The organism is Corynebacterium sp. HMSC065D07 (assembly GCF_001810695.1).
In the GTDB taxonomy this organism is placed as follows: Bacteria; Actinomycetota; Actinomycetes; order Mycobacteriales; family Mycobacteriaceae; genus Corynebacterium; species Corynebacterium hesseae.
This window is the reverse complement of record NZ_KV802428.1, coordinates 1-115,343: the sequence shown is the minus strand read 5'-3', so window position 1 is coordinate 115,343 and position 115,343 is coordinate 1. Positions and strand designations below refer to the sequence as shown.

Annotated in this window: 107 protein-coding genes and 1 tRNA gene (1 of these 108 running past the window's edge); 35 read left to right on the top strand and 73 right to left on the bottom strand. The window is 60.6% G+C overall.

The features are described 5' to 3' along the window. The 4 genes in view from dop to HMPREF2760_RS02760 are tightly spaced (at most 44 nt apart) and all read right to left on the bottom strand, a layout consistent with a single transcriptional unit that may run on beyond the window. Positions 1–1,260: the 5' portion of a depupylase/deamidase Dop gene (gene dop, locus HMPREF2760_RS02775; protein ID WP_070520517.1), read on the bottom strand. Its footprint begins 285 nt before the window's first position; 1,260 of the gene's 1,545 nt are visible here — the first part of the coding sequence; its start codon is at positions 1,258–1,260; its stop codon lies beyond the left edge, outside the window. Beyond that, complete coding sequence (gene arc / locus HMPREF2760_RS02770; protein WP_070520520.1) at positions 1,257–2,831, bottom strand: proteasome ATPase; 1,575 nt, start codon at positions 2,829–2,831, stop codon at positions 1,257–1,259. Before arc ends, dop begins: the two co-directional genes overlap by 4 nt. Positions 2,832–2,875: 44 nt before the next feature. Then, a complete protein-coding gene (locus tag HMPREF2760_RS02765) occupies positions 2,876–3,712 on the bottom strand; it encodes a tRNA (adenine-N1)-methyltransferase (RefSeq protein WP_070520523.1) in 837 nt (278 codons plus the stop codon). A 39-nt stretch (positions 3,713–3,751) separates the two neighbouring features. Beyond that, a complete protein-coding gene (locus HMPREF2760_RS02760; protein WP_070520601.1) occupies positions 3,752–5,014 on the bottom strand; it encodes a M18 family aminopeptidase in 1,263 nt (420 codons plus the stop codon). Positions 5,015–5,090: 76 nt separating this feature from the next. Between HMPREF2760_RS02760 and HMPREF2760_RS02755 the strand changes: the two genes are divergently transcribed. After that, positions 5,091–5,894: a RecB family exonuclease gene (locus HMPREF2760_RS02755; RefSeq protein WP_070520526.1), complete on the top strand. Its 804-nt coding sequence runs from the start codon at positions 5,091–5,093 to the stop codon at positions 5,892–5,894. 27 nt (positions 5,895–5,921) lie between these two features. On the opposite strand, the gene HMPREF2760_RS02750 is transcribed toward HMPREF2760_RS02755, so the two are convergent. From HMPREF2760_RS02750 to HMPREF2760_RS02710, 9 genes are all read right to left on the bottom strand, one after another. Next, the gene (locus HMPREF2760_RS02750; protein WP_070596582.1) at positions 5,922–7,589 is read right to left on the bottom strand and encodes a formate--tetrahydrofolate ligase; all 1,668 of its coding nucleotides are present in this window, start codon (positions 7,587–7,589) and stop codon (positions 5,922–5,924) included. A gap of 72 nt (positions 7,590–7,661) precedes the next feature. Beyond that, on the bottom strand, positions 7,662–8,969 hold the full coding sequence (locus HMPREF2760_RS02745) for an anaerobic C4-dicarboxylate transporter (protein WP_070520532.1): 1,308 nt from the start codon (positions 8,967–8,969) through the stop codon (positions 7,662–7,664). A gap of 309 nt (positions 8,970–9,278) precedes the next feature. Continuing rightward, the gene (gene aspA / locus HMPREF2760_RS02740; protein WP_070520535.1) at positions 9,279–10,811 is read right to left on the bottom strand and encodes an aspartate ammonia-lyase; all 1,533 of its coding nucleotides are present in this window, start codon (positions 10,809–10,811) and stop codon (positions 9,279–9,281) included. A 91-nt stretch (positions 10,812–10,902) separates the two neighbouring features. Beyond that, positions 10,903–11,748 carry an ATP phosphoribosyltransferase gene (gene hisG, locus HMPREF2760_RS02735; RefSeq protein ID WP_070520538.1) on the bottom strand — a complete coding sequence of 282 codons (846 nt, stop codon included), beginning with the start codon at positions 11,746–11,748 and terminating at the stop codon, positions 10,903–10,905. Between the two features lie 58 nt (positions 11,749–11,806). Continuing rightward, positions 11,807–12,070: a phosphoribosyl-ATP diphosphatase gene (locus tag HMPREF2760_RS02730; protein ID WP_070520541.1), complete on the bottom strand. Its 264-nt coding sequence runs from the start codon at positions 12,068–12,070 to the stop codon at positions 11,807–11,809. Between the two features lie 103 nt (positions 12,071–12,173). Beyond that, positions 12,174–12,899 carry an HAD family hydrolase gene (locus HMPREF2760_RS02725; RefSeq protein WP_070520544.1) on the bottom strand — a complete coding sequence of 242 codons (726 nt, stop codon included), beginning with the start codon at positions 12,897–12,899 and terminating at the stop codon, positions 12,174–12,176. Beyond that, positions 12,900–13,283: a hypothetical protein gene (locus HMPREF2760_RS02720; RefSeq protein WP_070520547.1), complete on the bottom strand. Its 384-nt coding sequence runs from the start codon at positions 13,281–13,283 to the stop codon at positions 12,900–12,902. Positions 13,284–13,307: 24 nt separating this feature from the next. Next, positions 13,308–14,552, bottom strand: coding sequence for a cysteine--1-D-myo-inosityl 2-amino-2-deoxy-alpha-D-glucopyranoside ligase (gene mshC / locus HMPREF2760_RS02715; protein WP_070520550.1), 1,245 nt, complete (start codon positions 14,550–14,552; stop codon positions 13,308–13,310). A gap of 97 nt (positions 14,553–14,649) precedes the next feature. Continuing rightward, positions 14,650–15,501 carry an undecaprenyl-diphosphate phosphatase gene (locus HMPREF2760_RS02710; RefSeq protein WP_198530948.1) on the bottom strand — a complete coding sequence of 284 codons (852 nt, stop codon included), beginning with the start codon at positions 15,499–15,501 and terminating at the stop codon, positions 14,650–14,652. 69 nt (positions 15,502–15,570) lie between these two features. Between HMPREF2760_RS02710 and HMPREF2760_RS02705 the strand changes: the two genes are divergently transcribed. Beyond that, positions 15,571–16,608 carry an NHL repeat-containing protein gene (locus HMPREF2760_RS02705; protein WP_070520557.1) on the top strand — a complete coding sequence of 346 codons (1,038 nt, stop codon included), beginning with the start codon at positions 15,571–15,573 and terminating at the stop codon, positions 16,606–16,608. 44 nt (positions 16,609–16,652) lie between these two features. Further along, complete coding sequence (locus HMPREF2760_RS02700) at positions 16,653–17,765, top strand: quinone-dependent dihydroorotate dehydrogenase (RefSeq protein WP_070520560.1); 1,113 nt, start codon at positions 16,653–16,655, stop codon at positions 17,763–17,765. Between the two features lie 45 nt (positions 17,766–17,810). Here HMPREF2760_RS02700 and HMPREF2760_RS02695 read toward each other — a convergent pair whose 3' ends face one another. Both HMPREF2760_RS02695 and HMPREF2760_RS02690 read right to left on the bottom strand, forming a co-directional pair. Next, positions 17,811–18,206 (bottom strand): hypothetical protein, encoded by a 396-nt coding sequence (locus tag HMPREF2760_RS02695; protein WP_070520563.1) that lies wholly within the window; start codon positions 18,204–18,206, stop codon positions 17,811–17,813. Positions 18,207–18,229: 23 nt separating this feature from the next. Next, positions 18,230–18,793 carry a YbhB/YbcL family Raf kinase inhibitor-like protein gene (locus tag HMPREF2760_RS02690; RefSeq protein ID WP_070520566.1) on the bottom strand — a complete coding sequence of 188 codons (564 nt, stop codon included), beginning with the start codon at positions 18,791–18,793 and terminating at the stop codon, positions 18,230–18,232. A gap of 210 nt (positions 18,794–19,003) precedes the next feature. Here HMPREF2760_RS02690 and HMPREF2760_RS02685 point away from each other — a divergent pair. Then, positions 19,004–19,089: transfer RNA gene (locus HMPREF2760_RS02685), tRNA-Leu, on the top strand. 75 nt (positions 19,090–19,164) lie between these two features. Here HMPREF2760_RS02685 and HMPREF2760_RS02680 read toward each other — a convergent pair. Beyond that, a complete protein-coding gene (locus tag HMPREF2760_RS02680; RefSeq protein ID WP_185964743.1) occupies positions 19,165–19,836 on the bottom strand; it encodes a DedA family protein in 672 nt (223 codons plus the stop codon). Between the two features lie 345 nt (positions 19,837–20,181). Between HMPREF2760_RS02680 and HMPREF2760_RS02675 the strand changes: the two genes are divergently transcribed. Together HMPREF2760_RS02675 and HMPREF2760_RS02670 are read left to right on the top strand one after the other, a co-directional pair. Then, positions 20,182–20,922 (top strand): TVP38/TMEM64 family protein, encoded by a 741-nt coding sequence (locus HMPREF2760_RS02675; RefSeq protein ID WP_070520569.1) that lies wholly within the window; start codon positions 20,182–20,184, stop codon positions 20,920–20,922. A 37-nt stretch (positions 20,923–20,959) separates the two neighbouring features. Next, positions 20,960–21,532: a MarR family transcriptional regulator gene (locus HMPREF2760_RS02670; protein WP_070520572.1), complete on the top strand. Its 573-nt coding sequence runs from the start codon at positions 20,960–20,962 to the stop codon at positions 21,530–21,532. Here HMPREF2760_RS02670 and HMPREF2760_RS02665 read toward each other — a convergent pair. Beyond that, positions 21,529–22,377: a DUF3097 domain-containing protein gene (locus HMPREF2760_RS02665; RefSeq protein ID WP_070564527.1), complete on the bottom strand. Its 849-nt coding sequence runs from the start codon at positions 22,375–22,377 to the stop codon at positions 21,529–21,531. The genes HMPREF2760_RS02670 and HMPREF2760_RS02665 overlap by 4 nt on opposite strands. Before the next feature lie 33 nt (positions 22,378–22,410). On the opposite strand from HMPREF2760_RS02665, the gene HMPREF2760_RS02660 reads away from it, so the two are divergent. After that, the gene (locus HMPREF2760_RS02660) at positions 22,411–23,178 is read left to right on the top strand and encodes a hypothetical protein (protein ID WP_070596581.1); all 768 of its coding nucleotides are present in this window, start codon (positions 22,411–22,413) and stop codon (positions 23,176–23,178) included. Here the strand turns inward: HMPREF2760_RS02660 and HMPREF2760_RS02655 are convergent. The 3 genes from HMPREF2760_RS02655 to HMPREF2760_RS02645 all read right to left on the bottom strand — a co-directional run bounded on the left by HMPREF2760_RS02655 (position 23,175) and on the right by HMPREF2760_RS02645 (position 28,072). Next, positions 23,175–24,293, bottom strand: a complete 1,119-nt coding sequence (locus HMPREF2760_RS02655; RefSeq protein WP_070520579.1) for a ferrochelatase — start codon at positions 24,291–24,293, stop codon at positions 23,175–23,177. The two genes, HMPREF2760_RS02660 and HMPREF2760_RS02655, sit on opposite strands and share 4 nt — an antisense overlap. Before the next feature lie 26 nt (positions 24,294–24,319). Next, positions 24,320–26,233, bottom strand: coding sequence for a DIP1281 family NlpC/P60 protein (locus HMPREF2760_RS02650; protein ID WP_070520581.1), 1,914 nt, complete (start codon positions 26,231–26,233; stop codon positions 24,320–24,322). A 1,362-nt stretch (positions 26,234–27,595) separates the two neighbouring features. Beyond that, a complete protein-coding gene (locus HMPREF2760_RS02645; protein WP_070520584.1) occupies positions 27,596–28,072 on the bottom strand; it encodes an Rv1476 family membrane protein in 477 nt (158 codons plus the stop codon). Positions 28,073–28,418: 346 nt separating this feature from the next. On the opposite strand from HMPREF2760_RS02645, the gene can reads away from it, so the two are divergent. From can to HMPREF2760_RS02620, 5 genes are all read left to right on the top strand, one after another. Further along, the gene (gene can / locus HMPREF2760_RS02640; RefSeq protein ID WP_209167892.1) at positions 28,419–31,235 is read left to right on the top strand and encodes an aconitate hydratase; all 2,817 of its coding nucleotides are present in this window, start codon (positions 28,419–28,421) and stop codon (positions 31,233–31,235) included. 172 nt (positions 31,236–31,407) lie between these two features. Then, on the top strand, positions 31,408–31,980 hold the full coding sequence (locus HMPREF2760_RS02635) for a TetR/AcrR family transcriptional regulator (RefSeq protein WP_070596580.1): 573 nt from the start codon (positions 31,408–31,410) through the stop codon (positions 31,978–31,980). Between the two features lie 399 nt (positions 31,981–32,379). Further along, positions 32,380–32,820 (top strand): hypothetical protein, encoded by a 441-nt coding sequence (locus HMPREF2760_RS13035; protein WP_232755554.1) that lies wholly within the window; start codon positions 32,380–32,382, stop codon positions 32,818–32,820. Between the two features lie 103 nt (positions 32,821–32,923). Further along, complete coding sequence (locus HMPREF2760_RS02625) at positions 32,924–33,706, top strand: hypothetical protein (RefSeq protein ID WP_070596578.1); 783 nt, start codon at positions 32,924–32,926, stop codon at positions 33,704–33,706. A 257-nt stretch (positions 33,707–33,963) separates the two neighbouring features. After that, positions 33,964–34,461, top strand: coding sequence for a hypothetical protein (locus tag HMPREF2760_RS02620; protein WP_246818495.1), 498 nt, complete (start codon positions 33,964–33,966; stop codon positions 34,459–34,461). Here HMPREF2760_RS02620 and HMPREF2760_RS02615 read toward each other — a convergent pair. After that, positions 34,458–35,147 carry an SDR family oxidoreductase gene (locus HMPREF2760_RS02615; RefSeq protein WP_070596589.1) on the bottom strand — a complete coding sequence of 230 codons (690 nt, stop codon included), beginning with the start codon at positions 35,145–35,147 and terminating at the stop codon, positions 34,458–34,460. The two genes, HMPREF2760_RS02620 and HMPREF2760_RS02615, sit on opposite strands and share 4 nt — an antisense overlap. A 79-nt stretch (positions 35,148–35,226) precedes the next feature. Here HMPREF2760_RS02615 and HMPREF2760_RS12720 point away from each other — a divergent pair, with 79 nt between their 5' ends. The 4 genes from HMPREF2760_RS12720 (at position 35,227) to HMPREF2760_RS02595 (ending at position 38,218) form a co-directional block, all read left to right on the top strand. Next, the gene (locus HMPREF2760_RS12720) at positions 35,227–35,496 is read left to right on the top strand and encodes an ACT domain-containing protein (RefSeq protein WP_070524521.1); all 270 of its coding nucleotides are present in this window, start codon (positions 35,227–35,229) and stop codon (positions 35,494–35,496) included. Between the two features lie 15 nt (positions 35,497–35,511). Further along, the gene (locus tag HMPREF2760_RS02605; RefSeq protein WP_070564503.1) at positions 35,512–36,876 is read left to right on the top strand and encodes a PFL family protein; all 1,365 of its coding nucleotides are present in this window, start codon (positions 35,512–35,514) and stop codon (positions 36,874–36,876) included. 72 nt (positions 36,877–36,948) lie between these two features. Continuing rightward, positions 36,949–37,638: a MerR family transcriptional regulator gene (locus HMPREF2760_RS02600; protein ID WP_070596577.1), complete on the top strand. Its 690-nt coding sequence runs from the start codon at positions 36,949–36,951 to the stop codon at positions 37,636–37,638. A 148-nt stretch (positions 37,639–37,786) separates the two neighbouring features. Beyond that, positions 37,787–38,218 (top strand): hypothetical protein, encoded by a 432-nt coding sequence (locus HMPREF2760_RS02595; protein WP_245168396.1) that lies wholly within the window; start codon positions 37,787–37,789, stop codon positions 38,216–38,218. A 30-nt stretch (positions 38,219–38,248) separates the two neighbouring features. On the opposite strand, the gene HMPREF2760_RS02590 is transcribed toward HMPREF2760_RS02595, so the two are convergent. Continuing rightward, complete coding sequence (locus tag HMPREF2760_RS02590; RefSeq protein WP_070524248.1) at positions 38,249–38,986, bottom strand: DUF2785 domain-containing protein; 738 nt, start codon at positions 38,984–38,986, stop codon at positions 38,249–38,251. Between the two features lie 219 nt (positions 38,987–39,205). Beyond that, a complete protein-coding gene (locus HMPREF2760_RS02585; protein WP_070524251.1) occupies positions 39,206–40,837 on the bottom strand; it encodes an ABC-F family ATP-binding cassette domain-containing protein in 1,632 nt (543 codons plus the stop codon). A gap of 161 nt (positions 40,838–40,998) precedes the next feature. On the opposite strand from HMPREF2760_RS02585, the gene HMPREF2760_RS02580 reads away from it, so the two are divergent. Further along, the gene (locus HMPREF2760_RS02580) at positions 40,999–43,011 is read left to right on the top strand and encodes a fructose-specific PTS transporter subunit EIIC (protein WP_070524253.1); all 2,013 of its coding nucleotides are present in this window, start codon (positions 40,999–41,001) and stop codon (positions 43,009–43,011) included. On the opposite strand, the gene HMPREF2760_RS02575 is transcribed toward HMPREF2760_RS02580, so the two are convergent. From HMPREF2760_RS02575 to HMPREF2760_RS02545, 7 genes are read right to left on the bottom strand one after another with little or no spacing between them, the layout of a single operon-like run. Beyond that, positions 43,008–43,433, bottom strand: a complete 426-nt coding sequence (locus tag HMPREF2760_RS02575; protein WP_070524254.1) for a metal-sulfur cluster assembly factor — start codon at positions 43,431–43,433, stop codon at positions 43,008–43,010. The two genes, HMPREF2760_RS02580 and HMPREF2760_RS02575, sit on opposite strands and share 4 nt — an antisense overlap. Then, the gene (sufU, locus tag HMPREF2760_RS02570) at positions 43,434–43,883 is read right to left on the bottom strand and encodes a Fe-S cluster assembly sulfur transfer protein SufU (RefSeq protein WP_070524255.1); all 450 of its coding nucleotides are present in this window, start codon (positions 43,881–43,883) and stop codon (positions 43,434–43,436) included. Next, positions 43,880–45,127 (bottom strand): cysteine desulfurase, encoded by a 1,248-nt coding sequence (locus HMPREF2760_RS02565; protein WP_070524256.1) that lies wholly within the window; start codon positions 45,125–45,127, stop codon positions 43,880–43,882. Before HMPREF2760_RS02565 ends, sufU begins: the two co-directional genes overlap by 4 nt. 59 nt (positions 45,128–45,186) lie before the next feature. Next, positions 45,187–45,945, bottom strand: coding sequence for a Fe-S cluster assembly ATPase SufC (gene sufC / locus HMPREF2760_RS02560; protein ID WP_070524257.1), 759 nt, complete (start codon positions 45,943–45,945; stop codon positions 45,187–45,189). A 27-nt stretch (positions 45,946–45,972) separates the two neighbouring features. Next, on the bottom strand, positions 45,973–47,163 hold the full coding sequence (gene sufD / locus HMPREF2760_RS02555) for a Fe-S cluster assembly protein SufD (RefSeq protein ID WP_070524258.1): 1,191 nt from the start codon (positions 47,161–47,163) through the stop codon (positions 45,973–45,975). Continuing rightward, positions 47,164–48,609: a Fe-S cluster assembly protein SufB gene (sufB, locus tag HMPREF2760_RS02550; RefSeq protein ID WP_070524260.1), complete on the bottom strand. Its 1,446-nt coding sequence runs from the start codon at positions 48,607–48,609 to the stop codon at positions 47,164–47,166. A gap of 22 nt (positions 48,610–48,631) precedes the next feature. Then, positions 48,632–49,282: a helix-turn-helix transcriptional regulator gene (locus HMPREF2760_RS02545; RefSeq protein WP_154736555.1), complete on the bottom strand. Its 651-nt coding sequence runs from the start codon at positions 49,280–49,282 to the stop codon at positions 48,632–48,634. 198 nt (positions 49,283–49,480) lie between these two features. On the opposite strand from HMPREF2760_RS02545, the gene mptB reads away from it, so the two are divergent. The 5 genes from mptB to HMPREF2760_RS02520 all read left to right on the top strand — a co-directional run bounded on the left by mptB (position 49,481) and on the right by HMPREF2760_RS02520 (position 55,139). After that, a complete protein-coding gene (gene mptB, locus HMPREF2760_RS02540) occupies positions 49,481–51,244 on the top strand; it encodes a polyprenol phosphomannose-dependent alpha 1,6 mannosyltransferase MptB (protein ID WP_070596576.1) in 1,764 nt (587 codons plus the stop codon). Between the two features lie 6 nt (positions 51,245–51,250). Next, positions 51,251–52,165 (top strand): ABC transporter ATP-binding protein, encoded by a 915-nt coding sequence (locus HMPREF2760_RS02535; RefSeq protein ID WP_070596575.1) that lies wholly within the window; start codon positions 51,251–51,253, stop codon positions 52,163–52,165. A 45-nt stretch (positions 52,166–52,210) separates the two neighbouring features. Continuing rightward, positions 52,211–52,972 carry an ABC transporter permease gene (locus HMPREF2760_RS02530; RefSeq protein ID WP_070596574.1) on the top strand — a complete coding sequence of 254 codons (762 nt, stop codon included), beginning with the start codon at positions 52,211–52,213 and terminating at the stop codon, positions 52,970–52,972. A gap of 82 nt (positions 52,973–53,054) precedes the next feature. Next, on the top strand, positions 53,055–54,065 hold the full coding sequence (locus HMPREF2760_RS02525; protein ID WP_070596573.1) for a COX15/CtaA family protein: 1,011 nt from the start codon (positions 53,055–53,057) through the stop codon (positions 54,063–54,065). 102 nt (positions 54,066–54,167) lie between these two features. Then, the gene (locus HMPREF2760_RS02520) at positions 54,168–55,139 is read left to right on the top strand and encodes a quinone oxidoreductase family protein (RefSeq protein ID WP_070596572.1); all 972 of its coding nucleotides are present in this window, start codon (positions 54,168–54,170) and stop codon (positions 55,137–55,139) included. 19 nt (positions 55,140–55,158) lie between these two features. On the opposite strand, the gene HMPREF2760_RS02515 is transcribed toward HMPREF2760_RS02520, so the two are convergent. Next, complete coding sequence (locus tag HMPREF2760_RS02515; RefSeq protein ID WP_070524276.1) at positions 55,159–56,103, bottom strand: heme o synthase; 945 nt, start codon at positions 56,101–56,103, stop codon at positions 55,159–55,161. A 340-nt stretch (positions 56,104–56,443) separates the two neighbouring features. On the opposite strand from HMPREF2760_RS02515, the gene tkt reads away from it, so the two are divergent. The 5 genes from tkt to pgl all read left to right on the top strand — a co-directional run bounded on the left by tkt (position 56,444) and on the right by pgl (position 63,102). Then, entirely contained in the window at positions 56,444–58,519 is a 2,076-nt protein-coding gene (gene tkt, locus HMPREF2760_RS02510) for a transketolase (RefSeq protein ID WP_210386340.1), read from the top strand. Between the two features lie 44 nt (positions 58,520–58,563). Beyond that, the gene (gene tal / locus HMPREF2760_RS02505) at positions 58,564–59,652 is read left to right on the top strand and encodes a transaldolase (protein WP_070524280.1); all 1,089 of its coding nucleotides are present in this window, start codon (positions 58,564–58,566) and stop codon (positions 59,650–59,652) included. Positions 59,653–59,782: 130 nt separating this feature from the next. Then, the gene (gene zwf / locus HMPREF2760_RS02500) at positions 59,783–61,315 is read left to right on the top strand and encodes a glucose-6-phosphate dehydrogenase (protein WP_083299248.1); all 1,533 of its coding nucleotides are present in this window, start codon (positions 59,783–59,785) and stop codon (positions 61,313–61,315) included. A gap of 21 nt (positions 61,316–61,336) precedes the next feature. Further along, complete coding sequence (locus tag HMPREF2760_RS02495) at positions 61,337–62,269, top strand: glucose-6-phosphate dehydrogenase assembly protein OpcA (RefSeq protein ID WP_070524283.1); 933 nt, start codon at positions 61,337–61,339, stop codon at positions 62,267–62,269. Positions 62,270–62,340: 71 nt separating this feature from the next. Next, positions 62,341–63,102 (top strand): 6-phosphogluconolactonase, encoded by a 762-nt coding sequence (gene pgl, locus HMPREF2760_RS02490; protein WP_070524285.1) that lies wholly within the window; start codon positions 62,341–62,343, stop codon positions 63,100–63,102. 108 nt (positions 63,103–63,210) lie between these two features. Here the strand turns inward: pgl and secG are convergent, their stop codons facing one another. The 29 genes from secG to pyrR form a co-directional block, all read right to left on the bottom strand. After that, the gene (secG, locus tag HMPREF2760_RS02485; protein WP_070524288.1) at positions 63,211–63,444 is read right to left on the bottom strand and encodes a preprotein translocase subunit SecG; all 234 of its coding nucleotides are present in this window, start codon (positions 63,442–63,444) and stop codon (positions 63,211–63,213) included. Between the two features lie 186 nt (positions 63,445–63,630). After that, complete coding sequence (gene tpiA / locus HMPREF2760_RS02480; protein WP_070524290.1) at positions 63,631–64,410, bottom strand: triose-phosphate isomerase; 780 nt, start codon at positions 64,408–64,410, stop codon at positions 63,631–63,633. A gap of 42 nt (positions 64,411–64,452) precedes the next feature. Beyond that, positions 64,453–65,670: a phosphoglycerate kinase gene (gene pgk / locus HMPREF2760_RS02475; protein ID WP_070524292.1), complete on the bottom strand. Its 1,218-nt coding sequence runs from the start codon at positions 65,668–65,670 to the stop codon at positions 64,453–64,455. 237 nt (positions 65,671–65,907) lie between these two features. After that, positions 65,908–66,915 carry a type I glyceraldehyde-3-phosphate dehydrogenase gene (gene gap, locus HMPREF2760_RS02470; RefSeq protein ID WP_070524294.1) on the bottom strand — a complete coding sequence of 336 codons (1,008 nt, stop codon included), beginning with the start codon at positions 66,913–66,915 and terminating at the stop codon, positions 65,908–65,910. Positions 66,916–67,397: 482 nt separating this feature from the next. Then, positions 67,398–68,387, bottom strand: a complete 990-nt coding sequence (whiA, locus tag HMPREF2760_RS02465) for a DNA-binding protein WhiA (protein WP_070524296.1) — start codon at positions 68,385–68,387, stop codon at positions 67,398–67,400. A 165-nt stretch (positions 68,388–68,552) separates the two neighbouring features. After that, on the bottom strand, positions 68,553–69,551 hold the full coding sequence (gene yvcK / locus HMPREF2760_RS02460; RefSeq protein WP_070524298.1) for a gluconeogenesis factor YvcK family protein: 999 nt from the start codon (positions 69,549–69,551) through the stop codon (positions 68,553–68,555). A gap of 76 nt (positions 69,552–69,627) precedes the next feature. Continuing rightward, a complete protein-coding gene (gene rapZ / locus HMPREF2760_RS02455; RefSeq protein ID WP_070524299.1) occupies positions 69,628–70,509 on the bottom strand; it encodes an RNase adapter RapZ in 882 nt (293 codons plus the stop codon). Positions 70,510–70,547: 38 nt separating this feature from the next. Beyond that, on the bottom strand, positions 70,548–72,602 hold the full coding sequence (gene uvrC / locus HMPREF2760_RS02450; RefSeq protein WP_070524301.1) for an excinuclease ABC subunit UvrC: 2,055 nt from the start codon (positions 72,600–72,602) through the stop codon (positions 70,548–70,550). Further along, on the bottom strand, positions 72,602–73,225 hold the full coding sequence (locus HMPREF2760_RS02445; RefSeq protein ID WP_070524303.1) for a PH domain-containing protein: 624 nt from the start codon (positions 73,223–73,225) through the stop codon (positions 72,602–72,604). The genes uvrC and HMPREF2760_RS02445 overlap by 1 nt, the downstream gene beginning before the upstream one ends. Before the next feature lie 83 nt (positions 73,226–73,308). After that, positions 73,309–73,791 (bottom strand): 6,7-dimethyl-8-ribityllumazine synthase, encoded by a 483-nt coding sequence (gene ribH / locus HMPREF2760_RS02440; RefSeq protein WP_070524305.1) that lies wholly within the window; start codon positions 73,789–73,791, stop codon positions 73,309–73,311. Between the two features lie 42 nt (positions 73,792–73,833). Next, the gene (locus tag HMPREF2760_RS02435; RefSeq protein WP_070524307.1) at positions 73,834–75,096 is read right to left on the bottom strand and encodes a bifunctional 3,4-dihydroxy-2-butanone-4-phosphate synthase/GTP cyclohydrolase II; all 1,263 of its coding nucleotides are present in this window, start codon (positions 75,094–75,096) and stop codon (positions 73,834–73,836) included. An 11-nt stretch (positions 75,097–75,107) separates the two neighbouring features. Continuing rightward, entirely contained in the window at positions 75,108–75,746 is a 639-nt protein-coding gene (locus HMPREF2760_RS02430) for a riboflavin synthase (protein WP_070565342.1), read from the bottom strand. An 18-nt stretch (positions 75,747–75,764) separates the two neighbouring features. Continuing rightward, positions 75,765–76,790 (bottom strand): bifunctional diaminohydroxyphosphoribosylaminopyrimidine deaminase/5-amino-6-(5-phosphoribosylamino)uracil reductase RibD, encoded by a 1,026-nt coding sequence (ribD, locus tag HMPREF2760_RS02425; RefSeq protein ID WP_083299249.1) that lies wholly within the window; start codon positions 76,788–76,790, stop codon positions 75,765–75,767. Then, the gene (gene rpe / locus HMPREF2760_RS02420; RefSeq protein WP_070565344.1) at positions 76,787–77,464 is read right to left on the bottom strand and encodes a ribulose-phosphate 3-epimerase; all 678 of its coding nucleotides are present in this window, start codon (positions 77,462–77,464) and stop codon (positions 76,787–76,789) included. The genes ribD and rpe overlap by 4 nt, the downstream gene beginning before the upstream one ends. A gap of 28 nt (positions 77,465–77,492) precedes the next feature. Next, positions 77,493–79,067 (bottom strand): RsmB/NOP family class I SAM-dependent RNA methyltransferase, encoded by a 1,575-nt coding sequence (locus HMPREF2760_RS02415; protein ID WP_070524312.1) that lies wholly within the window; start codon positions 79,065–79,067, stop codon positions 77,493–77,495. Further along, positions 79,064–80,062: a methionyl-tRNA formyltransferase gene (fmt, locus tag HMPREF2760_RS02410; protein WP_070565346.1), complete on the bottom strand. Its 999-nt coding sequence runs from the start codon at positions 80,060–80,062 to the stop codon at positions 79,064–79,066. Before fmt ends, HMPREF2760_RS02415 begins: the two co-directional genes overlap by 4 nt. Positions 80,063–80,150: 88 nt before the next feature. Then, positions 80,151–80,660, bottom strand: a complete 510-nt coding sequence (gene def, locus HMPREF2760_RS02405; RefSeq protein WP_070524315.1) for a peptide deformylase — start codon at positions 80,658–80,660, stop codon at positions 80,151–80,153. Positions 80,661–80,812: 152 nt separating this feature from the next. Further along, positions 80,813–82,855, bottom strand: coding sequence for a primosomal protein N' (locus tag HMPREF2760_RS02400; protein ID WP_070596570.1), 2,043 nt, complete (start codon positions 82,853–82,855; stop codon positions 80,813–80,815). 11 nt (positions 82,856–82,866) lie between these two features. Then, complete coding sequence (metK, locus tag HMPREF2760_RS02395; protein WP_070564415.1) at positions 82,867–84,090, bottom strand: methionine adenosyltransferase; 1,224 nt, start codon at positions 84,088–84,090, stop codon at positions 82,867–82,869. Between the two features lie 115 nt (positions 84,091–84,205). Further along, entirely contained in the window at positions 84,206–85,426 is a 1,221-nt protein-coding gene (gene coaBC / locus HMPREF2760_RS02390) for a bifunctional phosphopantothenoylcysteine decarboxylase/phosphopantothenate--cysteine ligase CoaBC (RefSeq protein ID WP_070596588.1), read from the bottom strand. A 213-nt stretch (positions 85,427–85,639) separates the two neighbouring features. After that, positions 85,640–85,942 (bottom strand): DNA-directed RNA polymerase subunit omega, encoded by a 303-nt coding sequence (gene rpoZ / locus HMPREF2760_RS02385; protein ID WP_070524322.1) that lies wholly within the window; start codon positions 85,940–85,942, stop codon positions 85,640–85,642. Positions 85,943–85,980: 38 nt separating this feature from the next. After that, the gene (gmk, locus tag HMPREF2760_RS02380) at positions 85,981–86,550 is read right to left on the bottom strand and encodes a guanylate kinase (protein ID WP_070524324.1); all 570 of its coding nucleotides are present in this window, start codon (positions 86,548–86,550) and stop codon (positions 85,981–85,983) included. An 8-nt stretch (positions 86,551–86,558) separates the two neighbouring features. Next, on the bottom strand, positions 86,559–86,879 hold the full coding sequence (gene mihF, locus HMPREF2760_RS02375) for an integration host factor, actinobacterial type (protein WP_010186801.1): 321 nt from the start codon (positions 86,877–86,879) through the stop codon (positions 86,559–86,561). 270 nt (positions 86,880–87,149) lie between these two features. Then, positions 87,150–87,998, bottom strand: a complete 849-nt coding sequence (pyrF, locus tag HMPREF2760_RS02370; RefSeq protein ID WP_070596569.1) for an orotidine-5'-phosphate decarboxylase — start codon at positions 87,996–87,998, stop codon at positions 87,150–87,152. Further along, on the bottom strand, positions 87,982–91,323 hold the full coding sequence (gene carB, locus HMPREF2760_RS02365) for a carbamoyl-phosphate synthase large subunit (RefSeq protein ID WP_070596568.1): 3,342 nt from the start codon (positions 91,321–91,323) through the stop codon (positions 87,982–87,984). Before carB ends, pyrF begins: the two co-directional genes overlap by 17 nt. Before the next feature lie 30 nt (positions 91,324–91,353). Continuing rightward, on the bottom strand, positions 91,354–92,517 hold the full coding sequence (carA, locus tag HMPREF2760_RS02360) for a glutamine-hydrolyzing carbamoyl-phosphate synthase small subunit (RefSeq protein ID WP_070524331.1): 1,164 nt from the start codon (positions 92,515–92,517) through the stop codon (positions 91,354–91,356). A gap of 103 nt (positions 92,518–92,620) precedes the next feature. Next, positions 92,621–93,979, bottom strand: coding sequence for a dihydroorotase (locus HMPREF2760_RS02355; RefSeq protein ID WP_070596567.1), 1,359 nt, complete (start codon positions 93,977–93,979; stop codon positions 92,621–92,623). Between the two features lie 44 nt (positions 93,980–94,023). Then, on the bottom strand, positions 94,024–94,995 hold the full coding sequence (locus tag HMPREF2760_RS02350; RefSeq protein ID WP_070524337.1) for an aspartate carbamoyltransferase catalytic subunit: 972 nt from the start codon (positions 94,993–94,995) through the stop codon (positions 94,024–94,026). After that, a complete protein-coding gene (gene pyrR, locus HMPREF2760_RS02345; protein WP_070596566.1) occupies positions 94,996–95,586 on the bottom strand; it encodes a bifunctional pyr operon transcriptional regulator/uracil phosphoribosyltransferase PyrR in 591 nt (196 codons plus the stop codon). Positions 95,587–95,747: 161 nt separating this feature from the next. On the opposite strand from pyrR, the gene HMPREF2760_RS02340 reads away from it, so the two are divergent. Genes HMPREF2760_RS02340 through HMPREF2760_RS02320 form a run of 5 tightly spaced genes read left to right on the top strand, consistent with a single transcriptional unit; the run spans position 95,748 to position 99,252 of the window. Then, positions 95,748–97,145, top strand: a complete 1,398-nt coding sequence (locus tag HMPREF2760_RS02340; RefSeq protein WP_070596565.1) for a TIGR01777 family oxidoreductase — start codon at positions 95,748–95,750, stop codon at positions 97,143–97,145. Between the two features lie 35 nt (positions 97,146–97,180). Then, positions 97,181–97,696 (top strand): YbjN domain-containing protein, encoded by a 516-nt coding sequence (locus HMPREF2760_RS02335; protein ID WP_070524343.1) that lies wholly within the window; start codon positions 97,181–97,183, stop codon positions 97,694–97,696. Continuing rightward, a complete protein-coding gene (locus HMPREF2760_RS02330; protein WP_070524347.1) occupies positions 97,689–98,210 on the top strand; it encodes a YbjN domain-containing protein in 522 nt (173 codons plus the stop codon). Before HMPREF2760_RS02335 ends, HMPREF2760_RS02330 begins: the two co-directional genes overlap by 8 nt. Then, positions 98,207–98,725: a hypothetical protein gene (locus tag HMPREF2760_RS02325; protein ID WP_070524348.1), complete on the top strand. Its 519-nt coding sequence runs from the start codon at positions 98,207–98,209 to the stop codon at positions 98,723–98,725. Before HMPREF2760_RS02330 ends, HMPREF2760_RS02325 begins: the two co-directional genes overlap by 4 nt. Continuing rightward, complete coding sequence (locus HMPREF2760_RS02320; RefSeq protein WP_070524349.1) at positions 98,722–99,252, top strand: hypothetical protein; 531 nt, start codon at positions 98,722–98,724, stop codon at positions 99,250–99,252. Before HMPREF2760_RS02325 ends, HMPREF2760_RS02320 begins: the two co-directional genes overlap by 4 nt. 3 nt (positions 99,253–99,255) lie before the next feature. On the opposite strand, the gene HMPREF2760_RS02315 is transcribed toward HMPREF2760_RS02320, so the two are convergent. Genes HMPREF2760_RS02315 through HMPREF2760_RS02280 form a run of 8 tightly spaced genes read right to left on the bottom strand, consistent with a single transcriptional unit; the run spans position 99,256 to position 107,160 of the window. Continuing rightward, positions 99,256–100,110 carry a PPK2 family polyphosphate kinase gene (locus tag HMPREF2760_RS02315; RefSeq protein WP_070564382.1) on the bottom strand — a complete coding sequence of 285 codons (855 nt, stop codon included), beginning with the start codon at positions 100,108–100,110 and terminating at the stop codon, positions 99,256–99,258. 25 nt (positions 100,111–100,135) lie between these two features. Continuing rightward, entirely contained in the window at positions 100,136–100,891 is a 756-nt protein-coding gene (locus tag HMPREF2760_RS02310; RefSeq protein ID WP_070596564.1) for a sulfite exporter TauE/SafE family protein, read from the bottom strand. Positions 100,892–100,897: 6 nt separating this feature from the next. Next, positions 100,898–101,374, bottom strand: coding sequence for a pantetheine-phosphate adenylyltransferase (coaD, locus tag HMPREF2760_RS02305; protein ID WP_070596563.1), 477 nt, complete (start codon positions 101,372–101,374; stop codon positions 100,898–100,900). 2 nt (positions 101,375–101,376) lie between these two features. Next, positions 101,377–101,979: a 16S rRNA (guanine(966)-N(2))-methyltransferase RsmD gene (gene rsmD / locus HMPREF2760_RS02300; RefSeq protein WP_070596562.1), complete on the bottom strand. Its 603-nt coding sequence runs from the start codon at positions 101,977–101,979 to the stop codon at positions 101,377–101,379. 42 nt (positions 101,980–102,021) lie between these two features. Beyond that, a complete protein-coding gene (locus HMPREF2760_RS02295) occupies positions 102,022–104,118 on the bottom strand; it encodes an ATP-dependent DNA helicase RecG (protein WP_070596561.1) in 2,097 nt (698 codons plus the stop codon). 3 nt (positions 104,119–104,121) lie between these two features. Further along, a complete protein-coding gene (locus HMPREF2760_RS02290) occupies positions 104,122–105,507 on the bottom strand; it encodes a DAK2 domain-containing protein (RefSeq protein ID WP_070524363.1) in 1,386 nt (461 codons plus the stop codon). A 10-nt stretch (positions 105,508–105,517) separates the two neighbouring features. After that, complete coding sequence (locus tag HMPREF2760_RS02285) at positions 105,518–106,126, bottom strand: uracil-DNA glycosylase (RefSeq protein WP_209167807.1); 609 nt, start codon at positions 106,124–106,126, stop codon at positions 105,518–105,520. 35 nt (positions 106,127–106,161) lie between these two features. Further along, positions 106,162–107,160, bottom strand: a complete 999-nt coding sequence (locus HMPREF2760_RS02280; RefSeq protein ID WP_070524368.1) for a thiamine-phosphate kinase — start codon at positions 107,158–107,160, stop codon at positions 106,162–106,164. A 57-nt stretch (positions 107,161–107,217) separates the two neighbouring features. On the opposite strand from HMPREF2760_RS02280, the gene HMPREF2760_RS02275 reads away from it, so the two are divergent. Next, the gene (locus HMPREF2760_RS02275; protein ID WP_070524370.1) at positions 107,218–108,132 is read left to right on the top strand and encodes a DUF3515 domain-containing protein; all 915 of its coding nucleotides are present in this window, start codon (positions 107,218–107,220) and stop codon (positions 108,130–108,132) included. Positions 108,133–108,182: 50 nt separating this feature from the next. Here the strand turns inward: HMPREF2760_RS02275 and HMPREF2760_RS02270 are convergent, their stop codons facing one another. Together HMPREF2760_RS02270 and HMPREF2760_RS02265 are read right to left on the bottom strand one after the other, a co-directional pair. Beyond that, positions 108,183–109,253, bottom strand: a complete 1,071-nt coding sequence (locus HMPREF2760_RS02270) for a D-alanine--D-alanine ligase family protein (protein ID WP_070524372.1) — start codon at positions 109,251–109,253, stop codon at positions 108,183–108,185. A 21-nt stretch (positions 109,254–109,274) separates the two neighbouring features. Continuing rightward, positions 109,275–110,273, bottom strand: a complete 999-nt coding sequence (locus HMPREF2760_RS02265) for an NAD(P)H-dependent glycerol-3-phosphate dehydrogenase (protein WP_070524374.1) — start codon at positions 110,271–110,273, stop codon at positions 109,275–109,277. 147 nt (positions 110,274–110,420) lie between these two features. Here HMPREF2760_RS02265 and HMPREF2760_RS02260 point away from each other — a divergent pair, with 147 nt between their 5' ends. Then, complete coding sequence (locus HMPREF2760_RS02260) at positions 110,421–111,419, top strand: NUDIX hydrolase (protein WP_070524377.1); 999 nt, start codon at positions 110,421–110,423, stop codon at positions 111,417–111,419. A gap of 46 nt (positions 111,420–111,465) precedes the next feature. On the opposite strand, the gene HMPREF2760_RS02255 is transcribed toward HMPREF2760_RS02260, so the two are convergent. The 3 genes from HMPREF2760_RS02255 to leuC form a co-directional block, all read right to left on the bottom strand. Next, a complete protein-coding gene (locus HMPREF2760_RS02255) occupies positions 111,466–112,374 on the bottom strand; it encodes a hypothetical protein (RefSeq protein ID WP_070596560.1) in 909 nt (302 codons plus the stop codon). A gap of 75 nt (positions 112,375–112,449) precedes the next feature. Further along, positions 112,450–113,040 carry a 3-isopropylmalate dehydratase small subunit gene (gene leuD / locus HMPREF2760_RS02250; RefSeq protein ID WP_070596559.1) on the bottom strand — a complete coding sequence of 197 codons (591 nt, stop codon included), beginning with the start codon at positions 113,038–113,040 and terminating at the stop codon, positions 112,450–112,452. Between the two features lie 16 nt (positions 113,041–113,056). Further along, complete coding sequence (gene leuC, locus HMPREF2760_RS02245) at positions 113,057–114,499, bottom strand: 3-isopropylmalate dehydratase large subunit (RefSeq protein WP_070596558.1); 1,443 nt, start codon at positions 114,497–114,499, stop codon at positions 113,057–113,059. A 48-nt stretch (positions 114,500–114,547) separates the two neighbouring features. Between leuC and HMPREF2760_RS02240 the strand changes: the two genes are divergently transcribed. Continuing rightward, the gene (locus HMPREF2760_RS02240; RefSeq protein ID WP_070524385.1) at positions 114,548–115,261 is read left to right on the top strand and encodes an IclR family transcriptional regulator; all 714 of its coding nucleotides are present in this window, start codon (positions 114,548–114,550) and stop codon (positions 115,259–115,261) included. The last annotated feature ends 82 nt before the right edge of the window (positions 115,262–115,343 follow it).

The window sequence follows — 115,343 nt, the reverse complement described above, 5'->3', positions numbered from 1 at the left end:
AGCAATCTCCTCCTCACTGACCAAGGTGCGCATCTGGCCCTTGCGCACGAGCGCGTGGTAGAGGGACTTGGCCGGGTCAATATCGGTGTACTGCAGATCGATGAGCGCCAGCTTCGGGTCATCTGCAGCCACGCCACGGTCGAGGTATCCCTTAATCAAGCGGTACTTGGCTACCCAATCCAGCAGATGGGCCGCCTTCAACGGGTTGTCCGCCAAGAGCGACACGACCTCGTCCCAGGCGGCAAGAACCTTCTCATCTGACTCTGAGGTCGCAGTGACCCGCTCCCGGTAGACGGCGAGGATCTCGAGGGCGGTGAGGCGGCGGCCGTCGTGAAGCTCCAGCTGATGAGTCAGGGTGAGGTCGCGGCTAACTCGCTGGACCTCTGCCACGGGGTCCTTCAGGCGCAGGTCACTAAAGTCAACGCCCTCCTCAATGGCGTCCAACACCAGTGACGTCATACCCAGCTTGAGCAGCGTCGAGGTATGGGCCATCGTGGCATCACCGATGATGACGTGCAGGCGGCCAAAGTCCTCTGCCACCGCATGCGGTTCATCACGGGTGTTAATGATGCCGCGGTTGAGCGTGGTCTCCAGGGAAATCTCCTGCTCGATATAGTCCGCGCGCTGCGAGATCTGGAAGCCTGGTTCCTCACCATCAGCGCCCAGGCCCATGCGGCCAGCACCGGTGACCACTTGACGGGTGACGAAGAACGGGATCAGACCTTGGGCGATGTCGTCGAAATCAGTCTCCCGGGAGTACTGGTAGTTTTCGTGGCTGCCATAGGAAGCTCCCTTGCCGTCCACGTTGTTCTTGTAAAACTTCAGCGGCGGGCAGGGATCGTGCGTGGCCAGTACTGACGTGCCCTGGGCAGTCAGAGATGCTACGGCATCTGCAGCGCGGCGCAGGATGAGGTCGCCGGCGGCGTCATAAAGCATCGCATCCCAGGCATTGGTGCACTCCGGAGAGGAATACTCAGGGTGGGCGTGATCGACGTAGAAGCGGGCTCCGTTGGCCGTGACCACGTTGGCCACGCCCAGCGCGTTTGGGTCCACCACGGGCACGGTGTGGTAGCGCTTGAGATCGAAGCCGCGGCTATCGCGCAGCGGGTGCTCCTCCCGAAAGTCCCAGCGGGAGCGCGCACCGGTATGCAGGGCGGCATAGGCCACTACCGCGTGCGTGGACGTCACGATTGGTGACAACGCCGGGTTCGACGGCGTGGAGATTCCGTACTCGGTTTCGGTTCCTAGGACACGGCTCAAGGTTTTACTCCCATCAATTCGACCCCGGTGACATGCGCGCCGGCGGAGGTCCCGGCGACGATCTTGGCCCACTCCTCCGGGTTGGCGGATGTCGGTACGTATTCCGATTCAGCCTGCTCGGCAGCAATGGCCTGGTGCAGGTGCGCGGCGGTGATGCCTGCGGGTTGTTTACCCTCCGCAGCGTTGGTTTCGTCCAAAGCCTCCTTGATAGCCAACTTCTTTGCGCGGGAGACGATGTTGGCGATCATCGCGCCGGAGACGAAGTCCCGGTAGTGCAGCACGCGAGGATCCGCGTTGGAGAAGTGCAGCGTGACGAAGGGGCGCTCCGCGTAGAGATCCTCCACTGCGGTATCGATGAGCTGGGAAAGCTCGCCCTCGTGCGGGACTGATTCCGGGAAGTGGCGCGCAAAGATTTCCCGCGCGCCCTGCTTGGTGGGCCGGTTGACGCGGATCTTGATGTCGAGGCGCCCCGGGCGCATGATGGCGGGGTCGATGAGCTCCTCGCGGTTGGTGGCACCGATGACGATGACATTGCTGAGCTTCTCGACGCCATCCAATTCCGTCAGCAGCTGCGGGACGACGGTGGTTTCCATATCGGAGGACACACCGGAGCCGCGCGTGCGGAAGATGGATTCCATCTCATCGAAGAAGATGATGACCGGCCGCTGGCTACCATCAGCAGTGGGCTCGGAGGCAAGCTCGCGGGCGCGTTCAAAGATGAGGCGGATACGGCGCTCAGTCTCACCCACGAACTTGTTGAGCAGTTCTGGGCCCTTCACGTTGAGGAAGTAGCTGGGGGCAGTAGCGCCCAGGGACGCCGACAGAGAATGCGCGACCGCCTTGGCGATGAGCGTCTTGCCACAGCCAGGTGGGCCATAGAGCAGCACGCCCTTCGGCGGCTGGAGATCGTATTGGCGGTAGAGCTCTGGGTGGAGGAAAGGCAACTCGACCGAATCGCGGATGAGCGAAATCTGCTCGTCCAAACCACCGATGTCCTCGTAGGATACGTCCGGGACTTCCTCCAGCGTGAGCTGCGCTACTTCAGTCTTGTGCACGCGCTCGGTGGCCACGCCTGATTTCGGCTCGACCAGGAGGGTATCGCCGGCACGGACGGTATCGCGCAGCATCGTGCCGAGCAGCACCACCTGCTCTTCGCCCGCGGAATTGATAACCACCGCGCGGTCGGTGCCTAGGCGCTCCTGGAGCGTCGCCAGCGCGCCGGTATTCACCGGGGCACAGCCCTCCACCACCACGAATCCTTCGCCCAAGCGGACCTGCTGCCCGACTTCTAACGAGCCTGGCTCCAGGTTCGGAGAAATCTTCACCCGCATGGCGCGGCCATTGGTGTATACCTCAGCATCGCGGCGCGAATCGTGTGCGCGCCCGGAATAGCCAAGAAAGACGCCGTACGTGGAGGCAGGCTCTGCAAGAGCGTCCACCTCCGCGAGCATCTGCTGAAGCTTCGTGCGCGCATCCTTCAACAGGGCAGCAAGCTTGGCATTGCGCTCAGCCAGTTGCTCTATCTGGCGGCGGTGCTGGCCAAGTTCCTGGGAATGAGTGGCATCGTTCATAGAATCCACCCTAGCGCGCGGTGCGCCACGTTAAGCCTCGGGGCTTATTTTCGGGCGCGGCGCTGCGGGCGGGGCGGGGTGACGCCGTCGGCAAGCCGACGCGTCCAGATCAGGAACGCGGTGTGCGCGTTCATGCGGTGCTCCGGGCGGGTGGCCAAGCCCTCCACCTTCCATTCACGCACGAGGGACTCCCAGGCGCGCGGCTCCGTAAAGCACTTCAGCTCGCGGATTCCCTCCATCACCTTCATCAGCTGCGGCACGGTGGCCACATAAGTCATGAAGACGCCGCCCGGGATGAGGATATCGCGCACCTTCTCGAGGTGCTCCCAGGGTTCGAGCATGTCCAAGATGACGCGATCCACGGGGCCGCCGAGCTCCTCGACGGTCACATCGGCCAAATCGCCAAGCCGCGGGCTCCACCACTCGGGCTGCTCACCGAAGTATTCGGCGACGTTGTTCACGGCGTATTCCAAGTGATCATCGCGCACCTCATAGGAGAAAACGTGGCCTTCTGGCCCCACGGCGCGCAAGAGGGTCATTGAGAGTGCTCCGGAACCGGCGCCGGCTTCCAGCACGCGCGCACCCATGAAGATATCGCCCTCGACCAGGATCTGCGCGGAGTCCTTGGGGTAAATCACCGCAGCACCGCGCGGCATCGACAAGACGTGATCCACCATGAGGTGGCGGAACAAGAGGAAGGAGCTGCCCAGCGTCGAATCGATGACGGAGCCCTCATCCATGCCGACGATGTCATCGTGGTTGATGATGCCCTTGTGCGAATGGAACTGGCCTCCCTCCTCGAGGACGATGGTGTAATGACGCCGCTTGGCATCCGTGAGCTGCACGCGGTCGCCGTAGCGGAAGGGGCCAGAATAAGCCATAGCGTGAAAAACCTTTCACAAAGTTAGGGGCAAGAAGGATTAACCAACCAAGTATGCCTCAAGGGCGTCACCAAGCCATAGTTGGTCGCGCTCGCCTACCAGCTCACGGATCGAGTGCATCGAGAGCATCGGCACTCCCACATCAACGGTGGGGATGCCCAGACGGGTGGCAGAAATCGGCCCGATGGTGGAGCCACACGGGACATCGTTATTTCCCACGAAGCGCTGGACCGGAACACCCGCACGGCGGCAGGCAGATTCCCACAGGGCCACGGTATTAGCGTCGGAAGCATAGCGCTGGTTGCCGTTAATCTTGGTCACCGGGCCTTGGCCGATGATCGGGTGATGCGTGGGATCGTGCTTTTCGGCGTAGTTGGGGTGCACGGAGTGCGCGGCGTCGGCCGAGACACAGCTGGAGCGCGCAAACATCTGGAAACGCTGCTCCTCGTTCGCGCCGAGGGCACGGGCGGTGCGGGTCAGGATATCCCCCAGGATCGGGCCACCTGCGCCGTAGCGCGAAGAGGAGCCCACCTCTTCGTGATCAAAGGCCGCCATGACGAGGACGTCCTTGTGCTCGATGGAGTCGGCGTTCTTTGCAGCAGCGAGCAGGGCACGCAGCGAAGCATGAACGGAAGAAAGGTTGTCCATGCGCCCGGCAGCGATGAGCTTTTCGCCGGCGCCAAAGACCTCACCGCGCTGGGCATCCGCGGTAATCAGGTTGAAGGAAGCGATATCCTCTGGGTCTACGCCAAGCTGCTTGCCGACGACCCCCATCACCGACGTCTCCGGAGTACCCACGGAGAGCACCGGCTGCATGTGGCGCTGGCGATCCGGCTTGAACTCATCTTTGCGGTAGAGGTGGATCGCCAAGGAAGGCAAGCGCAGCAAGGGGCCGGTATTGATCAAGTGGCGGCTGCCATCCTTCGTGATGACCTGGCCGCCGACGGTGAGCTCGCGGTCGAACCAGCTGTGGAGAAGCACCCCGCCATAGACCTCGACGGCTACCTGCTGCCACCCTGCGGAATCGAAGTCCGGGGTGGGCTTGAGCGCCAGGCCGGGCGAATCGGTGTGGGAGCCGATAATGCGGAAGCCGGAATCCGGGCCGGCGCCTTCGGGGACATACCATGCCATGACCGCACCACCCCGGACCATGACGTGGCCGCCTGGTGCAGCTGACCATTCGGCAGACTCATCTTGGCGGCTAAAGCCGGCGGCGACGAGCGTGCGCGCCACCTCTTCAGCCGCGTGATAGGACGAGGGGCTCGCGGCGATGAAATCAAGAAACTCTTGCGTAGTGCTCATGCCATCTAGCTTGCCACGGACGGTCGGGAGATGCGGGAAGGTTCGCGGTGGGCTATGCGCTAGGCTGAGAAACACTATGCCGAAACGACTAGCCCTCTCTCCTTCCCGTGCCTCCGACTACAAACAATGCCCGCTGCTCTATCGCTTCCGGGCTATTGACAAGTTGCCCGAGCCCAAGACGAAGGCCCAGGTGAAGGGAACGCTGGTCCACGCAGTCCTAGAAAAGATGCACCAGCTGCCCCGCGAGCAACGTGAGTACCCAGCCGCGGTGAAGATGATTAAGCCCGAATGGGCGGTGATGCTGGACAAAGACCCCGAGCTGCGTGAATTGGTGCCGGAGCCCGAAGAGCTGGACTTCTTCGTCGAGGCGCGCGAACTGGTCAAGGGCTACTTCCAGATGGAAAACCCCCAAGGCTTCGACGCCCACAAGTGCGAGATGTACGTCGATACCGTCTTGCCGAACGGTGTTCCTGTCCGTGGGTTCATCGACCGCGTCGACGTTGCCCCCACCGGCGAGGTACGCGTGGTGGACTATAAGACGGGAAAGAAGCCGCTCCCCCGCTATTCCCAGGACGCGCAGTTCCAGATGAACTTCTACGCGCTGGTGTACTGGCGGCTGCTCGGCACCATCCCCACGCAGTTGCGGCTGATGTACCTCAAGGTCCTGGATTCGATGTTCCTCACGCCGGGGCCGGAGGAGCTCGAGTACTTCGAGCGCGACCTGGGTGAGCTCTGGGCCAAGATCGAAGGCGATGGCAAGTCCGGTGACTTCAGGCCCAAGACCTCGAAGCTCTGTGGCTGGTGTTCTTTCCAACACCTATGCCCCGCCTTCGGCGGCACGCCACCCGAGTACCCCGGGTGGCCGGACCGGGCCTCGTAGACGGCGCCCCGAAGAGCGCGCCGCGGCTTAGAACAGGCCAGAGATGGAACCATCCGCAGCAACATCGATGTTGTTGGCCGCGGGCTTCTTCGGTAGACCCGGCATGGTCATGACGTCGCCGGTCAGCGCCACGATGAAGCCAGCGCCTGTGCGGGGCTGCAGCTCGCGGACATGAAGGACGTGGCCTTCCGGGGCGCCGAGCTGGCTCGGATCATCCGAGAAGGAATATTGAGTCTTCGAGATCACGACTGGGAACTCCTCCCAACCGTTGTCCTTGATGTACTTCAAATCCTTCAGCGCCTTAGACGAGTACTCCACCCGCTCGGCGCGGTAGATTTCCCTAGCAATGGTGTCGATGGAGGCCTCGATGCCCTCAGCGGGATCATAGAGCTGGTGGGAGTTACCCTCGGAAAGACTCTCCAGAAGGCGCTCAGCCAGCGCTGTTGCTCCCGCTCCGCCCTTGGCCCACACTTCTGCTTCTTCGAGCGCGACGTCGAAATCGGCGGCCCACTGGCGCATGAACTCGCGCTCGGCCTCGGTATCGCTCCAGAAGAGGTTGAGAGCGACCACTGGCTTGAGGCCAAATTTGCGCACGTTCTCAACGTGGCGCTCGAGGTTCACCACGCCCTTCTTTAGCGCCTCCAGGTTTTCGGTAGTGAGTTCCTCGCGGGGCTGTCCGCCGTTGTACTTCTGGGAGCGGATAGTCGCAACAACGACGGCACCGGCGACGTCAAGATCACCGAAGCGGGACTTGACGTCCATGAATTTCTCGCCGCCGAGATCCGCGCCGAAGCCTGCCTCCGTGAGGACAATGTCACCGAAGCGCATCGCAGTCTGGGTTGCCAGCAGCGTGTTGCAGCCGTGAGCGATATTGGCGAAGGGGCCGCCATGGACGAAGGCAGGGGTGCCGCCCAGGGTCTGGACCAGGTTAGGGTTCAGGGCATCACGCATGAGCGCTGTTAGTGCGCCTTCTGCGCCCAATTCGCGGGCGGTTACTGGCTTTTGGTCGTAGGTGTAGCCCACATTGATGTCACCGAGACGCTTCTTTAGGTCTGCCAAGTCGGTTGCGAGGCCGAGGATGGCCATGATTTCCGACGCCGCCGTAATGGTGAACCCAGTCTCCCCCGGCACGCCGTGGGCGGGGCCACCGAGCCCGGTAACAACGTGGCGCAGGGCACGGTCATTGACGTCAACGCAGCGCTGCCAGGTAATGCGGCGCGGATCGATGTTGAGCGCATTGCCCTGGTGGATGTGGTTATCGATGATGGCGGCCAAGGTGTTGGTGGCCGCGGCGATAGCGTGGAAGTCACCGGTGAAGTGGAGATTGATGTCCTCCATTGGGACAACCTGAGAGTAGCCGCCACCCGCGGCGCCTCCCTTGATGCCCATGACAGGGCCCTGGGAAGGCTCGCGAAGGGCGACGATAGCCTTCTTGCCCAGCTGCGTGAGGGCGTCGGTCAAGCCGATAAGAACAGTAGATTTACCCTCGCCAGCTGGCGTCGGTGAGACGCCGGTGACGAGGACCAACTTGCCATCTGCGGGAGTATCCCCAACTCGAGTGATATCCACTTTGGCTTTGCTTTGCCCATAAGGAATAAGAGCCGTCTCCGGAATGCCTGCGCGTGCAGCAATATCCGTAATCGGTTCGAGCTGGTGAGCTTGAGCAATATCAACATCAGAAGGTTGCGTAGTCATGCTCTCCAGCTTAGCGCGCTAAAGAAGCGCGCTAAGCAACATCAAATTATTTCTAAATGATGCTAGGTGATGCTAGATAAGGACTGCGCCAAAGGCGTAGCACAGGAGGACCGACAAGACGATGCTCACAGTGCCTGGAATGATGAACGGGTGGTTGAAGACAGCCTTGCCAATGCGAGTCGAGCCAGTGTCATCCATTTCGACGGCCGCCAACAAGGTCGGGTACGTCGGCAGGATGAACAGCGCGGACACTGCTGGGAAGGCAGCCACTGCGGTAAGCGGGTTGACGCCGAGGGCCAGGGCTGCCGGCATGAGAGCCTTAGTGGTTGCGGCCTGCGAGTACAGGAGCGCCGCAGCGAAGAAGAGCACGATGGCCAGCAGCCACGGGGCGGACTCAATGATGGACCCGGAGATGGCCTGGATGTCCTCCATGTAGTGGTTGATCAGCGTGGTACCCAACCATGCGACACCGAGCACGCAGATACAGGCGGACATACCCGACTTGAAGACAGGCGTGTTGAGAACGTCGCCGGCGGGGACCTTGGTGACCATGACGATGAGTGTTGCGGCGGTGAGCATCACTGTCATGATGGCCTCGTTACGCGGCAGCGTCGGTTCCTCGATAAGACCCACCTGGGATGAGGTAAGGGTGGCCCACAGCATCACGATGACGATGGCGACTAGGAAGATGATGACCGAGGTCTTTGCACCTTGTGCCGGAGCGTAGTTCTGGGAACCCTGCGGCAGCTTCACCAAGCCCTGGGCCTTGCGCTCTTGGTAAACGGGGTCATCTTCGAGTTCTGCGCCCGAGCGGTTTGCTACCCAAGCGGCAGGGAAAATGGAGAGGAACGTAGCCGGAATAAGGACCGCGAGGATCTGCAAATAGCCCACGCCCATCGGCTCCAGCAGCGAAGCCAACAGAACAACGGCTGCGGAAATAGGTGAGGCACAGATTGCCATCTGCGAGGCTACGACGGAAATCGAAAGCGGGCGGGAAGGACGGACCTTGCCTTCCTTCGCTACCTCAACGATAACCGGGAGCGTGGAGAACGCCGTGTGGCCGGTGCCTGCCAGAACGGTCATCAACCACGTAACGATAGGTGCGTAGAACGTGATCCTCTTTGGGTTCTTGCGAAGAAACTTTTCGGCAAGGTAGACCAGATAGTCCATACCGCCAGCACGCTGCATGGCAGCAATGGCGGCGATCACGGTCATGATGATGCCAATGACATCAAAGGGGATGTCTTCACGCGTTACGGGGACACCGGTGAGGCCGAGTAGTAGAACGCCCAAGCCGCCGGCCATACCAATACCGATCGAACCAATTCGGGCACCGAGATAAATCGCCGCAAGGACGATAATGATGTGCACAACAACCATTATGTAACTCCAATATGTGCAGGTGAACTGCAGTATGGGTGGTAATTCGCGCTGTGGTCAGTACACGACCTGGGCGCGACAACTGACAGTTCTAATTCTGCCCTATTTATGTGGCTTTGGCGAGAATCCAGGCCCGATTGTGTCCGTTTACACACCGATGCCAACCACTGCACCCCCATCGGGGTATCCAGGGTGTCGGCAGCATCAGTCGGATTGAAAACAGCCAAACGCCCGTACCACCTTCAGCGAGGCAGTACGGGCGTGGACGAAACAGCAGAGCGTATTTACAACACTGGTGCTGACGAAGGTTTATTCATCGATGTAGAGCTGACCGCGGAACTCCGGGTGCATGAGGTTCTCAACGGACAGAACCTTGTTGAGGGTCTCCTCATCGAGCAGGCCCTTCTCCAGAACGAGCTCCTTGACGCCCTTGCCGGTCTTGAGGGACTCCTTAGCAATCATGTCACCGTTGTGGTGACCAATGAACGGGTTCAGGTAGGTGACGATACCGATGGAGTTCTCAACGTACGCGCGGCAAACATCAGCGTTAGCCGTGATGTCCACGACGCACTTCTCACGCAGGGTGTCGACGGCGTTGCCCATGATGCGGATGGACTGGAACAGTGCCTCACCGATAACCGGTTCCATGACGTTGAGCTGCAGCTGACCAGCCTCGGCAGCCATGGTGACTACGTGGTCATTACCGAAGATCTTGAAGCAGACCTGGTTGACAACCTCCGGGATAACCGGGTTGACCTTACCCGGCATGATGGAGGAACCGGCCTGACGCGGTGGCAGGTTGATCTCTGCCAGGCCGGCGCGCGGGCCAGAGGCCAGCAGGCGCAGGTCGTTACAGATCTTGGCCAGCTTCATCGCTGCGCGCTTAATGGTGGAGTGCAGAAGCACGTAGGCGCCACAGTCGGAGGTTGCTTCAATGAGGTCGCGGGCGGTCTTGATCTCAAGGCCCGTCACCTCAGACAGTGCTGCGGTGACCTGGTGGCGGTAGCCAGCCGGGGTGTTCACGCCGGTACCGATGGCGGTTGCGCCGAGGTTGATCTCCAGCAGGCGCTTCTGGGCGTCACGCAGGATGGCCTGCTCTTCGGCCAAGTTGTGAGCGAAGGCCTTGAATTCATCACCCAGGGTCATCGGCACTGCGTCCTGCAGCTGGGTGCGGCCCATCTTCAGGATGTCAACGAACTCATTGCCCTTGGCGTGGAATGCAGCCTGCAGCGCGTCGATACGCTCAATGAGGTCCTCCATCGCGTAGTAGATGCCGAGACGGAAGCCGGTCGGGTACGCGTCGTTGGTGGACTGGGACATGTTGACATCATCGTTCGGGTTGATGATGTCGTAGGCACCCTTTTCCTCACCGAGGTGCTCGAGCGCCAGGTTGGCCACAACCTCGTTGGTGTTCATGTTGAGCGAGGTGCCAGCGCCACCCTGGAAGACATCCAGCGGGAACTGGTCCATGCAGCGGCCTTCTTCCAGAATCTGGTCACAAGCCCAGATAATTGCTTCTGCCTTCTTCTTCGGAAGAACGTGCAGGCGGCGGTTGGCCATAGCGGTGGCCTTCTTGACCTGGACCATGCCGCGGATGAAGTCCGGGATGGTGTTGATGGTCACGTAGGAAATCTGGAAGTTTTCGATAGCGCGGAGCGTGTGAACGCCGTAGTACGCATCGTTCGGAACTTCCAGGGAGCCGAGAAGGTCAGTCTCAGTACGCGTCTTCTTGCTAGAGGCGGACTTCGAAGACTTGTTGGTGGCCTTTTCTTCGACCTGGGACTTTACATCCTTGGTCTCTTTGGCCTCTGCTTGTGCATCCTTCTTAGTTGTCTTTGCCATCGGGGCTGACTCCTTGCATAAAAATCGAAGAACGATGATGGTCAGTCCCCATCGTAGCTAGGAGCCCGAATAAAATGTTTGGAATCTCCCCCTAAAAGCGGGCAATCCGAAGATCCGAGGCAAGAATTGCCTCTGCCCCGAGCTCTTCGAGGCTGTCCATAACTTGGTTGGCCAGTTTGCGGGGAACCATGACGCGCACGGCAACCCACCCTTCACGGGCCAAGGGAGAGATGGTCGGTCCTGTAAGCCCAGGGGTCACTGCCTCGACGTCTGGCAGCTTTTCTTCTGCCACGTTGTAGTCGAGCATGACGTAGTGGCGCGCATTGAGGATTCCTCGAATGCGGCTAAGCACAACGTTTTCATCAGCGGTGACGTCTTCTCCCTCACGCTTTATCACCACGGCCTCCGAGGAGACGATGGGGTCGCCGAAGGGTTCAAGCCCCTGCTGGCGGAGGGTGGCTCCTGTGGAGACAACGTCGGCAATGACGTCCGCGACTCCAAGGTGAATCGAAATCTCTACTGCACCGTCAAGGCGGATAACCTCTGCATCGATTCCATTGGCAGCGAGGTGATCGCGCACCACGTTGGGATAGGACGTGGCGATGCGCTTGCCTTGCAGCTTGGCGACGTCCCACTGCTCCCCTGCTGGTGCGGCGTAACGGAAGGTCGAGCCGCCAAAATTGAGTGCTAGAACTTCATTGAATTTCGCGCGGGAATCGAGCGCTAAGTCTCGACCAGTAATTCCCAGATCCAAGACGCCTTGTGCCACGTAGATAGCGATATCCTTTGGGCGCAGAAAGAAGAACTCGACTCCGTTCTCCTCGTCCACGACGTTGAGCGATTTACTGTGTCCGCGGCCCTTGTAGCCGGCTTCCTTGAGGATTTCAAGGGCTGCCTCGGACAGCGATCCCTTGTTGGGGACGGCGATTTTGATCATCAGTGTGTGGTGCTTTCTACGCTGAATACGGTGAATGGTGGGACGGCTTTATGGCCGATTAAAGGTAGGTGTAAATGTCTTCGAGCTTCAGGCCACGCTTATGGGCCATAACCTGGAGCCAATACAGCAGCTGTGACATCTCCTCAGCGAGCTCTTCATCAGACTGGTATTCCGCGGCGATCCACACTTCGCCAGCCTCTTCGATGATCTTCTTGCCCAGATGGTGGATGCCTTTGTCAAAAGACTCCACGGTGCCGGAGCCCTCAGGGCGTTCGGCGATCTTCTGGGACAGTTCCTCAAATAGGCTCTCAAAATTCTTCACGGTGGTTTATTCTTCCACACCGCTGCATAAAATTCTGCTAGTCGGCCGAAATTCTCAGTTACGCAAAGCCGGCTGACATGATGCGCAACTGAAATCGGTACGTCTAGTCGGCGCGCAACCGGCTAAACCACTCGTGAACATTGGCCGCCGTCGCCCCCTTCAGATGACGGTGAGCAGAGCCCCGGAGGTCAGTAATTTCGGTGGCTTGCTCGGGCACCGCGACGTGGTCTCCCTCCGGCAGTCCGATGACGGTGCACCCGGCGTCGACAGCCGCGCGCATACCTGCCGCAGAGTCTTCAAATACAAGGCAGTCCCGTGGATCGGCACCCACTCGACGCGCCGCCTCGATATACATATCGGGGGCAGGTTTGCCTTGGGGTACTTCGTCACCGCAAATCGTGTCGACGAAGTACTCGCGGCCTAAGGCCGCAATCGCGGAATCAGCCACATATCGTTCCGTGTTTGTGGTCACGATCATCGGCATTCCCAGGCCCTTGAGTTCGTCGAGCAGCTCGGGAATCCCCGGGAAAATCTCCAGGTGTTGGGCAAAAAGGGACCTGACGTAATCGAACATGAGCGCACGATAGCGTTCGTTATCTCCTGGCTGAAGCGTAACGCCTGCTTTGTGCGCACAGATGCTGAGTGTGTCTTCGAAGGTAGCGCCAACCGTGGCCAAGCGCTCCGTGGGTGTTAAGCGGCGCCCCAGTGTTTCAGAGAGATAAAAAGTGGCCTCTTCCCACAGGGGCTCGGAGTTGGTCAGTGTGCCGTCCATATCCCAAAAGATTGCTGCTGGACGGGTAGTGAAAGCGGAAGTTGCGTGGTCAGTCACTTAGAAGTCCAGCTCCGGAAGCTGCGCGAGTGCCTCATCGTCCGCACCGGTTGCCGCAGAGGCGGAGTGAATAAGCTCCGTGAGCTCTTCCTTCTCCTCCGGTTCCAGCACTGCATCTGCGTTTTCTTGGTTGAAGGCCGCGAGCTTGTCCACGGTGGGGCGTACCGCGGCGCTCAGGAGTGACCCTTCAGGGTCATCCGGCAGCTTATCCATATCGTCAAGGAAGGACTCCAAGATAGTGCGAAGGCGTGGGAGTACCGCGGCATCAAACGGGGCCTCCCAGAACTCCTTTTCTTCTTCCTTGAGGTAATCCCCGGTAGCGAAGGACTGTAGGTTGGACATGAACTCATCAACGGTGGGCTGGAATTCTGCACGAATCGTCATGAGCTAAATCATGCCTGAAGTTACCTAGAGGCGCACGCCCAGCAAGGAATTAACTGCGGTGCGCAGCAAATCGGATGCCTCTTCTGTTGCTTCCCCGGATTCTGGAGCCTTCTTCGCCCATTCATCGAGAACCGCAATGGCGCGCGGAGTATCGAGATCATCAGCCAACGCCAACCGCAGGTGCTGAATGACCTCCTTGACCTCCTCCACAGTGCCCGGATGGCTTAAAGCTTCGCGCCATCGCTGGAGTCGCTCCTGCGCAGTGCGCAAAACGTCATCTGACCAGTCGCGGTCGGCACGGTAGTGGCCGGCGAAGACACCCAGGCGTATCGCTGAGGGATCGACGCCCGCCTCCACGAGCTTGTGGACGAACACGAGGTTGCCCAAAGACTTGGACATCTTGGTTCCGTCCAAGCCGATCATGCCGGTGTGTACATAGGACTGCGCCATGCGCTCCACGCCGAGCGCTGCTTCTGCGTGCGCTGCGGAGAATTCGTGGTGCGGGAACTTCAGGTCCGAACCGCCGCCTTGAATATCGAAGCTGGAGCCAAGCCGGTTGGTTGCGATGGCGGAGCACTCAATGTGCCATCCAGGGCGGCCCGGCCCAAAAGGCGAATCCCAGGCCGGTTCGCCTTCACGGTGCGCGCGCCAAATCAGAGCGTCAAGAGGATCGCGCTTGCCGGGGCGATCAGGGTCGCCACCGCGCTCGGCAAAGAAGGTCTCCATTTGCTCGCGGGAGTAATTCGACTCGTAGCCGAAGTTCTTCGTGGCCTCGATGGATGCGTAGACGTCCGGATAGTCGGGGTCATCGACGACGTAGGCCGCACCTGCGTCGAGAAGCGCCTGCACCATCTCCGTAATCTCGTCGATGGCTTCCATCGCCCCAACGAAGTGCTGCGGAGGAAACACGGAGAGCAGCTCCATGTCTGAGCGGAAAAGGTTGATTTGGGAGGTCCCCAACTCGCGCCAATCCACGCCATCGCGCTCCGCGCGCTCGAAGAGCGGATCATCCACATCGGTGATGTTCTGGGCGTAATTCACCTTGTAGCCGTTATCCAGCAGCTGGCGGTAAATCAGATCAAAGGTCAGATAGGTCGCGGCGTGGCCCAGGTGGGTCGAATCATATGGGGTGATGCCACAGACGTACATGGTGGCAGTCTCCCCACTGATGTCGAGCTTCTTTACCGCTTCATCAGCGGAGTCATAGAGGTGAAGCGGCGACGGAGCGCCAGGGACGGAATCGATGTGCGGGACAGGCCAAGATTGCATGCCCACAATCCTAACGTGTGCTGCCTCCGACGCGGGCGCATGGCCGGGCACATGGCTATGTATCGCAGGGTGCTGCGGGGCTGCGCCTCCTCACCACCTACGCGGCGAGCACGCCAAGGCCCAGCAAGAGCATGACGATCAGGCCGACGGGGATGCGGTAAGCGGCGAACCACTCGAAGGAGTGGCTGCCCACGAACTTCAGCAGCCAGGCGATAGATGCATAGCCCACAACGAAGGCGATGAGCGTGCCAACGAGTAATTGGGCGCCGGTGGCGGATTGTCCCACGGTGGGACCGAAGGCGTCGCCAAGCGAAAACAGCCCCGAGGCCATCACCGCCGGAATAGCCAAAAGAAAGCTAAAGCGCGTGGCCACCTCACGGTCGAGGCCGAGGAAGAGGCCACCGGAGATGGTGCCGCCGGAGCGTGAGACGCCAGGGATGAGTGCTAGGCATTGGCATAGTCCCATAACGATGGCATCGCGCATCGTGAGCTCGTCGAAGCCGCGGGTTTTCTTACCCACGCGCTCTGCCAGGATGAACACAAAGGAAAACAGGACGAGCATGGAAGCAGTAATCCATAGGTTGCGCAGATTATCCCTTATCAGGTCTTTCCCCAGCACTCCCAGGATGCCAATCGGAATTGAGCCAACGATGACCATCCAACCCATTCGATATTCCTGACCGCGCTGGTCCTTGTGTACGAGGCCCACGCACCAGCCTTTCAGGATCTGCCAAATCATCCCGGCGAAGTAGACAATCACCGCTAGCTCGGTGCCCAGCTGGATGACAGCGGTGAAGGAAGCACCGGCATCCTGTCCCCAGAAAAGAGTGGAGACGATGCGCAAGTGCCCGGACGAGCTCACGGGCAGGAATTCGGTGAGGCCTTGGACAAGAGACAGGACGATGACCTGCAGCCATGTCATGGCTTCAGTTGTAGCTGTTGTAGTCACCCGCGATAGCCTACTCGGGAGTCCCATCGCTTCCTGTTTCCACCACGCTGGCTGCTAGGATGAGGGATCGTGAAAACGCGTCGAGTCCTGCTTTCTTTTGCCCTCCTTTCCAGCGCATGCGCGCTTGCCGCCTGTAATCCTACGGTCGGGGTTGGCGGGGACCCCGACTCGGCGGTCTATGGCAAGGCCGAGCCCGCGTCCTCCCCGGCATCCGAGAAGCCGGTGGGTAACGTCGTGCCATTCGATGCAGCGACAGACCTCGCAGCCGTCGGCGACATCCTCGCCGTGCGCACCGAGGACTCGCTCGCGGTAGGTTCAGCTGCGGACTTTGAAGGCAAAAAGTCCGCGCAGGTTACCGTGGGCGAGAAATGTGGTGACCTCACCGCTTCTGAGAAGCACTTCCTTCTAGCGTGCGGGGATAGCGTTATGCTCATTGATCCGCTCAAGCCGGATTCCCCGCAGGAATTGGCTGTGGAAGAGGAGCAACCGGTGACGGTGGCTGCGGAAGCCTCCAGTGGCGAAGTCTTCGTTGGCTCGAAGGACTCCACCACCATCGGCGTGTACCTAGACGGCGAACGCACTACCGGCATCACTGTGGAAGCAGGCTCGGATCAGCTCATCTCCGTGCCTAATCCGGATGGCGCCGACGGCATCGTCCGTGTCTTGAGGGAAGACTCCACGATTCAATCGCTGGACTGGGAGAAGGAGCGCGCAGGAGGACGCCTTCGCGTGGGCCAGGGTGTAGGTCAGATCGCAGGCGGCGAGGGCGCCGTGGTTGTGGCTTCGGATACCGTCGGCAAGCGCATCGCCATTTACACCGCCAGCGACGTCATCCGCTTGCACCAGTACGGCAATACCGATGGCACGCCGTGGGGTGTGGCTTGGGACGCCGGGCGCAAGCTAGCGTGGGCGACGACTACAGACAACAACCTCCTCCACGCCTACACCATCGCTGCGGGTGTCCCGGAGAACGTCGGCACCATGGATACGGTGGCGGATGCGCGCAATATTGCCGTGCTTGGCGACGGCACCCTCGTCGCCGCCTCCGCTTCTGGCGACGGGCTCCAATTCATTTCTGATCCACAGCTCTCGAAATCCCCGCGTTAGTATTTCAGTCCCCCCTTCAGCCTCAACTTTCCAAAGGACAATGCATGCAGTACTCCGCTCTTGACCGCGCCCGCCACGTGGCTTACCAAGCCGCCTTGAAGGGGATGTTTAAGCTCAGCCCGGAAAGAATTCACGGGATCATCAACGGCGGGTTGGCTGTGTTCCAATCGGCCGGCCCCTTCAACCGAGCTCTGGGCAAAGCTCTGCCAGTCAGCGATCCCGTCCTTGAACAAGACGTGTTTGGTGTGCACTTTCCGCGCCCGCTGGGTCTAGCAGCAGGCTTTGACAAGAACGCGGCGGCAGCCGACGTCTGGTCCCCCATCGGCTTTGGGTACGCGGAGCTGGGCACCATCACCCCGAAGCCGCAGCCGGGAAACCCGGCTCCCCGGTTGTTCCGGCTCAAAGCAGACAAGGCCATCCTCAACCGCATGGGCTTCAATAACGAAGGGGCGCTGGCGGCCGCACGAAACCTGCGGAAGCGCCGCTACAACGATGTCATCGGCATCAATATCGGAAAGAATAAGGTCACCGAGGCTGAGCACGCGGTCGATGACTACCGTCAGTGCGCATCAGTTCTCGGGGATTTGGCCGACTACGTTGTGGTCAACGTGTCCTCCCCTAATACCCCGGGACTGCGTGACTTGCAGGCAGTGGAATCGCTGCGCCCCATCATGGAAGCCGTGGTGGAATCGACGTCCTCGCCGGTCTTGGTCAAGATTGCCCCAGACCTCAGCGATGAGGACATTGATGCCGTGGCGGATATGGCCGTTGAAGTGGGGCTGGCGGGAATCGTGGCTACCAACACCACCATTTCTCGCGAGGGTTTGAAAACCCCCTCTGCTGAGGTTGCCGCCATGGGCGCAGGCGGCGTGTCGGGTCCCCCAGTGGCTGCGCGTTCCTTAGAGGTGCTCAAGCGCCTCCATGCCCGCGTAGGAGACGACCTGGTGCTTATTTCCGCGGGCGGAATCTCCACCCCGGAGCAAGCATGGGAGCGCATCACGGCAGGCGCTTCGCTGTTGCAGGGCTACACCGGCTTGATTTACGGCGGCCCGGATTGGATCCGTGACATCCACCGCGGCATTGCCCAGCAGATCCACGCTCACCGCCTCAGCAATATCTCGGAGGCCATTGGTTCTGGTCTTGAATGGATTGACTAGCCCGGCGAAGAGCTTTCGGGCCAGCCGCACGGGGCGCTTCAGCGTTTAGCGCAACGTGCGGCGGATGATAACCGCGCACAGCCCTGCCGCCACTGCGTAGAGGAAGACGACGTATTGGCCCATCGTTGTAAGGACCGTACTGGGCAGCGCGCGGCTGGCGATGATAAGCACTAGCGCGAGAATCAGCGCAATGATTTGTTCGCGGCTACCACGCTGATCGCGGCGTTGGGTACTGAATGCGCCGACGAGGAGGGCTGCACCAACGATGGCGAGGCGGCGCCACGTCCATTCGAAGGTCGCGCCCCATCCGTCGGTGAAAATGGACACGAGCCCGAATAGCGCCAACACGGCAGCCAACAACATGAAAGCGCCGCCCACGCGCAGGGCGGCGGGGATTTCTACTCCGTCGGATGTGGGAGGGATGTCCGGGTTCTTACTCATTGTGATGAGTGTAATTGGGCCGCTTAGTGGGCCTCGTACCAGCCCCAGGTAATCGCGCGCCCGAGGGTGTGGAAATAAAGGTTGAAGCCGAGGACCGTAGGTGTTGCCTCCGGGTCGATCTCGAGGCGTTCGACGTCGACAGCGTGAACGGCGAAGAGGTAGCGGTGCGGGGCGTGACCAGCAGGCGGCTGGGGGCCGTAATAGACGCGCTGGCCAGAGTCACCGCGCAAGCTGATAACGCCTTCGAGTCCGAGATCCTCAGCGGCCCCTGCACCTGTGGGGAGCTCGCGTACGTCGGCCGGGATGTTGAAGGCAGCCCAGTGCCAGAAGCCGGACCCCGTCGGCGCGTCAGGGTCAAAGCACGTGACGGCAAAGGACTTGGTCCCTTCGGGCACGTCCGACCAGGACAGCTGGGGCGAGACATTTTCAGGTGCGCGGAAACGCTCTGCGATCTCCGCTCCCTCCTCGATATCGGACGAGGTCATGGTAAAAGCTGGGACATCCCCCAACGGTGTATAGGGGTCTGGGCCGGGGAAACGGGAGTCGGTAGCGTAGTTCGCAGTGGAATGTGAAGTGTTGCTAGTCATAAATCCATTTCTACCGGAAAGCTATCTGCCGCGTTGCCGCTTACTACCCGACTGTCTCAGGAGGTGGCAGTGGATACGCAACTTTCATCGTTGTGTTTTCCTCGTTTAAGAACACAGTGAAAACCCGCTCTGAAGTGGCGATTTGTGAAGTTATGCCGGTTCGGGATACAGTATGCGAGTGCCCAGCCGAGAGGCTGAACAAACACCCTAGCCCGGGTGGCGGAATGGCAGACGCGCTAGCTTGAGGTGCTAGTGTCCTATTAACGGACGTGGGGGTTCAAGTCCCCCCTCGGGCACAGACCGAAGCCCCGTGCTTCACACCGTCAGAGATGATGATGTGAGGCGCGGGGCCTTCTTCATGCGTCTAGGGTCTATGCGTGCGATTCCGCAGTAGGTGCCGTCTCCTCTACTACCGTAGCCTTCTTCTTCGACGTGATGTAGCTATGCAGGCCCTTGATGACGATAGGCGCCACCGACAACGCGATGATAAGCAGCATAATCTTCTCAATCGAGTCAGCAATGCCCGGAATGTTTCCGAGAAAGACACCAACGAGATTCATGGAGAGCACCCAAGCGACTGCGCCGCTGACATTCCATCCAATGAATTTCTTGTACCGCATTCTCGCCGTGCCGGCGGCTACCGGAATGAAGGTCCGCACGATTGGGACGAATCGTCCGAGCACTAGTGCAAGCGGGCCGTGCTTGCGGAAGAAGTCCTCGGCGGTGTTGAGATACTCCAGTTTGAGAAGCCGTGCGTCCTTCTTAAACAGGCCACGGCCAAAACGGTGCCCAATCCAGTACCCCACCTGGTCACCAGCTATCGCGGCGATCATGCCTACAGCAATGAGTACCCACAGGGAGACCTGGAGCTCATGGCGCAGAATCGCGGCAGTTACGAGTAGTGAATCACCCGGAAGAAATGGGAAGAGCACACCGGACTCGATGAAGACGACAAGGGCTATACCACCGATGACCCAGGGCCCAAAGGCTTCGAGCAAGGTGGCTGCGTCCATATAAGACGTGAGGTTGTGGATAAAGTCCATAATGCTCTCCAAAGAAAAATGCAGGCGCCAGGGCGGGCGCCAAAAGTAGGTAGTGAATCAAGAATTCGCTCCGCAGCTAGGGCGTAGAGACAATAAAGGTGAAACTAGCTAAGACGGTCACAATAGAAGTGGACCTAGAGATGCTTGCGGATGCGCAGTGCTGTTCAGTATCCCGCGTGCAAGGCAATACTCATGCATCGAATCGCGGCTTAACAGTAAGTTGAGGTGCAGCTCTCAGCTGCTCCCCAGCCAGCCAAGCCGTCTCCTGCCTTCGTCTTTAGCCGTTCTCCCATGCTTTGGACTCAATGCGGGGTTTGGCGTCTTCGGCACTAGACTTCTATCTCTATGAACACAGGTTGGGTGCACAGCGTCGGGGACTTCTTCGCGTCTCTGGGCCGCGCTGCGTGGCAAAGCTGCAAGCGTTGGACGTGGAAACGTTGGACGGCAGTAGTCGCTGCCGGTGCGGCATTGATGCTACTCGCCGTGCTTGTCGACGTCCCCTCACTCGCCGCCCTCCGCACGTGGTCAGACCAACTCGGGCCGTGGTTTGTCGTTGCTTTTACGGGCGCCTACATCTTCTTCACCCAGTTCCCTATTCCCCGGACCGTGTGGACTTTGGCGGCAGGCCTTCTTTTCGGCCCGTGGCTTGGGCTTTCTGTTTCCCTTGTCGCGCTGACTATCTCCGCCACCATTTCTCTCCTTATCGTCCGCGGCTTACTTGGTGAGTGGATTCGCCCGCATCTCACGCACAAAGCGGTATATGCAATCAATGCCCGGCTTGAGCGCCGGGGTTGGCTAGCGGTGGCGTCATTGAGAATGGTCGCCGGAGTTCCGTTTTCCTTACTAAACTATGTTGCAGCGCTCACGCCGATTTCGGTGACTCACTTCGCCATCGCTACACTCATCGGTTCGATTCCCACCACCGCCATCGGGGTCTTCTTCGGGGATGCGCTCACCGGAGCGATGAGCCCCTACACGATCGCCGGCTTCCTTATCGCTGCGGCAGTGGGAATCGCTGGTCTCATCCTAGACACGCGGTTGCCGCTCGGCCCCGGAATGCGTGGCCCAGTCAAGCGCAAAGAGTAGACTGAGCGTTGTTTCTTGCTGGAAGGAGTCTCTCACTGTGCTAGCTGTCCATGCCCGCTACCGCGGACGCTCGGTACGCCGCGCCGATTTGGTCCAACGATCCGCCGCCGCGCTTTCCACCCTGGAGGGAATCGGCGAGTTTGAGGTCCTTGGTGTTGAGGATATTTGCGCTGTGGCCTATTCTTCTCCGGCGGTCTGTGATGTCGTTATGGCGCTTCTCGCGGACGGTGACTGGGCCATTGGCATTGGAATTATCCCTGGCGAAGGCGCAGGTGATGCCGAAACACGCGCAGTGGCAACCGCCGCGGTAAAGGGCTCGGCGCGGGCCGGACACGTCTACGCCAAAATTGATCGGCGCGGGCGCGCTGCGGAGGCGCAGGATATTGCAGCGGCATTCGCCCTACTCGGCTTTGTGCTGCACAAGCGCACAATGGAAGGCCGTGAGGCGACATCTCTTGTACGCGGCGGGTTGAATCAGAACGAAGCTGCGGAAGAGCTGGGCATTTCCAAACAAGCGATGTCCCAGCGCCTCCAAGCGGCGGGGTGGGCAGCAGAGACGGCCGGTTGCCAGCTCGCCATCAACCTCATTGACCGAGCGAATTCGAATTAGAGCAAATCTTCTTTGCTCAATTCCGGTGTTGTGACAAAGTCGACGAGCCGCTCGACGGCGCCGATGAGCGTGGAATCGAGATCCCGGAAAGAATTCACGGCGTTGTACACGCGGCTCCACCCTTCCTTGGGATCAGACCACCCCGCGCGCTTGCAGATGCCCGTCTTCCAGTCTTCCCCATAGGGAACCTCGGGCCAGGCGCGCAGCCCTAGGCGCTCAGGCTTTACAGCCGCCCAGATATCAATGAAGGGGTGACCGGTGACAAGCACGTGCTCGCCCACCGTTTGCGTCAACCGCGTTTCCTTTGATCCTTCGACTAGGTGATCCGCGAGGACGCCCACACGGCGTCCCGGACCGGGCTGAAACTCAGCCAGGCGTTCCTCAAGGTTATCGAGTCCTTCGAGGTATTCGACGACCACACCTTCCACCCGCAGATCGTGACCCCAGACCTTTTCAACGATGGCCGCGTCGTGAATGCCTTCAACCCAAATGCGCGAAGGTGCGGCAACTTTCGCCTCAAGATTTTCCACACGGCGCGACCCGGAGTTTGACTTCCGCGGCGCCTGCTTTTCGACGTATCGCGTTAACGTCACTGGCTGCCCCTCCAACAAGAACCCCCCTTTCACGAGTTTGAATACTCGCTCATTTCCATGTCGGTCCTCGAGGCGCACGACTGGGCCCCATACGGTTTTGTCGACGCCCAATACTGCCCCTACAAAGTCATCACCTCGAACCTCGACGACCATGCCTGGTTCAGCGGGTACCTCGGGGTACTCCGGCTTCTTGTTCCGCGCATGTCCTGCAAAAATATCGCCGCCATAGGGATCTCGGGAATTCAAGCTCATAGGGGTCTACCCTATCGTCTACACTGTCCAGCCATGGATATGCGCGCCGAAGTCTGGTCCCCTGTACAAAACGTTTCTGTTTGGCTTGGTGCATGGCTATGGGGGCACGAATCCACCGATGGCTTTCTTGATGCCCTCAGCGAGCTGGGTGGTGAGCAACAAGGGGTCGACGGAGAGCCGTTTGTTGATGTTATGTCACTTCTCCGGCGTGAAACGGCCTCCGTCATCGAGCGTGGAGAGCGCGAACCGCTGCTTCGGCTAGTTCTCTCCGGTCCTGGCGACGCGCCAGCACTTCCAGCCGGCACGGAATCGGCGCGAGCGGCGGCAGAAGATCCGGCAGGCGCAATCGTGGTGCGTACCAATAATCGGGATCGAAACCTGGTGTTGGTGCCCACCTATGCCGTGGGCGCGACACGGTGGACGGTGATTGAAGAGACTGCCCCGTTTCCCTCGCCCGCTTGGCTTAGCCCGGGCGAGGCCGATGAGCTCTTGAGTACCGCGACGAATGAGTCAGCAAACCTCATCGAGGCATTGGGCTATCGCAGCGATGCCCTCCCCAATCCCCGGCTAACAGTAGGCACACTAAGCGATTTCTACGACACCCCCGGATTACCCGCTGCAGTGCCGGGGCGAGCAGCGAAGCTCTTCGCCCGCGCCGACCGCGTGGCGGCCATCATCGAGACGGTGACTGACCGCATTCAAGATCACAGTCTCGATCCGCAGCTTCTGCGCCTGTGGCGCCATATCCGCGAAGCACGCATGGCCGGCGTGGCTTATGCGCTCACCGATTTCGCGCGTTAATGCGGCTTGCGCAGAGACCAGATGTCACAACAACCTTCAGCGCAGGGTGCGCCATTGACCGTACAGCCCTGAACGGTAACCTCACCGAGTGAAGCAGGTTCAGCGTCATGCTCTAGCTCCTCGATGAGGTCCACGATGAGCGAGGCAAAACGCGCAGATGGGCCGGCGGTGCGGGTGCGATAGACGCTGACGCCCATTTCCTCAGCGGCTTGCTGAAGTTCAGTATCGAGATCCCAGATGACCTCCATGTGATCGGAGATAAATCCAATTGGGCACACGACAACGCTGTCGACACCATCTTCCTCATGGATTCGCGTGGTGTGGTCGACAATGTCCGGTTCCAACCACGGGGTGGCTGGGTTTCCTGAACGGGATTGCCACACTAGGTCATAATTCTGGACCCCGGCAGCCTTGGCTACGAGCCGTGCAGCCTCCGCTACCTGGCGGGAATAGATATGCTTATCGCCTTCTGCTCCCCCAACAGCATCGTGTGCCGATGGCACTGAATGCGCAGTAAAAAGCATGCGGGTGCTAGCCAGCTTGTCTTCCGGCACCTCCGCATAAGCCTCGCGGACGGCTGCGGCCATCTCCTCGATGAACTTGGGGTGATCGAAGAATTGGCGCAGTTTGGTGAAGTTCATGTTGGGCAGTTGCTTGTCCTCGAGGTGCTTGCGCAATGCAACGATGTCCTCGTTGTACTGGCGGCAAGCACTGTAGCCACCCCAGGCGGAGGTGGCGAATACGGCGACGTTGCGCACACCATCGGCGGCCATCTGCTCGACGGCTTCTGTCCCAAACGGGTACCAGTTACGGTTACCGAAATAAACCGGAAGATTATGTCCGCGTTCCTTCAGCTCTGCGGAAACATTAGAAATAATCTCTCGATTTAGCGCATTAAGCGGACTAATGCCGCCTAGGCGGAAATAGTGTTCCCCGACGACTTCGAGCCGCTCGCGCGGGATGCCGCGCCCACGGGTAACGTTCTCCAAAAACGGGACGACCTCCTCGTTTCTTTCCGGGCCACCGAAGGAAAGAACGAGGAGGGCGTCAAATGAGGAGGGCACCGAATCGGTGCCGCGGGTGTTGCCCTGGGCAGTACGCAATGTGTCAGTCATGCAGCCCAGTTTAGCAACGGGCTGAACTAGATCAGTCGCACGGCATAGGGTGCCATGCCGGCTTGTCGTACTGGGGAGATGCTGACGTTTTGACCGGACTGCGGAGCTTCGACCATGGTGCCGTCACCAAGATAGATTGCCACGTGCTGATTTCCGCTCGGCCCGTAGAAGACTAGGTCGCCTCGCTGCATCTCGCTCGGGGAAATCTTGGTTCCCTTCTGATACTGGTAGCCGGTGTAATGCGGCAGGGAAATGCCGACGCCAGCAAAGGCATAGAGCACCAGCCCAGAACAATCAAAGCCGACCTTGTTGTAGTCGCCATAAGAGTCAGCGACGCCGCCGTCGCGAATGCCCTGCGTAGGACCGTTGGCATCGCCACCACCCCAGGCATAGGGAACTCCCACCTGAGACGTTGCGCGCTCGATGACGGTCTCAATCTTTGCTTCGCGGGAGGCATCGCCCAGTGAAGCGGATGCCTTCTTCGTCACGCTATCGGTGGTGTCAAGTTCCTCCAGGACACCGGAGACATCGGACTCAAGGGAATCCTCGCTATCAGTTGCGTTCGCTGCATCGCTATCGGACGTCTCCGTGGAATCCGTCACTTCCCCAGTGCTGTCTTGCCCACCCTGGAGGGCAAAGAGCTTGGAAGAGCCTTCCGCCAGAGCATTGATTTCCTCTTGGCTCAAGCTGTTATTGTGGTCCGGCTGAGATGCGGCCACCATCGAGGCCACCGTTCCCACCGCTTCAATGCCAAGTGCAACGGTTTCCGCATCGATTCCGTTCGGATCGAAAGAGCTGGAGCTCCCGCCCTGGGAGTTCTCGGCGTTCTCTTCAGAGGAGCTGGCCGTGCTTGTCGACGACAACTCTTGCACGTTCGGATCGGAAGCCACAGTGCTTGCGGCGCTAGAGAGCTCTTCCAAATCATCAGCATCGGCAGAAGCCGTCGACGGCTGCGATTGAAGCGTGGGGTTCTGTGCCTCAGAGGTGGAGGGGCCGGCCACGGTGGACGCTGTGGGCTCGGAGGTCGGCTCCGAGCTGGCCGGTGTCGAATGCCCCGCAGCGGACGGCGAGGATACCGTCGATGGGTCGTGGGCAGGAGTCGTGGCACTAGACTCGGAAGGACCCTGTACATCATTAGTCCCGGCCCGATCCTTGACCTTAGATCCAGCTGTTGGGCTTGACACATTTTCTCGGTCCAGGCCCTTGGCTTGATTTAGCGCCTTGTGAAGAGATGAGAGTTGAGAGAGTAGGTCCTCGCGTTCGGACGTAGATTCCTCAATCGAAGCCTCGGACGCGGAGAGTTGCTCGCGCGCGGCAGCCTCGGCATCGGCCGCCCGGTCCGCACGTTCCTCGGCCAGTTGTTGGGTCTTCCGCAGCTGGGATTCCTTGTTCGCCTTTTCCGTGCGCTGCTTCTCCAAGTCGCTAACGACGGCCTGCTGCTTCTCGGACTGCGAGCGAAGGTAGGACTGGCGCTCCAGCATGTCCGAACGCGCGTCTTTTCCTGCCGCATGGGAGACGGCATCGGAAGTATTGGCTCGGCGGTAGGCGGAACGGGAGACCTCATCCAGCTTGGCCTGGGCATCGGCGACATCCGCTTGTGCGTCGTCAAGCTGCTCGCGCGCCGTCGTTGTTCCTTGGCGCGCTTGGTTTGCCTTAGTGCGGGCGTCGTTGAGATCGACCAGCGCACGGTTGACGGTTTCGCGCTGCGCACCTATGGAGGCTTCCGCTTGTGCGATTCGCTCCTCAATCTGGGCGATTGCGCCCGCGAGATCTGCGATGGATGGGTTGTCGGAGGATAGCAGGGATTTGATGTTGATCTGCTCAGGTTCCGCAGCCACTGCAGGAGTGAGCGCGGAGACAGTAGACAAGGCGGCGGTGGTCGCTATGGCAGCGCACGCTGCCTTAAAGCGCCGAAAGCCGAAAGATGATGTGGTGGCCACGAGGGTTATCTCCTAGACACCTACCCGGAGATGTCACGCATGTTGCGTAGACGCGCTTGCCGGACATCGAGACCTGGAGGCGACGAGTTGGACGAGCAAAAGAAACAGCGGTGTGTACGTAGCTAGTCTCGCCTTCAAGCAGGATGAGGCGGCAATCGATTTCCTAATGGGAATAGTGGACTTAATAAGGCTTGCGCCCGGAATTGACCGGGATACGCGAACGCGGCTTGCCCCTGAAGAGCTCTTTGCTCTCTACGCCACTAAATGCCGAATTGACGGGGCGGCATTTTCTCTTATGGAGGCGGCAGGAAACCTGCGGGGCGTCTGGCGTGTGCACCAACATCACGTCGAACCGTGCGTCATAGCTAGCCACATTGCACTCTCATGGTGCTCGCTGGGCTCACGGAGAGCGGCGCCGAGTGTGGCTGCACGATCCGACGACGAAGGGACACACACCCATATTCAGGCTCGAGGTCCTGCGTCGGTTCCTCCTCGCTCGGCGCCGCGCTCGTGGAGGGCACTTCCGCGGTCCTTAGTGGCGCACGCGTAAGCACTCACAGCTGGCACCCAACCGGAAACCGATGGAACTCATGGCCATCACAGCCCTCGATGAGGGCGTGCGAATGAAGTGTATGAAGCCTCTTCCACTCGGGAGGTAGGTGTTTCAATATCTAAAAGGTTGAACACTGGTACCGACTGCGTCGAGAAAACTGCATTGCTACGCGCATCGCTAGCGCGGTGCGACGGTCATCCACCAGGCGGTGAACCCCAACGGTCCTCTTCGCTCGCGGCGTGCTTCCCCACATACCCGTGCGACAAATCAGTTGAGAGTCAAGGCTTGGTCCATGAACGTATGGAGCAATAGTCAACCCGTGAGTCGATACGTGAACCATACGTCACCGACACGCCATCTCGCACACTTTTCCCATCTTTCACATCAGCCACGGAAAACCACAAGGCGTTACAGGCGCACCTAACCTGCAATGACTTTGTTATCAATGTGTGACTGTGACGTTGCTCACTCTTCCCCGGAGTGCAAACCTCTCCCCCTTGACTATCGCTGTGGATTGCGGCCCTGGGCCTGCCGCAGAAGCTCCGATTGCTCCCAGTGGAACCTGTCTTCTGGGGTGCAGGGAACGCTCCATTTCGGGACTGGAGAGAACCGAAGTATTCGTCGACTTAAGGTGCCCGTGCGGCATCCGATGTGGTCGCTGCGTGGGCCATATTCCTAGGGCTCTTACGCCCTCTCAACCACTCCCCCGTTGCAAAAGTCAAGTCTTAGTGGTTGATATTCGCCACTTCCCTACCCCTGTGGTGGGTGTGGCGCATGTTTAGCGGAATTCACTCGGCGACCTCGATCGCTTAGTTTCTGGCCGTGTCAGCTTTCTGTGTAGCGGCTCGAAATCCCGCCCAGCCCGCAATTGCCGCTACGAAGAAAAACAACGTCAAGATTGCCAGCCATGGCGTTGAAAAATGATCTGCAGTTGCATAGAAATCATTCAGCAAAGTTACCTGATCGAGTCCAGTTGGCAGCGAATCCTCGGCTGCCTCAATGGATGCCCGAGCATAAGAATTACTGACTGCGGACACCCGCATTGGCGCTTGGAGAATCACGGTATCGAGTCCCGTTTGTTCTTGAAGGGTTGTCGCCAGGTCGCGCAGATCGGGAATTTTGTCGGGGAAGACATCTACCACTGCGATGCCATGGTTGGGCTGGAGGGAGTCTGCGATGTGGACCTGGAGGTCGGCGTCTTGCGCCAGCTCTGGGTTGGAGAACGCTACACCGTCGGCCGAGAGCTGATCTGCAATGTCGTCTACATCTACGCCCGCCGGGATCATCCGCCACTCCTTAATCTCTATGGCCGTTAATGCTTGGTGGCACAGTCTTCTGTCCAAACACGATTCGGAGGTTTGTCCCCCGGATTCCCGATCGAGCCTAAACCTCGGAGCGTGGGCGAGGCCGGTGACTCGCCGCTACCCCCGAAATGTAGGAAACAGAACGCCCGTACTGTTATGCTGGTGTCGACCGAGGGTTCTTGCATCTACAATAGATACGGAACATTCGCGTTCTGAGATCGCCGATACACTTGGCTCCATGTGGTTGCTAGGGCATATCGGCAAATTCGATGAACCTTCGACCAGTGTTCGATAACCCACAAGCGAAAAGCAAGGAATGGAGCTCCTTATGACTGAAAGCCTGAACTCCTTCGGCGCCAAGAAGACTCTTGAGGTCAACGGTAAGTCCTATGACTACTTTGACATCAATGCAGTCGAGGGCCTGGAGAAGCTTCCTTACTCCCTCAAGGTCCTGGCTGAGAACCAGTTGCGCTACGAGGACGGGAAGAACGTAACCAAGGATCACATCAACGCTTTGGCCAACTGGGATCCGTCCGCTGAGCCGGATACCGAGATCCAGTTCACCCCGGCCCGCGTTCTTATGCAGGACTTCACCGGCGTCCCCTGCGTGGTGGACCTGGCAACCATGCGTGAGGCTATCGCCACCCTCGGTGGCAAGCCGGACCAGGTGAACCCGCTCAACCCGGCCGAGATGGTTATTGACCACTCCGTCATCGTAGAGGCTTTCGGCTCCACCGAGGCTCTGGAGAAGAACGTTGAGATCGAGTACGAGCGCAACCAGGAGCGCTACCAGTTCCTGCGCTGGGGTGCCGAGAACTTCTCCAACTTCCGCGTTGTTCCTCCGGGAACCGGTATTGTCCACCAGGTCAACATTGAGTACCTTTCCCGCGTGGTCTTCGACAACGATGGTGTTGCCTACCCGGATACCTGTATTGGTACCGACTCCCACACCACCATGGAAAACGGCCTGGGCATCCTGGGCTGGGGCGTTGGCGGCATCGAGGCCGAGGCTGCAATGCTGGGTCAGCCGGTGTCCATGCTGATCCCGCGCGTCGTGGGCTTCAAGCTCACCGGCGAGATTCCGACCGGCGTGACCGCTACCGACGTGGTGCTGACCATCACCGAGATGCTGCGCCAGCACGGTGTGGTTCAGAAGTTTGTTGAGTTCTACGGCAACGGTGTGAAGTCCGTGCCGCTGGCTAACCGCGCCACCATCGGTAACATGTCCCCCGAGTTCGGTTCCACCGCTGCGATCTTCCCGATCGACGAGGAGACCATCAAGTACCTCGAGCTCACCGGCCGTCCGCAGGAGCAGATCGATCGCGTCGAGGCTTACGCCAAGGCTCAGGGCATGTGGCTCGAGCAGGACGCTCCGGAGGCACAGTACTCCGAGTACCTCGAACTGGATCTGTCCACTGTTAAGCCGTCCATCGCCGGCCCGAAGCGCCCGCAGGACCGCATTCTCCTCTCTGAGGCAAAGGAGCAGTTCCGTAAGGATCTGCCGACTTACGCTTCCGGCGAGGTTGTTGCAGACGAGTCCACCATCGAGGCAAAGCGCATGACCTCCGAGGGTGGCGACGAGAATGCTCTCGTCGACGTTACCGGTGGCCTGAACAAGTCTCGTGCAGGCGAAGGCGAGTCCGCAGCCAAGGGCGGCTCCGGCCGCCAGTCCAACCCGGTTACCGTCACCTCCCCGAACGGTGGCGAGTACACCCTGGACCACGGCATGGTTGCTATCGCTTCCATTACCTCCTGCACCAACACCTCTAACCCGTCCGTCATGGTTGGTGCTGGCCTCATCGCACGTAAGGCTGCTGAAAAGGGCCTGAAGTCCAAGCCGTGGGTCAAGACCATTTGTGCCCCGGGTTCCCAGGTTGTTGACGGCTACTTCCAGCGCGCAGACCTCTGGAAGGATCTGGAGGCGCTTGGCTTCTACCTCTCCGGCTTCGGCTGCACCACCTGTATCGGTAACTCCGGCCCGCTGCCGGAGGAAATCTCCAACGCCATCAACGAGCATGATCTGGCTGCTACTGCGGTGCTGTCCGGCAACCGTAACTTTGAGGGCCGCATCTCCCCGGACGTCAAGATGAACTACTTGGCCTCCCCCATCATGGTCATTGCATACGCTATTGCTGGCACCATGGACTTCGATTTCGAGGCTCAGGCGCTGGGTCAGGATCAGGACGGCAACGATGTCTTCCTCAAGGACATCTGGCCTTCCCCGAAGGAGATCGAGGACACCATCCAGCAGGCCATCTCCCGCGAGCTCTACGAGGCTGACTACGCCGACGTGTTCAAGGGTGACGACGCATGGCGCAACCTGGACGTTCCGGAGGGCGAGACCTTCAAGTGGAACGAGGATTCCACCTACATCCGCAAGGCACCGTACTTCGACGGCATGCCGACTGAGCCGGAGCCCGTTCAGGACATCAAGGGCGCTCGCGTCCTTGCTAAGCTCGGTGACTCCGTGACCACCGACCACATCTCCCCGGCTTCCTCCATTAAGCCGGGCACCCCGGCCGCTCAGTACCTGGATGCCAACGGTGTCGATCGTCAGGACTACAACTCCCTGGGTTCCCGTCGCGGTAACCACGAGGTCATGATGCGCGGTACCTTCGCCAACATCCGCCTCCAGAACCAGCTGGTCGACGTCGCCGGTGGCTACACCCGTGACTTCACCCAGGAGGGCGCACCGCAGGCCTTCATCTTCGATGCCTGCGAGAACTACAAGGCAGCCGACATTCCGCTGGTTGTCCTTGCTGGTAAGGAGTACGGCACTGGTTCCTCCCGTGACTGGGCTGCTAAGGGCACCAACCTGCTTGGCGTGAAGGCTGTCATCACTGAGTCCTTCGAGCGTATTCACCGCTCGAACCTCATTGGCATGGGCGTCATCCCGCTGCAGTTCCCGGAGGGCGAGTCCCACGAGTCCCTGGGCTTGGATGGCACCGAGACCTTCGACATCGACGGCATCGCAGCCCTCAACGAGGGCGGCATTCCGAAGACGGTCCACGTGACCGCCACCAAGGAGTCCGGCGAGACCGTTGAGTTCGATGCCAAGGTTCGCATCGACACACCTGGTGAGGCCGACTACTACCGCCACGGCGGCATTCTGCAGTTCGTTCTGCGCCAGATGGTCAAGGCCTAAAACAGCCTTGCCCATTATGTAGGCACCCCGACTCTGGGGCGACCTACATAGTTAGGCACCAAGGCCAGCTAGCAACATGGAGTGCTGGCTGGCCTTTCTGCTTCTGCCCCTCCCCCTCTATTTCCACCACCCGTTTACCCGCCGCCGTGCTTAAAGGAGCTAGTTTTCAGCCATGCCGATTATGAGCGACTCTGAACTGAACCGCCGCCGCCACGACATTCTGGTTGGCGCACGTAAATGCTTCGCTGAGCACGGCTACGACGGTGCGACGGTGCGAAGGCTGGAGGAAGCCACAGGTAAGTCGCGTGGGGCAATCTTCCACCATTTCGGTGATAAGGAGTCCCTCTTTCTTGCCTTGGCCCGAGAAGACGCCGCCCGTGAGGCCGAAGTTGTTGCGAACAACGGTCTCGTCGAAGTCATGAGTGAGATGCTGCGTCATCCGGAGCGCCATGACTGGCTTGCCACCCGGCTTGCTGTGACCTCGATGCTGCGCACCGATCCGTCTTTCGCCGCGCGCTGGCATGAGGAACAGCAAATTCTTGATAAGGCGGTCCGCGCCCGCTTGGAGTCCAACGCCGAGAAGGGGCGCATGCGAGACGACGTCTCCATCGATACCCTCGTGACCTATCTGGAAACCTTCATGGACGGCTTCATCAACCGCTTGGCTCTCGGGGACACAAAGAATCTAGAGCAGGTGTTGTCCTTAGTAGAGCAATCGATTCGTGGTCCACACGCCGATCACTAAGCGCTCAACACTCGGTGCCGGAGTGTGGTGGACGCTACACTGTGGCGCATGGACCATACTCCCCTAAAGCTTCCGCGGACGCAGTGTGGAATTAGTCTGAACGCCACACCCAGGCTTGTTCCGAAAGAACGGCGTGCCCACGATGCTCAGCCGAACCCGCGAGTGGACAATTCAGGTCTTCGTGAGGTCATCGAGGAGGCTGGGCCCCAGCCTGGGCGCATTAAGCTCAGCGACCTGTCGGTCTGGCTCATCATAGGTCTAGTTGGTCTATTTATGTGCAAGATGTCGATCTCTTTCTTCGCTGGTGATTTTGGTCCTCCGCGATTCAGCTTCTCTGACATCGGCATATTTTCGCTAATCCCTATCATTTTTTGTTTCCTCAGCGCGACCTTTGTCGCTGTGAGCCTGTGGCACATCTTTCAGGCAATCGGTCAAGCTCGGCGTCTGCGCACCGCGTGGCGCAATGGATGGGTGGAATACCGTCCCGCTCTCATTGGTGAGTTGGTTTACCTTCGCAGCAAAACCGAAGGTCCGGAAGACCGTGAACGGACCTATTTCTATTACTCGGCGCCCCTTCTCCTCCTTCAGCCAGACGGCACACTGGCGAAGGCCATGTCCGGAGAGTTCCGCGCAAACAACCCGAACTGGTTGAGGTCACGTGGCGCTGCACTGGCGGAGGGCTCCCGGATCGCTACCGTGGATACTGCGAACAACAATGGATGGACTGTGGCTGCTTACCGCACCGACGGAACGAGCTCAGAGGCGGAACTCTCCCTTGGCCTCACTGGCCGGCAGGTTGACGCCGTTCTGAATTTCGCTGAACAGCGCTGGGTGCGCTAAGCCGCTTCGAGGTTAGTTGGCCCGTCGTCCAACACGGGTCCTACTCCCCATTGGGTGTTGAAGCGACGAGAAAGGCGGCTCTAACCCCTTTACACTGTGATCCATGATCCAATCGCCTATCCAACTTCCCCGGTCACCGCTGAAATTCGATGCAGCCAGCGCCGGCTCCCTCGCGCCTAAAGAATTGAAGGAGCACGATCAGCAGCCCAACCCCAACGTGGATCGTAGCGGTATACGCGAAGCTATAGATAGTGTCGGGCGACCGATCGGCCAAGCGAATCTCGGCACGATCATCGTTGGATTCATCCTCATCTCCATGGGTGTCATGGCAATGTTTTTCACTATCACCCATGCAGTATTGCTCTTTGTCCTCTTCCCAGGCGCAGAGGGAACCGTCGGCGGGATACCGATAGCCAGCATTGTCATCGGGCTTGCCGCGCTGGTCTTTATCTTTATCGGGGTGATGCTTGTGCGGGGCCGCTGGGGCGCATCGACGAGGCTGCGCACCGCGTGGACGAATGGATGGATTGAGTACCGCCCCGCGTTGATCGGCGAGCTGACCTATAGGCGCCGCGTTGATTACGACGACAGTACCGACTTTTACTACACCGCCCCGGTTCTCATCCTGCAGCCAGACGGATCATTGACGAAAAGCATGACCGAGGAATTCATTGCTCCAAACCCGAACTGGCTGAAGCTGCGTGGCCGGCTGCTTGCCGACGGGCCCCTCGTCGCCACCGTGGACTTCAACCACAACAACGGATGGGGCGTGGTGGGTTACCGGGCAGATGCAGATAAACCGCAGCCAGAACTGCAGAATGGTCTGCGCAAAAAGAACATTGAAGCAGCACTGTCTTTTGCAGAGCGGAACTGGGTAAGAAGTTAGTGATAAGAATGTCTGACCACGCTTTAGCACCATTCGACTTCCCGGAACACCACTACTCCGAGAGGCTCATTCCCCGCACTCGGCGTTCTGTGTCCGCCCCGAACTTGAGATCAAGCACATCTAGTATTGTTCGCGCGATCGCCGCGGCTGGGCCACTCCCAGGCGGCGCCACACCTGAATGGCGAAGCCTACGGAACAACCTCATCGCGGCGGTAGTGGGCCTTGCTATCGCACTATCAGCCTTTATCGGCGAAGATATGTCTATTAGTTCCGGATGGCAGGGATTGGCCGTTGCGGTCTTTGTCCTCTTCCTCGCCGTGGCGGCCGGTCGAAACATTCGAGTAATTCGGAGCTCTACGTGGGGTGCTCGCCGTCTACGGACGGCGTCGGAAAATGGGTGGATCGAGTACTACCCCGCGCTGCTTAGTGAGATCTGGCAAACAGGTCGACACGTGCCGCACGCTGATCCCACCGAGTACTACTACAAGGCGAAAGTACGCATTTTCCTTCCAGATGGCACAGTTCAAGAAATCATCAGCGATGAGTTTGAGTCCCACACTTCTCCCCGCTCCTTCCGGGAGCAGGGTGTGGCCGTGGTACGGTTCCAAAGCCAAGCGATATTCAAGCACCCCACAGGGTGGTATATCGCGGCCCACCTGTCCACAAAGCCACTTCGTTATGCGAGCCTCCATCACCAACTGAGCAGAGAGCAAGTTATCGCAGCGCTTGACGCGGCGGCATCCGCTCGATTTTAGATATCCTTCACGCTGCCATCGCCATCGATGAACTCTAGCGGCGAGGCTGGGAAGCTTTCGCGGCCGGCGACCTCGGTGACCACCTCAGCGACAAGCTCTCGGGAGGTTGTCAGCTTACCGGTGCGCTCTGCGTCCTTATCTAGCACGGTGATGCCGCGCGAAGGCTCCTCCGTCAGGGCTGCCGGGCCAAGGATGAGGTAATTGAGGTCGGTGGAATTGAGCTTGTTGTCCACCTCCTTCTTCGACTCCACGTAGGCGTACCACTTCTCATCCGCAGGATCGGTCGTGTTCTCCGTGGCACCCATGTAGGAAATCGTGATGTAGGCGGGAGTGTTCTTGCCCTCGGCAGAAAGCTTTTCCAGACCCGCAATAGATGCCAGCGCCGCATCACGGTCGACCGCCCACGTCACCTCCGCACCAGCACGGCCACCATTTCCGGCGCCCCACACGACGACGTCATACTCGCTCAAAAGTGCAGCCCAGTCCTCAACAGAAAGCTCGGTGAGATCGCGAACCACCGCGGCGGCACCGAGGGCCTCAATATCAGAGACCTGGTCCGGGTTGCGGATGAGGGAATGGACGGTGAGGTTGGCGTCGACAAGCTTGGGCGCCGCCAAAAGCCCAACCTTGCCGTGGCCGCCGATGTACAGAACCTTCTTGCGCGTAGTTGTTGTCGTATCAGTCATGTGCGCCACCGTACGCGCCGGCTCGCTATCCTGCATGACCCCAGGGCAGCATGAAAAACCCACGGGCTACAATCAAATTATGATCGCCATCATGACTGTTACCGGTGTTGATAACACCGGAATTATCTCTGCCGTTTCCACCGCCCTCGCTGAGCTCAAGATCAACATCGTTGACGTCTCGCAGACCCTCATGTCTGGGTACTTCACGATGATCCTGCGCGTCGAATTCGATGAGAATGAAGTCAGCATCCAGCAGATTCAGGAGCGGATGAACACCGTCGGTGAGTCCATCAAGCAATCCATTCGTGTGCAGTCGGAAGCACTGTTCACCGCCATGAATGAAATTTAGGAGCGAGAATCAGTCATGCTTAATCGCTTCAACACCGTCAGTATTCTCGACACCATCGAGATGATCGAGAAATACCGCCTCGATATCCGCACCGTCACCATGGGGATCTCGCTGCTCGGCTGCACGCGCTCCACCATGGAAGCTACCGCAGAGGCCGTTTATGATCGCGTGACCACCCGGGCGGCTCAGCTCGTGGAAGTCTGCGAAGGGATCGAGGCCGAGCTCGGCATCCCGATCGTCAACAAACGTATTTCCGTCACTCCGATCTCACTTATCGTGGCTGGCGTAGAAGGAAACCCCGTCGACGTCGCCCGTGCACTGGATCGCGCCGCTGAGACGACAGGTGTTAACTTCGTCGGCGGCTACTCCGCATTGGTTGAAAAGGGTGCCACCACTGCGGAGAAGACACTCATCCGCTCTATCCCGGAAGCGCTGGCTGAGACCAACCTGGTGTGTTCCTCGGTGAATATCGCATCCTCGCGCGCCGGCATCAACATGAACGCCGCAGCGCAGATGGGACGCATCATCAAGGAAGCTGCCGAACTCACCAAGGACCGCAGCGCCATCGGCTGTGCGAAGCTCGTGATCTTCTCCAACTCCGTGGGCGATAACCCCTTCATGGCCGGTGCCTTCCACGGTATCGAGGAACCGGACTGCGTTGTCTCCGTCGGTGTGTCTGGGCCGGGTGTTGTCGACCGTGCTCTCGGATCCCTGGAGGGCGCCACCCTTAATGAAGTCGCCGAGGAGGTCAAGAAGGCCGCCTTCAAGGTCACGCGTGCCGGACAGCTCGTTGGTTCGATGGCCTCGGAGCGCCTCGGGGTACCCTTTGGCATCATTGACCTCTCCCTAGCTCCCACTGCCGAGCTGGGAGATTCCGTCGCGCACATCCTGGAGCACATGGGTCTGGATCAGGTGGGCACGCACGGAACGACGGCAGCCCTCGCACTGCTTAACGACGCCGTCAAGAAGGGCGGCATGATGGCCTGCTCCCGCGTGGGCGGTCTGTCTGGTTCCTTCATCCCGGTTTCGGAAGACAAGGGCATGATCGATGCGGTGCGCACCGGCGCTATTTCCATCGACAAGCTGGAGGCCATGACCTCCATCTGCTCGGTGGGCTTGGACATGATCGCCATTCCGGGCGATACTTCTGCGGAAACTATTGCCGGCATGATCGCTGATGAAGCCGCCATCGGCGTGATGAATCATAAGACGACCGCCGTGCGCGTTATCCCCGCCCCGGGAACCAAAGCTGGCGATGAGGTCAATTTCGGCGGCTTGCTCGGCTATGCTCCGGTCATTCCGGTCAATGAGGTGGGCAACTCCACCTTCATCAACCGCGGTGGCTTCATCCCGGCGCCGGTGCACGGCTTCCGAAACTAAGACCTCAGCAACTCGGATTAGTTTTCACCAAGCACTTGACCCTCACACCATGTGAGGGTTTAGCTTTGTCCTATGAAGATATCGGACGTCGCCGCGGTCGCTGGATGCTCAGTTCGTTCTGTACGACATTTACACGAGACGGGCGCGGTTCCTGAACCCGCCCGCACCAGCGGGAACTACCGCGACTATTCTGTTTCTGACTTGGCTTCGGTGCTGCGCGCGCGGGCGCTGATCGACGCCGGTGTCCCCGTCGCCGACGTAAATCTGCCGGATGCTATCGATCGTTCATTTGGCGTGCTCGACGAGCGCATCGCTCGGCTCAAGAACCAACGTGAACGCTTACGCGCCCTTGCCCAAGCACCCAACGGGACTCCACGAGACATCCGCGAATCACTCAAAGAGGCGATCCATGATCCCGCGATGCTGCAGCTCGAGCTTGATTCTTGGGATCTGATGGCGCTGTGTGGTGTCGCGACGGAAGGAACCTGGCAACAATTGCGCGAGAACCTTGAAGATGCCGAATGTTTGAGAGTTCTCCGCGAGGTTGAATCGCTATGGCGAAAACTGGGTGCATTGTCCCCGAATGATCGCGAGGTCACGGTAATCGTCGCCAAGCTGCAGCATTTAGGCGAACGTGGCCTCATGCGGGGAATCTATCCTACGTTGCGCCCAGGTAAGGTCCCGCTGAGTGCCACCGATGCACCGACTACCGGTGCACAGGGCAGAGCGCTCGCGGTACTGGCGGGAGCGCCACATGGATAGGATAAGGAGATTCCTCGGAAAACATCCTGGATTCCGATTGGCAAGGTATGAACTTAGCCTCTACCGCGATTTGTGGCTTTGGATACGCGGCGAGACTTTGCTCCCCGCTGGTGCTCAGGCACTTCCCCACCCTCCGGGCAGGCTGCAAATGCTTGGGTTTGTCACCGCGGTGTTGGTGGTTGAAATGGTAGTCGTCCACCTGATTCTCCCCGCAGGTGCGGTTCGGGTTGTGGCGCTACTACTGTCGCTGTGGGCCATCATTTTCGTGTGGGGGTTGATTGCCGCTGAGCGCATTCGCCCCAGTTATATCTCCGACGATGCTACCGTTCTGCGGCGCGGAAGAACTGTCTTCGCTGAGATACCAACTGCCATTGTGCAGCACAAGAGCGTTGACCGCAGTTTTGCCTCAGCGGTTGAAATACGCGATGGCGAGCTGACAGTAGGCGGCCCCGCAGGCACGGACGCCCTCCTGCAGCTGAGCTCGCCTGTTATGGCCACCCCGGATCGCTATCCTTGGCAGCGGCCCCAGCCGATGGAGGTTGATAGGGTGCGCTTCTTCAGTGCTGCGCGCGAACATTAAATGGCGCTTTCACTGGTGGAAAGAGACTACCTATGCGCCGGCGTTGCGGAGTTTGTCTTCGAGTTCCGCTATTAACGGTAGTGCTAGTTGCGCGCGGTCAACGTCGATTCCCCATTTCTCGGGTTCACTACGCACCATGTGCGCTGTGGCAGTGAGAAAGCGGGCGAAGTTTTCCACTACCGCGCGGTTACCATTGCGTACTCCCTCGTTGAGGACTGTATTGCTCAGGCGCTCAGTCCATATTTCTAGAATGTGCGGCGAGGTGCTCTTAGCAATCGTCGTGCACGCAGCACGCGCCAAGCGTTCTGCCTCATCGTCGTGCCACACTCCCCCTGGGACGCGCAGGCGGCAAGAAATAATTGCCGCGCCTTCCACGGCAGGAATCATCCCCATGCGCACGCAGGTTTCCACGTAGTCCGCGCCGTAGCCGACCGCCATGACGTGTCCGACGTCCTTGACTATGCCACGCGTGTCTTCTTCAGTGACGTACCATGCGCGGAAGGTGAGATAGTCCTCGTAATGAAAGTGGCCAGACTCAGCGAGGACAGTGAGTAAACGCGCGGCCATGACCTTGGTCCACACCTTGTCCGTGCGCAGGTAACCGGTGAGGCGATCCCGAACCTGGTCGATGTGGCCATCCCACTGACCTGACTCAATACCTTCCTTAAGCTCGGCAAAGGCCCAGTCCACACGGACTTCAGGCCGCTTGCTCACTAAACCGGTAAGCAGTGGTTCAATGACAGAATCGAGGGTATCGGTGTGGCTCATGGCTTCAGTCCTCTCCTGCTGCAGCATGGCTGGGGTCGTAGCGCTACTAGACCCTGTGCGTGGGAAGCCGGAAGGACCCAAGAAAAGAGCCTTGAGCGGTGCGTGAGTGTGCCCCCGATTCTAGCGCACTATAGGTTTTATGGAAGGCCACGAAGTATCACGGTGACCAGAAGAACAAAGAGCGCTGCCGTTGCTGCAACCGGAGTAAGGAACTAGCCCCTAGGCCAATTCAACGATCTCCATGTATTCGTCGTTCCACAGATCCTCGTCGCCGTCAGGCATGATGATGACACGCTCTGGGTTGAGGGCCTTTACCGCGCCTGGGTCGTGGGTTACCAGAACTACGGCACCGGTATAAGTACCGAGCGCATCGAGAACCTGCTCGCGGGACTGGGGGTCGAGGTTGTTCGTGGGCTCGTCGAGAAGCAGCACATTTGCGCGCGAGGACACGAGCGTGGCCAAGGAAAGACGCGTCTTTTCACCGCCGGAGAGCGTGCCGGCGGGCTGCTCCAGCTTATCCCCGGAGAACATAAAGGCACCGAGCAGACCGCGCAAATCCTGCTGGCCTGCATCGGGGCAAGCCTCGATGGTGTTTTCCCACACGGTCTTGTCTGGGTCGATGTTGTCGTGTTCCTGGGCAAAGTAGCCGATGCGCAAACCATGGCCGGAGACAATACCGCCCTCACCGTCGGTGCGCTCCACGCCCGCTAGAAGCTTGAGCAGGGTCGTCTTTCCGGCACCGTTATAGCCCAGCACGACGACGCGCGAGCCCTTATCAATGGCCAAGTCCACGCCCGCGAAGACTTCAAGCGAGCCATACATCTTGGTCAGGCCCTTCGCGTTCATCGGGGTCTTACCGCAGGGAGCCGGCTCCGGGAACTTGATGTGGGCAACCTTGTCGGCCACACGCACGTCATCGAGCTCGTTCATCATGCGCTCAGCGCGGTGCAGCATCTGCTTAGCTGCTGCGGCCTTCGTCGCCTTAGCGCCGAGCTTTGCGGCCTGCTTGTGCAGGGCGGCCGCCTTCTTCTCCGCGTTGGCGCGCTCACGGCGGCGGCGGGCCTCATCGGTCGCACGGGCATCGAGATACTTTTTAAAGCCCATGTTGTAGACATCCGCCTCGGCGCGCACGGCGTCGAGGAACCAGACCTTGTTGCAGACGGCCTCGAGCAGGTCCACGTCGTGCGAGATCATGATGAGCCCGCCCTCATGCTTCGACAGGAAGCCGCGCAACCAGGTGATGGAATCTGCGTCGAGGTGGTTCGTGGGCTCGTCGAGAAGCAGCGTGGTCTGGGACTTGCCGGAGCCTGCCGACGCCGCGAAAAGAATCTGCGCCAGCTCCACGCGGCGGCGCTGGCCACCGGAGAGCGTCTTGAGCTGCTGATCCAAGACGCGCTGCGGGAGGCCAAGGTTGTCACAGATCTGTGCGCACTCGGAATCCGCCTCGTAGCCGCCGAGGGAATGGTACTCCTCTTCCAAGCGCGAGAACTTGCGGATGGCCTTATCGCGGAACTTGTCGTCCGTTGCCGTCTCCATGAGTTCCTGCTGCTTGGCCATGCGCCGCTTGATCTCATCGAGACCACGGGCCGAGAGCACGCGTTCGCGCGCGGTCTGTTCGATGTTGCCCTCGCGGGAATCCTGCGGCAGGTAACCAATGGGGCCAGAGCGCGTTACCGAACCGCCATAAGGCTCGGTCTCCCCCGCCAAAATGCGCATCGTCGTGGTCTTTCCTGCGCCGTTGCGGCCGACCAGCCCGATGCGGTCACCCGGCTGTACGCGGAGGTGCTGGCCGGGGGCGTCGAGAAGCGTGCGTGCGCCCACGCGCACCTCGAAATCATTGGTCACAATCACGTCGAAACAGTCTAGCAACCAGGGCAGTTAAACCCGAACCAGCGGCAGGGCGCTGATCGACGTAAAGCTAACGGTACGGAGGATAAGTCATCTGGAAATTCGTGGCCCGGATTCGGCGCGCTTGACCTATACAAGATGAAAGATGTGCCTACATTGACATCATGAGTACATCAGCCACATCGAAACCGCCATTAATCCTCGCGATTACCGCCTGCCCAACTGGTATTGCGCATACCTACATGGCGGCTGAAAACCTCGAGGCCGCTGCCGCGGAACTTGGATACCGGATCAAAGTTGAGACCCACGGCTCAATCGGTGTCGAAGGCACCTTTAGCGCTAAGGACATCGAAGAAGCCGATGCCATCGTAATTGGCGCCGACACTGTGATTGCCAAGGATCGTTTCCGCGGCAAGCGCTTGGCAGCAACGGGCGTCGATGAAGCTATTAAGCACCCAAAGGAGCTCCTCCGCCGTTCGCTGTCCGCGTCGAAATGGGAAGAAAAGTTTTCTGCCGAAGAGCCGAAGGGATCTCAGCGCGAGGACAGCTCCGGCAGTGCCCATGGCGCGCGCGCCGTGGGACAGACCCTCTATAAAGCGCTGATGAACGGTGTATCCCACATGATCCCGTTCGTGGTGACCGGCGGTCTCCTCATCGCAGTAGCACTGTCAATTGGAGGAACCCCGACGCCCGAAGGCTTGGCAATTCCCGAGGATTCCTTCTGGAATACGCTGAACGAGCTGGGTGGTTTGGCCTTTTCGCTCATGGTGCCGATTCTTTCCGGCTATATCGCAGTGGGCATTGCGGACCGTCCTGGGTTGGCGCCTGGTCTGATTACTGGCCTCATCGCTACGACTGGATCACTCTACGGATCTGAAGCAGGTGCCGGGTTCTTGGGAGGTATCGTCACCGGCATCCTGTCCGGCTATGTGGCGCTCGGGATCAAGAAGATTCCGGTGAACAAATACATCGCCCCGATTTGGCCGATCATCGTTATCCCGATTTTCACCACCCTCATTGTGGGTCTTATCTTCATTTACCTGGTCGGCTCACCGATAGCTGGCGCATTTGAAGCCATGACCGAGTACCTCGCAGGAATGCAAGGCTCCTCTGTCGTTGTGCTTGGCCTCGTTATCGGCGCGATGATCGCGTTTGACATGGGCGGCCCCTTCAACAAGACAGCGTTCCTCTTTGGTGGAGGCATGATTGCCGCTGGTAATGCAGCCCCTATGGGAATGGCCGCTACCGCTATCGCTGTACCGCCATTGGCGGTAGGCGCTGCCACCCTTGCCCGCCGTGCCTGGTTTAATAAGGCCGAAAAAGACGCCGGTATCGCCGCGCTTTTCATGGGGCTATTCGGCATTACGGAAGGCGCAATTCCCCTTGCCGCTGCACGCCCTCTGCAGGTCATTCCGGCGAACGTCATCGGCGGTGCGGTTGCCGGTGGCCTAGCAGGCGCATTCGGAGTTAAAGACCATGTCATGCACGGCGGCCCCATCGTCGCAGTGCTCGGTGCTGTCGACAACGTCGTGGGCTTCTTCGTGGCATTGCTTATTGGCGTTGTCGTCTGTGCATCAGTCATGCTCCTCTTAATCGCACTTACTCAGCATAAGAAAACGACAGAGAAGAATGAGAGCAAGAGCGACCAGGGCGCTGCGGACAAAGCTTCAGCAAACGCGGCGGAAAGCTCGCATCTGGGACAACCACTGCTGTCTATCGAAACGGTGAGCCTCGACCACAGTCTGGGCAGTACTCGCGACGAAACCATCGAAGCACTAGTGCGGCTAGTTTCTCCTCGCTTTGCTGATCCTTCTGCGGTGCTCACAGCGGCTCTTGAGCGCGAGACGAAGCACTCTACCGGCGTGGGCCATGGCGTGGCGATCCCGCATGCCCGTTCAGCTGGCGTGAAGGTTCCTACCTTGGCTTTTGCACGTCTTCCCGAAGCAATCACGTGGGCACAGGGTGAGGAGCCCACAACGATGGTGTTCCTCATTGCCGTGCCAGACGACGCCGGCAAGCAACACCTCAAGCTGCTTTCCAAGCTGGCACGGGCAATCATGAAGGAGGACTTCCGCGTTCGCCTTCAGTCCGCGGCAACCCAAGAAGAAGCCGTCGATATCATCTCCTCGGCGCTGGATCCGGCGTCCTTGCCCACTGTGGGGCAGCGAAACGATTAGACCGCGAAGCCGAGGGCCTGGAGCATCTCGCGGCCCTCTTCGGTGATCATGTTCGGGCCCCACGGCGGCATCCACACCCAGTTGAGCTGGACGGCGTCGGCAAGCTTGTTGCCCACGACGACGTCGTCGATCTGCTCACCGATGACGTCAGTCAGCGGGCACGCAGGGGACGTCAGCGTCATGTTGATGACGCAGGTGTTCTTACCGTCAATGTCCTCGAGCCAGAGGTCGTAGACCAGGCCCAAGTCAACAACGTTGATGCCCAGCTCCGGATCGATGACGTCCCGGAGGTATTCGGTGATGTCGAATGCCTTGGCAATCTGCTCTTCGGTCTGTTCAGGCTTTACTCCGCCGCCGGCGAAGGAGGCGTTCTCGTCCTGATACGGGTCGGTCGGCTGGCTATCGTTAGTGGTATCCGCCATCTACTTCTCCAATTCAGTCAGCGCCTGCGCGGTGGCAGCCTGGAAGGCCTTCCACCCCAGCAGCGCGCACTTAACACGGGCAGGGAACTTGGCCACGCCGGCAAAAGCGACGCCATCCCCAATGATCTCGTCGTCTCCCTCAATTTCGCCGCGGGAAGTCACCATGCGGTCAAACTCCTCGAGCTTGGCGTTGGCCTCCTCCAACGGGATGCCTACGATTTCTTCCGCCATGACGGAGGTCGAAGCCTGCGAGATGGAGCAGCCTTCAGCGTCGTAGGACACGTCCTCCACAGTTTTGCCGTCGGCCGACAGCTTCACGCGCAGCGTGATCTCATCGCCGCACGAGGGGTTAACGTGGTGAACCTCAGCCTGGCCATCGCGCAGGCCGGAGAATTTCGGGTTCTTATAGTGGTCCAGGATCACATCCTGGTACATGGAATCTAGGTTCATTCGCTCACTCCAAAGAAAGCACGGGCAGCCCGCACCGCCTCTACGAGGGCGTCGACCTCGTCCTCAGTGTTGTACAGGTAAAAGCTAGCGCGTGCGGTCGAATTAGCCTTGCACGCGCGGTGCAGTGGCCACGCGCAGTGGTGACCAGTTCGGATGGACACTCCATGAGCATCAAGCACCTGGCCCAAATCATGCGGGTGGATGCCCTCCACGATGAAGGAGACCGCTCCCCCGCGATCCTCGGTGTTTTTGGGGCCGATGATGCGTAGACCAGGAATCTCGGAAAGCTTGTCCAAAGCCAATGCGGTGAGCTTCTGCTCGTGGGCGTGGATGGCCTCCATGCCCACTTCGCTCAAAAACTTCACCGCGGCCCCCAGACCAACGACCTGGCTGGTCATCTGAGTTCCGGCCTCGAAGCGAGTCGGCGGCTCGGCAAAGGTCGAGCCCTCCATCTTGACCACCTCGATCATGGAACCGCCAGTAAGGAAGGGCGGCAGCTGTGCCAGCAGCTCCGCCTTGCCGTAGAGCACACCGACGCCGGTCGGGCCGCACATCTTGTGCCCAGAGAACGCGGCGAAGTCCACGTCGAGAGCGTGGAAGTCCACCGGCATGTGCGGAACGGACTGGCACGCGTCCAGAACCACCATGGCGCCTACAGCGCGGGCACGGCGCACCAGTTCCTCAACGGGGGCCACGGCTCCCGTCACGTTGGACTGGTGGGTAAAAGCCACGACCTTGACGGAGTCATCGAGCTCGAGCGAATCGAGATCAATGCGGCCGTCCTCAGTCATGGAGTACCACTTCAGCGTCGCACCAGTGCGCTGGCACAGCTCCTGCCACGGAACCAAGTTCGCATGGTGCTCCAATTCGGTGACGACGACGGTATCGCCCTCGCCGACATAAAGCTGCCCCGCGCGCTCATCGCTAAGCACGTAGGCAACTTCATTCAACGCCTCAGTGGCGTTCTTGGTGAAGGAAATCTCATCGCGGTCCGCGCCAACGAAAGCGGCAATGGCCTGGCGGGCGGACTCATACGCGTCATCGGCTTCCTCCGCCAACTGGTAGGAGCCGCGGTGCACCGGCGCATTGGTGCCGAGTACGAACTCCTCCTCGGCCTTCCACACTGGGAGGGGACGTTGCGAGGTCGCACCCGAATCCAGGTACACCAGTGGCTTACCGTCGCGCACGGTGCGCGAGAGGATGGGGAACTGCTCCCTGATCGCATTAACGTCTAGTTCAGACATAGGTCCTTGTGCTCGGTTCTTTATCGATTGCGTACGTGGTGTGTGCAGCCTGATGAGTTCTACTTGAGGAACTGCTCGTAGCCGTCCGCCTCAAGCTGATCAGCCAGCTCGGCGCCACCGGTCTTGATGACGTGTCCGTCTGCGAAGACGTGGACAAAGTCCGGGACGACGTAGTTAAGGATGCGCTTGTAGTGCGTGATGAGGAGGATGCCACCCTTGGTTTCTTCCTGGTAGCGGTTAATACCCTCGGAAACCACGCGCAGGGCGTCGACGTCCAGGCCGGAGTCGGTCTCATCCATGACTGCGAACTTCGGCTTCAGGATGTCCAGCTGCATGACCTCGTGGCGCTTCTTCTCACCGCCGGAAAAACCTTCGTTCACGGAACGGTGGGCGAAGGACTTGTCGATGGAGAGCTTCTCACGAGCTTCTGTGAGCTCCTTGTTCCACTCGCGCAGCTTCGGGGCCTCGCCACGAATAGCAGTCACGGCAGAGCGCATGAACTGCGACATCTTCACGCCCGGCACCTCGGTCGGGTACTGCATGGCGAGGAAGAGGCCAGCGCGGGCGCGCTCATCAACTTCCATCTCGAGGATGTTTTCGCCGTCGAGGAGCACCTCGCCCTCAGTAACCTCGTACTTGGGGTGGCCGGCAATGACGTAGGACAGGGTGGACTTGCCGGAGCCATTGGGCCCCATGACGGCATGGGTCTCACCGGAGTTGATGGTCAGGTTGACGCCCTTGAGGATCTCCTTCGGCTCGCCGTCCTCCTCGTTGGGGAGCACCTGCGCGTGGAGATTCTTAATTTCCAGAGTAGACATTGAGTTGGTACCTGCTTTCGGGGAGTTTTAAGCGTTGATCTTGGCGAGCTCGTCGACGACGCGGGATTCCAGTTCCTCGCGCAGGGACTCGACCGGGATGCGTGAGATGACTTCGGAGAAGAAGCCGCGGATGATGAGGCGGCGTGCCTCGGCGGCCGGAATGCCGCGGGACATGAGGTAGAACAGCTCGAGGTCATCGAAGCGGCCCACAGTTGCGGCATGGCCGGCGCCGACGATCTCACCGGTCTGGATCTCCAGGTTCGGGATGGCGTCTGCACGTGCGCCCTCGGTGAGAATCAGGTTGTTGTTCGTCTCATAGGTGTCCGTGTTGTTCGCGTTCTTGCGGATGAGCACGTCACCGACCCAGCAGGTGCGGGCCTCCGGGGTGCGGGAAGCGGAGCCAGCCTCGGCCTTCTGCGCGGCCGTAGCGCCCTGCAGCGCGCCCTTGTAGAAAACGCGGGAGCGGCAGTTCGGCACATCGTGGTCCACCAGCAGACGGTTCTCGAAGTATTGGCCGGCGTCGGCGAAGTAGACGCCCAGCAGCTCGGCATCGCCGCCCGGGGCGTCGAAAACCACGCGTGGAACGAGGCGCACAATCTCGCCGCCGAAGATGGCGGTGTTGTGGCGCAGGACGGCGTCGCGGCCCACCTTCGCAATCTGATGGGAAAGGTGGACGGCGTCATCTTCCCAATCGGCGTCAACGACGACGGTGACGTGGGCGCCGTCGCCCAACACGAACTCAACATTGTCCGCGTGGGTGCCGGAGCCGACGTACTTCAGCACGATGGTGGCTTCGGCGTGGTGTCCCACGTGGATGGAGGTCGCACCAAAGGAGGTCACGCCCTCACCAGCACCGGTAATGGTGATCTCCACCGGCTGGTCCAACTGTGCCTCAGCGTCCACAGTGACAACCTGTGCTTCCGGCATGGAAGTCCAGGCCTGTGCGGCAACACGGTCAGCAGGGGCGCCAGCGGTGCCAAGGCGGGCGTCGTCAGGCGCGACGGTTTCGGAGGTTACGCCTTCCGGAGCGGTGACGTCGATCTTCTGTGCGGTCGCCGGCGCAAACTCACCGTTGTGCAGGCCCCGCAGGTTACGCAGGGCGATAAAGCGCCACACCTCATCGCGGCCATGCGGGACCGGGAAGTCCTCCACATTGAATGACGTGAACTGGTCACCCTTGGTGACGTCAGCAGGATTAAATTCGTTGGAAGCTACCACTTAGCCCACCGATCCTTCCATCTGCAGCTCGATAAGACGGTTGAGCTCCAATGCGTATTCCATGGGGAGCTCCTTTGCAATCGGCTCAACGAAGCCGCGCACGATCATCGCCATGGCCTCTTCCTCGGCGATACCGCGGGACATGAGGTAGAACAACTGCTCCTCAGAAACCTGCGAGACGGTTGCTTCGTGGCCCAAGGTGACGTGGTCGTTGCGGATATCGTTGTACGGATACGTATCCGAACGCGAGTTGTTGTCCACCAGCAGCGCGTCACACTCGACGTTGGCCGTGGAGTTGGCAGCGTTGGCGTTGACCTGCACCAAACCACGGTAAGCGGCGCGGCCACCATTGCGGGCCACCGATTTGGACACAATGTTGGAGGAGGTGTTCGGCGCCATGTGGACCATCTTGGAGCCGGTGTCCTGCACCTGGTTGTCCGCAGCGAAAGCCAGGGACAGAACCTCGCCCTTAGCGTGCTCGCCGGTCAGCCAGCAGGAGGGGTACTTCATGGTGACCTTGGAACCGATGTTGCCATCGACCCATTCCATGGTGCCGCCCTCTTCCACCTTGGCGCGCTGGGTCACCAAGTTATAGACGTTGGTGGACCAGTTCTGAATGGTGGTATAACGGCAGCGGCCGCCCTTCTTCACGACGATCTCGATGACACCGGTGTGCAGTGAGTCCGAGTTGTAGATCGGAGCGGTGCAGCCCTCGATGTAGTGGACGTAGGCGTCCTCTTCCACGATGATGAGGGTGCGCTCGAACTGGCCCATGTTCTCCGTGTTGATGCGGAAGTAAGCCTGCAACGGGATGTCCACGTGGACGCCCTTCGGCACATAGACGAAGGAGCCACCAGACCAGCAGGCATTGTTCAGTGCGGAGAACTTATTGTCACCGGCCGGGATGACCGTGCCGAAGTACTCCTGGAGGATCTCCGGGTACTCGCGCACAGCAGTATCGGTATCGACGAAGATAACGCCCTGGGCTTCGAGGTCCTCACGAATCTTGTGGTAGACCACCTCGGACTCGTACTGGGCGGCAACACCGGAGACTAGACGCTTCTTCTCGGCATCCGGGATACCCAGCTTGTCGTAGGTCTCCTTAATATCTGACGGCAGGTCATCCCAGGTTTGGGCCTGCTTCTCAGTGGAGCGGACAAAGTACTTAATGTTGTCAAAGTCGATGTCGGAGAGATCCGGGCCCCACGTAGGCACCGGCTTCTTGTTGAAAACGCGCAGTGCCTTGAGTCGGGACTCAAGCATCCATTCCGGCTCGTTCTTCTTCTCCGAGATATCGCGGACGACGTCTTCGCTCAAACCTCGGTGTGCTGCCTGGCCGGCCGCGTCCGAATCGTGCCAGCCGTAGTCATATCCACCGATGGAGGAGATGATCTCATCATCGCTCATCTTGGTCTCAAGCCCTGGTGCTGGTTGTGCCTGTGTCAAAGCCCGCTCCTTTCTATGTTGATTAGTCTTTTTCCCGTTCCACCGCAGACGGCGGGACAGGTTTTAAGGGGATATTCGTGGTGCAGATTCCGTGGCCATCCGCGATGGAGGCCAAGGGCTGCACATGTTTGCCTAATAGCGCGGAGAAAACTTCTTGTTCAGCTTCACACAACTCCGGATGCTCAGCAGCCACATGGGCCACCGGGCAATGGTGCTGGCAAATCTGCACTCCATTTCCCACCGATGTCACCGTGGCCGCGTAGCCGTGTGCATCAAGCACAGCGGCCAGCTGGCGTGCCACCTCAGGTACGGATTCTTCCTCCTCTACCAAAGGAGTCACGTCTTCCACGAGCCGCTCGAAGCGGGCCTTGGCAAAGCGCCGGACCGCCTCGGGCCCACCCGCTTCCCGCAACGCGGTGAGTGCTTCCGCCGCCAGTTGGTCATAGGCGTGCCCGAATTGGGCACGGCCTTGATCCGTGAGGCGGAAGTGCTTGGCGGGGCGACCACGGCCTGCCGACTGCCCGGGACGGGCTGCTGGGCGGCGGTGTACAACCTCGGTGAGTCCTTCCTCCACCAAAATGTCTAAGTGCCGGCGTATGCCGGCTGCAGAGAGACCTAGGCGTTCACCTAAGTACGACGCCGTCACCGGGCCGTCCTTGAGAAGCAACAACATGACGTGGCGGCGAGTATCGCCCTCGGTCGAGCGAGTCTCCCTGGGTAACTCCTTCGTCACGGTGCACACCTCCTTGAGTGAATCATTCCCTGTTTAGACAACACTAGTGTTCCTTAATTCATTCCCAATTTCCACTCTTTCATTCGTGTCGCGGGCAGCTAGTTCCCGCTCACCACTGAGCCGCTAAGGTAGACAGTCATGAATATGGAACGCGACTACACCCGATCGGGGCGACTGCCCCGCGTCATCTGGGGCGTGCGCGATGAGCTTCCCCGCATGGGTGTTCCTGGTTCCCGTTCCGCGCTCCTTCACCAAGACTTCCCCGACTCCGCCGAGGGCGCAGATCACGCCGCGCTTGGCGACGCCCACCGCCGCACCATCTCCCAGCTGCGTACACTGTTCACGCTTCGCTGGCTCGGCACGATCGGCGCATTGCTCATTGCACTCGGCGGCCTGGGCGCCGGCGCGCTCCCAGTGGTGGGAAACCCGTATGAGTCCTTACCTTTCGGTTCACTCATGTCACGAATGCTGCAGTCCTCCTCCGCCATCGTGTTTATCGGTGTCGGTTTCATGGTGACCGCGTGGATTTGTATGGCCCCACTCGTGGGAGCACCACTGCGCCTGCGCAAGGCCGAACATAATCCAAAGCTAACGGGCGACGGGGAAGATACGAGGTTTAGCCACTCCCCCCGAGTGCTGACGCAAAGCCAGATGTGGCGAACCTGGCTGGGATGGGTACTTCCACTACTGGTCACCGCTCCCCTTTTCACCCAAGACATCTACTCCTACCTGGCCAACGGATCCATCGTGCTGCAAGGCCTCGATCCCTATTCCGCAGGCCCCGTGGAACTTTTGGGCGCAGATAATGACCTTGCCCGTTCGGTCCCTTTCATCTGGGCAAACTCCCCCTCCCCGTATGGCCCTGTGGCGTTAGGACTGGCCGCATTGGTCAGCTGGCTCACCCACGACTCCATCATCTGGGGCGTAGTCCTTCACCGAGTGTTTTCCCTCGTCGGCATCATCGCTGCTGGCTGGGCCATTTCACGTCTCGCCGCCCGCTGCCGCGTGGCCCCAGAGGCAGCACTCTGGCTCGGCATCCTCAACCCCTTGACCATCCTTCACCTGGTAGGAGGCATTCACAATGAATCCTTCATGCTTGGGCTGGCTCTCGTCGGAGTGGAATTGGGCCTTCGGGCTGTCAACGATTCCCACGCCGCCCGTTGGCGGGTATGGGCACTGTTCATCGCGTCTGGCGTCCTCATTTCGTGCGCCGGCATGGTGAAGGTTACTGGCTTCATTGGACTTGGGTTTGTCGGGATGGCGGCTGCTCGCGGGCTCGTCGACAAGCACGGTGTGCCCGCCGTCCGGGCGGTCCTTGGCGCCGGTTTTGCCCAGCTGCTTCTGCTCGCCGTCTCTATTGCGGCAGTCACGATAGTCACGGGTATCGATATTGGATGGATCTTTGGTCAAGGCGGCGCGGCTACGATCCGTTCCTGGCTCTCTGCGACGACCTCCGTGGGCGTCGGCGCCGGCTTCCTCGGGATGCTGTTGGGTTTGGGTGATCACACCGAGGCCATTCTCAGCGTCACCCGCACTGTCGGCGTCATCATTGCCGCCGGTTTTATGCTCCGCATGCTGTATGCGACCTTCCGCGGAGCCATCCACCCGGTGGGCGGACTCGGTGTGTCCACCTTCGCGCTCGTGGTTTTCTTCCCAGTCGTCCAGCCCTGGTACATCCTGTGGGCGGTGCTGCCGCTCGCGGCGTGGGCAAACCGGCGCTTCTTCCGTATGGCGGTAATGATTTACTCCGGGTTGATGAGCTTCATCGTCCTACCGCGCGGGCTAGGCCTGCCCCCAGGCACGGTCTTCGTTATCTACTTGGCCGCTGTGGTGACGTTCGTAGCACTGATCGCTGCGGGGTGGGTTGCGTTGCGTCGAGCGGGCGTGCGTGTCTTAAACTAACTGCCCGTGACTAGATCGGCTCTCATTCTAGAAAACGTCATAAAGACCTATGGCGACGTCAACGCGGTAAATGGGCTGAGCTTCCGCGCTAATTACGGCGAGATTCTATGTCTGCTTGGCCCCAATGGTGCGGGCAAGACAACCACCATCGAGATGTGTGAGGGATTTAAGAAACCCACCTCCGGCCACATTGAGGTTCTGGGGCTTGACCCTGCACGCAACCCTGACGCGGTGCGCGCCCGCATTGGCATCATGCTGCAGGGCGGAGGTTCTTATTCCGGAATCAAGGTTAAGGAGATGCTGCAACTTAGCGCCTCCTATAACGACAATCCCTTAGACCCGGAATGGCTACTGGATACCCTAGGGCTGCGGGCGGTGGAAAAGAATAGTTACCGCCGTTTGTCGGGCGGGCAGCAACAGCGGCTTTCTCTCGCCTTGGCCATCATTGGACGTCCAGAATTGATCTTCCTCGATGAACCCACGGCAGGTATGGACGCGCAATCGCGCCTTGCCGTGTGGGATCTCATCCGTGCCTTGCGTGCAGATGGCGTGACAGTCATCCTCACCACGCACCTCATGGATGAAGCGGAAGCACTCAGCGACCGCGTCGTCATTATTGATCACGGCCAGCTCGTCGCCAGCGGCACCGCAGCGTCGCTGACGAGTTCCGCTGATATCCCACAGGTGAGTTTTGAGACCGCGACTCCAGTGGACCTTGAGGCGCTGCGTAAGGCAGGCATCTCCGCCGACGCTACCCGCCCTCTCCACTACCGACTCGCCTCTTCGGTCAGCCCGGAGGTCATCGCAGAGCTCGCCACGTTCTTAGCCGCGCACGACGTTGTCCTCCGCAACCTGCAAACCTCGCACCGTAACCTCGAAGAGGTCTTCCTAGATCTCACCGGCCGCGAGATGCGCAGTTAGCCCGCATCTGACACCTACCACTTTGTTTGATCAAGGAGAAGCTCCATGAGCACCTTCGCACCCGGCACATTCAGCCCGAATCCGCAGCGCGTTGGCGTTGCCGCCATGGCCCGTGCCCAAGGGGCAATCGAGTCAAAGCTGATGCTGCGGCACGGCGAGCAACAGCTACTGAGCATCATCATTCCGCTCGCTATCCTGATCGGCGCCGCCAAGATGCAGGACAGTACGGGCCACGGCGTAGAGGAGATCTTCCCCATGGTCCTAGCCGTCGGCACTACATCCTCTGGGTTTACCGGCCAAGCTATTTCTCTGGCTTTCGACCGTCGCTATGGCGCGCTCAAACGAACGGGCGCATCAGGAGTTCCGGCTTGGGCCATCGTGGTGGGAAAGATCCTTGGCGTTCTTTCAATGGTGGTACTTCAGGTCCTTGTACTGGGCACAGCAGCTGCCATCCTCGGGCTGCGTATTACTGCCGGCGGTGCCGCCATCGGTGTGGTGGTGTTGGCGTTTGGTGTTGCCACATTTACAGCGCTCGGCTTGCTGCTCGGCGGGACCCTCAGCTCTGAGGCTGTCCTGGCGGTGTCCAACCTCATTTGGTTCATTCTGCTCGGCACCGTCGGCTGGGTGATGTATTCTCAGGGTCTGGGCGATAATGGGGTACTCACGCTCGTACCCACTGTGGCGATGGCCGGTGGGCTCGACATCGCTCTTAAAGGAGCGTTCCCTGTCTTTGAGATCCTCCTCCTCATCGGTTGGTCAGCGGTAGCGTCGTTTGCAGCGGTGCGTTGGTTCCGCTTCGAGGGCTAAAAGTGATTCTTCTCCCTTGCACGGCGTGACGCACATACTGATTTTGGTTCCGGAGCGGTGCCGAACGGTAGGCTGAGTACCCGTGAGTACTGCCAACATTTCTTCTCAACGCACCCCTGCGCCTGCTACAAATCCTGCAGGCCCCTCGCTGAAGACACAGCGCATTATCGCACTCGTCCTCTTAATCTGTCAGGCTGGCATTACAGTATCGGGTTCCATCGTCCGCGTGACCGGTTCCGGCCTTGGTTGCGTGACGTGGCCCAACTGCCACCCCGGTTCCCTCGTCCCCATTCAAGGCGCGGCCCCCATGCTGCACCAAGCCATTGAATTCGGTAACCGGCTTTTGACCTTTGTTGTTGCGGCGGCGGCCATCGCCAGCATCGTGGCCGTTCACAAGGCGCAGCGCCGCAAGGAGCTCAAGGTCTATGCTTGGGCGGGGCTCGCAGGTATCTTCGTGCAGGCACTCATTGGCGCCCTGTCGGTCGTGCTGAAGCTTTCTTGGTGGAGCGTGGCAATTCACTTCCTCCCCTCTATGGCCCTGGTGTGGATTGCGGCCATGCTGTTCTCCCGCATCAACGAACCCGATGACGGAACCCCTACTCGCCTCTTCCCTGCCGCCGTGCGCACCCTCGCGGTCGTTGCTGCGGTAGCGCTCTCCATCGTGCTGCTGACCGGTACCTTTGTCACCGGCTCCGGAACACACTCCGGCGACGCTGGCGTGGGCATGGAGGGACGCCTCGGAGTCGATACCTATGGCATGGCCGTCATCCACGCTATCTGCATGTACGTCTACTTGGCGCTGACCCTCATCGTGGTCTTCCTCCTTCACCGCACTGGTGCGCCCAAGGCGGCCAGGAAGGACGGCTGGGTGCTCATTGCCTGCATCGTCATCCAATGGGCTCTTGGCGTAACGCAGTTCTACCTGCACATTCCACGCTGGACAGTCCCCTTCCACGTGGGCATGTCCTCGGTGGTTACGGCCTTCACCGCCCTACTGTGGGCGCATGGACTGCGCCGCGTCCGCACCACTGAAATTGCTTCCTCCAGCGCTACTCAAATTGGTGTCGAAAGCAGCTCCGCAACCCAAAGCTAGGGCAACCCGGTAGGTGCTCACAGCGCCGTCTTCCCCACCACGCTAGGAGGAAGGCGGCGCTTTTGCTGCGCGGGGGCCGGGATCTCGTTTAGCCTAGACACCATGCATGCTATTCAGGTGACCACGACCGGAGGGCCTGAGGTCCTCACCTACGCCGAGGTAGATTCCCCCACGCCATCGCAGGAGCAGTTGCTTGTCGACGTCTCCGTGGCCGGCGTCAACTACATCGACACCTACTACCGCGAAGGCATCTACAACGCCTCTGTGCCTTTCATCCTCGGCCTCGAAGGCACCGGCCGGGTTGTGCACGATCCCCAGGGGGAGATCGCCCCGGGCACGATGGTTGCCTGGGATCACGCATTCGGTTCCTATGCCGAGCAGGTCTGTGTGCCGCGCGACCGCGTGGTGGCCGTCCCGGATGAGATCCCGTCCGCTGTCGCAGGGTCTATGCTCCTCCAAGGCATGACGGCACACTACCTCACTCACGGTGTATATCAGCTTGGGGAAGGCGCATCGTGCCTGATTACCGCCGGTGCGGGCGGCGTCGGCCTAGTCCTTACGCAGATGGCCAAGTCCCTCGGCGCCACCGTTTACTCAGTGGTCTCCACCGATGAGAAAGAAGAGCTGGCCTATAGCGCAGGTGCTGACTGTGTCTTCCGCTACAGCAGTGGCCTGGCCGAACAGGTACGCCGCCACAACGGTGGGCGTGGGGTTGACGTGGTTTACGACGGCGTCGGCAAGGCGACCTTCGGCGAGTCCCTCGAAGTCGTGCGCCCGCGCGGTACTGTGGCGCTCTTCGGCGCCGCATCGGGACCAGTCCCGCCCATGGATCCGCAGCTGCTGAATAAGCACGGCTCCATCTTCCTCACCCGCCCCTCACTCGGCGCCTGGACCTCCCAAGAAGGCGAGTTCCAGATGCGCGCTCAGGCCGTGGTGCAGGCGGTTATCGACGGCGAGCTTGACTTCCGCGTATCTGCAGAATATCCGCTTGCAGAAGCCGCTCAGGCCCACCGCGACCTCCAAGAGCGCAAGACCACCGGCTCAATTGTTTTGCGCGTGCGGGAGGAAGAATAGCTAGATAAACACTAGCTAATTAAAAGAGCGTGGCTGACCAACCCAGCATGCGCCCGATGGGCTCCCAACCCACGATGGCGTCGATGGACAGGCCGATGAAAAGAACTGACAGATAGTTGTTGGAGTAGATAAACAGGCGCATGGGCTTGACCTTTGCGCCCTTCTTTACTCCTTGGTGCAGGCGGATGGCCATCCACAGGAAGACCGCACCGGAAGCCACCGCGGCCACCAGATAGATCCACGAAGCGGCCGGGATGATGAGGAAGGTTACGATGACCGTTCCGATTGTGTACCAAACGATTTGGCGAGTTACTTCCACTTCTCCGGCAACAACGGGCAACATCGGTACCCCAGCCTTGCGGTAGTCCTCTTTGTACTTCATTGCGAGTGCCCACGTGTGTGGTGGGGTCCAGAAGAAAATGATGAGGAACAACACCACGGCCTGCCACCACTTATCGGGCTCCCCCGCGGGCGCGTTATCCCGAATCACTGCCCAGCCCACCATGGCGGGCATACAGCCAGCGAGACCGCCCCACACGATGTTCTGGGAATTCCGCATCTTGAGGAACTTCGTGTAGACGATGACGTAGAAAAAGTTGGTCAACAGCACGAAGAACGCGGCCAGCCAAGAATGCGCCAGCACGCCCAGCCAAAAGACGGACAGCGCCAGCATGACCCAGGCGAAGGCAGCGGCATTGCGGCGCGCAATGGTCTTGCGCACCAGCGGGCGAGCGCGCGTACGTTGCATCTTCTGATCGATTTCATAGTCCACAACGTTGTTGAACGTGTGGGCTGCTGCGGCACCCATCCAGCCACCAAAGATGGTGGATAAGATGAGCCAGAAATTCGACGACACCGCCTCGAATCCACGCTGGGCCTGGAGCATAGCCGGGATTGCTGCCACGAGGAGGAGCTCAATGATCCTCGGTTTCGTTAGCGCAAAATAGGCCTTGATGGTCTCCAAGGAACAGTCCTCCGTAAATCCGGCACGTGGGTGAATGGCTTATTGGTCTGAAGTAGTGGTCGTCTGCTCGTGCTAGAAAGTTCCCAAGGACGTCTAGAACACATCCTGAAAACCTCGTGGCGAGAATCCAGATCATTCTCCGGAGAAAACTCGCCGGCCACTGGCCGATAGCAGGGAGCAACGGCGTCAACCATGCCAGATTACCGTCCGAAACCTGGTTTCTATAATCCCCCGCCGAGGATCGAAAAACCTTTACACTGATAAACGGTATATCTGTTTCCAGAAGCGAAGTGAGGTTTTCGCCGTGTCGCACGATAAGTTGTCCCCGGAACTGCAGGCTATGGTCCAGCGCCGCTACCCTTCGGACTGGAGTGACCTCGATACCCGCGCCGTGGATACTGTGCGCGTGCTAGCTGCCGACGCAGTCCAAAACTGCGGCTCCGGCCACCCGGGTACCGCTATGTCCCTGGCCCCGTTGGCCTACACGCTCTACCAACGCGTGCTAAACCACGATCCAGCAGACGCCCACTGGGCCGGGCGCGACCGCTTCGTCCTTTCCGTCGGACACTCGTCCCTGACGCAATACATTCAGCTCTTCCTCGGTGGCTTCGGCCTCGAGATGGAGGACCTCAAGTCCTTGCGCACCTGGGGTTCCAAGACGCCCGGCCACCCGGAGGTGCACCACACCGACGGCGTAGAAATCACTACCGGCCCGCTGGGCCAGGGCCTGGCCTCCGCGGTTGGTATGGCAATGGCCGCGCGCAAGGAGCGCGGATTGTTCGACGCCTCCGCCCCAGCGGGCGAGTCTCCCTTCGATCACTTCATCTACGTCATCGCCTCGGACGGTGACCTGCAGGAGGGCGTGACTGCTGAGGCTTCGTCCCTGGCGGGTACGCAGAAGCTGGGGAACCTCATCGTCTTCTGGGACGACAACCGCATCTCCATTGAGGACGACACCAACATTGCCTTCAATGAGGATGTGGCCAAGCGCTACGAGGCCTACGGCTGGCATGTGCAGACCGTCGAATCCGGCGAGGACGTTGAAGCCATCGAGGCAGCCGCCGCCGCTGCCCGCGCCGAGACCTCTCGGCCTTCCTTCATCCGTGTGAAGACGGTCATCGGCTACCCGGCACCGAACAAGATGAACACCGGTGGCGTCCACGGCGCCGCCCTCGGTGAGGATGAAGTCGCCGCCACCAAGGAAATCCTCGGGTTCGATCCCACACAGTCCTTCCACATCGACGAGGAAGTCCTCGCTCACACCCGTGAGCTGACTGCCCGCGGTGCACAGAAGCACGCCGAATGGCAGGAGAAGTTCGACGCATGGGCTGCGGCCCACCCGGAGGAAAAGAAGCTCTTCGACCGCCTCCAGGCCCGGGAACTTCCGGCTGACTTCGCCGCTGACCTTCCTACCTGGGAGGCAGGCGAATCTCTGGCCACTCGCAAGGCCTCTGAGGCCGCTATCCAAGCGCTCGCAGCCTCCCTGCCGGAGATGTGGGGCGGCTCCGCCGACCTGGCGGGTTCCAACAACACAGTCATCAAGGGTGCGGATTCCTTCGGCCCGGAGTCCATCACCACGGGCGCCTGGACGGCCACGCCTTACGGCCGCAACCTGCACTTCGGTATTCGTGAGCACGCCATGTCCGCAATCATGAATGGCATCGCGCTGCATGGTAATACCCGCGTTTACGGCGGTACCTTCCTCATCTTCTCCGAGTACCAGTACCCTGCCGTCCGCCTCGGTGCGCTCATGTCTACTGATACCTACTACGTGTGGACCCACGACTCGATTGGTCTGGGTGAGGACGGCCCCACCCACCAGCCGGTGGAGACGCTCTCTGCCCTCCGTGCCATCCCCAACCTCTCCGTCATCCGCCCGGCCGATGCCAATGAGACTGCCCAGGCATGGGCAGCGGCACTCGAATACAAGGCAGCGCCGAAGGGTTTGGCGCTGTCCCGACAGAACCTGCCCGTGCTCGAGGGCACCAAGGAGAAGGCCGCCGAAGGTGTTCGCCGCGGCGCCTACGTCCTCGTTGAAGCATCGAAGGAAACCCCGGACGTCATTCTCCTCGCCACCGGTTCCGAGGTTCAGCTCGCGGTAGAAGCCGCCAAGCAGCTCGAGGCTGAAGGCACGGCAACGCGCGTTGTCTCCGCTCCGTGCCTGGAGTGGTTCGACGAGCAGGACGCCTCCTACCGCGAATCGGTCCTTCCCTCCTCGGTCCGCGCTCGCGTCTCCGTGGAGGCTGGCATCTCGATGCCGTGGCACAAGTACACCGGTACTTTCGGCCGCACTGTATCCCTGGAACACTTCGGTGCCTCCGCACCGGCGGCGGAGCTCTTTGAGAAGTTCGGCTTCACCGCCGACGCTGTTGCCGACGCCGCCCGCGAATCACTGAACGCTGCCAAGGAAAGCTAGTTTCCCGTTCCGAGTTCTCACCACGAAAGGATCTGCACAACACCATGACGCATATTGAAGAATTGGCTCGCCTCGGGACGTCGACCTGGCTAGACGATCTTTCCCGCGAGCGCCTAGACTCCGGCAATCTTCGTGAGCTCTTGGACACCAAGTCCATCGTGGGCGTCACCACGAACCCAGCAATCTTTGCCGCGGCAATGTCCTCCGGCACCTCCTATGACACCGACATCGCAGCGCTGAAGGAAAAGTCCGCTACCGCGGATGAGGCAGTGTACTCGCTGGCAATCGACGACGTCCGCAACGCATGCGATATCTTCACTGAGATTTACGAGAAGTCGGGCGGGCGCGACGGCCGCGTCTCCATCGAGGTTGATCCACGCATCTCCGCCGATGCAGACGCAACCTTGAAGCAGGCGCGCGAATTGTGGGCCAAAGTTGACCGCCCCAACCTCATGATCAAGATTCCGGCTACGGAAGGCTCCCTCCCAGCCATCACCGAGGCGCTTGCGGAAGGTATCTCCGTCAACGTCACCCTGATCTTCTCCGTAGAGCGTTATGCCCACGTCATCGCTGCGTACAAGGAGGGAATCAAACGCGCTGCCGAGGCTGGAAAGGACGTCTCCACGATTCATTCCGTGGCATCCTTCTTCGTCTCCCGCCTGGATACCGAAGTGGACAAGCGCCTCGAGCTGATCAGCACTGAAGAAGCCCTCGCACTGCGCGGAAAGGCCGGGGTTGCCAACGCCCAGCGTGCCTATGCTCTGTTCCTCAAGGAATTCAAGGAGGCAGGCGCACACCTGCCGGCTGGTGCACACCCACAGCGCCCCCTGTGGGCGTCGACGGGCGTCAAGAACCCCGACTACCCCGCCACACTGTACGTCTCCGAGCTAGCTGGCCCAGATACCGTCAACACGATGCCGGAAAAAACCATCGATGCTGTTCTCGAACAGGGCAACCTGCACGGCGACGCTCTCAGTGACTCTGCTGAGCAGGCAGAGAACGTGTGGTCACAGCTGAAGGCAGTCGGCATCGACTTCGACGATGTTTTTGCTGTGTTGGAGAAGGAGGGCGTCGACAAGTTCGTCAACGCCTGGGAGGAATTGCTTGCCTCCATGACCGACCGCCTCTCCTAATCGAACGCGAATTCTTGACCGCCTACAATCGCCGCGCGCACCGCAAACGGCCATGCAACTATGGTCGGCGGGGCGCGTGTCGCTATGCTGGGCTGTTGGACTTACCTCACACAGACCGAAAGGACACTTAGTGAGCACTAGCAGCGCGTGGGTCAACCCGTTGCGCAACTCGAAGGATAAGCGCCTGCCACGCATCGCCGGCCCCTCTGGCATGGTGATTTTCGGCGTCACGGGTGACTTGGCGCGCAAGAAGCTCCTCCCCGCCATCTACGACTTGGCCAACCGCGGATTGCTTCCTGCAGGCTTCACTTTGGTCGGCTACGGCCGTCGCGACTGGGACAAGCAGGCATTCTGTGACTATGTCCGCGAGGCCGCCGAAGCAGGTGCGCGAACCACCTTCAACGAGCATGTGTGGGAGCACCTTGCCAAGGGAATCGAGTTTGTGCAGGGCAACTTCGATGACGCCGGCTTTGACAAGCTTTCTGCGCGGCTGGCGGAGCTCAATGACTCCCGCGGCACGGGTGGAAACTGGGCCTACTATCTTTCGGTACCGCCGGAGTTTTTCTCCGATATTTGCCACCAGCTTGAGCGCGTCGGTATGGCCGATAGCACGGATAATTCCTGGCGCCGCGTCATCATTGAAAAGCCATTCGGACACGATCAGGCTTCCGCGCGCGAGCTCAACGAGATTGTCAACGCCGTCTTTCCTGAGTCCTCGGTTTTCCGCATCGACCACTACCTGGGCAAGGAAACGGTCCAAAACATCATGGCCCTGCGCTTTGCCAACCAGATTTTCGAGCCAATGTGGAATGCGCATTACATCGATCACGTGCAGATCACGATGGCTGAGGACATCGGGCTGGGCGGGCGTGCCGGCTATTATGACGGCATCGGCGCCGCGCGCGACGTCATCCAAAACCACCTCCTCCAATTGCTTGCTCTCGTAGCAATGGAAGAGCCCTCCTCCTTCGACCCCGAGGCTCTTCAGGCGGAAAAGATTAAGGTGCTGCGAGCCACCAACGCCGTGCATCCGCTGAACAAGACCACTGCCCGTGGCCAATACTCCGCCGGCTGGCAAGGATCGCAATATGTCAAAGGCCTCCGGGAGGAAGAGGGTTTTGATCCGGAGTCCACGACGGAAACCTATGCAGCCTGCACTCTTGAGGTCAATTCCCGCCGCTGGGCGGGTGTTCCTTTCTACCTGCGCACTGGCAAGCGTCTCGGCCGCCGCGTGACTGAAATTGCGCTCGTCTTTAAGACAGCACCCCACCAGCCGTTTGATCAAGGCCAAGCTGAGGCTCTAGGCCAGAATGCCGTGGTGATCCGCGTTCAGCCAGATGAGGGCGTCACCATGCGTTTTGGTTCCAAAGTCCCCGGATCCACGATGGAGGTCCGCGATGTCAACATGGACTTCGCGTATGCCGAGGCCTTTACGGAGGAGTCTCCCGAGGCCTATGAGCGCCTGATTCTCGACGCCCTCCTTGACGAGTCCTCCCTCTTCCCCACCAATGAAGAGGTTGAGCTGTCTTGGTCCATCCTCGATCCCATCATTGAATACTGGTCCAACATTGGTCAGCCGGAACAATACCGCGCCGGCACGTGGGGACCGGAGTCTGCCGATAAAATGCTGCGCCGCCGGGGACATTCCTGGCGTCGTCCGTAGGTCCCTAGGAGGAATGGCTTAATGATTATCCCCTTGCCCGATACGACTACGCGCAAGATCTCCAAGAAGCTCGTGGAGATGCAGGAGCATTACACGCTCACGACAGGCCGCGTCCTCACCCTCATCGTCATGACTGAGGAAGGCGATGACCTAGACAACCTTCTCGCCTCGGTTCGTGATGCCTCCCACGAGCACCCTTCTCGCGTCATCGTGATTGCCACGGGTTCCTTGGAGGAAGAGACGCGGCTCGACGCCGAACTGCGCGTGGGCGGCGAAGCGGGCGCTTCCGAAATCGTCGTGATGCACCTGCACGGCGCGCTAGCGGACCAAGCGGAGTCCGCGGTTACTCCCCTTCTCCTTCCCGATACCCCAATCGTGGCATGGTGGCCCACCGCGTGCCCACCGTCACCAGCCGCGGTGCCCATCGGCGCACTCGCCCAACGCCGCATTACGAACGTGGCTTTCGGCAGCGGCGTTGACCAGTATGACCTGCACGTGTTGTCTTCGGGCTACACGCCTGGTGATTCCGACATGTCGTGGGGCGCTATTACCCTGTGGCGTGGCATCGTAGCCTCGGCGCTTGACCGTCACCCCCATGAGCCGGTCATTTCCGTCGAAATTTCTGGTGCTGAGCACCACGCTGCAGTCGACTTTGCAGCTGGCTGGCTTCTCGACGCCCTCTCCGTCCCCGTCACCCGCACCGTCTCGGACTGCACCGCGGGTCCTTTCCCGATCTCCTCGGTAGTCTTCCGCCGCCCCACTGCAGATGTCAGCGTGACCGTTGTCGATTCCGAGACGGTCAGGGTCAGCGTTCCCGGCTCCCCAGAGTCCCTCGTAAGCCTCACCGTACGTTCCGAAGCGGAAGTACTCTCAGAGGAACTCCGCCACCTCGACGCAGATAAGACATACGCCCATTCTCTCCGCGCTTTAGCTCGAGTGGACTACAGTGTGTAGTCGTAAACTTTTCTTTTTCACCTAGACCCCTAGACCCCTAGACACAGCATTCACAAGGATCTTTCTGCACTATGGTCACGCTTCGCCGCGTTAGCGACATCGATGAGCTCATATCCTCCGCCGCACTCGCCTTTATTGAGACGGTTGCGGCGGTTCAAGCCCCGGGCGGAGGCCTTCACAAAGACGGAGTAGCCCGCGTAGTCCTCACCGGTGGCGGTGCAGGCATTGGTGTCTTGCGCGAATTGGCTCGCCTTGCTCACGCCGCCCAGCAGCAAGGAACCGACTTCCCTGCCCTCTCGGTGGACTGGACGCGAGTCCATGTCTTCTTCGGCGACGAGCGCAACGTGCCGGTCAGTGATCCTGATTCCAACGAGGGCCAAGCCCGCGAAGCACTCCTGAGCCAGGTCGCCGTTCCCGAGCGCCATATCCACGGCTATGACTTGGGCGCCGTGTCCATGGAACACGCCGCCCAGGCTTACGAAGGCGAGATTCGTGAATTCGCACCTGAGGGTTTTGATCTGCATCTCCTCGGCATGGGACACGAAGGCCATATCAATTCCCTCTTCCCGCATTCGGAGGCAGTCTACGAGGACTCGGACTATGCATTCGCTGTCCACGATTCCCCGAAGCCGCCTTCGGAGCGTGTCACGCTAACCTATCCCGCGATCAACCGCTCCCAGCGCATTTGGTTCCTTGTCTCCGGAGAAGAAAAAGCCGAGGCGGTATCACACCTTGTTGCTGGCGCTGCCGCAGAAGACTGGCCGGCCGCTGGCGCCCAGGGAGCGGAAGAGACCCTGCTTTTCGTGAGCGAAGACGCCGCGCAGAAGCTCTAACAACGCGTGCGCCCGGGCCGAGAAAACCTATAACGCCGCGTGTCCCCCTCGACGTGAGGAGGCACGCGGCGTTAATCGTGTCCGGAGCCGGAGGCTCGTCAGCGGCCTTTAGCTATAAGCCTGCAGCAGGTTCAGGGCTACGATGCAGGCGAGCCAGATGACCACCATGACCACGGTATAGCGGTCGAGGTTCTTTTCCACCACGGTGGAACCAGACAGGTTGGACTGTACGCCGCCGCCAAAGAGGCTGGACAGGCCGCCGCCCTTACCTTTGTGCAGCAGCACGAAGATAGACATCAAGATTGCGGCAATCACGAGGATGATTTCCAGTGCCAAGATCATGAAATAGTTCCTTGTTGTACGCGTTCAAACGGTTAGTGTGGCGCGTGAAGGTGTGCATCACTTTCACGCTGGAAAAGGGGCGCCAGCGAACGGGCGCAATAAACCTTGATGATACACCACGTGGCGGGCCAGAAACCATTCCGCCCCGCCACGACAGAGTGGTGCAGATGCGATCAGCTGGAAGAACTAAGCGCCCTGTGCAGCGTTAGCCGCCAACTTGGCAAACTCCTCGCCCTTCAGGGATGCACCGCCGACGAGGCCGCCGTCTACATCAGGCTTGCCCACGATCTCTGCGATGGAGTCGACCTTGACGGAACCACCGTAGAGAATGCGGATGCCTTCGGCCACTTCATCGCCACCCAGCTCGCGAATGAGCTCACGGATAGCGGCGCACACTTCCTGTGCGTCATCAGCGGAGGCAACCTTGCCGGTGCCGATTGCCCACACGGGCTCGTATGCGATGACGGTCTTGGCAAGATCCTCTGCGGCAAGCCCCTGCAGGGAGTTGCGCGTCTGGGTGACCACGTAGTCGACGTGGGTGCCAGCCTCGCGCACGTTGAGGGGTTCGCCGACGCACACAATCGGGCTGATTCCGTTAGCCAGTGCCGCTGCAGCCTTTTCCGCAACGAGCTGGTCGGTCTCGCCATGGTACTGACGGCGCTCGGAGTGGCCTACGACTGCCCACGAGCAGCCCAAGGCGGACAGCATCTTGCCGGATACTTCACCGGTGTAGGCGCCAGACTCGTGCTTGGAAATATCCTGTGCGCCATAGGTGAACTGGAGGTCGTCGCCGTCGACAAGCGTTTGCACAGTGCGGATATCAGTGAACGGGACCATGAAGGCCACGTCGACCTTTTCGTAGTAGTCCTTCGGCAGGGAGAAGGCGAACTTCTGCAGGGAGCTGATGGCTTCCTTGTGGTCGAGGTTCATCTTCCAGTTACCAGCAATTAGCGGGATACGTGCCATGATTAGCCTTTCTAGATCAGACTGTGTTGACGGTGTATATGACTAGGATTCCAGGACCTTAACGCCCGGCAGCTCCTTGCCCTCCAGGAACTCCAAGGAAGCGCCGCCGCCCGTGGAAATGTGGGAGAAGCCTTCTTCGTCGAGGCCGAGGAGGCGGACGGAGGCTGCGGAGTCGCCACCGCCAACGACGGTGAAGGAGCCGTTCTTCGCGGTGGCGTCGATGATGGACTGAGCGACACCTGCGGTGCCCTTGGAGAAGGCCTCCATCTCGAACACGCCCATCGGGCCGTTCCAGAAGACGGTCTTGGAGGAAGCGATGACCTCGTCGAACTTCTTTACAGACTCCGGTCCAATATCGAGGGACATCCAGCCCTCCGGAATTCCGTCGAGTGCAACGACCTTGTTCTCTGCGTCAGCGTTGAACTCGGTTGCAGCAACGAGGTCGACCGGCAGGACGATCTTGTCGCCGAAGCGCTCGAGCAGCTCCTTGCAGTTGTCGATCTGGTCTTCTTGCAGCAGGGAATTCTGAACGTTGTAGCCCTTTGCAGCCAGGAGCGTGTAGCACATGCCGCCGCCGATGATGACCTTGTCGGCCTTGCCAGCAAGGGCTTCGATCACACCGAGCTTGTCGGAAACCTTAGCGCCGCCGAGTACGACAACATACGGGTGCTCAGGCTTCTCAGCCACTGCTGCGAGGGTCTCCACTTCCTTCTGAACCAGCTTGCCGGCGTAGGCAGGCAGGCGCTTGGCGACGTCATACACCGAAGCCTGTGCGCGGTGGACGACGCCAAAGCCATCAGAAACGAAGGCGCCATTATCCGCAGCGAGTGCAACGAGCTCATCGGCAAAGGCCCCACGCTCGGCCTCGTCCTTGGAGGTTTCGCGAGGATCGAAGCGAACATTCTCGAGCAGCAGGACATCGCCATCATTGAGGCCGTTGGCGCGCTCATGGGCATCCTCACCGCTGACGTCGCCGGCCAGGGCAACGTACTGGCCCAGGGCCTCAGACAGTGCCTCAGCAACCGGTGCCAGGGAGTACTTCGGGTTGACCTCGCCCTTCGGGCGACCCAGATGCGCGGACAGGATGACCTTGGCTCCGCCTTCGATCAATGCCTTGATAGTCGGCAACGAGGCGGTGATACGGCCAGAGTCGGTGATGTTTCCCTCGTCATCGAGCGGAACGTTGAAGTCCGAACGAACAAGGATGTGACGGCCGGAAACGCCTTCTGCGAGCAAGTCGTCCACAGTCTTGAAAGCCATAGTGTTCTCCTTAAAGGTAGGTATTCAAGCTAAAGGTTAATGCTATTCAATTAGAAAGTGTGGTGAACGCCTAGCACGGCGGGTTCGGGGCGCCGTGTGCGTTCTGGATAGACGAATAACGGCCCAGCGCACGCCACGTAATCATGAGGCATGGCGCATGGGCCGGTTTTCTAACCTGTGGTGCTACCGCAGGCAATCACAGCTTGGTTCACTGTGCTCATTCTAAGAATCGAGTCCTTAGAGCTTGGAGGCAACCAAGGAGGTGGTGCGGACGAGCTGGTTGGTGTAGCCCCACTCGTTGTCGTACCAGCCGAGTACCTTGACCAAGTTGCCGTTGGAGACCTTGGTCATGCCGGCATCGAAGATGCAGCCGTGCGGGTCAGTGATGATGTCAGTGGAGACAATCGGGTCCTCGGTGTAGCCCAGGGTCTCACCGAATTCGCCGGTGGCAGCTTCCTTGATGGCAGCGTTGATCTCCTCGGCGGTAACCTCGCGGGAAGCCTCGAAGGTCAGGTCGGTGGCGGAACCGGTGATGGTCGGAACGCGCATTGCGTAGCCGTCCAGCTTGCCCTCGAGCTCCGGCAGAACCAGAGCGACAGCCTTAGCAGCACCGGTGGAGGTCGGAACCATGTTCACGGCGGCGGCGCGGGCGCGGCGCAGGTCGCGGTGCGGAGCGTCCTGCAGGCGCTGGTCACCGGTGTAGGAGTGAACGGTGGTCATGAGGCCCTTCTCAATGCCGAACTTGTCGTTGAGGACCTTTGCCATCGGAGCCAGGCAGTTGGTGGTGCAGGAAGCAGCGGAGATGACATTGTGCTTCTCAGCATCGTACTTGTCGGAGTTGACGCCGTAGACGAAGGTGCCGTCAACGTTCTTGCCCGGTGCGGAGATGATGACCTTCTTGGCACCGGCCTCGATGTGAGCCTTGGCAGCCTCACCGTCGGTGAAGAAGCCGGTGGACTCGATGACGATGTCAACGTTGTGCTCAGACCACTTCAGGTTCTTCGGGTCACGCTCTGCGGAGACAGCGATGCGGTGACCGTTGACAGTGATGGACTCCTCGTCGTGCTCGATGGTGCCGTCGAAGCGGCCCAGCACGGAGTCGTACTTAAGCAGGTTGGCAAGGGTGCCGTTGTCAGTCAGGTCATTGACGGCTACGACCTCGAGGTCGGTGTTGCCCTGTGCAACTGCACGGAAGAAGTTACGGCCGATACGGCCAAATCCGTTGATACCTACGCGAATGGTCACTGTAATGTCTCCTCAAATAATCGAGTGAAGTTCTGTTGTGGGGCTTCCGAGACTCTGTCTTTAACGGCAGTGCGGTAAACCGCTTCCGCGGGACCGTTGCTCTGCCACTTCCGTGACGTGCTCGGTGGTTTTCCCAACACGGCCGATAGTACCGACCCATTGTGCTTCCCGCAGTGAGCATGTGAGCTCCTGTTGCAAGCTCTCGCATGGCGGCACAAAGAGGCGTACACTAGTGAGGCTTCAAACGGGGATGGTGGGGTACCAAAGTTCAGACACCTGCGGTAATGCCCGATTATGTGGGATTGTGTGGGGTGCCGGAATTGTAGGGTGGGATATCTCACTTAACCGGAAAAGAGCGGGTTAACCCAAAAACAGTACTGGCATTCAAACCATAAAAAATGCCCCAGAAGAGCCTTTCAGTGCCCGAACGGGCACCCACGACTCTGTCTGGGGCAAGGATTGGAAACTAAGACGTTTGGATTCTAGGACTCCTCAAAGAGATCCTCAGTCACCGCTTTCGTCGTATCCGGTACACCAAGTTCCTTGGCGCGCTTATCCGCCATGGACAATAAGCGGCGAATACGCCCAGCCACCGCGTCCTTGGTCATCGGCGGATCTGCCAATCGCCCGAGTTCTTCCAAGGAGGCTTCGCGGTGCTGCACACGTAGACGGCCAGCATCAGCCAAGTGCTCCGGCACGTCATCACCCAAGATCACCATGGCACGCTCGACGCGGGCCGCAGCGGTTACTGCCGCTCGCGCGGAACGGCGCAAGTTGGCATCGTCAAAGTTGTCGAGGCGGCGAGAGGTGTCGTGAGCCTCTCGCTGGATGCGCTTCTTTTCCCACGTCAGGCGAGTCTCCTGAGCGCCCATACGGGTCAGCAACGCGCCAATGGCGTCGCCATCGCGCACCACGACGCGGTCGGCGCCGCGTGTTTCCTTGGTCTTCGCCACCACGCCCAAACGGCGCGCGCAGCCCACGAGGGCGAGAGCCGCCTCCTGGCACGGACACGTCACCTCGAGCGCTGAAGAGCGGCCCGGCTCTGTCAATGATCCTTGAGCCAAGAAGGCTCCACGCCACGCCGCTTCATTATCAGCAACAGAACCTGAAATGACCTGCGGTGGCAGGCCCACCACGGGGTGTCCGGAACGAGTTACCAAACCCAGCCGCCTCGTAAGCTCCTTGGCCCCGGAGGTGATTCGCACTTGCACTCTACTCTTCTTAGAGGATGCAGCGGGACCCGCCACATGGGTGCTCGCCGCGATTGAGTACAGCTCATCGAGCGCAGTGACCAAACGATTGGCCACGCTCTGGGATTCCAATTCGACCTCGTACCTCACTCGATCCCCGGTGATGTGGAGGTCACCGGCAAACCTGAGAATTGCGGCAACCTCCGCCGCACGAGCGGACTGGCGCGGTACGGACACCGCCGTAAGCTCTTCCTTGACCTGCTCGGTCAACGACGCAGACACCTCGTGCCTCCCCTTTCGACTCTTGACACAGTGCACCGCGAACGTCGGCAGTAGCGCAGTACGACGCAACCTGACCTCACTCTGGAAGGCACGCAACGCGTCGCGCCGCGCTTGTGCGCTATGACGTAGCAGTGAACAATGAATGCCCCATAGTCTATCGTGCGCCTAGCCCCGATGAGTGCCCGGGGCACCCGCCGTCGCCCCACGTTCGGCAGCGTACTCGGAATACAGTTCGGTGAGAACTTGCGCTAGCTTGTCTGGACAGTGTTTGTTCAGCGAGTTCCCGTCAGCGTCCGTCTGACAGACATCCCGAAATACTGCGCTGGCGCCGAGCACACTAGCAGCGCGCTGCACAAAGACTCGCTCCGATTCATTGGGGAGACCGGTGCCGTCGACGATGACTTTGTCGACCCGCAGGTTTGGCGCATGCTGCGCTAGCACGTGCAGGTGGCGCTCCGCAGAAAACCCCTGGGTCTCCCCTGGTTCGGCGGAAAGATTGAGCACCACCACGCGAAGGGCATCCGACGACGTTATAGCGTTGACGATGTCTGGAACGAGAACGTGCGGGAGCACGGAGCTAAACCACGAGCCGGGGCCCAAGGTGATCAAATCCGCGTCGTGCAGCGCAGCGATCGTTTCCGGGTTAGCTTCCGGCTTCTCCGGGATAATGCGCACGCGGCGCACCTGCCCCACAGTTGAGGCAACGGCCACCTGGCCGCGCACGGAGCGCATGATACGGGGGTCGTCGTCAAGCCCGGAAACATCCGCCTCAATCTCGAGCGGTAGATTTACGGCCGGCAGCACCCGTCCGGCCGACTCCGTCAAACGCGCAACGGCATCGAGCGCCGCCTGGAAGTCCCCCAACACCTCGTTGAGTCCGGCGATAAGGAGATTGCCCACAGCGTGCCCAGCCATGGCACCAGTGCTCTGGAATCGATGCTGCAAAGTAGAAGCCCACAGCTGTCCTTCTTCCGAATCGCTCGACAGAGCTGCAAGGGCCATGCGCAAATCACCAGGCGGGATTATGTCCATCTCACGGCGCAACCGGCCGGAGGAACCGCCATCATCGGCCACGGTAACAATGGCGGAGATTGTCTCCGCGCCCGTACGGCGTGCGGCCAGCAGAGTTTGATACAGCCCATGGCCGCCGCCCAGGCTAGCCATGTGGATAGGGAGAGTCGTCACGGGAACACTAGCTTTCAACTATTCAGGTAGGGAATGAATATGTATCTTATCGCACCTAATCGCGAGAAATATCTCGGTGCAACGTGCTCACATCGAGGTCACCGCGGTCCCTGAGGCGGCGGGCGATTTCTTCCGTAACGGCCACCGAGCGATGGTGCCCACCGGTACAACCGATGCCCACGGTGATGAAGTTCTTCCCCTCATGGCGGTAGCCGGTGAGCATCGAGTCAAACATGGTGATGAACCGCTCGATAAAGGGCTCAGCCGCCTCTTGAGACAAGACATAATCCGCAACCGGCTCGTCGGTGCCACGGTACCCCCGCAGCTCAGGTACCCAATAGGGATTGGGAAGAAACCGAACATCAACGACAAGGTCCGCGTCACGCGGGGAGCCATGCTTGAAGCCGAAGGACTCAAGCGTGACGTGTTGCTTCTCATGACCCATTTCGCCGAAGGATGCTTCGATAGCGCGCCGCAGATCATGGACGGACAGGTTGGTCGTATCGATGATGATGTCCGCGCGCTCGCGAATTGATTGCACCGCTGCGCGCTCTCGTTGGATGCCTGCTTTGAGGGTTTCACCCTCCTGCATCGGGTGGGTACGACGCACCGAATCGAAGCGACGGATGAGCACATCATCGCGCGCATCGAGGAAAAGCAAGGTGGGCTTCATGTCCAGCTTTTCGAGTTCCTCCAAGGTTTCCGCTAAAGAACCCGGAAACATTCGGGAACGCACATCGGTCACCGCGGCAATCTTTGTCACCGGGGAATCGGGCCGAGCGCACAGCCTCAGCAGGTCGACGATAGACTTCGGCGGAATGTTGTGGGCTACGTAATAGCCCTTATCCTCCAGCACTTTAGCCGCCGACGTCAGGCCACCGCCTGACATGCCCGTGATCAAAATGGGTGGGGAGTCTAACAGCGTCATGACTTCCATTCTTACCATCTGATCACGAGGCAAGGAGGGAATCCTGCTTAGGAATCCTGGAGATGATCAAATACCGTCTGCGCCAGCTTCGGGCCAAACCCCTTCACCGCAGCAATCTCCTCCACGCTGGCCTCTTTGAGCTTCTTCACTGAGCCGAAGTGCTTCACCAGATCGGTGCGCCGCTGCGGCCCCAATCCCGGTACCGCATCGAGTACGGACGAGCGCATCCGCTTCGACCGCTGCTGTCGGTGGTACGTAATAGCTACGCGGTGCGCCTCATCGCGGAGGTGCTGAAGAAGATATAGCGCCTGCGAATTACGCGGCAGAATCACCGGCTCATCATCGCCCGGGACCCACACTTCTTCCAGGCGCTTGGCCAGGCCGATGAGTGTCACATCGACGATGCCGAGCTCGTCGAACACCGCCTGCGCCGCCGCCACCTGCGGTGCGCCACCGTCGACGATGAACAGTTGCGGCGGGTAGGAGCTGCGTTTGGTCTGGCTCGCGGCCTCCTCGCGGACCATTTCTTCAGCGAAGGTGGTGTTCTCCAGCTCCTCGTCCGGAACCGCTCGTTTGTCCTCGTGGTGGTGCTTGAAGCGGCGCCGAGTCACCTCAGCGATAGACCCCACGTCGTTCGAGCGGCCATCGCCCGCCGCCTCCTTGATGCGGTAGCGGCGGTAATCGGACTTGCGCGGTAGCCCATCTTCGAAAACCACCAGGGAGGCCACGACATCGGTGCCCTGAATGTGCGAGATATCCGTGCACTCGATGCGCAGCGGCGCGGAATCCATGTCCAACGCTTCCTGCAGCTCCTGCAGGGCTGCGGATCGGGCAGTAAGGTCTCCGACTCGCTTGAGTTTGTGCTGCCGCAGCTGTTCCTTCGCATTGCGCTCGACGGTCTCCATCAAGGCGCGCTTGTCACCGCGTTGCGGAACCCGCAAGTCAATCTGCGCGCCCCGCAGGTCCTCCAGAACTATCTTCACCTCATCGGCTTCGTCCGGCAGCGTTTGGACCAAGATCTCACGAGGGATGGCGTTTCCCCGATGAACCGCGGTACGGGATTCCTGGTCTACTCCCCTGCGCTCCAGCTTGGCGTCTTCCGCGGCCTCCTGGCGCTGGCGCTCCACGACATCCGAATAGAACTGGATTAAGAAATTCTGGATGAGCGCCGGAAGCCCCGGATCAGGCTGTCCCTCCTCGATTGGCTCCGTGATGGCTTGGTCACCGGAGCGTTCCACCACCCAGCCGCGCTGGCCGCGGATGCGCCCCGCGCGCACGTGAAAGATCTGAACTGCCGCCTCCAACTCGTCAGAGCTAAACGCGATGAGGTCGGCGTCGGTGCCGTCGGAAAGCACCACAGCCTGTTGCTCCATGAGCTTGTCAATCGCGCCGAGATCGTCGCGCAGGCGGGCAGCCAGCTCGAACTCGAGGTTCTCTGAGGCCTCCTCCATTCGCTGCGTTAGTCGCTTGCGCACAGGACCGGTATTGCCGTTCATGAAACTCAGCAGCTGGTTCACCGTCTCACGGTGTTCCTCGGCGCTCACCCTGCCAATGCACGGGGCGTCGCATTTTCCGATATACCCCAACAAACAAGGCCGCCCCAAGCGCTCATGGCGGTTGAATACCCCTTTGGCGCACGTGCGCATGGGGAAAATTCGCGTCAGCAGGTCAAGCGATTCACGCACCGCCCAGGCGTGGGAATAGGGGCCAAAGTAGCGCACACCTTTACGGCGAGGCCCGCGGTAGAAAAACGCTCGCGGGATGGTCTCCCCCACAGATACCGCGAGCATCGGATACGTTTTGTCATCGCGGTACATGACGTTGAAGCGTGGATCGAAGCGCTTAATCCACGTGTACTCCAACTGCAGCGCTTCCACTTCGCTGGCCACCACGGTCCATTCCACCGAAGCCGCAGTGAGGACCATTTGGCGGGTCCGCGGGTGCAGTTGCGTGATGTCTTGAAAGTAGTTCGATAGCCGCGCCCGCAAATTCTTTGCCTTGCCCACATAGATGACGCGGCGATTGTCATCGCGGAACTTATAAACGCCCGGATCCGTGGGGATGCTTCCGGGCGCAGGGCGGTACTCAGAGGGATCAGCCACTAGTCATCCTGCGGCATGTAGCGTGCTTCCAAGTCACGGAAAGAGCGGACCTTGGTGACAATGTCCTGCTTATCGCCCGATTGCAGGGCCCACACCGGAACATATTCAAAGTCAGGAAGTTCGATGCGTGCCATGCGCGAGCCTTCGGGAAAGGACAGACCATAGATGACCTGCCACGGGTAGAAGCGGGTTCCCACAATGTTGCGGATCTCTACGCCATCGGAGTTCGCGCGCAGCCGCGGACGCGTCAGTGCCAACCAAGACAGGATGGAGATAATCACGCCGACGCCGGGGAAGGCAAACTTATCAATCGTCGTCACAGTCGCGCCGGTAAAGGACAAGCCAACCGTGAAGCCCATAAACAGGTGCGCTGCCATCACAAGGATGATCCAGATGATTGCCACCTTGCGCAGATAGGGCGAGGTGGCCTCATACTCCCAGGGCTTGGATGAAGTCTGGGCGAAGGGATCGGCGCTGGTATAAGCCCGCACCTGCTCATCGCTCACGCTCGAGGAACCCCCAGACGCAGCGGGCGCGCCCGGCTGCGAGGATTGGGAGGCCTTGCCAGCGCGGGCTGACCGCGCGCGCTCTTCGTGCGCCGAAGGCACCTGTGGATCAGTCATCGAGTTTCCATCTCCTCATCACTCCGCTAAGACAGGCCACGGGCCTGCGCGATATGCAGATCGCCGTGGTTGCGCTTGGCAGCCTACTTTAGGGTCGACTCGTTCAGTGTACGCAACGTATGCACGGTTTCTAAAGCTGCATGCATAGCCTCCGCGCCTTTATCTTCTGAAGAGTTCTCAAATCCGGCGCGATCGACGGCTTGCTCATAGTCGTTCACCGTCAGGACACCATTTCCTACAGGCGTCGACTCGTCGAGAGCAATGCGCGTCAGTCCCTGCGTGACCGAATCACACACGTAGTCAAAGTGCGGAGTGCCGCCGCGGACGACACAGCCCAGCGCCACGACAGCATCGTGGGTGCGCGCCGCAGCTTGGACCACGACGGGCAGCTCAAGGGCACCGACGACGCGCAACGGAGTGACCTCAGCGCCAGCGGCTTCGGCGGTCTCAAGCGCGCGGCGGTGCAGCTGATCGCAGATCTCGGCGTTCCATGTGGCGGTAACCACGGCGACGCGCAGTCCCTCTCCCGAGACATTGTTCGGGGTTGGCAGGCCTTCCTTGCTCACGGTGTGCTCCTTTGTTTTGTTCTAGAGTTCGGTCTTAATGCTCTAAGAGTGTTTGAGATCCCATTCGGCCACCTGTGGCAGGTCATGGCCCATCCTGTCGCGCTTCGTGCGCAGATAGCTAATGTTTTCGGCCGTGGCGGGTGTCGCCAGGCCGGTGCGGGCAGTGGCGTCAATGCCGAAGCCCTGTAGCCCCTCACCCTTGTGTGGGTTGTTGGTCAAGAGGTTGACGGATTTCACGCCCACATCGCGCAGGATTTGTCCGGCAACGGAGTACTCGCGGGCGTCTTCAGGCAGCCCCTGCTCCACGTTGGCGTCGACGGTGTCCATCCCGTCATCTTGCAAGCGATAGGCCTTGAGCTTGTTCACCAAGCCAATGCCACGCCCTTCCTGTCCGCGAAGGTAGATGACAATGCCACGCCCGGCCGCTTGGACCGCGCGGAGGGATTCCTGCAGCTGCGGGCCGCAGTCACAGCGCTCAGATGCAAAGACATCACCGGTCAGGCACTCAGAGTGCACGCGGACAGGTACGTCTTCCGCACCGGAATAGCTCTCCACGTCACCGACGAAGAGGGCAATGTGCTCGCGCTTGTCGACGCCATTCACATAGCCCACCGCGCGAAACTCGCCGTACTCGGTGGGCAGGCGGGTTTCTACCTCGCGGTGAACCTGTTGCTCATTGTGGCGGCGCCATTCGATGAGCTGCTCGATGGAGATCATCGTGAGCCCATGGGCGTCGGCAAAGCGGCGCAGCTCCGGCGAGCGAGCCATATCCGTGGGGTCTTCTTCGGAAACGATCTCACAGAGCACGCCGGCCGGGCGGAGCCCCGCCAACCGTGCCAGATCGATCGCGGCTTCCGTGTGGCCATCACGCTCGAGCACACCATTCGGGCGGGCAGCCAGCGGGACGACATGGCCCGGGCGCGTAAACTGCGACGGCTCGGAGGAGGGATCAGCCAACTTGCGGATGGTCTCACAGCGCGAGGTAGCGGAGATGCCAGTGGAGCCATTAGCCAGGTCCACGGTGACGGTGTAGGCGGTCTGCCGCACGTCCTGGTTAACCGCCATCATCGGGGGCAAGTTCAGGCGCTTGCAGTCCTCTGGGAGCAAAGGTGCACAAATATATCCGGAGCTATAACGCACCATGAAAGCCACGAGTTCCGGGGTGGCGAGCTCGGCGGCGAAGATGAGATCACCTTCGTTTTCCCGATCTTCATTGTCCACGACGACGACGGCCTTGCCGGCCGCGATGTCGGCGATGGCTTGCTCGACGCTATCTAAACTAAAAGCTGAATCTGCAGCGCTCATAAGGACTAACTCTATCCCTCTGTGCCCGCGGCGTGGGCGTTAGGGTGAACCATTTTCTCAACATACTTTGCAACCACGTCTACCTCGAGGTTTACGCGGGCACCGGGCGCCATCGCACCAAACACGGTATCGCGCAATGTGGTGGGAATGAGAGAGACCTCAAAAAAGCCATCCGCGCCAGGTTTATCTTCATCAGCCGATACCGCGGACACCGTCAGGGACGTTCCTTGGACGGCGATGGATCCCTTCTCCACGACGTATCGGGCGAGCTCCCGCGGCAGGCTAAAACGCAACACTTCCCAGTGCTCCGAGGGGGTGCGGGAAAGCAGCGTGCCGGTGCCGTCGACATGGCCCTGCACGATGTGGCCACCCAAACGAGTCGTTGGGAGCACCGCCCGCTCGAGGTTAACCGCCGAACCCACTTCGAGTTCTCCCAATGAACTACGGTTCAAGGATTCCTTCATAACGTCTGCGATAAAGGTTCCTTCTCCCAGCTCGGCTACTGTCAGGCAGACGCCGTTGACAGCGATGGAATCACCCAACTGCGCATCACTCAGCACGGTGGATGCCGCGATGCCCAAACGGACTGCATCGCCCTGCGGTTCCACGCTATCGACGTGCCCGATTTCTTCTACGAGTCCGGTAAACATAGTCCGTACTCCCCTTTCCTACTTCTCGTTCTTCCGGTATTCCACGAGCAGGTCGGCGCCAAGCTCGGTAACCGCCGCGCGCTGCCACCTCGGAGCCAGCGCCAAGTTCTCGGCCATAGCCCGAGTGAGAACTCCCCTGCCCTGGCCAAGGATGACGTTGCCGATGTATGCCTGAATGCAATCCACGCTGCCCAGTTCCATAAAGCTCGTCGCGAGTCCAGCGCCGCCTTCGACGAGAATGTCGCGCGCGCCGCTGGCGTACAGCTCGGCTAGCGCCTCCTGCGGGGTGGAATAGTGCTCGAAACCTAGCTTTGCCAGATTACTGCTTCCGCCTCGGTCCACGTCCCGGGAGCCGATGACGACGCGCCGCGGCTGCGTTTCACGCAAGGAGCCGTCCCGGTAACGTGCCGTCAACGACGGGTTATCAGCCAGCGCGGTGCCCGTGCCGATGAGGATGGCATCCCTTTTTGACCGGTCGCGGTGCACATGCTCGCGAGCCTGCTCCCCGGTAATCCATTGGCTGCTGCCATCCACTGTGGCGGTAAACCCGTCGAGGCTTTGGGCAAACTTAAGCGTCACGTGCGGCCGGCCCAAGCGCACCGCACCCAACCACCCGGCGAGTGCATCGCTCACGCCGTCCGGCGCCTCAATCTGCCCCACGGCAATGCCGGCGCCGCGCAATGTGGCCGCGCCGCCGCCGGCCTCCGGGGTGGGGTCTGGGTGAAGGAAGTAAACGGCGGCCACAGAGGCATCGATAAGCGCCTGCGCACAGGGCCCAGTACGTCCGGTGTGGTTACAGGGTTCCAAGGTCACGACCGCCGTGCCGCCCCGCGCCTTGTCGCCCGCTTCGCGTAACGCCATGACTTCGGCATGCGGACCGCCCGGGGGCTGGGTTGCGCCGACACCGGCGACGCGGCCGGCGGCATCAAGTATGACTGCTCCTACAGGCGGGTTTGGGCTCGTCGTGCCGCGCACCTTATCGCCGGCCTCCATGGCCACACGCAGCGCCCGCGTGAGAACCGCTGAGTTTAGGTGTGGGATCACAGCGTGGCCAAGCTACGCAGCTCGTCGACGGCCGCTGCCTTGTCTGCTTGTTTGTAAATGGCGGAACCTGCGACGAAAGCATCGCAGCCCGCCTCGGCGGCGGAGCGAATCGTTTCAGCGGAAATGCCACCGTCAATCTCGATGAGGACGTCCAGACCACGCTCGTCGATGGCCGCGCGCAAGGCGCGCACCTTGTCCAGCTGATCCGGCATAAAGCTCTGACCACCAAAGCCCGGCTCAACTGACATAACGAGCACTTCGTCGAAGTGCTCGAGGGCGTCCAGCCAAGGGTCGATCGGCGTGCCCGGCTTAATGGAAAAGCCCGCGCGCACACCTAAATCCCGGATTGTACGCGCGAGGGCGATGGCCGCGTCCTTGTCGGCGACTGCCTCGACGTGGAAGATGATGCAATCGGCGCCGGCCTTGGCGTAGGTTTCTACCCACTTCTCGGGTTCCTCAATCATGAGGTGAACGTCCAGCGTCTGGGGTGTAATCCCGTCTACCGTCGCGGTGATATCCGGGCCAAAAGACAGGTTCGGGACGAAGTGTCCATCCATGATGTCGACGTGGATCCAATCTGCGTTGGCCACGGCGCGGACCTCTTCGCCCAAGCGGGTGAAGTCGGCGGCCAAGATGGACGGGGAAATAATGGGACCAGACGAGAGTGCAGACATGACCTTCAGCCTAGTCCCTCTCGCAGCCTCAGTCCGCTACTCGGCGCAAGACCGCGAAAAACATCGCATCGGCGCCATGGCGGTGCGGCCACATCTGCGCGGACAGCTCGGCGCCAAGGTCCCCCATCTCCGGCAGCACGTCGCGCGCATCCAGTTCTTCGATGTGAATCGCTGATCCCTCTGCGTGCCGTTGCACGGCGGCATCCACGATGCCCCTGGTCTCACGCAGATCCGGCGAGCAAGTCGAGTACACCACGACGCCACCTGGGCGCACCAGCTCCAACGCGGATTCCAGGAGCTCGGTTTGCAGCTGGTTAAGCTCCGCAATATCCGATTCGGCTTTGCGCCAGCGAGCTTCCGGGCGCCGGCGGAGCGCGCCTAGGCCGGAGCAGGGGGCGTCGACCAGCACGCGGTCGAAGCCTGGTTTCAGTCCTGGTGCTCGGCCGTCCGCTTGGTGCACGCGCACAGGCAGGTCCCCCACCGTCTTTTCCACCAAGGTGGCGCGATGCGGGGAGACTTCAACGGCATCGACTGTCGCGCCCTCAATTCGGGCGATGGCCCCCATAAGGGCGGCCTTGCCACCAGGTCCGGCGCACAGATCCAGCCAGCGTCCAGTGTCTTCACCACTGAGCTCGGCTTCCGTTACCGCGCGGGCAATGAGCTGCGAACCTTCGTCCTGGACCGCCGCTAGCCGTTGGCGAACCGGCTCTAGCGAACCAGGATCCCCGTGCTCAAGGTAGACCGCATAGGGAGAATAGCGGCCTTCCTCGCAACCGGTGATCAGGGCGAGTTCTTCGGCGGAGATCTCACCGGGGCGCGCTACCAAGTGCACAACGGGGCGTTGGGAGTCCGCCTCGAGTGCGAGCTCCAGCTCACGCGACTGGTCGGCGCTGAGCGCACCAGTGCCATCGGGTTCCAACACACCCAAGGCACGGCCGAAGGAGCGGGCAATCCACTCCGGATGGGCATGGCGGAAGGCCAAAGCAGCCACCTGACCTTGGGGAGCAAGCTGATCCAACCACGCTTGCGCCGGCGTACGGGTGATGGTGCGCATGATGCCGTTGGCAAAACCTTTAGCCTTGTCCTGACCAACTGCCTCCACGAGGCGCACGGTAGTATCGACCGCCGCGTGTGCCTCAACGCGGGTATAGAGCACCTGGTAGGTTCCCATTCGCAGGGCGGTGAGCACGTCGGGGGCGATAGCGTCGAGGCCACGAGAGGAGCACTCGGCGATGACGGCATCGAGCACGCCCTCGGTCCGCAGCGTGCCATAGGTTAACTCGGTGGCGAAGGCAGCATCGCGGCCACTGAGGCTATTGGCACGTACGGCTTTCGGCAGCGTGAGGTTGGCAAAGGCATCGTCTGCATCCACGCGTTGCAATACTTCGAAAGCCACCGCGCGTGGACGATCCACCCCGCAGCGCTGCGCGGCAGAAACCACCGAGGTCGACGGCGCTGGGCGCCGTGTATCGTGACGCTGACCGCCGCGACGCTCCCTGTTGCCCTTGGCAGTGCGTTTCGCACCGCCGCGTTGCTGCTTCCCACGCGGCGCGCGGTCTGCAGGATCGCCTGACTTGCTGCGGGATCTAAAACCTCCGCTCATGAGAACTTCACCTCATCCTCGCCGCCTTCTACTGACTGCGAAGACTGGTGCGCAAGCCCGCGGCCCCAGTCGGCGGCATTCATCATCTTCTTGCCTGGCGGTTGAATCTTTCCCAAACGAACCGGGGAGCTGCCAGTACCGACCATCACTTCCTTCTTGGACACGTGAACTTCACCCGGCCGCAATGCGGAAAGCGCGGAATGTTCAGTAAGGTCCTCAAGTTCTGTGGGTGGCACAGGTTCTACTGGACCGAGCTTTAAGCGTGACTGCCCCAGCAGGGTCCAAGCACCCGGCCCCGGGGTATGCGCGCGAATGTGGCGATCAACGGCCTCGGCGGGCGCAGTCCAGTCGATGCGGGCATCGTCGGTAGAGATCTTGTGCGCATAAGAGGCTTCACCTACCTGCGGCTGCGGCGCGATGCTGCCGTCTTCCAACCCATCCATGGTCCGCACGAGGAGCTCGCCACCGGCATAGGCCAGCCGCGTCAATAGGTCATCCGCGGTATCGGTGTCTTGGATGTCCTCGTCGATCGTGGCGAGGATGTCCCCAGTGTCCAGGCCTTGGTCGATGCGGAAGGTCGTAGCACCAGTGCGAGAATCCCCAGCCGCAATGGCTGCTTGCACCGGTGCCGCGCCACGCCACGCCGGGAGCAGGGAGAAGTGAAGGTTCACCCAACCGTGCGTCGGAAGGCTCAGCAAGTCCTCGGTGATCAGGTTTCCGTAGGCAACCACGGGGATAGCCTCGGGAGCAATGTCTGCTAGTCGTGCACGCAGGGCATCACCGTCCTCGGTGCCAGGCTTAAGTGTGGTCGGCGTGAGCACCTCGATACCGTGTTTCTCCGCCAGTGCCTTCACCGGACTTGGATGAACGGTGCGGCCACGGCCCCGGCGGGCATCAGGCCGAGTAATGACGGCGGCCACCTCATGGGGTGAGTCAATGAGCTTCTCCAAAGCCACAACTGCGGGCTCCGGGGTTCCGGCAAAAACAATACGCACTGCTAGAGCATGCCTTTCTCGTGTGAGAGTTTCTAAATCTAATGTTCAAAAATGAATCTGCTGTACTGCTGATTAAGCAGGGCTACGGCTATGCGTTGAACCACTCCGATTGGCGGATGGTTTTCATAGAGTCCTTCCGAAGCTCATCGCTCAGACGCTGCAAGAACAAGATCCCATCCAAGTGGTCCGTCTCGTGTTGGATACAACGCGCCATCAGCCCAGAGGCAAGCATGGAAATCGGGCGGCCGTGTGGGTCGAATCCGCGCAGAAGTACGGTAGAAAAGCGTTCAGTGGGCTGAGAAATGCCGGGGATGGACAAGCAACCTTCGGTCCCCAACTGCATGTCCTGGCCCACCGCTTCCCATACCGGGTTAATGACGGCACCGCGCAAACCATGCTGATAATGCGAGCAATCGAAGACAAAGATGCGCTTGGTCACACCGATCTGGTTGGCCGCTAAACCTACTCCCCCTGCGGCTTCCATTGTCTCCAGCATGTCCTGAGCCAAGCGTTCCAATGATGGCCCGAACTCGGTGATTTCCTCAGCTCTGGTGGTGAGGACCGGGTCGCCGTAGAGACGAACCTCTCGCACGGTCATAGTGGTACTCCTCGTGGTTGACGGTGTGGCACGTCGTGCGGGGGTTGTCGGCCTTGGCATTCCTTGCCTGCCCAGGGCCCTCCGCGCTCCTGCACCGAGAATAGTTCACCTTCCGCGGGAGGCGCTCGACAGGGGTGGAAAGGAGCGCAGCGTTAACCGATGTTTATCGGATCCACGGCGATACGCAGAGGCAAAACATCCTTGCGAGCGCTGCGCAAGGAATTGGCTGTGCGCAAGGCCTGGCCCAGCAGGGACCTCGGGCCCAGCGGGGTTCGAATTAGCAGACGCTGTGGTTCGCCGCCGCGCTCATGATCGTATTCACCCGGTAAGCTCACGCCAGGCGGCAACGGTACGGGCCCGAGAAGCTCCGCATGCTCCGGCAGTTCCGCTAGCTCCAGGAAGGCATCGAGGGAGGCGTCCGCCCCGTCGATCGCCGCCATATGCACCGCGGGCGGAAAGCGAACCTCGCGGCGCGCCTGCAACTCGGCCGCCGCGGCGCCCACCATGTCCCACCGGCTAAAGAAATCCACAAGCGGCAGCTGTTCATCAGCGGCGACGATAACGACACCACCCTCCTTGGCTGGCGCAACGAGGGTGGCCGCCGCGGCCCATGTGGCCAATGTGTCCTCCGTGGCGCGCAGATCCTGGCGGCCGAGCAACGCCCCGGTTTCCACAAGGAGCGCAGCCCCGTACATCCCGCCTTTCGCTACGCGCGGCTCCGCGCCGGGTGTCGCGATGACGAGCGCGGGCGCGTCTGGGATTTCATCTACGACGGTGGATCCACCGGATTGAATCACGCGTGTATTGGGAAAGGCCCGGCCCATCTCTTCTGCGGTGCGCTCGGAGCCCAACACGATGGCGCGCAACCGCGGTGAGCCGCACTCCGAACAGCGGTAATGCGCGTCAACGCGCCCGCACCACCGACACGTGGGCAGCGCCGCAGAATCGGTCGACTCGTGCTTCGAGCCGCGAGCGCAAGGCAGACCTAAGGGACCGTTGCAATGACGACACCGTGCAGGAGATGCACACTGCCCACAGGCGAGGATTGGGGCATAGCCCTTGCGCGGGACTTGAACAAGGACGGGCTCGCCCCGGTCGAGGGCTGCGCGCGTGGCTTGGAAGGCGGGGCCGCTTACCGACGTCGTGCCTCCCCGCATATGGCGGGCCACGTTGACGCCATACGCACCCACCGCAACGATTTCGGGGCGCCTATCTTCCAGTGTGTTCGCGGCGGGTAGAAGATCGTGGGCCCACCCCGATTCAACGAGTAGTTGGGCCTCCGCGGTGCGGGCGTGGCCGGCGAGGATAAGGCTGCAACCTTCCTGCGCGGAGCGTGTGCTCAGCACTTCCCTGGAGTGAACATAGGGCTTGAGGTTGTCAACCAAGCTATCGTCGCCATCGTTGAGCAAGACGGCCAATTGGAGGCCCTTGACCGGGGCGAAGGCGGCGGAGCGCGTCCCGATGACGATTCGGGCTTGACCCGTCAACGCCGATAGATAGCGGCGATAGCGTGCCTGGGGGCCGGTGCTGTGCGCGAGCACCGTGATTTGTTTGGCAGAGACGTGGCGGCGAAAGGCCTCCTCGAGCTGATCCAGGTCCTTCTGGTCCGGTACGACCATGAGCACGCCGCCGCCTTGGAGCGCCACACTGGTGCCCAGCGCTGCCAGCGCGCTTGCCCAATCCTCGCCCGGCGCTATCTGCCATGCTGCTCGCGCAATATGGCCCGACAGCACCGAGTCCACGAAGGACTCACCATGCTGGTACCCGGACCAGGCAGAGAGATCCGGGTGCTCCGCTGTACCTAATTCTTCCCACGGTGTATCGACATCCGCTTCCTCAGCCTTGGCATGACGCGCCGGGATGGCGGCGCGGATGATATCAGAGCGCACGCCGCCATAACGGGCTGCAAGGGATTCGATGAGCGCCGACATTTCCGGCGAGTACACCGCAAAGGGTGAAATAACGCGATCGATATAGCGAAGCGATCCAGCGAAGTCGGAATCGCTGGCGCGGGAGAGCAGGATGGCGTCGACCAGCCGGCCATTGAAGCGAATGCGCACGCGTACGCCTGGCTGGGCGGCCTGCGAATCCGATTCATCGATGAGGTAGTCGAATTCGCGGTCCAGGTGCGCTACCCCCAACAAAGGCAACACCCGCGCGACCGGTTGCTGGGCGGCGGGTGTCTTCTTGGGCATAGCGCCCGATTCTACAGGCCGGCGGCGCGACGCAAGTCGACAGCCCGCGAGGTGTCCTCCCACGGAAGGTCAACATCGGTGCGGCCAAAGTGGCCATAGGCCGCGGTTTGACGGTAGATCGGGCGCTGCAGGTTGAGCTCGCGGATAATGGCGGCGGGGCGCAAATCAAAAACCTTGTCCACCGCAGCCTGAATGTCGGCATCGCTCAAACCGGCTTGAGCAGTGCCGAAGGTTTCGACATAGAGACCAACCGGCTTCGCGCGGCCAATAGCGTATGCAACCTGTACTTCGGCGCGGTCGGCCAGACCGGCGGCCACGATGTTCTTAGCTACCCAACGCATAGCGTAGGCGGCTGAGCGGTCCACCTTGCTCGGGTCCTTGCCGGAGAAGGCACCGCCACCGTGGCGGGCCATGCCGCCGTAGGTATCGACGATGATCTTGCGCCCAGTCAGGCCTGCATCACCCATTGGCCCGCCAAGAATGAAGGAACCAGAGGGGTTGATGAGAAGCTCGGTGTCTTCGGTGTAGTACTTGCTCAGATTCGCATCGTTGACGACCCACTCGACGACATGGGTACGAAGCTGCTCCGCGAGCCATTCCTGGGTCACCTCCGGATCATGCTGGGTGGAGATGACAATCGTCTCTAAGCGAGTCGGCACATCGTTCTCGTCATATGCAAAGGTGACCTGGGTCTTGCCATCTGGGCGCAGGGAAGGAACGATGCCTTCCTTGCGGACCTGGGTGAGGCGCCGCGAAAGGTGGTGTGCCGTAGAGATCGGCAGCGGCATGAATTCTGGAGTCTCATTCGTTGCGTAGCCGAACATGAGGCCCTGGTCGCCAGCGCCATATTGATCGTCATCCTCAAACTGGCCCGAGCGAACCTCGGTTGAGGCGTCCACTCCGGCACCAATCTCTTGGGATTGCTCACCAATGGCTACGTTGACTCCACAAGTGTGGCCGTCAAATCCCACGTCGGAGGAGGTAAACCCGATCTCCACGAGGGTCTTGCGTACAATCTGCGGGATCTCCACATACCCGGAGGTGCGCACCTCACCCACAACGTGAACTTGGCCCGTGGTGACAAGAGTCTCCACGGCGACGTGTGCGTTTGGGTCTTCCTTAAGGAGGGCGTCAAGAATGGCGTCCGAGATAGCGTCACAAATCTTATCCGGGTGACCTTCTGTCACGGATTCGCTGGTAAAAAGACGTACCGCCTGAACAGCTGTTTCAGTCACAAATCTTCCTTAAACTAGTTCTGCGCGCCGTGGGCAAGGCAGCGCCTATCCCACGTCCCGGCTAATAACACCGCCCCATCGTAGACCAAGCGGTCTACAGCTGCAAGAACGAGCGCTACCTTTCCAGAATTTCATTCACCACGTTAAGTATCTGGGCAGCTACAACGTGCTTCGATCCCGGATCAACCTCCACCGGATTAGCACCCTTCCGAAGGATCCACCCTGCACTCGTTGGCTGTCCGAAGACCTTGCCCTCCCCAACCTCGTTGGCCATGAGTACATCGCACCCCTTCTTCACGAATTTTTGCTGGGCGTACTCGAGCACGCTCGTGTGTGCATCCCCGGTCTCCGCTGCAAAACCGACGATGATGGCATCGCGCTTCAAGTCCCCATTCTCGCGGCGTTCGACCAACCCCTTGAGGATATCCGGGTTTTCTACCAGCTCGAGATGAGCTAAGTCCTCGTCAGCGGCCCCCTTCTTCATCTTGGAGTCCGCGACGGAAGCCGGCCGATAGTCTGAAACAGCTGCAGCCATGATGACGATATCCGCATCCGCTGCTTCAGCGTTCATTGCCTTGTGCATATCGCGAGTGGAAGTCACCCGCACAACGGAGGCGCCTGATGGAATCGGAAGCGCGTCAGTATTGCCGGCAACGATAGTTACATCTGCACCGCGCTGCGCGGCTACTTCTCCTAAGGCAAAGCCCTGGCGACCAGAGGAACGATTGCCCAGGTACCGCACCGGATCTAGGTTCTCCTGCGTCCCCCCGGCAGAAATCACGACCTTGAGCCCCTGCCAATCATGATCCACGCGGTGGCCAGCAATAATTGTGCGGGCAAACTCCGCTATCTGCCCCGGTTCCGGCAAGCGGCCTGCACCGGAATCAACGCCGGTGAGCCGCCCATGGGCCGGTTCCATCACGATAACGCCGCGACGACGCAATGTCGCCACGTTGTCTTGCGTCGCTGGATTGAGCCACATCTCCGTGTGCATAGCTGGGGCAATGATGACAGGACACGTAGCAACCAGCACAGAGGCGCTCAGCAGATCATCGGCGCGGCCACAGGCCAACCGAGCGATCAAGTCAGCGGTGGCTGGGGCGATGACGACGGCATCGGCCTGCTGCCCCAGTGCGACATGCTGCACCTCATCAACTGCATCGAAAACGGTAGTCGAGACCGGATGCCCCGACAGCGCCTCGAAGGTGGCTGCACCGACGAAATTTAACGCGGCTTCTGTAGGAATCACGCGGACATCATCGCCGTGCTCAGTGAAGTCCCGAATCAGATGACATGCTTTATAGGCGGCGATTCCGCCGGCCACACCGACAAGGATGCGACGCGGCTGCGTGGTTCCGCCTGCACCCGATGAAGCCGCCTCTGCGGGAGCCGAGGCAGTGCTGCTCTCTGGACAATCTGGGGTTTGCTGTACATCCTTCACTCGGACGATAGTACCCAAGACACAACAAACCCACCCAAGCGCCTCAAGCGACACTAGGGTGGGTCTATTTCGGAATACGCGCTAGGCTGCTGCCTTCACGGGCGAAGGCTAGTTGCCTTCCTCGTGGTCCAGCAGGCCGGCGTCGATCTCGCGCAGTGCGATGGACAGCGGCTTCTCGCCCGGCTCCGGGGTCACCAGCGGTCCGACGAACTCGAAGACGCCTTCGTCCTGTTCCTTGTAGTAGCTGTTGATCTGACGTGCGCGCTTAGCGGCGAAGATCACCAGGGCGTACTTAGACGAGACCTTGCCCAGCAGCTCATCGATAGGCGGGTCAGTGATACCCGTCGGCGGATCGAATACTGGCTCCGGCTTTGCGGCCTCAGAATTGGCAGGTGTGGTCACGTTGGTCACATGCACCTTTACTGTTGGTAGATGGTCAAAATCGTGGTCTATCCACGCAGGATAGCACTAATTGCAGCAACGGCCTCATCGAGATTGTCATTGACAACGATGTGGTCGAACTCTTTTTGCGCGGCAAGTTCCGTTTCTGCGGTGTGCAAACGGCGGTCGATCACATCCTGTGGCTCGGTACCGCGCCCAGTCAGGCGCTCCACCAAAACCTCCCAGGACGGTGGGGCCAGAAACACGGTTTCCGCCTCCGGCATCGCCGCCTTCACGTTGCGGGCGCCTGCAAGATCAACCTCCACCAACACTGGGCGACCAGCCAACATCGCTTCCCTAACGGGTTGAGCCGGCGTACCAGAACGCTGCAAACCACCGTGGATCTCTGCCCATTCGAGCATGTCTCCGGCGTCTATGTGTTCCTGGAAAGCCTCCGGGGAGACAAAGAAGTAGTCCACCCCATCAGACTCGCCGGGGCGGGGTTGGCGCGTCGTCATCGAGACGCTGAAGTAAAGGTTGTCTACATCATCGCGCAGGCGCGAAACCACAGTGGACTTACCCACAGCGGACGGCCCGGCCAGAACGACCAGGCGCCCGCGTGCAGTTTCGTCAGCCATTGCGCTAATTACTCGCCGTAGCCGAAACGCTCGAGCAGGGCGCGGCGCTGACGGTCACCCAGGCCACGCAGGCGGCGGGTCTGAGCAATCTCCAGGTCCTCCATGATTTCCTTAGCCTTGACCTTGCCAACCTTCGGCAGAGCCTCGAGAAGCGCGGAGACCTTGGTCTTACCGATGATCTCATCGGTCTCGGCCTTCTCCAGTACTTCCTGTAGGTTGGTTTCGCCGCGCTTCAGCGCAGCCTTGAGCTCAGCGCGAGCCTTGCGAGCCTCAGCGGCCTTTGCGAGAGCTTCTTTGCGCTGCTCATCTGTCAACTTGGGAAGGGCCACGGGTTTCCTCCGATTTCATTAGTACGAACATTGTCATCTGATGGCTAACACCAGAATCTCGGCTCACGGTGGGAAGATTTCCCCAGCGCGGGGTAGCTTTTGCTACCGCCGCGAACCGACTTCTGGCAATCCTAGCACTGGTCTGTACGCGATGACGTAACCCGGCCCCTTTCTATTAAAGGTTCCTGCACGTCAACGCACATGCCTTAAACAAAATACCAGGTAAACGGCGCGCCTGTTAATCCAGCGCGCCGTTTGAGACCGAGCTCTTTAGTCTCGGAACTCGGCAGCCGTATCAATTACGGCTTTGCGCAGGTCAGCAACGTCTGGGCCCGCCGAAAGGATGGCTCGGGAGACGTTGGCAAAGCCCAGCTCGGGTGCCGCGGAGGTGAGTTGCCTAACATCAGCCGGAGTCGCGCCCTGCGCGCCCACGCCCGGAAGAAGAACCGGACCATGTAAATGGTCTAATACCGGCGGCGCGTCGAGTGTCGCACCGACAACCACTCCGAGCGCTCCCACAGCGTCATCCATGACCATTGCCGCGGCATTGCGCTGTCCGAGTTCATCAACGACGCGCTGCGCGACGCTGCGGCCATCGACGCTCAGCGATTGCAACGCTACGGCCTCCGGATTGGAGGTCGCCGCAAGGACGAAGACACCAGCACGGGTCTTTTCCGCAATATCGAAGACAGGACTCAACGCTCCCACACCGAGGTAAGGCGATACCGTCACCGCGTCCGCGCGCAACGGCGAGTCCTCCCCCAGCCAGGCCTCGGCATAACCAGCCATGGTGGAGCCGATATCGCCGCGTTTAGCATCGGCCAGACTCAGGCAGCCTTGCTCGCGCAGCGCTGCCAGAACCTCTTCGAGGACGGCGAAACCGCGCGAACCACAGCGCTCAAAGAACGCCACTTGCGGCTTGACTACAGCTGCCGTGTCGGCGAATGCCTCTACGCAACGCATACTGAAGGTGCGCAGTCCGTCGACATCGACTGACAGGCCCCACGCCTCCAGGAGGTGTGGGTGTGGGTCAATACCTACGCACAGACGCCCACGTTGCCTACCCGCGGCGACAAGGCGATCGCCAAAGGTAGGTGCAGCATTAGTTGGCTGGGTCATGCTTAAGCTCCTGCAGCGCGCGAACCTTAAGATCTCCCTGACGCAGCGCCTCGATGCCCTGCACCGCCGCGGTAACGCCCTGAACGGTCGTCACCAGCGGAACCCCGACGGATACTGCCGCGGCGCGAATGTCATAGCCGTCGTGGCGTGCACCGGCGGAACCGGCCGGGGTGTTGAGGATGAGGTCGACCTTGCCTGCCAGGATGGCGTCGACGATGGACTCTTGTCCCTCCTCAGCCTCAGAGACCTTGACTGCCACCTCGCACTCCACGCCATTGCGACGCAGCATCTGCGCGGTGCCTGCCGTGGCGACGATGGTGTAGCCCATGTAGGCCAGGCGCTGAATCGGGAAGATCAGCGTGCGCTTGTCGCGGTTGGCCACGGACACGAAGACCGTACCCTCCGTCGGCAGCTCGCCGAAGGCGGCCATCTCACCCTTGGCATAGGCTGCGCCGAAGTTGTCGGCCAAGCCCATGACCTCACCGGTGGACTTCATCTCCGGGGAGAGCAGCGTGTCAAGCAGCTGACCGTCGGGGCGGCGGAACCGGTTGAACGGCAGCACGGCTTCCTTAACCGCAATCGGGTGCTCAATGGGCAGGGAGCCGCCGTCATAGGTGGACGGGATGATTCCCTCATCCTTGAGCTGCGCGATGGACGCGCCGAGCATGACGCGCGCTGCGGCCTTAGCCATCGGCACACCAGTGGCCTTGGACACGAACGGCACCGTACGGGACGCGCGCGGGTTGGCCTCAATGACGTAGAGGGTATCGTCCTTAAGCGCGTACTGGACGTTCATCAGGCCCTTGACACCGATACCATGCGCTAGACGACGCGTCGACTCCCGCACCTTTTCAATATCCTCCGGGCCGAGCGTCATCGGCGGCAAGGCGCAGGAGGAGTCGCCGGAGTGGATACCCGCCTCCTCGATGTGCTCCATGACTCCGCCGAGGTAGACCTCCTCGCCGTCGCACAGCGCGTCGACGTCGATCTCGATAGCGTTGTCGAGGAAGCGGTCCACCAACACCGGGTGATCCGAGGTGATCTCGGTGGCGCGCTCGATGTAGTCACGCAGGGAGTCTTCGTCATAGACAATCTCCATGCCGCGGCCGCCCAGCACGTAGGACGGGCGGACCAGCACTGGGTAGCCGATGTTCGCGGCGACCTCGCGGGCCTCATCGAAGGAGGTGGCGGTACCGAAGTCCGGTGCTGGAAGCTCGGCAGCGGCAAGCACCTTACCGAACTCGCCGCGGTCTTCCGCCAGGTCGATGGCGGCGGCAGAGGTTCCGACGACCGGAACGCCCGCGGCGGTCAGGCGCTCGGCCAAGCCCAGCGGGGTCTGCCCGCCCAGCTGGACGATGACACCGGCAACCTCACCACAGGCGGCCTCTGCGTGGTAGACCTCCATGACATCTTCGAAGGTCAAGGGCTCGAAGTAGAGGCGGTCTGCAGTGTCGTAGTCCGTCGATACTGTCTCCGGGTTGCAGTTGACCATGACCGTCTCATAGCCCTCGCGGGAGAGCTCCAATGCGGCGTGCACACAGGAGTAGTCAAACTCAATGCCTTGACCGATGCGGTTCGGGCCGGAGCCCAAGATGATGACCTTGCCCTTGGTCTTTTCGGAGTTGGCTCGCACCTCGGATTCCGCGTTCGGATCCATCTCGTAGGTGCTGTAGTGGTACGGGGTTTGTGCCTCGAACTCGCCCGCACAGGTATCAACGGTCTTGTAGACCGGGCGAATACCCAGGGACCAACGCAGGGAGCGCACGCCATCCTCACCGGCGAACTCCGGACGCAGTGCGGCAATCTGGGCATCAGAGAGGCCAAAGACCTTGGCGCGGCGCAACAACTGCGCGTCGAGCACTGGGGCGTTCTCGAGCTCCTCGCGGAACTGCACGAGTGCTTCGAGCTCCGCCAAGAACCACGGGTCCAGGTGGGAGTGCTCGTGGAGCTGCTCAACGGTAGCACCCAAACGCAGCGCCAGCTCGATGTCGTACATACGGCCATCGGTCGGGCGCTCTAGATCCTTGAGCACGGCGTCGAGGTCGGTGGCGCGCTCACCGGCGAAATACTCATCCGGCTTGGTCCAGAAACCAGAAGGCTTGCCCTCCAGCGAGCGCATGACCTTATTGAGGCCGGAGATGTAGTTGCGGCCAATGCCCATGGCCTCGCCCACAGACTTCATCGTGGTGGTCAGGGTGTCATCAGCGCCCGGGAACTTCTCGAAGGCAAAGCGCGGAGCCTTGACAATGACGTAGTCCAGCGTCGGCTCGAAGGCGGCCGGGGTCACGCCGGTGATGTCGTTACGAACCTCGTCCAGGGTGTAGCCGATAGCCAGCTTGGCAGCCAGCTTGGCAATCGGGAAACCGGTGGCCTTAGAAGCTAGCGCCGAAGAGCGGGACACACGCGGATTCATCTCGATGGTGATGATGCGGCCGTCATCCGGGTTCACAGCGAACTGGATATTGCAGCCGCCGGTGTCGACGCCGACCTCGCGGATGATGGCGATACCCTGGTCGCGCATCTTCTGGTACTCGCGGTCAGTCAAGGTCAAGGCCGGGGCTACGGTGACGGAGTCACCGGTGTGGACGCCAAGGGCGTCGACGTTCTCGATGGAGGCGATGACCACGACGTTATCGTCGCCATCGCGCATGAGCTCAAGCTCGAACTCCTTCCAGCCCAGGATGGACTCCTCGATGAGGACGTTCGCTTCCGGCGAGGCGGCCAGGCCGCCGCCGGCGATACGGTCGAGGTCCTCCTCGTTGAAGGCCAGACCAGAGCCCAGGCCGCCCATCGTAAACGATGGGCGTACAACGACCGGGAGGCCGAGCTCGGCGACAGTCTCGTGAACCTCATCCATGGTGTGGCAGACGCGGGAGCGCGCGGATTCGCCGCCGATGGAGGCCACGATGTCCTTGAATTTCTGGCGGTCCTCGCCGCGCTCGATGGCGTCGATATCGGCACCGATGAGCTCGATATCGTACTTCTTCAGGATGCCCAGGCGGTCCAGCTGTACGGCGGCGTTGAGGGCGGTCTGGCCACCGAGGGTTGCCAGCACGGCGTCGATAGGATTGCCCTCTTCTTTTTCCTTCTGGAAAATCTTCTCGATGAACTCGGGCTCGATGGGCTCCACATAGGTGTGGTCTGCGAACTCCGGGTCGGTCATAATCGTTGCCGGGTTGGAATTGACCAGCGTTACGCGCAGCCCTTCTTCCTTGAGCACGCGGCAGGCCTGGGTGCCGGAGTAATCGAACTCACAGGCCTGGCCAATAACAATCGGGCCGGAGCCGATAACCAGGACGTGATTGATGTCGTTGCGCTTTGGCATTAGTTTCTTCTTCCTCTTCCTGGTTGCGTTCTACTTGTTCGGGGACTTCTCAGTCATGAGCTCGATGAACTGGTCAAAGAGCGGGTTAGCATCGTGCGGGCCAGCAGCAGACTCGGGGTGGTACTGCACGGAGTAGGCCATGCCGTTCTTGAGCGCTACGCCCTCGATGGTGTTGTCGTTGAGGCAGGTGTGGGACACAACTGCCGGGCCGAAGTCAGTATCGAACTCCTCGCCCGCCGGGTTCTCCTTGCCGGATGGGCTGGCCAGGGCGAAGCCGTGGTTCTGGGAGGTGATGTCGATCTTGCCGGTGAGCTGGTTGCGCACCGGGACGTTGATGCCGCGGTGGCCGAACTTCAGCTTGTAGGTGTCCATACCCAGCGCGCGGCCGAGGATTTGGTTGCCAAAGCAGATGCCAAAGAAGGGGTACTTGGCAGCAAGGATATCGCGCACGATGCCCACCATGGTGTCAGCGGTAGCCGGGTCGCCCGGACCGTTGGAGACAAACACGCCATCCGGGTTGTACTGCTTGATCTTCTCGAAGGGGGTGTTGGCTGGAACCACGATGGTCTCGATGCCGCGCTCGGCAAAATTCTTCGGGGTTGCGGTCTTCACACCCATGTCATAGGCCACGACGGTGAAGCGCTTCTCCCCTACAGCTGGGAAGGTGTAGACCTCATCGGTCGAGACTTCTTCGGACAGGTCAAGACCTGCCATGGATGGCTGATTCTTGACCTCAGCGATGAGCTCCTCGACGTCCCGCTCAGCTGCCTCGCCGGAGAAGATACCGGCCTTGATGGAACCGTGGTTACGCAGGTGACGCACCAGGGTACGGGTATCAATTCCGCCGATGCCGATGATTCCCTGCTTCTCCATCTCCTCCGGCAGGGAACGGGCGGCGCGCCAGTTGGAAACACGGCGGGCAAGGTCACGGATAACCAGGCCGGCAACCCAAATCTGGTCGCCGTGGGACTCGCTGTCCTCATCGTTCCAGCCGGTGTTACCAATCTGGGGCGCGGAGGCCACGACGATCTGACGGTGATAAGACGGGTCAGTCATGGTCTCTTGGTAGCCAGTCATGGCGGTAGTAAAGACGGCCTCGCCCAGGGTTGTGCCCGTGGCACCGAAGCCGAAGCCACGGAAAGTGCGGCCATCGGCGAGGACCAAGATGGCGGGAGTGGTGCTAGTGGAAGTCACTGTGCGTTAAACCTTTCAGTGAATTTGTCGGTGAAGGGTTGGTTGTGTTGGCTATGAGCGTTGGGTACTCGGGTTGAGCAACTCTGACTCTCGATTATCCCGATTATTCGTCTGCCTCGTCACCACTTTCAGCAGAGAGGTCGTAGGTCACCGCGCCGCGCAGGATGGTGTAGGTAACGCGCGCGCCAAACTCCTCCCCCTCATAGGGGTTGTTCTCCGACTTCGAGGCCAGGCGGGTGGAATCTGATACCCACTCATGTTCCGGATCAACGATGGTGAGGTTGGCCGGCTCGCCGACCGCAATCGGGCGACCATGGCCGGGCAGGCGGGTAATCTCCGCCGGACGCTCCGACATGACGCGAGCAACGAAGCGCCAATCCGCCAGACCAGTGGCGACAAAGAGCTTGGCGATGACCGCCAGGGAGGATTCAAGTCCCAGCATGCCCGGCTTGGCGTGCTCGAACTCGACGCACTTGTCTTCGCTGCCGTGCGGGGCGTGGTCCGTTGCCACGACGTCGATAAGCCCGTCGAGCAATGCCTGGCGCAGGACCAGGGTGTCGGATTCCTCGCGCAGCGGCGGGTTCACGCGGAAGACGCCGTCGTAGGTCACCAGCTTGTCATCGGTCAGCAGAAGGTGGTGCGGGGTCACCTCAGCAGTCAGCGGGATGCCCTGTTCCTTGGCCCACTTGAGCAGCTCGACTGTGCCCTTCGTCGAAGCGTGGCAGATGTGCATACGATTGCCGTAGTCACGCGCGAGCAGTGCGTCGCGCGCCACGATCGATTCCTCAGCCACGCGCGGCCAGCCGCGCAGACCCAGGCGGGCGGCAACCTCGCCCTCATGGGCGCTCGCGCCTTCGGTCATACGGTGATCCTCTGCGTGCTGGGCCAGCAGGACGTCGAGCCCCTTGGCGTATTCCAACGCACGACGCATGAGCTGCGGGTCCTGGACACACTTGCCGTCGTCGGAGAACATGCGCACCTTGGCATCCGAGCGGGCCATCATGCCGAACTCGGTCAGCGTTTTACCCTCCAAGCCCTTCGTGATGGAGCCAACCGGATGGACGTCGCACAAACCGCGCGCCTGGCCCTTGGCCCAAACGGACTCCGCGATGATCGGCTGGTCCGTGACCGGGGAGGTATTCGCCATGGTGAACACAGCGGTAAAGCCGCCCTTGGCGGCGGCCCGCGAACCGGTCTCGATGGTCTCGGTGTCCTCGCGGCCCGGCTCACGCAGGTGGACGTGCATGTCCACCAGGCCCGGCAGCAGCACGTTGCCGCCCCCGTCGATGGTGCGGTCGACGCCTTCCGCTGGGGTGATATCGGCGGCGCCGATCGCCTCGACGACGCCATCCTTGATCAGGATGTTAGTGGGTTCCCCTTCCCCATAGGGGCGAACATTGGTGATGAGCAAGGTGCCCGCCGCGGGAGCAGAGAGCACGCCGGTGTCTGGATTAGTAGTCATGGTTTCTGAAAAGCTCTCCTCGTTGATTTATGAGATAACTCGTTTTAGATACCGGCGTTCTCGCCGTTGGTGAGCAGCGTAAAGAGGGTGGCCATGCGCACGTGGACACCGTTGTGGACCTGCTGGAGCACCGCGGTGTTGTCATAGTCAGCCACCGCGTAGTTGATTTCCATGCCGCGGACCATGGGGCCCGGGTGCATGATGATGGCGTCCTTCTTCATGGCAGCAGCGCGGTCCTTGGACATCCCGTAAAGAGCTGCATACTCGCGGTGCGAGGGGAAGAAGCCGCCGTTCATACGCTCAGCTTGGACGCGCAGCATCATGACGACATCGGCCTTGGCCACCTCGGAGTCGAAGTCATGGGAGACGCGCACCGGCCAGGTGTCGACGCCAAAGGGCAGTAGCGTCGGCGGAGCGACAAGCGTAACCTCAGCGCCCAACGTCGACAGCAGGTCCACGTTGGAGCGCACGACGCGGGAGTGCAGGCAGTCACCGACGATGGTGACGTTCAGGCCCTCGAAGCCGGTGCCAGAGGCGGAGCGATCCGTACCAAGGTGTAGGCGCTGGCGCATCGTGACGGCGTCGAGAAGCGCCTGCGTGGGGTGCTGGTGGGCACCATCGCCGGCGTTAATCACGCTCGGGCCCTGTCCTCCCGGTGCTACCCAACCGGCCAGCTGCTGCGCCGCGCCGGAGGAAGGATGGCGGATGATGATGGCATCGGCGCCGATGGAGGTCAGCGTAAGCCCAGTGTCCTTGAGGGACTCGCCCTTCTTCACCGAGGACGTCGAGGCAGACAGGTTGATGACATCCGCCGACATCCATTTTCCAGCCGTTTCAAAGGAGGAACGAGTACGGGTGGAGTTCTCATAGAACAACGTAAACACGGTTCGCCCGCGCAGAGTCGGCAGCTTCTTGACTTCGCGGCCGTCCAAGGCTTCCCGGAAACGGTCGGCCTCATCCATGAGCCCAAGGATTTCCTCGGCGCTGTGGTCGGCGATATTGATGAGGTGCTTCATTTATGCCTCCTTGCCGGGCTGTGCAGTGAAGCGGGTAAGAATGACGGCATCCCGGCCGTCGATGTCGGTGTTGTATACGGTGACGTCCTCGTCGCGTGCGGTGGGGATGTTCTTGCCCACGTAATCAGCACGGATGGGAACCTGGCGGTGTCCGCGGTCCACGAGGACGGCAAGTTGGATGATGTCGGGGCGCCCGATATCTGCCAGGGCATCTAACGCAGCGCGGATGGTGCGGCCGGAATACAGCACATCATCAACAAGGATGACCGTGGCGCCGTTGATACCACCGGCTGGGACTGTGGTGGGCTGCAATGCCCGGTGCGGGCGGGCATATAGATCGTCGCGGTACAACGTGATGTCAAGGGAGCCCCAGGGAACCTCCACCCCGGAGAATTCCTCAATCTTTTCGGCAAGGCGCTGCGCCAAAGGCACGCCACCAGAGGGAATGCCTAAGAGCAGGACTCGAGGAGATTCACTCGAATCAAGCGCCGTTTTCTCAATGATCTGGTGCGCGATGCGTGCGACAGTACGCGCGACGTCTTTCGAGCTCAGCAGCTCGTTGGACTCCGCGTGGGTGCCGGTTTCACTCATCGTGACCTCCTTCCCCGCCTCACGGTGCGGTCTTTAAAGGATGTCGGACAATGGTTAATAGGACTTGTCTATGCTTGAAAGCCAGCACCAACCATAGCACTCTTCATCCGTGCTGTATACGCCCTCGCACCCCCGAATTTTCTCAGGCAGGTCCATAGACAGTGAGTTTTACTACCCAGCACGTTGTTCCAGCCCCGCGCGAAGAGGTATGGCAATGGCACACCCGCCCCGGGGCGCTCGCCCGCCTCACCGCGCCATTTGGATTCATGTCTCCCCTGCAGCAGGCAGAGTCACTGGCAGACGGAACATCGGTCTTGAGCTTGCCTGGCGGCCTGAAATGGGTTGCCCGGCATGATTTGAGTAGGTACCAGCCGCGGCGTTCCTTTGCGGATGTGTGCATCAACGCCCCCTTCCGTTCGCTGGCCAACTGGCGCCATGAACACCTCTTTGAGGATCACCCGGAAGGCACACTCATCACCGACAAGGTGGACACACGCATTCCCACGGGTGCGGTGGAGTCGGTCTTTGCCTACCGCCAGCAACAGCTCATCGAAGACTTTCGCTTTGCCCAACGGCTCGGTGAGCTCAACGCCGAGCCCCGCACAATAGCGATTACGGGAACGCACGGGACGGTTGGCGCTGCTGTGGCCGCCCAACTTGGCACCTTGGGCCATACCGTCGTTCCTTTAGTGCGCTCCTCCCCGGGTGCCGGCGAACGCTTGTGGCGCCCAAACATTCCCGCCAAGGATTTGTTAGAGGGAATCGATGTTCTCATCCACCTAGCCGGGGAGCCAATCTTCGGTCGTTTTAATTCCGCTCACAAGGAGGCGATCCGGGATTCGCGCGTGGGCCCCACTCACCTGTTGGCCCAGCTTGTAGCCCAGACACCATCCGTGTCATCGATGATCTGTGCCTCCGCCATCGGCATCTACGGTCCGGACCGGGGCGACGAGGATCTCACCGAAGAATCGGAGCGTGGGGATGGTTTCCTCGCCGACGTCGTGGGGGCGTGGGAGGAGGCCTGCGCGCCGGCGCGCGAGGCGGGAAAGCGCGTGGTGAACCTGCGCACCGGCATAGTGCAATCAGCCAACGCGGGTATCCTCCCGCTGCTACGTGCATTGTTTTCTACTGGACTCGGCGGCGCGTTCGGCAAGGGCACCATGTGGAATAGCTGGGTTGCACAGGACGATCTTTCAGACATGTTTGTCCGCGCCGCACTCGACCCAGAGTCGCAGGGCGCGATCAACGGGGTCTCCCCGCAGCCGGTGCTCAACCGAGACTATGTCGACGCCCTCGGCGCCCTGCTCCACCGTCCCACCTTCATCCCCATTCCCAGCGTCGGGCCCGCCCTGCTGCTGGGTAAGGAAGGCGCACGCGAGCTCGCACTGGCTAACCAGAAGGTGGTGCCCAGCCGGCTGGAGAATCTGGGCCACGTCTTCCGCTACCCAGAGCTAAAACCAGCGCTTGCCCACGAACTCGGCGGCGAACAGCTCGTCGATGCCCCCACCTGCGCACCCGAGGAGGACGGCTCCGGTAGTGTCGGGGCCGGAAAAGATTAAGAAATATGTAGCAAGTAGCAAAGTGAGTAGAAGAATTGACGGACACCACTAATCACGACGACACGCAGCAGCGCCAGCTGCAGCCCGACACCCCCATCGAGGAGGTCACCCTCGAGCGCATCGCGGAGATCTTTGAGTCAGAGAACTTGGAGTACCGCATCGAAGAGCAAAAGACCCAGGACGGCCAGACGGTCAACCTTCTGCGCACCGGTTTCTCCAACGCCGCCATTGCCTTCCAGCTCGTTGGCTCCTCACTCATCGTCGATTCCGTGTGGCGCGGCTCGGTCCCCGCCTCTGAGGGACCTGCGCTCCTCATGCACATCAACGCGTGGAACCAGGACCATTTCACCCCGACTTTCCGCTTCTTCGAGGCGCCCGACAACGCCCTGGCGGTGTCTGGTGCGCGTGATCTCGACGTGACACATGGCGCCTCCCGCAACCAGCTTGGCGCGTTCGTCATGTCTACCTTGGATGCCGTGTTGCAGTCCTTCGAGTGGATTGAACAGCAGTACCCGCAGCTCGTTACCTGGAAGGAGCACAACCATGACTAATCCGACAACCACCGCCGCCGAAGACCCGCACGCACTGCCGGAGGTCACCCTCGACCGCATCATCGAGGCGATGAAGACCTTCGACATCGAACTCGAGCCAGTCACCGGCCGCGACGATGCCGCCACTGCAAACCTCAACGGTCTGCCCTGCATGTTCGCCGTGTTGGAGAGCGTTGCCATCGTGCGCTGTGATGTGCCGACGGACGTCAACTACGCCAAGGCTGATGCAGGCCTTTTCCTGGCGGCCAACCAGATCAACTCCGTGGCCATGGGTGCCCGCGCGGTGATCGCGGACTTCGACGGCATGCTCCTCGTTCGCACTGAGGCCGACCTTCCGTGCGCGGCCGGGATGACCGACGAACAACTCGCAGCCGCACTGCGCGCCTCCGTGGACGGCGTCATCAACGCCCAGAACGCCATGGTCGCCGCCGCCGAAGAAATGGCCAAGCTCGGGTCCGAGTCCGCCGCGCAGGCAGGCGAGGGATCCGAGGACGCCCAGGGTGAACAGCAGTGACCGATCTCCACGTGGTTGAGCCGGTCACCATCGACCGGTTGGCGCAGTTGTGCGAGCTTATCGACGCCGACTATGCCCTCGTCGAGGCAGCACCGGAAGCCACCGAGGACGCTGACACTGGCGACACCGCATCCGCGCGGCGCGTGCTGCAGACCGGTGTCCCCCATATCGCTGTGCACTGTGACCTCGACGCCGAGGGCGACGTGTTGAGCGCCTTCGCTTCCTGGGAAGGCACGCTTCCCGCGCACTTGGAGCAGGACGTGGCTGCCGCCGTGGCGGAGCTGAACTGGGCTAGCGTTGCACCGACGTTGAGTTACCTCATGGAAGAGGATGCAAAGGGAAACGAGGAAATCCACCTAGGCGCCAACCGCGCGATGGCTGTGGGCGAAGGCCTCTCCTTGGCCCAGCTGGGCCACTTCCTGCTGAGCTCGCTCGCCAGCTTCGCGGAAATCTTCGATATCGTGGCGCAGCGCTTCCCGCAGGCAGTCACCTGGGATAAGGAGGAGCAAGCATGAGCCACAACTCGACAACGAACCAGAATGCATCCGTAGGTTCCGATCCCTTCGATATCATGTCCGGCTCACCACTGCCCGCCGTGAGCCGGGATCGCGTGCTCACCGCGCTGAACAGCACCGAACTGGACATGGCGGCCACTGCGCACCCGGAGGATGCGACTGCCGCAGTTGCCCGCCTCAACGATCTGGACTGGGTCATCACCGTGGAAGAGGGCCTCGTGCGCATCGAGTGCGTACTCTCCACGCAGCTCAACGCCGACATGCTCCCCATCTTCCACGTCCTGTGCAATGAGTTCAATGCAGGCGCATTCGATGGGCGCGCGCTCGTCGGGCTGGTCGAGGATGAGGTGGAGCTGCGCGGTGACGCCTGCTTCGTCACCACTGCCGGACTGAACGAAGACCAGCTCTTCCACGCGCTTAACGTGGGCGTCATCAATGCCCAAGAAGCTCTGCTCTCTGTTCTCGATACCTTCAACGCCGCGGCCCGTGAACTTGCCCGCGACGTCGATGACGCAGAAAGCGACTAGCTCTTAGTCGGCGTCCTTAATGCGCTGGCGCTCTACTTCCGGATCAAAGTCGGGCGCTGGCCATTCCAGGTCCAGGTGGCGTAGGAGATCCACGATGAGGAACTTCAGCGCCATCCGGGCATACTTTTTATTATCGGTGGGGATGACGTACCAGGGTGCGTAGTTTTCATCTGTGCGCCGAATGGCATCCTGATAGGCCGCCATGTAGTCATCCCAATAGGCCCGCTCTTCCACATCGGAAGGGTCATATTTCCAGAACTTGTCCTCCCGTTCCGTGCGCTCCAGTAGGTTCTTCTTCTGCGCGTCCTTGGACAGATGCAAGAAAACCTTGATGACTTTGACGCCCTTCGCCGTCAGATCCAGCTCATAGTCGCGGATGGCTTCGATGCGTCGGTCCACTTCTTCTTCATCGACCCACTCGTGTACGCGTTGGATGAGGACATCTTCGTAGTGCGAGCGATCAAAGGCCACGATTTGCCCCGGCTGTGGGTCATGCTTGCGGATGCGCCACAAGAAGTCGTGTTCTAATTCCTCCTCGGTGGGCTTACCAAAGCTCACGGTCGTGGTTCCCTGAGGGTCAAAGGTGTTCAACACGTGGCGGATAGCCCCGCCCTTGCCCGAGGTATCCATGCCCTGCAAGACAATGAGCACCGCTGGGGCGTCCTCACCATAGCTGCGACCATTGGCAAAAAGCCGCTCTTGGAATTCATACAGCTCATCATCGTACTTGGAGAAGCGAGCGGCGAGCTCCTCCTTATCGCCGTCAAAACCGGGGGTTGCCGAAGCATCGACCGAATCAATCTGAAAATTCTTGCCAGCGCGCAGGGACAGTGCGTCCTCAATCTTGAATTTCGCCATGGGTCCCACCCTACCCAGGCGCTGTCTAAGCACCCAGAGTGAACAAGCCTCGCAGCAATGCGCTGAGCGCCCCCAAGCTTGCCAGCGATAGCGAGAGCTTATGCGCCTTGTCCCGTGAGACCCGTCCTGCAATCTTCTTACCTAGGAAGATGCCAATGCACATGCCAACGACGCCGCAGGGCCACACCAGCCAGTGCAAGCCCTCAAAACCGCCGGATCCCAAGAAGAATTTGGTCAACACCGACGACAGGCCGCCAATGAAGAAGCAGGGCTGTAGGGTTGGCGCGAGGACCTCCTTGGGCCACCGCGCAGCCTGCGCATACACAGTGATGACCGGGCCGGCCACGCCCGCAAGCGTGTTGGTGAACCCACCCAAGATGCCCGCGGAAATGGCTGGGCCCGTACCGCGCATCTCCGGGACGAACTTTCGCCCGAAGACCACCACACCCAACGCGATCAACAAGGCCGCGCCAACGAGTACCAACAATGCTGCGGTATCAGTACGCGCGATGAGCAGGGCTGCCGGGATCGAGCCGAGGATCATGAAGGGGCCGATGCGCAGCCACTTTCCCCAATCCACATTCTCACGCATCGAATAGGTCGTGAGAACAGCGTTAAGGCAGGCCAAAACATTGATGACCATGATGCCTTCCACCGGGCCGAGGAAGAGGGTCAGGATTGGTCCACCAATGAGGCCAAGGCCCATGCCGGATACTCGTTGCAGGCAGGAGCCAGCTAGAACTGTGAAGAGAACAACGAGCGGTATTGCCAGTACAGACATGTCCCCTTAGCCTCGGTACCGTTCCATGACAGCAGCAGCCACATGCTCCGGGAACATACCCGTGACATCGCCTCCGTAGTGTGCCACCTGCTTGCACAGCGAGGAGGAAATGTAGCCGTACTTCTCATCTGTTAGCAAGAAGACCGTATCGATACCGGAAAGGCGCCGGTTCATCTGCGCCATGGGCAGCTCGTATTCATAGTCCAAGGAGGAGCGAAGGCCCTTCACAATCGTGTCTATGCCATGCGCGCTGGTGTAATCCACGAGCAGCCCGCCCCACCAATCCACCTCGATTTCCGGGGCGACGGTACGGCGAATCAAATCCACGCGCTCCTCCACGCTGAACAACCCGGAAGGCTTGTCTGGGTTGCCCGTCACCAGGACCGTGACCTTGTCAAAGAGCTCGCTCGCTCGGTTAAACACGTCAACGTGCCCTAGCGTGATGGGATCGAAAGAGCCGGGGCATACGGCGTGGGTCGGCATGGCTAGTCCTCCTGGTTGTCGGTGTGATTGGTGTCCGAGGTCTCCGCGTCGCGGTGATAAATCGCCATATCAAAACGCGCGATACCGAAGGTCCGCTTCTTGAGCTTCTGACCGGTGGGCTCGAAGCCTTCCGGCCATTGTGTCTGTGGCGAATCTACATGGCGCTCGATGACAACTATCGCGGCGTCATCCAGCACCGGCTCGATCGCAGCGAGAAGTCCGTCGACGTCATCGAAGTTATACGGCGGATCCGCGAGCACCATGTCGAAATAGCCGCGCGGTGCGGTGGCCAGGTAGGAGGAGGCATTCATTTCTCGTACCTCTACGCGCGGGTGCTTGACCACCCCAATGTTATGGCGGATGACCTTTACGGCCGCGGCGTTGTTCTCCACGAGGACGACTTCTTCGGCACCGCGGCTGGCCGCCTCCAGACCCAGCGCACCTGAGCCCGCAAACAGATCCAGCACGCGGGAATCAATGAAACCCCAACGCACGTTCAGAGATGAGAAAAGTCCCTCACGGGCACGGTCGGACGTGGGCCTCGTCCCGGCTTCGGGCACCTTGATGGTGCGCCCGCGGGCCTCCCCGGCGATGATTCTGGTCATGGCTTCTACCCTATCTCCCCTGTCCCAGCCGCGGAGACTCCCCTAGTTCTTCTCCAAAAACCCCTGCTCATCGGCGCTCAGGTTGTGCGTCAACTGCTCCGCCAGGTCAGGATTGCGCTCAACCAATGCGGCGGCATCGGCATGCGTGCGCTCGATGATGTCCCTGTCATAAACAAGGTCGAGCAATTTGAGCGTGCGCTTCGTGCCGGATTGGAGCGTTCCCAAGATGTCTCCTTCGTGGCGTTGCGTGAGATCCAATTCGGCAAGGTCAAAGCCGGACGACGTATCCGCGATGGCTTTAATGCGCCGAAAGGACTTGCTGTCTGGCTCGGCCAGCGTATGCAGCAAACACACGGATTCGTTTCCCCCGCGGCCCACGCGCCCGCGCAGCTGATGTAACTGCGAAACTCCAAAATTCTCCGATTCACGGATGAGCATGACGGTGGCGTTGGGCACATCGACGCCGACCTCGATGACCGTGGTGGCCACGAGGACGTCAATCTCCCCGCGGGCGAATCGCTCCATCACCTCATCCTTATCGGGCATCTTGCCGTGGAGCATCTCCACTCGAAGCCCGCGAAAAGGTAGGTTGCGCAATTGCAAAGACATGGTTTCCACCCCGCCCTCGCCTTCAATTCGCGGGCAGACGATATAGGCCTGGTGGCCTTTGCTCACCTCTTCGCGAATGCGCTCGATGGCGCGGCGCACCCATTCCGGTTTCCATTCAGGCACCACCGCGGAAAGGATGGGTTTGCGCCCACCGGGAAGCTCCTTGAGCGTCGAGACTGCCAGGTCACCGAAGACGGTCATGGCAATGGTGCGCGGAATGGGGGTTGCTGTCATCACCAGCACGTGCGGGCTGATGCCCTCACGCGTCTTGGTGCGCAGACTATCGCGCTGCTCCACGCCGAAACGGTGTTGCTCATCCACGATGACCAGGCCAAGATCGAAAAACTCTACGCTGTCCTGGATGATGGCGTGGGTGCCGATGACGATATCGGCCTCACCAGAAACAATCTCCAGCAGCGCCTTGCGCTTCTCCGCCGTCTTCATCGACCCTGTCAAGACCGTAACGGTGACACCATCCGGAACGCTGGCGCTTATCGACGCCCCATGCTGCGCCGCCAGCACCTCCGTCGGCGCCAGGAGCGCGGCCTGCTTGCCGGCGTCTACCGCTTGCAGCATGGCGCACGTGGCAACGAGCGTTTTCCCCGAACCCACCTCGCCTTGCAGCAGTCGCATCATGGGCGCGGTGCCGCAGAGATCAGCATCGATTTCGGCGATGACGCGGCGTTGGCCGTCGGTTAGCGCAAAGGGCAGCTCAGAAAGCAGCTCATCGCGGTAGCCCTCCAGAATGGCTGGCATTGGGGTTGCCGTGCGCGCCTTGACGTCGCGCTGACGAAGGGCCATGACCAATCCGATCGACAAGGCCTCGTTGTATTTCAGACGCTGGATGGCGCGTTCCGGCCCGCTGTCTCCCGGTTCGTGGATTTCGCGCACTGCCTGATCGAGCGTCACCATCATCCGATAGTCCAGCGGCTCCGGAATAGGCGGGGTGTGTTCGAGGACCTTGTGGATGGCACCCATGATGTACCACGACGTCACCTTCCCGCTGGCCGGGTAGACGGGGATCCATTCACGTTGCAAGAAGGTGTCTAGTGAACCGAACTGGGAGAGCTTCTTGAGCGAGCCTGTCCCCTGCCCGGTTGCGCTATCCAGCAGGGACTCCTGATAGCGGCCGGGATCAAGGATGAGGAAGTCGGGGTGCTGCAGGCTGGGATATCCGCGAAAGTACTTCAGCTTGCCGGAGAGCATGACGCGCATACCTCGGCCCAGCACGCGCTGGACGTAGTGCGCGTTAAAGAAGGAGGCTTGGACTCCGTTATCCATGTAGAGGATAAACACCATGGCTTTAGAGGTGTGCTTGACGCGGGCCTCCTCGATGACGCCGGTGATGGTGACGTGATCTCCGTCCTCGGCACCGCCGAGGCCCACGTCCTTGTTGTGGCGGATATAGTCACGCGGATAATGGCTAAGCAGCTCCCCGCACGTGGTGTAGCCGAAGGCGCGCTTGAACGCCGCGGCATCCTTCTTTGCCAGTACTTCCGTCAGCGCCCGATCGTCTTGCCATCCCAGCATGGTCTACTCCACCCCGATCTCCGTGCGCAATCCGGGAACTCGAAGCACAACGACGTCGACACCAAGAATCTGCGTCAACTCTTCAGCATCGATGTCACAGCCGGACAACACAGTGATTTGTTCGCCCCCATAGGCCAACTGGGTGCGGCATGCCGCGATGATGCCGTCGAAGCTTTCTGTTTCCGGATGAGCCACCCGCATAGAACGCGCGGCATCGGACATAGCGGCCACTACTTCGGCCGAACGAGAGGGGTTGGGCGAATACACCGATAGCGCAGCGAGCCCGGCCACGATGGAGCCAGTTGGTATGACTGTCGCCCTGCCTGGATCCCCACCGCACCCGTTGGGCAGGAAAAGATCGCCTACCGCAGCATTCTCTAGATCCTCGCCGGGCCCAATTGCTCGCGCCCCAGCCTTCTCAAATAGCTCCCGTGCGGCACCTTCGGGCACCGCAGCAAAAATGCGCCGCTGCGGGCTCTCGCCCTCGCTGTGCTTCGTGGCGCACGCCCCCGCCTCTGCGGGCGGCAGCGCTTCGAGCCGCAGGTTGCTGACCTTTCCCAGGCCGTAAGCCTTTTCGATCACCGTGCCGGCCTCAGAACTATGGATGTGAACGCTGGCAGAGGTGTCCGTCGCCCGCGCGATGACAAGGCTATTGCCCAGCGGGGCCAAGGTTTGTTCAACCTCAGCGAGGTTTCCCTCGAAGAAGAAGACGGCTTCGATCTCTGCGAGCTCCTCAGGTTTCTCTGGCGCCGAAACGCTCAACGGCTGGTTGGCGGGTTCTTCACCGGTGACCTGTGCAAGCAGGCACTCCAGCAGAATCACGAAGCCGGTACCGCCGGCATCCACGACACCCGCCTCGCGCAGCGCGGGCAGTTGCGACGGAGTCTGCGCCAAGGCCTGCCGTGCGGCGTCTAACGCCGCAACCAGGATGCCGTGCAGCTGGGCACCGGGCTGCCCGGCGGCCTCACTGGCAGCGGCCGCTGCAGCGCGCAAAACGGTGATGATGGTGCCTTCTACTGGGGCGGCAAGCGCGCGATCGACCAACGTGACAGCCAGCGTCAAAGCATCAGCGAGGACCGCGCCATCCACGCGCGAGTCCGTTGTGGCATCGGCAACGCCACGCAGCACCTGCGAGAGCACCATCCCCGAGTTGCCGCGGGCACCGCGCACCGAGCCGATGGCCAATGCTTCGGCGACGTCCGCCTCACCCTTATCGGCCTCCGCCAAGGCGGACTCCATGGTGTGCGCCATGTTGGATCCCGTGTCCGAATCGGGCACCGGGAAAACGTTGAGGGCATTGATTTCAGCGCGGCGGCGCTGCAGCTCCTCCACGGTTCGTGCGGCCCACTCGTGCAAGCCACGAGCATCCAACTCGGCGGGATATGACATGGTGGCTAGTTTACAAGCGCCAGTCCACCGCGGGGACGCCACGGGCCTCTAAGGCCGCGTTTGCGCGGGAGAAAGGGCGCGAGCCGAAGAAGCCACGCCGCGCTGACAGCGGCGAGGGATGCGGGGAAATAATGCAGTCCGTGCCCGGTAGGAAGGCCTGGCAGGACTGGGCGTCGCGGCCCCACAGGATGGCCACGATATCGCGCCCTGCCAGCGCCCTAATGGCTGCCTCGGTAATCGCCTCCCACCCGAGCCGGCGGTGCGAGCCCGCCTGGCCCGGGGCCACGGTGAGTACCCGGTTGAGCAGTAGCACGCCCTGGTCAAACCAGGCCCGCAGGTCACCATCGGCGCGGCCGGGGATGCCGAGGTCGGCGCCAAGCTCGGCGTAGATATTCTTCAGCGAACGCGGGGCCGGAACACCCGGCCGCGTGGAAAAGGACAAGCCCATGGCATGCCCCGGTGTGGGATAGGGATCCTGGCCCACGATGAGCACCCGCACGTCCTCGAGGGGCATCGACAGGGCGGCAAAGACGTCCTCGGCCGGCGGCAAGAACGCTGCCCCAATCTCACGCTCGATGCGTGGGAGGTTGTCCTCCAAGGCCTGCCTGATGTGCGGCATCCACGAATAGTGGATGTGAGAAGTATCGATGTGGCTCACGCAAATCCCTCCCAGCCCTCGCTATAGCGAGGTTCCTCTCCGTCAATGGTCACGCCGGTGCCGCGCATCACTCGGCCAATTTCCCGGAACCCGGAGGGGGCAGCCTTAAACGTCGTAGCCAACAGCGTGTGGTCCTCCCCACCCGCCAAGACCCACTCCCAAGGGTCGATGCCGAGCACCGCACCGGCGGCGGCCACAAGCGGATCGGGAGCAATGGCGCCGCGGTCAAAATCGATGCGCACCCCGGAGCGCTCAGCCAAGTGCCCCACATCGCGCACGAGACCATCCGAGTTATCCGTCATCGCGGTCGAGCCGGTTGCCCGAGCGATGACGCCGCGCCCGGGTGCGAGGGTGGGCGCGCAGTGGGCGTCGATCAACGGCCAGAGCTCGTCCAGCTCCGGGGGCAGCGCGCGGCCATAACGTTGCAAGAGGGCCAAGCCCGCCCCGGAATACCCAATCTTGCCGTGCGCCACTAGCTTCTGGCCCGCACGCGCACCATCCAGAGTCAACGGTGCGCCGCTTCCGCCCAAAGAGCCCATCGCTGTGACGTTGATGACCAGGCTGTCGCTGCGGGTCAAATCACCGCCGACCAGCTCAGCGTTGTACACCGCGCAGCGCTCAGCAATGCCTTGCGCTATCCCACGCACGAAATCCACCGGGGTATCGCCCGGGGCGGCGATCGCCAGAAGCGCTGCAGTGGGCCGAGCCCCCATTGCCTCAATATCGGCAAAGTTGCGCACGATGGCCTTGTGACCGACTTCCGCGGCGGTGGACCAGTCCCGCCGAAAATGCCGGCCCTCCACCATCATGTCCGTCGAGGCCACAGTGCGCGAATTAGGCGCCGCCGGATAAAGCACCGCGGCATCATCGCCGTTGAGTGCACTCGGCGCTGCGGTGACGATTTCATGGATAACGTGCCGTTCGCCGGCTTGGTCGAGGGTATGGGATAAACCCACCGTCACGGACTCCTTTTCCTTGCGCAGATGGCGCACCATTCTGGCACGCCTTCAACGTTCGTTCTTCTTGGGCTATCAGCGATAGGATAAGCCCCTATGGATACCCAATTTAACCGCACCGCTATATACATCTCACTCGGGATTGCCATCGCGATGGTCTTCGCGGTGATTTTTGGGGCAAAGTACGTCATCACCAGCGCCGCGCAACAGCCGGTCGCGCTGCCTCCCACTCCGTCTGAAGCAGCGGACTCCCCCGAATGCGCCGCTGTCGTCGACTCTCTGCCGGAAAAGCTCATGGGATACTCACGGGTCGAACTCGTCGACCCAGCCCCGGCGGGTGCCGCAGCCTGGACGAAGAGCTCGGAGGACAAAGTAACCCTGCGCTGTGGCGTTGACCTGCCGCAGCAGTTTACGGATTATTCCCAGACCATCGAGGCCGACGGCGAATCCTGGTTGCAGGTCATTGACGCCACCCCCGGCTCGAACCTCACGACGTGGTACAGCACCCAGCGCACTCCTGCGGTCGCCGTGACTACGTCTACAGGCGACGCACATTCCGACGCCCCGCAAGGGCTAACAGAAGCCCTCAACAAACTAGATAAAAAGCCTCAAGACCCCAATCCGGCACCGCTATCCAAACTCAAGGCAGGTCCGGATTCCATGTGCCCCGCGCTGGACAAGGCTCTGCCAGACTCACTCGCGGAGGGCTATACGCGCCGCACGGATGCTGGCGCTAAGAACACCTGGGTCTACAGCGCGCCGGGCCATGAGGAAATAGTCGTGCGCTGCGGTGTCGCCGCTCCGGAGAACTACCGCGCGGGCGTTCAGCTCCAGCAGGTTAACGACGTCCCTTGGTTCGAGGACACCACGCTGGCGGAAGGCACCACGGCCGGCACGTGGTTCGCGCTCGGCCGCGCGGAGGACCTCGCGCTGTCTGCCCCGCAAGAAGCGGCGAACTCGGCACTGGTGCGGCTTAGCGACGCCCTCGTTGAAGCCACCCCCGCTCAGTAGGTGTCGCGGCCTCTTTCTTCACCACCTTCCTTTCGCGCACTGCTCAGGGACTAGGAACGCGCGAGAGCGGTCTGGATGAGAGTATCGAGCAGCTCGGCGTAACCCACTCCCACGGCGGCGAAGACCTGCGGGTACATCGAAATCGGCGTGAATCCAGGGAAGGTATTGATCTCGTTGATGCAATAAGAGTCTTCGCTAACGAAGAAATCCACGCGCGACAGCCCCGTTGCGCCCAGCGCCCGGAAGGCCTCGATGGCGCGCTGACGCAGCTCGTCGATGAGCTCCGCGCTCAGCGGCGCAGGAATCGCCGCCGACACTCCCTCATCGATGTACTTGGCGTCGAAGTCATAAAAGCCTTCCTCCGACTCGGTGGTCCCCAAAAGCTTGGCCGGAACAGAGGCTTGCAGGCTTCCGTCCGGGTGCTCGAGGACGCCCACCTCAACCTCGTCTCCGCGGATCTCTGGCTCGACTAGGACCTTGTCATCGGACTCATAAGCCAGGGCCAGCGCCGCGTCAAAATCTTCCCACGCGGAAACCTTGGAGACACCGATGGAGGAACCGCCCCGCGCCGGCTTCACGAAGACAGGCAAACCAAGGCGCTCTTTCTGAGCATCATTCAGCGTATCTCCACCGCTAAGCACTTCTTGGGGTGCGACGGGAAGACCTTCGGCCACCAGGAGCTTCTTGGTGAACTCCTTGTCCATACCCACCGCAGAGGCCAGTACGCCCGCGCCGACGTAGGGGATTCCGGAAAGCTCAAAAAGGCCCTGCACCGTGCCATCTTCCCCATAGGGTCCATGGAGAACTGGAACGATGACATCCACCTCTGTGTAGTGCTCGTGGCGGGTGACATTGTGGATGCGCCCGCGTGTTGCGGGGTTGAGGGATAGCGCCAACTCATCGTGGAGTTCCACCTCAGGCAGGCGCCCATCGACGATGGCAAGGCCCGCGCGGTTGCCCTGGGTCCAGGTGCCTTCCCGCGTGATACCGATCGGCACGACCTCATACTTTTCTGGATCTAGGTGCTCCATGATCGCGCCGGCGGAAATGCATGACACCGAGTGCTCGGAGCTGCGGCCGCCGTACACAACGGCTACGCGCACAGGTTTCGCTTCAGTCATACCGAGCAACTTTACTCGGCTTTACTCAGCTTTCTTGGTACGACCCATCAGAGCGACGATCATGTCGTCGACAGTCACGCCACGGTGACACACTCCATAGACCGCCTGGGTAATGGGCATCTCCACGCCCGCGCGCTGCGCCAACCTAAAAATGGAATCGGAAGAGATAACGCCTTCCGCGACCTGCCCGTTGGTAGCCGCGGTAGCTTCCTCCAGAGTCCCGCCCTGGCCAAGGCGGTAGCCAAAGGTACGGTTGCGCGAGAGCGTCGAGCTGCACGTCGCCACAAGGTCACCCATTCCAGCTAGACCAGAGAAGGTAAATGGATCCGCGCCCAGTTTCACACCAAGGCGGGTAATCTCAGCAAGCCCGCGCGTGATAATGGTCGCCATCGTGTTATTGCCCAACCCCTTGCCAGCGGCCATACCACACGCAAGAGCGATAACGTTCTTGCAGGCGCCACCAATTTCTGCGCCGATAACATCGGTGTTGGTATAGGGGCGGAAATATGGAGCGGCAGCTGCATGCTGGACGGCCTCCGCGCGGGCAGCATCGCTGCAGGCAATAACCGTAGCGGCCGGCTGTTCCTGGGCCACCTCCTTGGCCAAGTTGGGCCCGGAGAGCACGGCAATGCGGTCAGTGGATACGCCGGCGGCATCCGCGATGACCTCGCTCATCAAGTTAAGCGTAGCTTTCTCCACGCCCTTCGAGATTGAGACCAATGTAGCGTCCTCCGGCAAGAGCGGCGCCCATTTCTCCAGGTTTCCGCGAAGGGTCTGAGAAGGAACGCCGAAGATGACGATGTCTGCGGCTTCCAAAGCAGCGGCGGGTTCGGTGGTTGCCCGGATCGACTCAGGCAGTGAGAGCTCCGGGAGATAGTCCGGGTTTTCGTGGCGCGTGTTGATGGTGTTTGCCAGTTCCTCGCGGCGCGCCCACAAGCGGACGTCATTGCCGGCGTCAGCAAAGACTTTCGCCAGCGTGGTTCCCCACGAACCCGCGCCCATTACTGCCACGTTTGCCATGTGCCACCTCACAATCAATTCCACTGCATCGACTTTTCCCATTAAAGCACGCCCGGCATTGAAATACGTTCGGCGCGTAAAGCTGCATCGTGGCGGAGAGTGGAGGAAGATGGAGAAGGTCACAAGCTACAGGCACAAAGGAGCAGCATGCCCAAGGCAAAGAACATGCATGAGACGGATAAAGATATCCGATCGGAGGTCTTCATCTCTGGTCGCCACCAGGAGATCCCTGTCGATCCGGCGGATGAGTTCAAGCGGACGACGCTTGCCGCTGGTGCGGTTCTCTGGCGTGGGGATCCGCACGATCCGGAGGTTGCTATCATCCACCGCCCGCACTACGACGATTGGTCGCTGCCTAAGGGCAAGGTCGATCCGGGCGAATCCCTTCCCGTCACCGCCGCGCGCGAGATCTTCGAGGAAACCGGCTACACCGTGCGCCTGGGCAAGCTCATTGGCAAGGTGGCTTATCCCGTTCAAGGACGCACGAAGGTTGTCTACTACTGGCTGGCACGTGTACTCGACGGCGAATACACCACGAATTCGGAGACCGATGAGCTGCGTTGGATGACAATCGACGAGGCCTGCACGCTGCTCTCCTATGACGTTGATACGCAGGTGCTGGCGAAGGCCAAGAAGCGCCTCCGCCTGGCTCCGACGACGCGTGTGCTGTATGTACGCCATGCACGTGCTCACCAGCGCCGCTCCTGGGAGGGCGATGATGACCTGCGCCCGCTGGATAAGAAAGGCCGCCGCCAAGCAGAGATGCTCGTGCCGATGCTCACGCCTTTTCACCCGACCGCGATTTACAGCGCCCCGCCGCAGCGCTGCCAGCACACCGCCGCACCGTTGGCGGATGAGCTCGGCATGGACATCGCTGTGAACAAAGCATTCGGTGACGATGTGTTTGCTGAATCCCCTGAAGACGCCCGCGCGGCCTTCCAGCGCGTTGTTGACGGCGGCGGTGTCCCCGTCATCGTGAGCCAGGGACTAACCATTCCGGGGATTATCGAATCCTTCGCGCCGAAGTTCATCACGACTCCCATCGACGAGCTCAAGTTCAAGAAGGCTTCGGTGTGGGTGCTCTCCTTCAACGACGGTGAACTTACCGGCGCAGACTACCTCGCTAGCCCGCTGCCCGTGCGATAAGCACTACATCGCCACTTCACTAGGTACCTTTCGCCGCCCTGCTGCTCTATTCCCACCGCACAGCAGGGCGGCGCTGCATAGCGCGGGTGAAAAGGACCATCCCCAAAGCCCAGATCGGGTAGGCGGCAAGGAAGCCGACGATGGGGATAAATATGACAAAGCTCGTGATGAGGGAACAGATCAAGATAAAGAGCAGCGATTGCCCAAGGTTCTCAATGACCAAGTTCAAAGCCTCCCGGAAGCACTCCATGAGAGGCTTATCCGGGGCATCAGCCTTGATAACAGGCGCTGGCCACAGAAGCGCAAAGAGAATCAGTCCGGGGAAGCCGCCCGCAATTGTTCCGAGCATTGCCAAAATAAAGAAGCAAGCATAGACGCCGGCGCAACCATTCAGCTGGGCAAACCTAAAGTAGTCGCGGAAGGTGACCTTCTCCCCATCAGCGATCTTCCGGGAGCCATTAAAAAGGTTCGCCATCAGCCAGAAAAGATAAGCGAAGGCGGCTAGCCCCATGACAACCATGAGAGGGATCCCCACGGTAGTCGCTAAAGGCTTGATGTCCGTGCCATTTCCTTCCATTACTGCGAATACACCGCCTACAACGGTTCCCGGCACAAGAAGAAGAGCAAACGTGATAATGAGATGCACCAGCATGGCTAGCATCCCTGGCACCGGTTGCTTTAAGTAACCCTTGAATGACTGGCCCAGAATATCCATGGCGTCAATGGGCGGCGCTCCTGCCCCGCCGGGTGGGTTGCCAGGTACTGCGCCGGGCTGGTGGTACCCATAGCTTCCCGGCTGCTGGTAGCCGTAGCCGTTTGGTTGCTGGTAGCCGTAACTCCCGGATTGTTGATAGTCGTAGCCACCGGGCTGGTGATAATCCGAGCCACCGTACCCGGTGCTGCCGCCGAATTGATTGCCGTTCTCTCTGCTAAAGCCGTCAAAAGGGTTAGTCATGCTGAGGATGTTAACGGCGCTATGTGCACCGCGCTACAGGAAGCGGGGAATACTACCCCACCGATGCCGCCTCCGCTAAGACGCAAGGACGCGCGGTTTGAATCCCGGGCGATTGGATTCAAAGGCATCGATATCCGTCTCATTGCGCAGGGTCAGGCCGATATCATCCAGCCCCTCCATAAGGCGCCAACGGGTGTAGTCATCGATATCGAAGGTATAGCTATTGCCGCCCACGGTAACCGTGCGCGCCTCCAAGTCGACGGTGGTTTCGGTCTCCCCGGCCTCTAGCTGCTTCCAGATAAGCTCAATGTCTTCTTGTTCCATGAGTCCCGTCAGCAAGCCCGCTTTACCGGAGTTGCCGCGGAAGATATCTGCGAAGCGCGAGGAGAACACCGCCTTGAAGCCGAATTCCGCAAGCGCCCACACCGCATGCTCACGGGAAGAACCGGTACCAAAGTCCGGGCCTGCGAAGAGCACGGAGCCCTCTTTAAACGGTTCTTGGTTGAGCACGAAGTTCTTATCGCTGCGCCAATTGGAGAACAGGCCGTCGGCAAAGCCGGTGCGCTTCACGGATTTCAGGTAACGCGCGGGAATAATCTGGTCGGTGTCCACATTGGAGACACGCAGCGGAACGCCGACGCCCGTGTGAGTAATAAACTTCTCCATTGTCTTTTTCCTTTCCTTAAGCGCCGGCGAAAGCGGAATCGTCGATGTCTGCTGGTGCGGCCAGGTGGCCCAGAACGGCAGTTGCCGCAGCGACGGCCGGGGACACCAGGTGGGTGCGGCCACCAGGGCCCTGACGGCCCTCAAAGTTGCGGTTGCTTGTCGACGCCGACCTCTCCCCCGGCTTCAGCTGGTCCGGGTTCATGCCCAAGCACATCGAGCAGCCAGCGGTGCGCCACTCGGCGCCGAAGTCGGTGAAGATCTTGTCCAGCCCTTCCTCCTCAGCCTGGGCCTTGACCACGGCCGAAGACGGAACCACCATCATGCGGGTATCAGCCGCGATGCTGCGCCCCTTGACCACTTCGGCGGCCGCGCGCAGATCCTCGATGCGCGCGTTCGTGCACGATCCAAGGAAGACCGTGTCGATCTGGATATCGCGCAGCGGCGTGCCGGGTTTCAGGTCCATGTAGGCCAAGGCCTTCTCGACGGCGGCTTTTTCGCCGTCGTCGCCGCACTCCTCTGGGTCGGGCACCGCAGCGCTCAATGGCAAGCCCTGTCCCGGGTTAGTACCCCAAGTCACGAAAGGCGTCAGCGCGGAGCCGTCGATCTCCACGACGGTGTCGAATTCGGCGCCGTCGTCAGTCGGCAGCGTCTTCCAGTACTCGACGGCCGCGTCCCAATCTTCTCCTTGGGGTGCGAACTCACGGCCCTTGACGTACTCAAAAGTGGTCTCATCCGGAGCCACCATGCCGGCGCGGGCACCGGCCTCGATGGACATATTGCAGATGGTCATGCGGGCTTCCATCGACATCTTGCGAATGGCCTCACCGCGGTACTCGATGATGTGGCCTTGGCCGCCGCCGGTGCCAATCTTGGCAATGATCGCCAAAATCAAATCCTTGGCGGAAACGCCCTCCGCCAGCTCACCGCTGACCTTGATGGCCATTGTCTTAAAGGGCTTAAGCGAAAGTGTCTGGGTGGCCATGACGTGCTCCACCTCAGAGGTACCGATGCCCATGGCAATAGAACCGAAGGCGCCGTGCGTCGACGTGTGCGAGTCACCGCACACGATGGTCATGCCGGGCTGCGTAATGCCCAGCTGAGGACCCACTGTGTGAACGATGCCCTGTTGAGCATCACCCATCGAATGCAGGCGCACGCCGAACTCTTCACAGTTCTTGCGCAGCGTGGACACCTGCGTGCGGGAGACCTCATCCTTGATTTCTAAAAGGTTACCGGACTTAATGCCCACGGTTGGAACGTTATGGTCCTCAGTGGCCAGGTGCAGCTCTGGGTGACGCATCCTGCGACCGGCCAGGCGAAGACCATCGAAAGCCTGCGGGCTGGTAACTTCATGCAAGAGCTGGAAGTCAACATAAAGGAGATCGGGCTCACCGTTCTCACCTTTACGCACGACATGGTCGCGCCATACCTTCTCTGCGAGTGTCAGTTTCTCAGTCATGTGCCTCTCCACTTGAAATCTCAATTAATGGGACGTAGATTTCATTATATGGGAGAGTATAGCGCAGTATCAGGAATTAAGGTATTGGATCGCGCAGTAGCCATCATGATGGCCGCGACCAATCAGCCTTCTACGCTCAACGAGCTTTGTGAGACCACCGGCCTGCCTCGGGCAACGGCACACCGTCTCGCCACAGCGCTCGAGGCGCACCGAATCCTCACCCGCACCCCCGATGGAAAGTGGGGCGCTGGGCCGGCCCTACCCGGCAACCGTGATCGCATAATCGAAACCGCAGGCCCCATTATGGAGGAGCTGCTCGACGCCACCGGTGAGTCCGTCCAGCTTTACGAACTCTCCGGCACCACGCGCACGTGCATCGCCACGCGTGAGCCGGAGATCGGACTCCACAACGTGGTGCCCGTAGGCCGCCAGCTTCCACTCACCTCCGGTTCCGCCGCCCGCGTCTTCGCCGCCTTTGCTGATGTCCATGTTCCCGATGCCATCTTTAGTGAGCACGATGTCGAGCTCGCGCGCACCAACGGCTACTCCGAATCCATCGAAGAGCGCGAGTCAGACCTCGCTTCCGTTTCCGCCCCCGTCTTCGACGGCGCAGGAAACTTCATCGCCGTCCTTTCCGTCTCCGGTTCCGCCGAACGCTTCCGCCCTTCCCCGGCGGAAAAGTTCGCAGATGTCCTGGTTAGCGCATCCAACCGCTTAAGTGCCGCACTCTCCAATGGCACGCCACGCGACGGCCACCGCTAAGACAACCCGCTAAGAACTGGCCACTTAGCGCAGCACACTTAGCGCAGCGCTGTTATGTCCATAGGGTTTTTGGACACGGAGT

Bases quoted from the DNA above. Each gene is read 5' to 3' on its own strand.
- arc (WP_070520520.1), bottom strand. From the start codon at position 2,831: ATGAACGATGCCACTCATTCCCAGGAACTTGGCCAGCACCGCCGCCAG.
- HMPREF2760_RS02765 (WP_070520523.1), bottom strand. From the start codon at position 3,712: ATGGCTTATTCTGGCCCCTTCCGCTACGGCGACCGCGTGCAGCTCACG.
- HMPREF2760_RS02760 (WP_070520601.1), bottom strand. From the start codon at position 5,014: ATGAGCACTACGCAAGAGTTTCTTGATTTCATCGCCGCGAGCCCCTCG.
- HMPREF2760_RS02755 (WP_070520526.1), top strand. From the start codon at position 5,091: ATGCCGAAACGACTAGCCCTCTCTCCTTCCCGTGCCTCCGACTACAAA.
- HMPREF2760_RS02750 (WP_070596582.1), bottom strand. From the start codon at position 7,589: ATGACTACGCAACCTTCTGATGTTGATATTGCTCAAGCTCACCAGCTC.
- HMPREF2760_RS02745 (WP_070520532.1), bottom strand. From the start codon at position 8,969: ATGGTTGTTGTGCACATCATTATCGTCCTTGCGGCGATTTATCTCGGT.
- aspA (WP_070520535.1), bottom strand. From the start codon at position 10,811: ATGGCAAAGACAACTAAGAAGGATGCACAAGCAGAGGCCAAAGAGACC.
- hisG (WP_070520538.1), bottom strand. From the start codon at position 11,748: ATGATCAAAATCGCCGTCCCCAACAAGGGATCGCTGTCCGAGGCAGCC.
- HMPREF2760_RS02720 (WP_070520547.1), bottom strand. From the start codon at position 13,283: ATGACGATTCGTGCAGAATTCCAGCCCACCGTTGATGAGTTCATGTCC.
- mshC (WP_070520550.1), bottom strand. From the start codon at position 14,552: ATGCAATCTTGGCCTGTCCCGCACATCGATTCCGTCCCTGGCGCTCCG.
- HMPREF2760_RS02700 (WP_070520560.1), top strand. From the start codon at position 16,653: ATGCAGTACTCCGCTCTTGACCGCGCCCGCCACGTGGCTTACCAAGCC.
- HMPREF2760_RS02695 (WP_070520563.1), bottom strand. From the start codon at position 18,206: ATGAGTAAGAACCCGGACATCCCTCCCACATCCGACGGAGTAGAAATC.
- HMPREF2760_RS02690 (WP_070520566.1), bottom strand. From the start codon at position 18,793: ATGACTAGCAACACTTCACATTCCACTGCGAACTACGCTACCGACTCC.
- HMPREF2760_RS02680 (WP_185964743.1), bottom strand. From the start codon at position 19,836: ATGGACTTTATCCACAACCTCACGTCTTATATGGACGCAGCCACCTTG.
- HMPREF2760_RS02675 (WP_070520569.1), top strand. From the start codon at position 20,182: ATGAACACAGGTTGGGTGCACAGCGTCGGGGACTTCTTCGCGTCTCTG.
- HMPREF2760_RS02665 (WP_070564527.1), bottom strand. From the start codon at position 22,377: ATGAGCTTGAATTCCCGAGATCCCTATGGCGGCGATATTTTTGCAGGA.
- HMPREF2760_RS02660 (WP_070596581.1), top strand. From the start codon at position 22,411: ATGGATATGCGCGCCGAAGTCTGGTCCCCTGTACAAAACGTTTCTGTT.
- HMPREF2760_RS02655 (WP_070520579.1), bottom strand. From the start codon at position 24,293: ATGACTGACACATTGCGTACTGCCCAGGGCAACACCCGCGGCACCGAT.
- HMPREF2760_RS02645 (WP_070520584.1), bottom strand. From the start codon at position 28,072: ATGATCCCGGCGGGCGTAGATGTAGACGACATTGCAGATCAGCTCTCG.
- can (WP_209167892.1), top strand. From the start codon at position 28,419: ATGACTGAAAGCCTGAACTCCTTCGGCGCCAAGAAGACTCTTGAGGTC.
- HMPREF2760_RS02635 (WP_070596580.1), top strand. From the start codon at position 31,408: ATGCCGATTATGAGCGACTCTGAACTGAACCGCCGCCGCCACGACATT.
- HMPREF2760_RS02625 (WP_070596578.1), top strand. From the start codon at position 32,924: ATGATCCAATCGCCTATCCAACTTCCCCGGTCACCGCTGAAATTCGAT.
- HMPREF2760_RS02620 (WP_246818495.1), top strand. From the start codon at position 33,964: ATGTCTATTAGTTCCGGATGGCAGGGATTGGCCGTTGCGGTCTTTGTC.
- HMPREF2760_RS02615 (WP_070596589.1), bottom strand. From the start codon at position 35,147: ATGACTGATACGACAACAACTACGCGCAAGAAGGTTCTGTACATCGGC.
- HMPREF2760_RS12720 (WP_070524521.1), top strand. From the start codon at position 35,227: ATGATCGCCATCATGACTGTTACCGGTGTTGATAACACCGGAATTATC.
- HMPREF2760_RS02605 (WP_070564503.1), top strand. From the start codon at position 35,512: ATGCTTAATCGCTTCAACACCGTCAGTATTCTCGACACCATCGAGATG.
- HMPREF2760_RS02600 (WP_070596577.1), top strand. From the start codon at position 36,949: ATGAAGATATCGGACGTCGCCGCGGTCGCTGGATGCTCAGTTCGTTCT.
- HMPREF2760_RS02595 (WP_245168396.1), top strand. From the start codon at position 37,787: ATGCTTGGGTTTGTCACCGCGGTGTTGGTGGTTGAAATGGTAGTCGTC.
- HMPREF2760_RS02590 (WP_070524248.1), bottom strand. From the start codon at position 38,986: ATGAGCCACACCGATACCCTCGATTCTGTCATTGAACCACTGCTTACC.
- HMPREF2760_RS02580 (WP_070524253.1), top strand. From the start codon at position 40,999: ATGAGTACATCAGCCACATCGAAACCGCCATTAATCCTCGCGATTACC.
- HMPREF2760_RS02575 (WP_070524254.1), bottom strand. From the start codon at position 43,433: ATGGCGGATACCACTAACGATAGCCAGCCGACCGACCCGTATCAGGAC.
- sufU (WP_070524255.1), bottom strand. From the start codon at position 43,883: ATGAACCTAGATTCCATGTACCAGGATGTGATCCTGGACCACTATAAG.
- HMPREF2760_RS02565 (WP_070524256.1), bottom strand. From the start codon at position 45,127: ATGTCTGAACTAGACGTTAATGCGATCAGGGAGCAGTTCCCCATCCTC.
- sufC (WP_070524257.1), bottom strand. From the start codon at position 45,945: ATGTCTACTCTGGAAATTAAGAATCTCCACGCGCAGGTGCTCCCCAAC.
- HMPREF2760_RS02545 (WP_154736555.1), bottom strand. From the start codon at position 49,282: ATGTTGTTGCTTCTCAAGGACGGCCCGGTGACGGCGTCGTACTTAGGT.
- mptB (WP_070596576.1), top strand. From the start codon at position 49,481: ATGAATATGGAACGCGACTACACCCGATCGGGGCGACTGCCCCGCGTC.
- HMPREF2760_RS02530 (WP_070596574.1), top strand. From the start codon at position 52,211: ATGAGCACCTTCGCACCCGGCACATTCAGCCCGAATCCGCAGCGCGTT.
- HMPREF2760_RS02520 (WP_070596572.1), top strand. From the start codon at position 54,168: ATGCATGCTATTCAGGTGACCACGACCGGAGGGCCTGAGGTCCTCACC.
- tkt (WP_210386340.1), top strand. From the start codon at position 56,444: ATGGTCCAGCGCCGCTACCCTTCGGACTGGAGTGACCTCGATACCCGC.
- tal (WP_070524280.1), top strand. From the start codon at position 58,564: ATGACGCATATTGAAGAATTGGCTCGCCTCGGGACGTCGACCTGGCTA.
- HMPREF2760_RS02495 (WP_070524283.1), top strand. From the start codon at position 61,337: ATGATTATCCCCTTGCCCGATACGACTACGCGCAAGATCTCCAAGAAG.
- pgl (WP_070524285.1), top strand. From the start codon at position 62,341: ATGGTCACGCTTCGCCGCGTTAGCGACATCGATGAGCTCATATCCTCC.
- secG (WP_070524288.1), bottom strand. From the start codon at position 63,444: ATGATCTTGGCACTGGAAATCATCCTCGTGATTGCCGCAATCTTGATG.
- tpiA (WP_070524290.1), bottom strand. From the start codon at position 64,410: ATGGCACGTATCCCGCTAATTGCTGGTAACTGGAAGATGAACCTCGAC.
- pgk (WP_070524292.1), bottom strand. From the start codon at position 65,670: ATGGCTTTCAAGACTGTGGACGACTTGCTCGCAGAAGGCGTTTCCGGC.
- yvcK (WP_070524298.1), bottom strand. From the start codon at position 69,551: ATGGCTAGCCTGGGCGGCGGCCATGGGCTGTATCAAACTCTGCTGGCC.
- rapZ (WP_070524299.1), bottom strand. From the start codon at position 70,509: ATGGAAGTCATGACGCTGTTAGACTCCCCACCCATTTTGATCACGGGC.
- HMPREF2760_RS02445 (WP_070524303.1), bottom strand. From the start codon at position 73,225: ATGACTGATCCACAGGTGCCTTCGGCGCACGAAGAGCGCGCGCGGTCA.
- HMPREF2760_RS02435 (WP_070524307.1), bottom strand. From the start codon at position 75,096: ATGAGCGCTGCAGATTCAGCTTTTAGTTTAGATAGCGTCGAGCAAGCC.
- HMPREF2760_RS02430 (WP_070565342.1), bottom strand. From the start codon at position 75,746: ATGTTTACCGGACTCGTAGAAGAAATCGGGCACGTCGATAGCGTGGAA.
- rpe (WP_070565344.1), bottom strand. From the start codon at position 77,464: ATGTCTGCACTCTCGTCTGGTCCCATTATTTCCCCGTCCATCTTGGCC.
- HMPREF2760_RS02415 (WP_070524312.1), bottom strand. From the start codon at position 79,067: ATGAGCGGAGGTTTTAGATCCCGCAGCAAGTCAGGCGATCCTGCAGAC.
- def (WP_070524315.1), bottom strand. From the start codon at position 80,660: ATGACCGTGCGAGAGGTTCGTCTCTACGGCGACCCGGTCCTCACCACC.
- HMPREF2760_RS02400 (WP_070596570.1), bottom strand. From the start codon at position 82,855: ATGCCCAAGAAGACACCCGCCGCCCAGCAACCGGTCGCGCGGGTGTTG.
- gmk (WP_070524324.1), bottom strand. From the start codon at position 86,550: ATGGCTGACGAAACTGCACGCGGGCGCCTGGTCGTTCTGGCCGGGCCG.
- pyrF (WP_070596569.1), bottom strand. From the start codon at position 87,998: ATGACCCAGCCAACTAATGCTGCACCTACCTTTGGCGATCGCCTTGTC.
- carB (WP_070596568.1), bottom strand. From the start codon at position 91,323: ATGCCAAAGCGCAACGACATCAATCACGTCCTGGTTATCGGCTCCGGC.
- HMPREF2760_RS02355 (WP_070596567.1), bottom strand. From the start codon at position 93,979: ATGACTACTAATCCAGACACCGGCGTGCTCTCTGCTCCCGCGGCGGGC.
- HMPREF2760_RS02350 (WP_070524337.1), bottom strand. From the start codon at position 94,995: ATGAAGCACCTCATCAATATCGCCGACCACAGCGCCGAGGAAATCCTT.
- pyrR (WP_070596566.1), bottom strand. From the start codon at position 95,586: ATGAGTGAAACCGGCACCCACGCGGAGTCCAACGAGCTGCTGAGCTCG.
- HMPREF2760_RS02330 (WP_070524347.1), top strand. From the start codon at position 97,689: ATGACTAATCCGACAACCACCGCCGCCGAAGACCCGCACGCACTGCCG.
- HMPREF2760_RS02320 (WP_070524349.1), top strand. From the start codon at position 98,722: ATGAGCCACAACTCGACAACGAACCAGAATGCATCCGTAGGTTCCGAT.
- HMPREF2760_RS02315 (WP_070564382.1), bottom strand. From the start codon at position 100,110: ATGGCGAAATTCAAGATTGAGGACGCACTGTCCCTGCGCGCTGGCAAG.
- HMPREF2760_RS02310 (WP_070596564.1), bottom strand. From the start codon at position 100,891: ATGTCTGTACTGGCAATACCGCTCGTTGTTCTCTTCACAGTTCTAGCT.
- coaD (WP_070596563.1), bottom strand. From the start codon at position 101,374: ATGCCGACCCACGCCGTATGCCCCGGCTCTTTCGATCCCATCACGCTA.
- rsmD (WP_070596562.1), bottom strand. From the start codon at position 101,979: ATGACCAGAATCATCGCCGGGGAGGCCCGCGGGCGCACCATCAAGGTG.
- HMPREF2760_RS02295 (WP_070596561.1), bottom strand. From the start codon at position 104,118: ATGCTGGGATGGCAAGACGATCGGGCGCTGACGGAAGTACTGGCAAAG.
- HMPREF2760_RS02290 (WP_070524363.1), bottom strand. From the start codon at position 105,507: ATGTCATATCCCGCCGAGTTGGATGCTCGTGGCTTGCACGAGTGGGCC.
- HMPREF2760_RS02285 (WP_209167807.1), bottom strand. From the start codon at position 106,126: ATGCCGCACATCAGGCAGGCCTTGGAGGACAACCTCCCACGCATCGAG.
- HMPREF2760_RS02280 (WP_070524368.1), bottom strand. From the start codon at position 107,160: ATGGTGCGCCATCTGCGCAAGGAAAAGGAGTCCGTGACGGTGGGTTTA.
- HMPREF2760_RS02275 (WP_070524370.1), top strand. From the start codon at position 107,218: ATGGATACCCAATTTAACCGCACCGCTATATACATCTCACTCGGGATT.
- HMPREF2760_RS02270 (WP_070524372.1), bottom strand. From the start codon at position 109,253: ATGACTGAAGCGAAACCTGTGCGCGTAGCCGTTGTGTACGGCGGCCGC.
- HMPREF2760_RS02265 (WP_070524374.1), bottom strand. From the start codon at position 110,273: ATGGCAAACGTGGCAGTAATGGGCGCGGGTTCGTGGGGAACCACGCTG.
- HMPREF2760_RS02260 (WP_070524377.1), top strand. From the start codon at position 110,421: ATGCCCAAGGCAAAGAACATGCATGAGACGGATAAAGATATCCGATCG.
- HMPREF2760_RS02255 (WP_070596560.1), bottom strand. From the start codon at position 112,374: ATGACTAACCCTTTTGACGGCTTTAGCAGAGAGAACGGCAATCAATTC.
- leuD (WP_070596559.1), bottom strand. From the start codon at position 113,040: ATGGAGAAGTTTATTACTCACACGGGCGTCGGCGTTCCGCTGCGTGTC.
- leuC (WP_070596558.1), bottom strand. From the start codon at position 114,499: ATGACTGAGAAACTGACACTCGCAGAGAAGGTATGGCGCGACCATGTC.
- HMPREF2760_RS02240 (WP_070524385.1), top strand. From the start codon at position 114,548: ATGGGAGAGTATAGCGCAGTATCAGGAATTAAGGTATTGGATCGCGCA.